A 115,343-nucleotide genomic window follows, 5' to 3' on the forward strand; every position below is an offset into this window, starting at 1 on the left:
TATGTGAAAAACTTCTCCGCTTCTTCAGACACCATCCAGTTAAAGAAACGGATAATGGAAGCCGGATCAGCCGCATCCTTATTAATAAAGTAGGCCCGGGTCACTGGCCCGTACAGATAGTAACCGCCCTTTCCGTCCGGGCCGACAGGGGAAGGGATAATCTCGATTTTGGCATCGGGAACCGACGCTTTAATCTGCTTCTCCCATTGGATCAATTCGTTGGCGTTCATGGACCACATGCCTGCTTTGCCAGAGAGAATCGTATTTTTGAATACCGTGGAATTGATGGTCGCGAACTCTTTGTTGATCAGCCCTTCCTCGTACATCGTTTTATAGACCGTTAGAGCTTGCTGCATATTCTCGTTATCCATAAATTTCGGTACAACCTGGTCGCCCTGCTGCTCCATCATGGACAGAAACTGCTGCACGTCATAGGCGCCGAAAAAGGTGTCTGCATATTTGAAATCTTCCCGTCCCATATACGGATTCTCCACACCGAGCTTCTTAAAGGCGCGCAAAACCTCCATAGTCTCCTCGACCGTAGTGGGCACCGGTAGTCCGGTTTTGTCCAGCAGATCCTTGCGAATCCAGGTTGCCCGTCTGGACGGATTGGATAAATACTCGGGGATGGCATAGATCTTGCCGTCATGGGTTACCTGGTCCCAGGCTTCCTTGGGCACGGCTTTGAGCAAATCCTGCCCGTACTGCTGCAGCAGTTCATCCAGCGGCTGAAATACTCCGGCTTCGACCGAGCCTGCCATCTCTTTGCCGTTGACACCGCCGTCACCCTGTACCACGTCAGGAATGTCATTGGTGGCAAACATCTGGACCATTTTCTGTTCATATTCCTTATGGGGCACCAGGACAATTTTCAGATCCGTATTGGTCAGATCCTCCAGCTTTTTCACCCATTTATCCTGGTTGATGTCCGGCGACTTCTCTACATACGTATAGGCCAGCGTACGCAAAGACATGGAGAACTTCGTTTTGCCGTCTTCCCCGCCCTCACCGGATGCCGCTCCACTCCCTTTGTTGCATCCCGCCAAAACGGTTGCCGCCAGCAATAGCGTCATGCCTGTGACCATCCACTTTTTCATGCTACCCCTCTTTTCATCCTGATTTAGATTTAGGTATCACTTATCGGTGAAGCGCTTTCATAAAGATGATAAAACATCCCCACCGCCTGCAACAATGGGGATGTTTTAGATGAGATTGCGTTTTCTTTAGGTCAGCACTCAGCATTCCACAGCATCCAGTCATATAGCACTATATAAATTGAACGTACAAACTTTACACTCAGCCACTGCGATTGCAGTACCCTCTTCCGATCGCTGTTATCCCCAGATTTTTTTGATTCCCTTTTTCAGAGGGGAAAATCCGGGGATAAAGGCGAACGCTTCGCTTCTTCAGATGGGTTCTGCACTCTTCGTTCTTGTGTAAATATTCAGTTCATCTTATCTAGTACGTCTTGGATACCTCGATCTTCTTCGTTACACCATTGTCGGTAAAATAGAGATGAATGCCGTGATCCTGGTCATCGATGAAATAGGGGACATACTTCGGTTCCTCGATCTTGTACGGTACAAGCAGAGTCACAATCCTGTGACTTGAGGCAGGCCGCGTTTCCGCGCTCAGATGATAATGTCTGTCCAGCCCTTCGTACTCTGCAAGTTCCACCTCTGCGAATTGATCCGTCTGACTGAGCGCCAACTCACCGGAGGAAGCATATACAAACGTCCCCTCAAGCCCCGCCTTATTCCCGTTCAAACGGAAGCTCTGCCCTTTCAGCTGCAGCGGGTGCAGGGCATGGAACAGCCATTGGACACTGTCCGGCTTCTCCAGATCAATGTGATCCACAATGACGAAGTAGGAGGATTGCAGAAAATGAATCTCCCGTACAACACGTTTCACATGAGGTACGGTGCTGGCATAGGCATCAGTCGCTAATGCGCGCACATAACCATCACCATTCCGCCAATAGGCATCTTCAATCTGTCCGGTTGCGGCCATGTTCAGCACCTTGTTGTTCTCGGCGTACTGACCTGCTCCACCGATCAACAAGTTGTTCTTGGAGCGTGTCTGCCTGCGCCATTCCCGATGAAAGGAGCTGCCATGCGCGATATAATAGCCCGTATCTGCCGCAAGCGGCTCACCGAATGCATGCAGAGTGAAGCTGTTCTGATCCGCATGACTGTGGCTGATGGAGCCGTAACGGCTCGACTTGAGCAGCAGCATCATATGCTCATCCGGATCATCCATCCGGTGATGCATGGCTACCCATCCCACATCCCGGAACCACTTGAGCGGCTCGATGTCTACGGGTGACTCTTCCTCCACCTGGGGATAATCATGGCGGTAAACCAGATCGTCAAAATTAAAGTCCCACCAACCGTAGTTATAAAAAGCCCCCTCTGTCCCCGGATCGGATTGGCGCACACGCTCAAAGTACCACTGGTACCAGCGGTTGCCTGTAACACCCGCCAGTTGGCGGACAAGATAGCCTGTTTTCAAGTTCACAGGGTCACCCAGCGTAGACTGATCTCCAAAGCTGGCGCGCCGCGCATCGGGCGGGTACACATAGAGTGGAAAATCCCCGGTACGCTGGAAGAACGGCCGACGGAAGAAGTCGATGCCCGCATAGTTTCGCAACAGATTCATCGCTTCGGTCACATAGGCCATGCCCGTTGTCCAGTACATTGGACCTTCGGCCCAACCTCCATCACTGCCACCCCATGGAGAGTACAGACAGGCATAATAATCGATTGCATAATCCAGCCACGCTGCAGCCTGCTGCTCCTCATGCAGCAAAGCCATACAGCAGGGCACAAGCACGGAAGACAATGAACGCACCGCATGGCTGTCATAAGGCACATGATGGATCTTCGAACGGACCATCACATGCTGGGCTACCTGCTCTGTCCGCCGCAGCAAACTGCGTCTCACCGCATCCTGCTCTTCGCTGTTCAACTCATCATGCAGCCAATCATAACCCCAAGCGAGCGCGGCGGCGACCCGAAAGGCTGCCTCGTCATTATAATCGCGGGAGGTCGTTCCCTCCGTATCCCAAGCCGCCACATGCAGCAGCCAGGTTTTCGCCGCTTCAAGCAGCCGTTCGTCACGGAGCACTCGACCAGCGATGCTCAGATGACGAATGGCATATAACACTTCCTGACAGTCAATATACATTTGTCTCCAGAGCACGGCGACACGTTTGTTCTCCGGGTAAGGCAGCGGTTCACGGATCGGCTCGCGGTTGGCCCACGGCTCCACGGAATTTGCCATAAACGCATCCCAGCCGCAATATGTAGCATCTGACGAAATGGCATCTGCAAGTTCCGTTAGCCCGCTCTCTCCGAGCCATAGCCGGGGGTGAGACGTGTCTGTGGAAACGTACCGCTCTGCTCGGGAAGGTATCGGTGTCTCGGGCAATCCCGCTGGTACCGTAAACCGCCTCACCTCACTCCATGCCGACATTTCCTGAGGCTTCTCCAGCACGACATCCGTTTCGGTTTTGCTTCCTTGTTGCACTGGTTGATCTACAAGCAGCGCATATCGCCAATAATAATCCCCAGGCTCAAACACCCGGTCTGGCGTGAAAAAGTTATACGGGAGCGGCGCAAAGGTCATCGTCTCTTCTTCCTGAAAAGAAGGCCCCGTCGAAACTTGCAGCACATAGGCATTCTCATCCTCCTGCTGTGCCGCCATCCAGGTAAACCTCGGTGGGTTCTCTGCCAGAACCGTATGTTCGTCAGGTGCATAGTCTACATGGAACGGCCCGCTGATTGGTTGGTACAACGGTCTTTCTGCAAGCTTTCGCTTCACTTCCATCGTTTTGTCCCCTCCTTATCGCAATGATGTAGCATCAACGCATATACATTCCGCCGTTGATCTCAATCGTTTCTCCGGTTATAAAAGAACCCAGCTCGGAACACAGGTACAGCGCCGCTCCTGCGACATCATCGGGAGTCCCTTCCCGTCCAAGCGGAATGCTGCTTACTGCCGAAGTTCGCCCTGCCTCCGAGGTAAACGTAGCATGGAACGCCGTTTGCCCGATGAATCCCGGGGAGAGAGCATTCACCGTAATCCCGCCAGGAGCAAGCTCTTTGGCAAGACCTTTCGTTAACGCAATGACAGCCGCCTTGGAGGCTGCATAAATCGCTGCACCCGGACCGCCCCCGTTATGGGCTGCTACCGAGGTTAGATTGATAATTCGTCCGCCCCCAGCTGCCTTCATGCCAGGAATGACCGCTTTGGAGACAAATACGGCGCTCTTCAGATTCACATCCATAATCCGGCTGTACAACTCCTCACTCATCGTTTCAATGGGGCTCCGCTCCACCAGATGCCCCGCATTGTTAACCAGCAGATTAATCGGGCCGCCGAAGCGCATCGTAATCTCCCCTACCATGGATGAAATCGCATCCGTATCGGTCACATCGGCCTGAAATGCCGCTGCTTCACCTCCAGCATTCCGGATCGCGGCCACAACCTCCTCAGCCCGCTCCATATTATGCAGACCATTCACAGCGACCTTTGCTCCGCAACCAGCCAATGCTCCAGCAATAGCAGCACCAATCCCTCCACTGGAACCTGTTACGAGGGCAATTTTGTTCTCTAAATTCATGTTCATCATCTATCTTCCTCCTTGGTATAGGTAATGGTTTCAATTAAATCCGCTTGCGGTGCTGATCCGCCGGAAGCGCCATCGTAATCGTCGTTCCCAAGCCTTGCTCACTCTCCATCATCAAGCCGTACGTTTCTCCAAATACCAGCTGAATCCGGCGATGGACATTCATGAGTCCGATGCCTCCGCGATGGTAGACATCATCGGAATCTTCACCTGCCAGACGATTCAGTTCCAGACGGCGGCGCAGCTTCTCCAGACGTTCCTCGCTCATGCCCATGCCGTTATCCTGAACGATGACCAGAAAGCGATCTTCCAGGCGCCGAGCATCGATGCGGATAAAATGACCGGGCTCCATGCCTCGCGGAAACGCATGTTGCAGCACATTTTCCACCAGCGGCTGGAGTGTGAGTCGAACCATTTTTTCCAGCAGCAGATCCGGCGCAATGATAACCTCAACTTCAAGCTCCCGATCCATGCGATGTTTCATGATGGACAGGTAGGCCAGCACGTGCTTCAACTCATTGGCAACCGTAATTTCCTCCAGATTGGTCTGAATGGAATAGCGGAGCATATGAGCCATGGATTCTACCATCTGTGCAATCTCTTCGGAGTCCTGTACGACGGCGTAACATTTGATCGTTTCCAGGGTGTTGTAGAGAAAATGCGGATTGATCTGCAGCTGAAGCGCCTGAAATTCCGCACGATGCCGTTCCAGCGCCTCCTGCTGAAGCTCGATTTCCGACTTCTGGCGGCGCAGCTCTGACTCGTATACACTCTCAATCATGTCCGACAAGCGGCTGACCATCAGATTATAGCTGCGGATCAGCACACCAATTTCATCGCGCCTTTCCTTCATCTCCACCTTGTTCCAGATTCCCTTCTCCGTCTGTCTCATTCCGTTCATCAGCACACGAATGGGTTCCACTTGCGATGCTCCAATCCGGTAGGCCACGACCAGTGCAGCCAGCAGCGTTCCTGCACCAACCCATAAAGTGGCCGAACGGATCGTTGCAATCGGTCTTTGCAGCTCCGACAGCGGCACGGAAGCGACAAAGCGCCAGCCTGAATAGGCAGAAAGCTCCGATATGAGCAGCCGTTTGGTGCCATCCGTGTTCTGCTCCATTGACCCTGCCCCCATATGCATAAGCCTGTTTACGGTGCTGGACGGCATCGCCGTCTGCGCCTCTTCGTCCCCGGGCGTGTAGATGACCGTTCCGTTCTGATCCATCACATACTGATAGCCACCTTGACCGAGGTCGAGTTCTCCCCATATCTTGTCAAGCTCCAGCACATTGACTTCCATCGCCAGCACCCCGTTTGGCGTATAGGAGGACACCCCTCTGATCCGGCGCGCAATCGTAATCACATTAGCGCTCTGTCCACTACGAATACTGCGGGTAAGCAAAGTCGATTCGCCATTTGCAGGGGTTGGAGCCAGCAGCTCCTTATACTGCTGTGCCACGTCGATATCCGGTATGCCGGCTGAATTCTGGTTGTCATCAATGACAACGCGTCCATTTTCCCCGATAACATACAGGAACTTGATCTGTGGATATAACATAAAAACAGGCGGAAACACGTTCGTCTTAATCTGACGGCTGTACTCGTAATAGGCATAACTGTCCTCCGAATTCATATCGAGAAAGTGCTTCACACTTCCGTTCGAGAGGATGGAGTAGGTTGCACGATCATAATTTTGCAAATACAGATCGGTCTGGTATGCCGTATTGCGCATCGTTTGGGCGATGTTGTCCGCGAGCTGGTCATTCATTTCAGTCGAGGCATAGGTATAGGTGAACAGACCAATGGCGGACAGGGACAACGTAATCACGACGGCAAAATGAAAGAACAGGCGGATGGACAGGCTGCGCTTCATCATTCAATGCCCAACTTACTGCGGTATTCGGACGGTGTAAGTCCGGTAATTTTCTTGAATGTCTTCGTAAAATGGGGATGATCCGCATACCCCACTTCATAGGAAATATCCGTAATCCGGTTGCCCGGCTGCTCCAGCATGCGTTTGGCCAGTTCCATTTTGCTGCGTATCCGGTATTGGATAAAAGTTTGGCCTGTCGTCTGCTTGAACAGCTGACTGAAGTAGGACGGGTTAAGTCCCAGCTTGGCGGCAATCTCATCCAGGGACACCTCGCGGCGCAGATGCTTCTCCAGATAGGCTTTTGCTTCTTCCACGGGATGCTTGGGCTTGCCGCTGCGCCGCTCCTTGATCGTCTTCATTAACATGTGGATCTCATTGCCCAGCGCCTCAAAGCACTCTTTAGAGGAAGCGCTTTCATTTATCTCGCAAGATGTACTCATCGTTCCGTTGCCACGTGCGTTCATTCGGGCCACAATCAATTCAAGCAGTTCCTGAAAAAGCTCCGCTGTCTGCTCAGGCATCAAGGAATATGCCGGATACCGACCAGACCATGCTGCGAGCAGCTCTGTCACATCGGACTGCCTTAACTCCCAGATGGCCTCTTCCAGACGCATCGCCCAATCATTCAGCTCCCTCACCGGTACAAGGGAAACCGCAGGTTTATCCTCTTCTGACGCCAGCAATTTGAGAAGCAGTTCATGAAGTTCCTGTCGTCCCACAGGCTTGAGCAGATAACGCTTTACCCCATAATTCATACAGGCTCTCGCATATTCAAAGTCCGAATAACCGGAAACCACAATAATGCGTATCGTACTGCCTTGCTCGGATAAACGTCGACACAGCTCAATACCATCCATCGTCGGCATGCGAATATCCGTAAACAGGATGTGCGGCCGAAAGGCCTCTACCACCTGAAGGGCCTCTTCCCCATGCGCTGCCTGCCGAATCTCACAGTCGAACAGTCCTGCTTGCTTGATCATCTTCGCCAGACCCATCCGAATCATCGGTTCATCGTCCGTAATCAAGATTCTGAACATCACCATTCCCCCGTTTCCGTCAGATCTGTATACTTCATGTACTTAAGATTTGACGGAGCCGACCATGATTCCTTTTACAAAATGCTTTTGCAGGAAAGGGTAAATGATAATTATCGGCAAGGTGGCGATGATGATGGTTGCCATTTTGATGCCTTCCGGCGATGTATGTGCAAGAGTACTATAGACAGCAGAACCTGGGTCGACGGAAATATCGTCACTTTCAAACAGCTTCTTGAGGGTTACCTGGATCGGCCACCAGGCCGGATCATTCAGATAATATAGGGCGGTGGAATAGGCATTCCAATGGCCTACCGCATAGAAAATGCCGAGTGATGCCATGGCCGGTTTGGATAATGGAACGACAATACGCCAGATGATGCCGAATTCACCACAGCCATCAATACGTGCAGCGTCGATTAATTCGCCCGGCAGCTGTGCGAAGAACGAGCGCATGACGAAAAAGTTAAAGGCATTAATCGCTCCCGGCACAATCAGCACCAGTGGATTGTTGACCAGATGCAGCTCCTTCATCAGGATAAAGTTCGGAATGAGCGGTGCCGAGAATACAACGGTTATCAGGACAAACATGACAACAAGAGAGCGACCCTTGTACTCTGGACGGGACACGGGATACGCGAGTGATGCTGTGGCAGCGAGATTGACCAGCGTACCAACTAACGTTACCCCAACCGATACCGCAAAGGCCCGCCAGAAGGCAGCATCGCCGAATACATATTCGTAATTGATCCAGGTAAAAGCTACAGGCCAGAAGCTAACCTTTCCGCCCATGATCGCTTCCGAGCTGCTGAGTGATTGAGCCAGCACATTGATGAAAGGCAGAATCATCGTCAACGAGAGCAGCGTAAGAAAAACGAGATTGCCAATGCGGAATATACGGTAACGGACACTGGGGGTACGCATCTATCTCGCCTCCTAATACAGGCTTTCGCCGGTTGTTTTTTTGCTGAAGAAATTACCGAGTAGAATAAGCATCAGACCCACGACCGACTTGAACAACCCGATGGCCGTTGTATAGCTGTACTGCTGTGAGAGAAGTCCTGCTTTGTAGATGTACGTATCGAGAATTTCACCAGATTCCAGATTGAGCGGATTGAGGAATACGAACACACGCTCAAAGCCCAGATCGAGGAACTTCCCAATGTGCAGCAGCAGCAGAATCATAATCGTCGGCAGCAAGGACGGCAGGGTAATGGACCATATTTGCTTCAAACGCCCGGCTCCATCCACCTCTGCCGCCTCATACAGATCGGGATTGATGCCCGCAATGGCTGCCAGGAAAATAATCGTTCCATACCCGGAGTCGCGCCAGATCCCAGAACCGATCAGAATGGAACGAATGTACGAGTCTTCTCCAAGAAAGTAGATCGGCTGCATCCCCAGAAATTCGAGTGCCTTGTTCACCACACCGGCATCCATCGAGAAAATACCCATGAAGATTCCGCTAATGACGACCCAGGAGAGAAAGTGAGGCATGTATACAATCGTTTGCAGCAAACGCTTGAACACAATCATCCGCACTTCATTCAGCAGAATCGCCAGTAAGATCGGTACCGGGAAGGCAATCACCAGATCATATAGTCCGAGCAGAAGTGTGTTATTGAGAATTCGCAAAAAGTCATAATGGCTGAACATCTTCTGGAAATGCTCCAGGCCTACCCAATCACTTCCGGTGATGCCTTTGAAAATGTTGTAATTCTGAAAAGCAATGACCGAGCCGAACAGGGGTACATATTTGAAGATGAAAAAATACAGGATGCCCGGTACCGAGAGCAGATAGAGTATCCGGTATCGCCACAGATAACGTCCCGCATCTCCGAGACGAGAACCCAGACCAGATGAGTTAATTCTTGCTGTTCCCCGGCTTGGCGGCGCGATATCTGCCGGCTTCACGTCTTCTCCCCTCCCTGCTTCTGTGACTGCATGCTTCTCAAATTATCAGGAACGTTCTCGTCCCATGGGATTTCATTGAATTCAACGGAAATGTACTCCGGCTCACGATCGATAATACGCGATAGCTCGCGTGTGAACACCTCCACGATCTCCTGCTTTTGCTCATCCGTCCTGCCTTCATACAGCCTGATCGTAATTTCTGGCATCCGAGTTAAGCTCCCTTCGTTACGTAATGTAAACGCTTTTACAACTTCATCTTAGCGTTCCTGTGGAAGGGCAACAATGGACTGTCTTTTCGTTCACTTGTGTTTTCTTTAGGTGAGAACAAGACCAAAAGGCCCCATACGAACGGGGCCTCATATTTATGGATAATACTCATTAATTACACTCCATACAGAGTGCGACAGGAAAACACACGTAATAAAGTTGTAAAATCTAGAAATTACCACATATTACCAAATAATCATAGCTTCATTTGTGATAAAAAAAAGCCTAAATAGAACACCAATGTTGCCAAAAGATCACGAAAAGGATGTTTTCGACAAATTTCGAGATGCGAACCTCCCAGGGAAATCGTGTGAACTTGGGGTTCGCACCTCGTCTGTTACTACTCCATCCTCATTTACTTATGATAAGCATTTGGGATAGAAAGATATTGGCTGTTGAAAGGAAAAAAACATTGGAGAAATATTTAGCCAGCTTCTTTATCTCAGTACTGGCCATTACCTCATCTTCCCTCCAACCTACACAATAACATACTAAATAAGGAGACAACGTTAGCTGTTGCTGAATATATTCTATAAATCTCATTTCTTCTTGGTTAACTTCCATCTCACTAATTTCAGAAACATTTGGCTGATACTGAAATGTAACATAAGGAGTGTGAGTCAAAGGTTTTCCTTGTCCCTTGCTTATAAAAAACGATATGAATGGATTTAAGCGAGCTTCGTTATATAACATTTGATAGGTATTATAAATCTTCTTCATCGAATCTGGACTTGATAAAGTAATTTGGACATGAACCTTCCCTGTTTTGTATGCGACTCGTAAGGAGTCAAAGACCGAAAGTAGCTTAAATATGATCTTTTCATTTAGCTGACCTTCTGACTCTGAATAGTGTAGCTCTCCTACATACTTAGGTTGGTTGCTCGAATCTCGAAGCTCACAGTGATAGATCATATAAAATTGGTACAACGCAAATTGCACTTCCACATTAGAAAGAATAATCTGTTCCACATCCTGTGCTTCAAAAGGGATTTCGTGGAAGTCCACTCCACTTTCTATGATTCTTCTGACCGTTACCATATTATTTTGAATCGAATAAACTTCTTGCTTTAATACTTCTTCCTGATCTGAATCAACGTAAAGGGTATTGAGTAAACTGCTCTTAACTTTAAAAAGAGTTTTTTCAATCATACAATAGGCTCCTTTGCAGAGATGAAACTTGTTAAAATAAAGAAGTGCAGCTATTCGCCACACGCCCATAATAATAATCAAAAATTAGAAATAGTGTTTCCAATCAAAATACACATCAGCATTTGACCAACCACCAGTCAAATACACTGTTGCATATCCTTCAACTAGAATCAGGCTTGTGTCAAAATTGATTTTAATGTCACTCGCCTCAGTAATATTAACAGTTTTTAGGGGTAGGAAATTAATATAATTGATATTCATTCTAACCCCTTCAGCATTAGTAGCGGCAGCAGCATACCCCTTTACACTACTAATCCATGGTCACACATTTCATACGGAGCAACAGGTGAGTGAGAACCATGCTCAAATACTACAGCATTTTATTTCACGCACTCCATACAGAGTGCGGCTTGAAACGTCACACTAAGCGTCAGTCTCTTGAATATTTCAATCCCGGCACTCCCATACAGAGTGCGACCGGACGATAGGCTTAGACGCTTTCTCGGCCTGGTTCAGTCATCACACAGAAACATAAAAAATCCATCCATTTACTTTGGACGGATTTTCTCTTTATTCATCAAGCTCAATTAAAAAATTAATGGCCAACGCCATGATTAAATAATTGCATTATACTCTCAATTGGAAGGGCTACTAACGTTGCCAAAACAATTGAATACACCATATTTAGAGCATTTCTTTTCTTCATCATAACATCCCCTCTAAGATAGATTTGTAACAGCTATTCTGTGCATGTGTAGCCTGATCTCTGATTTTTTCAAAAAGTGCCACATATTTTATCTTATTATGATTAATTTTAGGAGATATTGCCAAACAATTCAGTAAGATATCAATTGCATCGGAGTCATTATCATTTCGGATATAGTACATCGCTAACTCAAAACTAAATTTAAGATAATAAGAGATATCAATATCAGACATTAACGTAGTATCACTAATCGAACGATGTTCTTCAAATAAATACTCAAACTTCTTAATAGGTAAATTATTTAAACGATTGGCTTCAAGTAAAGTCAATAATCCAGACATGGTCTCACCTTTTGACTTTTGAATGTAGGCCACGTATTCATCGAGCTTTGTAGTATTACCCTCAAGTAAATCCAAAACCATTAAATTGATTTTGGCTATGTCACTATAAAATTCTATTTCATTAAGTGTCTCTTGATTAGTCAATTTAATCCACTGGAAGTCACTGTATTGCAATACGCATTCCCGTGCTTTATCAAACTCTAACAGTTTTTGATACGCTATGCCTTGCATCAAACGACTATACCCAATGTAATATACTATTGCCCGCTGTGTATGTATTTCAACGATGTCCTGTTCCTTAGTCAACATTTGTAAATTATAAATACGAAGTGATTCTTCATAAAGTGTTTCACCTAACTTAACGACCTCTCTCCAGTTGTCAAGACCATAAGCTATTCTGAGAAGTGTCACAGTCGAGTCTAATCCGTATCCATCATAATACCTCGACATACCCTTCCTCCTTATTTTACAATTAATAACATTATATTGATTTTTCTACCATAGGTCAAATCTATTTGTTTAATAAAATAGTTTAAAATATACTGCATTTAATACAATATTTCAGTTTCCGTATTTTTCCCTAGATCTTATTATGTCTCTGAAACAAAAAAGTCTTACCCACTTATCCATGCTTAGCATAGGAAAGGTAAGACCTCATTATGGATCTCGACTATCTTTGCACTTCCATTCGAAAATACCCTTGATGATCATTGAGATCTTCACTATATCCTTAATACAGCAGAGTAGAGACCCAATGTCATACAAAGAAAATTTAAAAAGAAACGTTATTTTTAATCCACGTACTCATACAGAGTGCGAGCTGTTCCAATTCATGTCTTTCATGTACTCGTTAACATTTCAATCCACACACTCATCCAGAGTGCGACTCATTGAATGGGTTTCCTGTAACGTCTCCCTTACGATTTCAATCCACGCACTCATATAGAGTGCGACAGCAGAAAGTAACGTATATTCGTTTCAAAAAAAAATATTTAAACGTTATTCTGTCATTTCGTAAATGATAATAAATTCATATTAATACAAATAATCCAGTTAATTCAAGAATGGTGTTACCAAAAGGGAACAACAATAGCTTAATCGACAATTTTCCAGGTGCGAATCTCCTAGAGATTTTATGTGAGCTTAACATTCGCACCATTAAAGTAGCATTTTTTACAGGTCTAACTAAATAACCAAAAAAATATCCAATGCATTTGATCTTATTCTATATGCTACTATGACCATGTTTTATTGAAAACGATCAAGCTTCAAGTTCATATCAACACGTTCTGGTGTCCACAATAAGATATCCGTGAGAAATGTCAAAGCATCCATTCGGCACAATCTATCCACGATTGACTCTATCAGTTCATTTACATTTCCTTGGGGTTGCTCAGCGAGAATTATCCCTCCGGTATCTCCATCAATATATAAGTGATCTACGTGAGCAACTTTGTGTAAATGCCGCAGCCATAACGTACCTTCGTCAAGAAAAAAGATATAACTTTCATTCATAACATATCCTTGGTAAATATAAAAATCCTGACGTAATACCATTACTTCACTAGCAGGTAACGCAACAAAACGTATTGATTACGACACTCTTGGTGCGCTTTGTAACGGACTTGATGTTACACCAGGAGACCTCTTGGAATACATCCCCCAAAGCAAAAAGAGTCGATAATTACACGACTCTTTTTGCTTTTTTATAGCTAAGAAACTAGTTTTTAATATAAAAGTAGTACAGAGTTATTAAACGATTCAATCGCTCACAACTTTTTGGATAATTGATCCTTTCTTTATTTTATTTCGATCCAATTTTTCCTTAATATTCAATCCTATAATAGGTGATCCTGCTATTGAGAAAGAAAGATTTACATCAATTACCTCACATTCAATCAGAGAATCATCTATACTACGTACCAGAATCTTGGAACCTAATAATGTTTTTAACGAATTAGGAAGAAATGCAGATTCCATCTCACTGCCTATAAGTATTGTGCCCCGTTCATGTACATTCATTATCTCTTCCAATTTCATTACATTCAATATATGCAACTCCTTCCTACCTCTCGTTGATGAAAAGTAAATCTTTCACATCTCTGATTTTGATTCCTTGGTTCTTCAACCTTGCTATACCATCTCGTAATAATAAAAGTCTATCGGCCTGTGAGAGGTCTGGAGCAAAACGTGCTGCCCGAATACTTGCTTGTGCTTCATCCAGTGCAAAGTTTCGGGGTAAGACGTTAAAATTTTCATCCATCACCTGAAAAGCTCTACCAGCCAAACCAGCCTCGTAATGACCAACAACTTCATGCGCTATCGTCCCTGATCCAGATATGCGACTATTGGCAGACAATCTTCCTCCCAATGTGGAAGGAAGCACATCATTATTAATGTTAAGTATTGTATCGAATAATAGCCCAGTAGGAGAAGTATCATCAGGTCCAGCCACACGAATATTCCCCTCTGGCATACCCAATTTTTTCGCATAATTGGTCAATTCAGCAACTTGTATATCGGTTAACGGTAATTCATTACGTAGACCTTTCGTATCTTTAATCATCCTTGTTGTTTCTATAATTTCACTTACTCCCGTTTCTACTGTTCCTGATCGCGCATAATTAAAAGAAGGCTTTCCCATTGGCGAAGTTAACATTTGATGTGGTCTAATTACGGAAGCATAGCCTACCCCAGTCATTAGCCCACCCAGTCACCTCTCATTCAACGTCATTCATGCGGGATGCAGCTAAGATATATCGTGAACGTCCGTTACACCCTTATGTATTTCAAAACACTCCGTAAAGAGTACTGCTTCAATAGGTATGAGTTTCTCGCCCATAGTTCAGAATTTCAATCCACGCACTCCATACGGAGTGCGACAGCGAAAAAACACGTATCTCAACGATCTGATCCGTCAAAAACACGTTTTTTCACTATTATTCTAAGACTTTCCATATCATAATTCAATCTATTCCTCTCTACGTTATGCCAAAAGGCAATAAAATACCCCTTTTCGACAAAATCTGAGGTGCGAATCCCCCAGGGTTTCCATGTGAGCATCACATTCGCACCTGCCTGAGCCACGTACGGATTCCCCGGAATAACCTTCTTCATCTCCCATCCACACCATGACAAAGATCACATCCATCATCCCTGTTCAAGTGCTACAGTAATAAACGACCAATTGACCAGATTTGTAATCCGGTCAATCGTTGACACACCTTTTACTCATTCAGACAACAAGGAGGTGCATATATCATAAAAACCATCGATCGAAGGCAGCAGGTCATTGACTCGGCGGAGAAATCGTTCGCGCTGTTTGGCTATAAAGCCACCACCATGGAACAAGTCGCGAGACTGGCCAACGTGGGGAAAGGTACGATCTATACTTTTTTTGAAAACAAGGAAGAACTATTCGGAGAGATCCTCCACTCCATTATTACGGATATGAAGCGAATTACGGAGCAAACGGTAAAGGAAGATCATTCATTTTTGGATAATGTGCATGAGAGTATGGACGCTTTGCTGGAATACAGGGAGAAACATGAGCTGTTGATTAAGCTGTTTCAGGAGGTGAACGAGTTCGGCACGCCTCAGGCGAAGGAAGGTCTGCAAAAAGTAGAAACCGCCATTCTTGAATATTTGGAACGTCAGGTAAAACGCGCCATGGGACTACAGCAGATTCGCGAGGATGATCCAAGGCTGGTCTCTTTTGTCCTGTTGAAGCTGTATGTCACCTTAACATCCGATTGGAACAAAGCGCATCCTTCGCTGCACAAGGATCAGATCAAGGATTTCGTGGGCCTCTTTCTCAAAAGCGGATTAACCCCTACATAAAGAAAGATGTGAATATGAATCCTTTGTCGATTTAGAGATAGATATAGCAATTGAGTAGCGTAATGATGGGGAGAGAACATGATGAAATCATTCACTGTATTTGGGCAGGATTTGAAATCCGCCTTCAAGAAACCCAAAGTATTTATTCCGATTCTCGTGGTGCTGTTCATTCCGGTGCTGTATAGCGGTCTGTTCCTCAATGCATTCTGGGACCCTTACGGCAAAATGAATGAATTACCTGTAGCCGTGGTCAACACGGATCAGGGGGCAACCTACAATGACAAATCGCTGGAAGTCGGACAGAATCTGGTCGATGAATTGAAAAAGAGCGACGACTTCAACTGGCAATTTGTGACCCGAGAAGAAGCCGAACAAGGCATGGAAGATAACACGTATTATATGACGATTGTTATTCCAGAAGATTTTTCCGCAAAAGCAACCACGCTGATGGATGATCATCCACAACCGGCAGAGCTGATCTACGAACCCAATGAAGGATACAACTTCCTCGCGGGTCAGATCGGCGGGACAGCGGTCAAACAGATCAAATCCAAAGTTTCTGCGAAAGTGACGGAATCGTATACCGAAACGTTGCTCGACCAGGTGGAGAAGATCTCTAGCGGTTTGGCGGATGCTGGAGATGGTGCTGGTCAGATCAACGAGGGTGCGGTTAAGCTGGATGAAGGTGCCTCCAAGCTGAAAGAGAACTTGTCCAAACTAGCTGATGGAACCGACAAACTCGAAACAGGCATTGCCCCGTTAAAAGAAGGCACGAGCACCTTGGCTCAGGGTATTGGTGAGCTTCATACGGGGGCCAGCTCCCTTTCCAGTGGTTTGTCCCAATTGGCGGCAGCAGGTACGAAGCTTGGTAACGGAGCAGTACAGGCTGAAGCTGGCGGCAAAAAGTTACAGGCTGGTATTCAATCCGCTCAGGAAGGAGCAGCCCAATTGGATGCCGGACTGGCAGCAACCGAGGAAGGCAGCGCGAAGCTGACCGCGGGATTGCAGACTTCAGTCGGAGGCAGTGGCAAAGTAAGCGAAGGTGCAAAGGCCGTTGCGCAAGGTCTTGCCCAATTAGCTGAGGCCAGTCCCGAGTTAGCTGCTAACCCGGCTGTGCAGCAGTTGCTGGCAGCAAGCCAGGCTGTTGCCCTTGGTAGCGAACAGGTATATCAAGGCGGACAGCAATTGCTCGAAGGCAGCCAAAGCTTGCAAGCTGCTCAACAGCAGCTGCATCAAGGCAGCAGCAAGCTAGTGCAGGGTGAGCAGCAACTTTTAGAAGGAGCAACGCAGTTGTCTGCTGGACAGGTGCAGCTTGCGACTGGCCTCCAGCAGTTCAACTCCAAATTATCTGAGGCTGCCGCTGGCGGAGCCAAACTTACAGAGGGTTCGAGTCAATTAAACGCAGGTGCAGGGAAACTGGTTGATGGGTTGAGCCAACTTTCAGACGGAATCACCACCATCGCCGATGGTTCCCGCAAGCTGGATGACGGCGCAGGAGATTTAAAAGAAGGTACCGCCAAGTTAACCGATGGCTCTGGTGAGCTTGCCACCAAACTGAATGATGCCGCGGATCAAACGGGCAGTGTGAAAAAAACGGATGAACTTGTAACCATGTACGCCGAGCCCGTTCAGGTGGATGAACATAAACATAACGAAGTGCCCAACTATGGTACAGGATTCTCACCGTACTTCCTGTCATTGGGGTTATTTGTTGGGGCACTGATTGCAACGCTGGTGGTACCCACACGCGGCAGCTCGGTTACCGATGCGAGTGGCTGGAATCGTTTTGTGAGCAGAACATTGGCCTTCACGATCATGAGTGCTATGCAGTCCCTGCTCGCTTCCTGGCTTGTCTTGTCCGGCTTGGGCCTGGAAGTTCAAAGCGTGCCTTTGTTCCTTTTATTCAGCTTTGTTACCAGCCTGACCTTCATGTACATCATTCAGGCTCTGGTTACTTGGTTGGAGAATCCCGGACGCTTCTTAGCGATCCTCATGTTAATCTTCCAGCTGACCACCAGTGCAGGTACGTTCCCGTTGGAGCTTATTCCGAACTGGCTGAAAGGCTTCAACCCATGGCTGCCGATGACCTATTCGGTAACCGGGTATAAAGCTGTTATTTCGAGTGGACAGTTCGGTGTGGCATGGGATCAGATCGGAATTCTGTGCATCTTTGCGGTAATTGGTCTGGCGGCTACCTTTACGTATTTCATGGTACATCGCACAAGTGAGGTAGAAGAATTAAATAGTGAGCCAGCCCTTCACGTATAGGATAGAAAAAAGCAAGGCGTGTAATAAGCAACGCCCTCGTCTGGAACACAGCGAGTGTTTGCTTATGCACGGCCTTGCTTTTTTTGATCATCTGAAAAAGAAGTAGGAAACTGCTCAAAAACCTAGTATGTAGAAGTAATATTGGTACTTACCACAACAGTAAATAGTAGGACAAGTATAATGAGAATAGCATAGAGAGCCGTCCCAATAATCCCACAGACGAGACCCGCAATGGCCAACCCTTTCCCCTGTTCCATACGAATTCTGAGTTCTTTCAGTGCCAACGACGCAAATATGATAGCTACTATACCAATAAAAAATCCCAAGTATGGTATGGTGAGCGACAAAATCCCCAAGACAAGCGCTGCGATAGACTTGCTATTGGTTTTGGGTACTACATAAGGCGGTGGCGGAAGCGGATCGCTATAATAACGGTCCACATCATTGTGACGTTGATCCAAAGGTAAATCCTCCCTGTTTGTTAAGTAGTCTCATTATACTTGATTAGCCGGGAAAACATGCTCCATTATTTGTAAATATTCCGATTTTATTATATTTATTAACTTATTTGACCTAAAAAACGGAGTGCCTAAGAACGAAGCAATTATGATATTCTATTTTAAGGATAAGGAGGTTTATTATGTATAAAATTGTACCTTTACTATTGTCGGTTACTTTTTTGATGACAGGTTGCAGTAAATCGGATACATCGGTCGAAGCTTTAAAGTCGGTAGAGCTTCATGAGGAAAATATCCAAACTATCAAGGAAATACGTGAAGAAAACGCTCGTCTTCAGGAACAGATCATTCAACTTCAAGAGAACGTAAATAGCGAGGAGCTCAGAAACAATTTAAGGGAAACTCTGAACATGACGTTTAAGCTGATGGCCGCCATGGAGTCTGGAGACATTGCATATCTGAAATCCGTTTCCTCTCCCAATGTGAATATATCCAAAGAAAGCAACACCATGACCATTCTGTATGAAGGAGACCCTGCCTATGAAGTCCCTTTCCTTAAAGGCATTCATTGGGATGAATTCGAATTCAGAGGGTATGATCAGAAGGATTCAGATCACTTTATGCTGTTCATCGCCCAACTTATCAACACCAAGGGCTCCGAGGGAAATATTGCGTACGAGTTCTCTTTCGTCCGTTCGCCCGAAGGCGTTTGGCTGTTTGACGGATACGTCTCTTAATTGATCTTGAGATAGCCATAGCTGTAGTTTTCATAAATTCACTGACTCGGCCTTCATTAAACTCACCAATAATAGAAATCATTATCGCTGTCTTCGTCTCCTGCACCTAGATGATCTTGAACCAAATCAACGTTTTTAAATGATCTACTTTTTTACAGGAAATAAAAAGAAATTTTAAACCCCCTGCAAAAAAACAGGGGGTTTCTCCACAGCATGAAGCCATAAAAGTGCAGCTATTTCTTATAAAGGAGTGCAGTGTTATTGAAACGAGCGAACTCTGATTTCAAACTTGTAAAAAATAGGTTGCTACAGCAAAAATAATAATATTAAAAGGCATGACGTAAACGGCCATTCTTTTGGCCTTTATTTTTCTTTCATAATTTGCTTTGTTAAATAGAAATTCAATAAAAAAAGTGGATGCACTGGTTACAGCTGCAAGGAAAAAATAAAGAAGAACATTACTACTGTAAAATTGTGTGTATGCCAGCGATAGTATTATTAGCAATAACAAGAAATTAGTTGAAATAATATATCGATCCAGGAATGTTTTCATCAATTATCCCCCCCTATGGGCACAATAAGGATCCTCCAACCCATATAGCCCCTGTTACCGCCGTAATTGCGAACAATGCTGGTGTGGTTACAACACCCAAAATCAGCATTGCTGCATTCATTTGAATGCCATGAAATAATCCGATTAGACCCAATGCGGTTGAACAGGCGCTATAGGGTTGAATAGTTGAACCATCTTTTTGCTTTTCTTCAATGAGGCTATTTACCTGGTCGATATCCTTTTTTATCTGTTCATAACTGGTATTAGGCGCTTGATTGAGTATAGTTTCCTTTAACTGAGCTTCATCAACGAAATAAAACAACCCTGTTTTTTCATCGACTTTTAAATGCTCAATAAGCAGATTAGCAACTAATACTTCTTCTTTTGTCATACCATTCGCATCTACAGAGTTTTGAGCTGGAGCGTAGGTACAACATTGCTGACACCAACATAATGATAGAAAATTTGTTTTTCAACATCCTCATAATTCAAAAAACTCCTTTATTTGGTATGAAATAATCATACATATACTTATAAATAATGTAAAATATATCCAATATGTAATAAATTTTATATATTTATTATTGTGTATATAATAACAAAGATCTGAACGGGCATATTTGTGTAGACAGAGGGGAAATGCAACGTCTGCTTGTATCTTCAGAAATATCATCGACTACTGCTCTGAAGTAATTTCAATCCACGCACTCCATACGGAGTGCGACCTGACACACGCGGCTGCTTGACTAGCGGCTTCAATATTTCAATCCACGCACTCCATACGGAGTGCGACGAAGCGTTAGCAAGACCCTACTCAAATAATCAAGAGATTTCAATCCACGCACTCCATACGGAGTGCGACTTGATGAGGATCTGGCACAACCTAACGACGTGGAAATTTCAATCCACGCACTCCATACGGAGTGCGACACGGGAAATCGCGTCAACGCCTTCTGGTACGGAATTTCAATCCACGCACTCCATACGGAGTGCGACAGCGAAAAAAAAACACGTAACAACAGCATATGTATATATACTCATTACGTGTTTTCGATCATCTAGTCAATTATTATATTTAGTTTAATATACGAAACACATTATACTCAAGTAATCTGTTGCCAAAAGGTTACAAGATGACGTTTTTGACAAACTCCGAGGTGCGAATCTCCCGGTTTTTTCATGGGGGCTTGGCATTCGCAACTGCCCATGCTCCTGTTCAGTCCTCTACCCTTCCACTTCCACCCGCTGCAAAAACGTGCGCGTGCGCTCCAGCTTGGCATTGCCGAAGATCTGCTCCGGCGGTCCCGCCTCGGCGATTTCGCCGTTATCCATGAAGAAGACACGATCCGCGACATCGCGGGCAAAGCTCATCTCATGCGTGACGATCATCATCGTCATATTCTCCTGTGCCAGCTGCTTGATGACCCGCAGCACTTCCCCCGTCAGCTCGGGATCGAGTGCCGAGGTTGGCTCGTCGAACAGCAGAATCTCGGGCTGCATCATAAGGGCGCGGGCAATCGCCACACGCTGTTTCTGTCCACCGGACAGGTTGGCGGGATAAGCATCCGCCTTGTCAGACAGCCCTACTTTACCGAGCAATTCCAGACTGCGCTGCCGGATGATCGCCGAGCTTTCTTTTTTCAACGTCTTCGGCGCCAGTTCCAGATTCGCCTGTACCGTCAGATGCGGAAACAGGTTGAAATGCTGAAAGACCATGCCCATGCGATCCGTAATCTTCCGGATCTCCGCGGCACCTGCATACGATCCGTTCTCAGCCAGCGTTTGGCCCTGAATGCGAATGGTGCCACCCGAAATATCCTCAAGATGGATCAGGCTGCGCAGCATCGTACTTTTACCCGAACCCGAAGGTCCGATTACAGCAATGACTTCACCCGGCTCCACGTTGAACGATACCTGCTTCAGCACATCAAGTGTACCGAATGATTTTCTTAATTGATTCACTTCTATAATATGTGTCATATGCAGACAGTCCTTTGATTGATCAGATTGGATAACTTCATAAACTTCTGTTCCATGCGCGTTTATTCAAATGTATAACGTTTCTCCAGTGCCTTGAAGAACAAGGTGAGTACCATGGTCATCAGCAAATACATAATAGCTGCAATCAGGAATGGTGTCAGATGGAAATCCCGGTTTACTGCGGCCTGTGCATAGTGGAGCAGCTCGGGTACAGCAACTGCATACAGCAACGCCGTATCTTTGATTAACGTAATGGACTCGTTCGCCGTCGCAGGCAGTACAACCCGGATCATCTGCGGGATGATGACTTTTGTCATCGTCTGCCATTTGCTTAGGCCCAGTACCTGTGCAGCTTCATGTTGTCCTTTATCTATGGAGAGCAATCCGCCTCTGAAAATCTCGGCAAAGTACGCTCCATAATTCAAAATAAAGGCCAGAGCCGCCGCCGTGAAGCGGTCAAATACAAGATACTCCCCAACGCCTGGAAGCAGCGGCAGACCGAAACAGAAGAACAACAGCTGAAGCATCAGCGGCGTTCCCCGCATCACATATACGTACGTATGAGCGATCCACGCCAACGGCTTGAATCGGCTTTTCATCAACAAGGTTACTCCAAATCCTAGCGGGACAGACAACACAATCGCCAGTAAAAATAAAAAAATTGTGGTCTGTGCCCCTTCAAGCATGGGCTTCATGATGCCCGATAGATATTCCCAACTCATCGTAATCGGCTCCTCTAATCTGTTAACCCCGCATTCCGCAGGAGACTTGCTCCTTTTTGGAATCCGGGGTCATGTTGTTTACATATGTCAGGCAAGTGGCCTGATCCTATTTCAAAACTTCATCTTCACCAAACCATTTGGTGGAAATCTCGGCTGCTGTGCCATCGGTATTCAGCTCATCCAGTGCTTTTTGCAGCTGATTCAGCAGTTCTTCATTGCCTTTTTTCACACCAATGCCGTATTGTTCCGGAGCAAGGGATTCATCCAGCAGTTTGAACGTTCCCTCTTCCTTGGACATGTAGTATCTCGCAACCACTTCGTCGATGATGACAGCATCTAAACGTTTGGTCTTGAGATCGGTCAGGGCCAATACGTTGTCCGGGAATTCGGAAGTTTTCACTTTATCCTTCAGAGGACTCGCCGCGAGTGCATCTGCCGCAGAGGACAGGGCCTGTAAGCCGACATTTTTGCCATCCAGTTCATCCAGCTTCGTGATCGCAGAGTCCGCGAGTGTAACTGCAACCTGGCTGTTCTCCAAATACGGCTTCGTGAACAGCACTTTATCTTTCCGCTCATCCGTAATCGTGTACCCGTTCCAGATCAGGTCGATCCGGCCGCTGTTCAGCTCCGATTCTTTGGAAGACCAGTCAATGGGCTGGAACGTAATCTCTTTACCCATTTTCTCCGCTGCTGCTCTGGCATAATCAATATCGAAACCAACAATTTCATTCTTGTCATCCCGGAAGCCCATCGGCGCGAATTTATCATCGATCCCCACAATAATGGCATTATCATCTTTGCTTCCCGAGCTGGAACAACCTGCGACAACAATCATGCATATGCTGATCAATAATAGAAATATGGCTTGTTTTCTCATCTCTTTAACCCCTCCATGTCTATAACCAAAACACAAACGCTTTAGTTCGTTACCACGTTATCAGAGACTTATAATAACATAGCATGGGAGAAGAGTCGAGTCTCTTGCCCTTTTCCATCTATTTGAATCAGCTTAATTGTCAACAATTTGTGAAAAAGATTCTTTCACTTGCGCGGGCTCCACCTGCCTCTTACCGTACTGCTGCATCCCACTCCCATTTCTTGAAGCATCTTCAGTTCCGTTCTGGTCCATCGCTGGGCAGCCTCACGGCTCATTCCCTAGCAACATTCCTCTCTCGCTTTACGTCTGGAAGATATTAGGGAGGTGGATAACATAAAACATATCTTTAGAATCAGAGCCTTGATTTCACTCGTGTTTCTTACAACTTTGCTGATATTAACCGGCTGTAATCCTACTCCAAGTGACAGCACAAACGGAACTGCCTCACCTCCAACAACTAATGCCAAGAAAACCGAAATGGGTTTACTAGAGGAGAACGCTCAGGAACATGGACGCACCTTACCTCAGAAACTGCCTACGCCAATCATCCAGACCGAAAGCGGTATTTCCATTCCTGCTGTACAGGGCAGTTATTGTTGGAGTGGAATGTGTGCTGATTCTGTGGGAGGCATGGACTTGTTAGAAGGGCATACAGCTGTCCCCGTAGTGGTTGGCGAAAAAGTATCCATTGATATGGGCATAGAAATTCCGCCTGATGAATTGGAACTGTATGAATATGTGGAGAATAAAATCAAGCCTATCTCCTCGACAGATGGGACCTTTCAATTTCCCAAGGAACCAGGGAACCATTATTATGGAGCTTTTATCCGCTGGTCTTCCCCTCAAGATTCACAGATCAGTCTGGGGGATACTTCTTTTGCGTTTGTAGTTCGTGTTGTTGAGAAAAAATAGAACCAAACAGGGCCCCTCCAATGCTGGAGAGGGCCCTTTGTAGATTTATATTTCATATTCGTTTTTCTTAATTTTCTCATTCTGTTTATATTTCGTTGTTGTACATCCTGTTTATCTATTGCTGCACTTTCTCGCGATCTTTCCCTTTATCCGATTCACCCGCATTTTTGTTGGCGGCATCGCGGTCCTGCTGCATCTCCTCAACGGTTTTCACTTTGAGACGTGCAGCACCTTCATAGTCCTTCGTAGGAATCAGGTTGCCCGCAGCGAGTCTTGCTTCTGCCGCAGCGATGGCATCACCATATTGTGGCAACCACTGGGCTTGAGCGACCAGCATCTCGTCGACCATTTGCCAGATTTCTTTTGGATTACATACCGCACCCACGAGTGGGTCCATCATGAACGCCTGACGCAATAGTTGGTCGTCACCATGTACCGCAGCTTCAACCGCAAGCCGCTGTACGGAAATACTCACGTTGCACACGGCAGCCGGGCCGAGTGGCAGATCGCCTACATGCGGCATCGAAATGCCGTTACGGTCTACATATCCCGGTGCTTCGATGATTGCATCATCCGGCAGATTGGAGATCACACCGTTATTGACGGTATTAAAGTGTCCGCGGTATACGCGTCCCGTCTCCAACCCTTCTATAATGTAGGAACCGTGCTCTCCCCCCCGTTTCTCGGCAATAAATTGCATCGGCTCATCCTTCATCCAGTTCGGGAAATCCGTCTCAAACCAGTTTCTTCCCTCTGTACATACACGTAAATACCCGCCTGTTTCGCCGTTAATCCAGCTATCCAGGTCGATCCAGTCCTTGATCTCTTCCGGACGTTTACGGTACCAAGGCACATATTCGCTAAGGTGACCATTCGATTCTGTACTGTAATAACCAAATCGACGCAGCATATCAATCCGCACTTTCTCGGTACGGCTATACTCTGGATGTTTCTCGAAAGCTTCGAGCAAATCGCCTGTAAGATCTTTACCTTCATGAGATGCCTTGATGTACCAGGTCTGATGATTAATTCCGGCACAGATGATATCCACTTCATTCATTTTCAGTCCAAACGCTTCCGCAATCTGGTGATGCCCATGCTGTACCCCGTGACATAGACCAATCGTGCGCACGCCGCCATACTTGTTGCAAGCCCATGTCAGCATGGCCATCGGGTTCGAATAATTAAGGAGCAGCACATCCGGTGCACTTTGCTCGCGAATATCCTTACAGATGTCGAGCATCTCGGCAATTCCGCGCTGTCCGTACATAATCCCACCTGCACACAATGTATCCCCGACACACTGATCTACCCCATATTTAAGCGGAATATCCACATCGGTTGCAAAAGCTTCCAAACCACCCACACGGATGGTACACAGTACATACTTCGCGTCCTTGAGTGCTTCTCTTCGGTCCGTTGTCGGCTGAATCTGAATATTCAGTCCATTCTCACGGATATCCCGCTGACACAGCTCGGTAACCATGTCCAGATTGTGCTGATTGATATCACAGAACGCAATCTCAATATGGTTGAATTCCGGTACCGCGAGCAAATCACGCAGCAACCCCCGTGTAAATCCGATACTGCCTGCCCCAATAAATGCCACTTTAAACGACATGCACAGTTCCCCCCGTATTCCGAGTACATTCGCCCCGGTTAATGATCTCACTTCATGAAATCATTGTAGCAACGGGTGATAAGGAAGCGTTATCAAAATCATGACCTCTTCACCACAAGGTTGTCAAAAATCCTCACTTTTGATCCACCGCGGCGTACTTTCCAGATAAACTGCATGATTTATTCTTCAGCGGGATAATGACTGACATGTCGCTCCATCGAGGAACGGAATTCAATCGGAGTGTGTCCTGTATATTTCTTGAATAACATGTGAAAATATTGCCTGCTTCCGACGCCCACATAATCGGAAATTTCGGAGATTGGAATATCCGTCTGCTGCAGCAGCATCTTGGCCTTTTCCATTCGAAGCATTGTCAGATAATCGGTAGGCGTGCGCTTGGTGTGCTGGCGAAAAATACGGTGCAAATAGCCCGGATGCAGATTCACCGCTGCCGCGATATCCTTCATCTGAATATGGCGATCCATATTGTGATGCATGAATTCAATCGTCCGTTTCACATACAGCTCCGTCTGATCCAGCGCACTTCGGCTCATTTCCCCGCGAAGTCGTGCGACCCGAACCAGCAGTTGAATAAACATCGTTCGTACCAGCGTACCTTGCTCAGCGGACTTCAGATCACGAGATTCACGATGGTGCGAGCGTTCCTCCGGCGGAATAATCCCCAGCGACACAGAAGATCTTCCCTGCTCCATCAGACCGCGCTGATCCAGCTCCAACACCAGACTTTTCATAATGTGGTATACCTCTTCCGGGTCAGGCAGGACCAGATAAGGCGATGCATGGGATAGAAAAGCATGAACTTCTTCCTCTTCCAGCGCAAGCTGGCGAATCGAAGGCTGCCCCGGCTCCGACCTGGCAACTCCAAATTCCACATTCAGCATGCGGCATGGGACACCATCCTGTACCAGCAATCGGTGTGGAACCCCGGCATCCAGCAGAATGAACTGTCCTTTTTTCAATACAGCCTGTTCCGAGCTCCCATCCGGCATCTGCACGTCGACCCGGCACATTCCCGAAATAATGTACATGATCTCGGTGGAATCATGATCATGATAGGACATCTGGTAGTTGTCCCATTGCTTGTAATAATACGCATAGAAACGCGGTCCATAGTCCTCCATGCGCAGCTTCTCCTGAAACAGACTGCCTGTCCAAAGTTGTGCTTCCAATGCCTGCACCTCCGTTGCTGCAACGATCCTCACTTTTCTCCATTGTAGCAAGTCTCGGCGATGTATTTCACCCGTGCAAAGAAAATTTAATTTGCGATATAAAATTAGATGATCATATAATTAGTTATAAATCTAATTAATATATTTTTATCCAATCTAGAAGCAGGAGGACTTGAAGCATGAGGACTACATTTTTTCTGGTAAGGCATGGGGTCAAGGAAAAGCGTATCGGCGATGTTCCCCTCACATTGGAAGGACTAATACAAGCTAAGTTGACGGCACTTCATTTGGCTAATGTACCTATCACCAAGCTCGTTGCAAGCCCGCTTCGAAGAGCAATTGACACTGCGGCGCATATTGCTCTCCAAACAAACGTTACATTGATGGAAAACCAGCGTCTGCGGGAACGCGCCAACTGGGGTGACCTGCCTGAACAAACATTTGAAGAATTCATCGCGATGTGGGACCGTTGCACAAGTGATCCAGACTACCTCCCACCCGTGGGCGACTCCTCTAAACAGGCAGGAGAGCGTTTGACCTCTCTCCTCACGGAATTGGCGCTTTCAGAGTCACCAGATAGCCATATCGTTATCGTTACTCATGGCGGGTTAATTACGGATTTTCTGGTAAACACATTTCCAGAGCACGAGCTTAACGTTTGGCATCCTGATTTTATAGCCATGCAAAGTCAACTGGTTCCTGAATGCTCCATTACCACATTGATTCATGAAAACGGCAAATACACCATTCAGGATTTTGCATCCGTTGAACATTTGAGATGATGATGTCGTTTGTTGCTTCAATTTAGTCATATCAAAAAACTCCGGGTAACCTCCCGTACGCCTAAACGCACCGAGGTTACTCCAGAGCTTCACTTCAATACAACAGCAAACATTTTCTATACCCAAATAAAACTTTCTGGAAGTACACTTTCGGAATTACGCTTGTGGATTTACGGATTCCAATGGCATCCAACAGTATCATCATCTTGGTATTGCGTTCTCAAGCCCTAGCTTCAGAGGATCTGCGTTTTGGGCTACTTCTGATTTATCACTTATCACCGATTACTTCTTACTTCCCGTCCTTACCCGACTTGGGCGTGTGGAACTCGGGCAGCGTAACCTTCGACCAGTCGATATCCGAGGCCATGTAGAAGGATGGATAGGACGGCTGATTATATCCACTGTTCTGTCCGGCAATACCGACACGATACATCGCGTCATGCATCAGCGTGTACAGTTTGCGGTCCGTCTTCTCGGTGCTCAGGAAGATGCGGATTGCCGAACTGTCCTCGGTTCTTACCAGCATCTCTTCCCGCCAATCCCCGAAGATATCCGCTACAAGCGATGGCGTACCTTTGGTATAGTTGTTGGTCAGCGTTCCGGTGGCGGTCAGCAGCGTACCCCGATTCCAATCCTTGATCGTCGGTGTGACATCGATAGCCCCATCCACGATCTGAGTTGTCATGTCGGCAGCCCAGCGAATATTCATATTGGTGCCTGGAGCTTTATCGCTTATTTTCTCACCGCTGGCTGTCCACAATCCAACAGCCCAAGTCTCCAGCCCGCGTCGCGTCGGGTCCACATCACCGATCATGCCACGTCCGGTATCTTTGCCCGTATACCCGCCATAGATCACTTCCCCGGTCTTCGCATCCCGCAGAGAATATCCGTACGGAGCCCAAGGGCCTCCCTCATGCACCATGAAAATCTCCAATCCTGGACGAGCCGGATCGATATCCGCGACATGAAGTGCGTCACCATGCCCCAGACGAGCAATCGTTCCCGGTGCAGCACTCTGTGCAGGCATTAGATCCTTGGAGCTGTACAGCACACTGCCATCATGATCAATCGTGGCCGAGCCGTATACAATCTCCTGTTTGCCGTCTCCATCCACATCAGCGACACTGAAATAGTGCGCGCCTTGCGTAGTAATCGAGCCATATACCGGATCTGTACCATCCACCCCATGTGGACCGTCATTGAACGGGTTCTTCATCGGTGTCCAGCCACTGTCCACTTTCCATTCACGCTTGAGCTTTTTGCCATCCCAGTTGTAGGCGACCATTGTGGAACGTGTATAATATCCGCGTGCAAAGATCGCAGATGGTTGCTTCCCGTCCAGATAGGCCACGCCTGCCAGGAAACGGTCTACCCGGTTGCCCGGTTCAATGCGTGCCATCGCGTAATCGCCCCACATCAGCCCATCATCCTGCCGCTCCGGCTCATACGGGATGGTCTCCAGCTCTTTGCCTGACTCTCCTTCGAACACCGTTACATACTCTGGCCCATCCACGATAAAACCTTCGAACTTGCGCAGCTCATTCTTGTCACTGCGGCTCGGTGCATACACATCGATGAAGTAATCGGCCAGACTTTCGGCGTCCTTCTGAGACAATGGATAAGTATACTTTTTCTCCATCCCAAAAGCTTCTTCCAACGTAGCAGGCCAATTCCCCTTCACGACCTCTTCATGTTTATGCCAGTTCTTGAACATATCCACGACATGGTCATAGTAGCCATCGGTACTTAAACGGTAATCATCTTCGTTGGAATAACCTGCCTTGCGATCCTGCTTCGGAAGAGTGATATATTTCTCGGAAGTGACCTTTCCTTTTTTGTTATATTTGATAATCTTGGTTCCCGGTGCGGTCTTGAACATCATCTCAGCCTTGCCATCCCCGTCAAAATCATAAACGAGCATCTGTGTATAATGAGCACCCGAACGGATGTTGACCCCAAGATCGATCCGGTACAACAATTGTCCGTCCAGCGTGTAACAATCCACGTACGTTTTACCGGTGTAGCCTTTTTGCGAGACATCCTTGGAGTTGGAAGGGTCCCATTTTACAAAAAACTCATACTGCCCGTCCCCGTCCACATCGCCCACACTCATGTCATTCGCAGAATATGTGTAGGCTTCTCCTACTGGCGTCACACCATCGGCCGGTTTTTGCAAAGGGATATCAACGTAGCCGTTCGCCCAAGGTTTGACGGATGCACTGCGTCTGCTCTCCTTGCCCTTCTTGCTTACCGCTGCCACTTCATAACGGGAAGATGATTTGCCTGCGGCATCCACATAGTTGGTGCTCTCGGTGACCGTAGCAATCTTCTTGCCATCCCGATATACGTTGAAATCCGTACCTGTCAGACCTTTATCGCTATACCCTGTGGCCTCGTCACCCAGCAATCTCCAACTGAGAAAAACACCCTCGGAAGTAGACGCCGCAACCAGACCGCGATCAAGATACTCAAGCTGAATGTCTTTCAAAGAACTGCCTCCCTTATGTGACTGCACGCTGGCCTCAGCCGCGCTGTTCTCACTGGAAGCTGCTGCTCCGCTCGCACCCGCTGTTCCTGCAACGAGCAAGGCCACGCTTAATGCCGACGACAGCACCTTGGCTGCAAGTGGCATACGCGCCTTCCTGTGATTGGAGGGAATACCTGAAACCGATCCGTTATGTATCGGCGCTGTTGTTTTGAATTTCATCCACCTTCACTCTCCTTGAGACAGAATGGTGATGCTTATAGATGCGTTTAAATGCTGCGTGCATTGTCAATCCATACCGACGTTCATCTGGTTCAAATTTAACTGAATACGCTTACAAAATTATAAAAAAATGTCCCTTTGCTCAACTGAATTCCTTGACTCGGTCCCCCCTCCTTCCTCGCTTCCATCCGAGCAGCTTCATCCTGCCCATCGGGTATTATTATAGACATCCTTCCTGCTGCGACATAGGCAAATATCCGTCCAAAACGATTAATATTCAGTGTTAGTGCTTTTATTTTAAGTAGAATTGCGTATGATCAGAGAAGCCTTATAGGTTTTCGTTATCGGAGCAGATTGCATGCCCTTTAGTCGCTGGGTAAGGCATTGTGTAACATCCTGGACCATATCGGGAATGCAATTGGTTAATGTAGTCAGTTCAGGAGTAGTCATACATCCGACAGGATGGTTATCAAACCCGATGACAGACATTTTGTCCGGCACCCCTATTCCCCTTTGCTTCGCTGCTCTCAATAAGCCAGTAGCTACAAAGTCACTACCTGTAATCATTCCATCTGGTACTTGATCCGAAGTAAATAATTGTTCTCCCAAGGCATAACCATCCTCCATAGTGACCACCCCCCTGTAGCATTGTGATTCTGAACACGAAAGTCCGAACTGTTGATGAGCCTGCTGGAAACCGCTCCATCTCTTCTCTTGTAATGGTGTCAGGTGGTCCATGCAGAAAAACAGATAACGGCGTCCCCTGGAAAGCAGATACGATGTCGCTTGAAAAACCGCATCCTCTTCGTCTAATCGAAAGACATCGAGAAATTCTCCATCCATAGCTTCGTTGCATATGATTGCAGTACAGGAACCAATACATTCTTTAATTTCTCTCTCCGAAAGTTGGGAATGGGCAATAATGACGGCATCCATTTCCCGGCGCAACAATCTGGCGTAAACTTCCTTTTCGTACTCACGGGATAATTGGGTCTGATAGATGACAAGTTGATACCCTATTGAGCCTAAAGATTGACTTAATGTACTAACAAGCTTACTGAAATAAGGATGCTCTACATCCGGGACAAGCACCCCGATATGATTGGTTGCCTGTAATCTGAACTGAATCCCATGTGTATTGCGAACATATCCCAATTCCTGAATAGCCTTCTGCACTTTTTGCCTGCTCTCAATAGAGACGTGAGGATGATCGTTCAGCACTCGTGATACAGTTGATTTGGAGACACCACTTACGTGTGAAATATCAATTATGGTAGGCATGACAAACATCTCCTATGAAAGATATTGACCTGGGAACGTTCCCAGCAATTAAGATGTGGTTAGCAAACTGTAGGAGGAGTTCATACCGATGGAAGTCACCTTTACGCCCGCTGTAGCACAGTATCTGATATTTTTCGATTTTGATGAAACATATTATCCGCATGAATGCTTGCCCGAACAACTCGAAATGGTATATACGCTGGAAAAATATCTTCAGCAGCTTGCCAGAGATCTTCAAGTAAAAATAGCCTGGGTCACTGGAAGCAGCTTTCCGCAAATACAGTCCAAAATGAACATGGCCGGCATGACACAACTCCCCCATTTTATAGCAAGCAATCTGGGCACAGAGATGTGGGAAGTCAATCCTGACGGACAACTGATTACTGTTCCTGCATGGGATAAGATCATAAGTCAATCTGGATTCACCCGAAGAACGGTAGAAGATTTAATTAGTCAATTAAAGTCATTATTCAACATTGTGCTTCATGAACAGACTCAATTTGGTCAATCCGCATACAAAATGAACTATTATTATTATGCCGTATCGCCAGACAAAACCCAATATGATATAAGTACCATCCGACATCTGGCTGCACAACACGGGATCGGAATCAATATCAATCAATGCAACCCCAAGGCAGGTGATCCGGAGAACGCATATGATGTCGATTTTATCCCTATAGGGACGGGTAAAAAAGCGGCTGTGCAATTCTTGATGGATTACAATCAAGTACTTCTGACCAAAACGTTGGCCTTCGGTGACAGTGGAAATGATATTGAAATGCTTCAGATGGTGGCCCATGGTTACCTTCTCCAGAATGCAACGGCAGAGGCGAAATTATGCCATAACAACGTAGCCCCGTATCCTTATGCAAAAGGGATTTTACATGTATGCAGACATATTTTTGAGAATTAATTGATTTTGGGCGTTTATGCCTTTTACTGCATATAAAAAAATACCGCCACTACCCTTTAGGGAAGAGTGGCGGTATTTTCATGCCGACAAATGATCAAGTTCATCAAAGTTATGACATATGCCTAGTGAACAGACCTAGGGCGTCTAAGGCTCAATCCCCCAGACCAGATTATCTCCTTGGTAGAGAGTCACCTTGCTCCAGTCCTGATAGGATGTTTTGGTTGGATCGTAGGAATAATCATTGGATTCATCAAAGTTGCTCCAGTCCGTTTTGTACATGCGGAGCTGGATATCCCCGGATTGTCCGCCTGCCTGAATCGAACCAGCTCCAGAAGTGAAGCTCAGCTCCACATACGTATCGGTGAACGTGCGCTGGATGTTGGCGCCGCCTACCTGAGCCCAGTCAATGGCAGAGTCCATCGCTGCCGTGCCTTCTTTGGAGAAGTAATAACGAATCTTCAGATCACTCAGATTTACAGCTGTATTGCCGACATTTTTGATATTGAAATACGGCTTGATCTGACTGTCTTCCGCATTGGTATCTCCCGCCCGATACTGCAAGACCAGATCACTCGTCGGAACAACGACGCTTTGCGGTGTAGCGGAAGCTGCCGCAGAATTGGCACTTTCCCCAGCAGCGTTCACGGCACTAACGACATAATGATAGGTTGTTCCGTTGGTCAGACCTGTGTTCGTATATGAGGTGCCACTCACGCCCGCAGCAACCGTTGTGAATGGTCCTGCGGCCGTCGTTGCCCGCTTCACATTATAACTAGTTGCTCCTGTGGAAGCTGTCCAGCTCAAGGAAACCTGTGCGTTTCCTGCTGCAGCTGTCAGCGCAGTTGGTGCGGCAGGAGCAGTCACGCCTGCAACCGGCACAGCACTTTTTACTGTCGAGTTAGTACTTTCACCGATGGCATTCACGGCACTGACCACATAATAGTAGGTTGTCCCGTTGGTCAATCCTGTATTGGCATACGATGTGCCGCTTACGCCCGCAGCAATCGTAGTAAATGGGCCCGATGCACTCAACGCCCGTTTCACGTTGTAACTGGTCGCACCTGCAGAAGCTGTCCAGCTCAGGGAAACCTGTGCATTGCCTGCTGTCGCAGCCAATGTTGCCGGAGCCGCTGGAGCTGTCGTTCCCTCGCCTGGGCCACCCCCGTTGCTGGCAGGCAGAATCGGGAATGCGTTTTGTACCAGCATGACGAATTGATCGTGGAACCAGTGGCCTGACACGGGTGCATTAGGCAGAGCGCCAGTCAATACACCGTCACGAGTCGTAAACGTTGGATCACACATCCGGTCGAAGCCTTTGCCTTCGTTGTTCGGAATTTCGGAGCTGGAGCCATCGGACTCACCTGGAGGCTTGACCCATACATATGCATCCAGATGGGCAGGTCCTGGTGCTGCCTTAGGGGCTTCACCTATGCCTGCTCCACTGGCGTTGCACCAGTTCCCCCGATGCTCCCGGCGGTCGACACGCCCGGAATTCACATAGGAATTAATATCACTGCCCGCAGCGGTCGTCGGGCGATTGACGCCTCCCCAGCCATTTCGGCTCGTGTCGATCAGGAAACCTGTGCTGGTTGGCCAGCCTGCCTGAACAAAATCGGTATACAGCGCAGCTGTGAAATCGGTTTCGTCAAAATAAGGGTTCCACTCATAGAACTTGGCAGACTTAATCGGTTGTCCACCGATATTCAGATCCGGGTTAGACAGATTCGGTTCTCCCAGCGGTGTAGTGTTCGCTGTATTTGTAATGAAGCCATCCGCACTGTTCAGACCCGCGGCTGTTCCTTGCACAACGCTTGTATACAGCGCGACTGCACCCGCACGGTTGTTATCCCATCCGAGCCAGCCGGAGTGGCCGATATCCAGATAATTGTACACATTCGGAATGGCGTGCAGCTTGTCCAATGCATACTTTACACCCGCTTCATAGATCCCTGTCGAACTGGCTTGACCACAAGCTGGTGTACTTAGATTGGTTACCAAATTGGGCAGACTGTCTGGCTCAATGATCGCCACAATGCGAATATCCTGATACTTCGGATCTGCAAAGATGTCCGCGATCACATCAATATAATCCGTTTTATACGTCTGCAGAGCAGCTTGTGTCAGCGGCAATTCACCGTTGGATGCCAATGCATGACAGTCCCGGCCGGGCAAATTGTATATAACAAATGAAGCAGTAATCGGTGTGCCGGCTTTCTTTTGAGCAAGTGCAGCATCCAGGTGCTCCTCAATACTCTTGCGTCCGGCATTGTTCGCCCCGCCATTAATGGCATCAATACGGTCAATCCAGACTGCTGTAGGGTAAGATTTGACCGTTTGCATCTTGGCCTTTAACGACGCATCACTGGTGAGCGCAATGGACGTATCCACGAGTGCCGAATAATCCTGATTTAAATACGATGTAGCTCCGACAAATGGATTATCCACATGTGCTTCGGCCGCCTGAGTCACGCCTGGAGCCATGCCTGGGAAAATTCCTGCCGCAAGCAGTGTGGCTGCCAGCATCTGTTTTACACCTTTACGGAGGGCCTTTTTGCCGCTCGATCTGGTTTTCACTTTGGTCATTAGGGTTCCACCTTTCCTGTGGTTGGATTGGGATATACTCATGTCTGATCCTCTGTGTCAGCAAGATGCTATGCACGGTAGAGAACATATGGATGAGTGGTGAACGCCTCACCTCCAGTTGGAATGGATTTGGTTTGCAATATAAGGAACGGCAGCACGAATAACTTGCGTTAAAGACTTGTATGCTAACTTGCATTGAGAGCAGAACATCAAGAGTTTAAACCTAAAGATGGATGACTGAATATGCGGATCATTTCCTTGTGAGGGGTACAGCGTGTGTAGGGATGTGAGGGTGATCATGGGTGCATGAGCTTTTCGAAACATTATGCCGGGCTTTTCAAGGAAAACGCTTTCTTTTTAAGTTTTAAAAAAAAGCTTACCCTCGACATAACATGTACATCGTGTGTTCACCTCCTTTTCACTGATTATACGTTATGAATATATTACTGTAAATTGAATTATTTAAAATAATTTATATAAAATTCCATAATTCAGGCAGGAATGTAGAGAATCTCCTTCCCATGCGAGCAAATAGGCTCATTATGGCTATTTGCCACAATGAACCTTGTTCTTGTGAAGAAAGTCGCTGAGTCCAATTCTACTCAAGTGAATGAATGCCCTCGAAGTAAAGGACCCTGAACGTTCCTTTTAGGGGAGAACCACAATATCCCCCGGTTTTAATCCACGAAGCACTTCCGTCTTGTCTCCTGACTCCATACCTGTTTGGATGGTCTTTTGCTCCGTCTCTCCGTTTCCTTTGCTTAATAAAACATAGGGTTCTCCTTGATCTCGCATAATGGCCAAGCTGGATACGACAATAGCCTTGTCCTTGCGTGCCGTTTCGATGTCCCCTTCCAGACTGACGCCCCCATACATTCTGGAGTCTGGCTTCAGATCAATCACAACATCAAACTGCGAAGCCTCCTTGAGGTTCGTTTCCGACGCACCTTTACGTGCAAATTTGGATACAATACTCACCTTTCCCGTAAAAGGTGTCTCCTTCTGTGCTGTCATTCGCACCTGGACAGGCATACCCGCCTTAAGCTTGAACATTTCATCTTCTCCGACGATCGTCATAAATTTCAGTTTGCCCATATTGATAATGTTTCCGACTAACTGTCCTTCGGTTACCATTCGTGTTTTGCTGTCTGGATCATTCATTTGAAAAATACCGGAAGCGGGAGCATAAACCACTCCCTTACTCATGATGTCCTGCTTCTTCTGCAGTTCCTTTTCCTTGATTGCCAAGCTCTTCTTATTCAGCTCGTTAGTCAAAATCCTGCCCTCCCGATCCGCAAAGGCCTTTTTGCGTTCCTCCTCCGTTACACCCAGCGGCGCGCTCATATCGGCCTGATCAAGGGTGACCTGATTGACCTCCAATTCAATTCTCGCCTTCGCCAGATCACTCTCCAATTGATCTATTTCGGTTTGCAAAGCCGAAGTATCGAGTGTGAACAGGACATCACCCTTGCTTACCTGCTCCCCATTTTTCACATTCCATTTCTGAATGTTGGAGGCATATGGCGCGATGATATCCGTCTGATCGGTATATACTGATTTTCCCTTAACCTGAATCGTTTGTGTCATGGTTTCCTGCGTTACATCAAAGGTAATCTGCGGTGGAACCTCCACTGGTTCAGCAGGCTTGGGTTTATACTTCTCATATAGCCAATAACTCGCACCTAATATGAGCACAACGGTCATGATGATTTTGATCCATTTCTTCATGCAGCCATTTTCCTTTCACTGATAAGGTTCACATTGACTTGATGACACTTAGAGCATTTGTTCTGGATGCGCTGATCGCCGGATAGATCCCCGATACAATGCCTACCAGAACAGCAAACATGATGCCGAGCGGCAAGACTGATTGCTGAATGACTACGGTGAGCGGTCCATTTTGCTGATCTGCCATCTGGCTCGCGAGCAATTGGTTTACCCCTCCAAGGGCTGCATACGCAATCCCCACACCAGCCACGCCGCCCATGAATCCAAGCATTGCTGCTTCCGTAATAAACATCTGGCGAATCTGCCACAGATTCGCTCCCAGCACCTTCATGACACCAATCTGTTTGCGCCGCTGATGTGTAGACATGATCATCGCCACAATAATGGACAATGAGGCCAGCAGCATGATAAAGCCACCTATGCCCAATGCCGCTTTTTGGTACATAGCCAGCTGGCCTGACATTGCCTCTTCTTGAAACAGATTGCTTTGTGTATTCAACGTCAGCTTTTTGATCTGCTCCTCCACCTGTGCGACATATCGTTTATCCTCAACTTTGACCAGTGCTGAATTCAAATGTTTGGTCGCAGTACCGTCTGCCTGTTGTAACCCAAGCTCATTCTGGAGAGCACGCGCCGTATCAAGTGGTACGTATACCCTCTTTTCACCCTGGGCACTCATATCGTCCATGTTGGAGGGCTTCGTCAGTTCACCAGACACCCGAACCGATCCACTCATCTTCGTTTTTCTTCCATCCGAGTAGTCCTCATAGCGAAATTGAACACGCTGCTGCATAAGCTGCTCCTGTATGGAAGTCATGTCTATATACTGTTGCAAAAGCTCATTGTTATAGGGATCAGCATTCAGCTGCTCGAATAACTTCTGGGTGACTTTGGGATCCATAAATCCAAATGTCGACCCGTAATTCGCCACCGCAATCCGGCCGTCTCCGGCACCACTTCCTTGTGCATAACGGTATCCGAATCCGCTCAGCGTATCCAGCTCAGTACCGATAACTTCCACATAGGAACTGCGTCCGTCCGGAAGCACCATATCGAGTGCATCCAGCTTCAGCATGGGGGCCACCGCAACAACATGGGGAAGTCTTTGGATAATCCGAATCTTTTCCAAAGTCAGCGCACCACGTTCAAACTTCGAGGTCTGACCGCTTCCGCTGCTACCGTTGCCGGTACGAATGCCTTCATTGGGCGAAATCGTAATTTCATCCATCTTGTAATTGTCATTCAATGTTTTCTCGCTGTATGTCTGTACGGACTGCCCTATACTAAGTGCAATGATCATGGCGGCAGAGCCGATGGACAGACCCATCATGCACAGCAGAGTCACCATTTTCCTGCGAATGATTTGTCCCCAGGCCATACGTATTACATCCCGTATTCTCACATTTCCTCTCCTTTTGTCTCAAACTCCCCTTACGACCTTCCAACCAGCATTCCATGTTGCAGTGTAAGCACGGCCTGCATTTGCTCCGCAACCTCTGCTTCATGTGTCACAATAACAAACGTGGTCTTCAGATCTCTATTAAGCTGCTGCAAGATCGCAATAATCTCCTCCTCGGTCTCTGTATCCAGATTCCCAGTAGGCTCGTCCGCGAAAATAACCGACGGCTCCGTAATGAGTGAACGTGCAATACTCACCCGCTGTTGTTGACCGCCGGACAGCTGGGAAGGGAACAGATTCACCTTATCACCCAGACCGACCTGCTCCAGCAATGGCAGCGCTTTGGACTTTCGCTTCGAGGGGCTTACCCCCATAAACACCAGCGGCAGCTCTACATTTTCCCGAATCGTAAGATTCGACAGCAATTCATAGGATTGAAAAATAAAGCCGATATGGCTGCGCCTGAACTCTGCCAGACGATTTTCGCTGAAACGTACGATATCCTGTCCGGCTATTAAAATTCTGCCCTGATCCGGCTTCATGAGCCCGGCCATCAGATTCAGCAGTGTTGATTTGCCCGAACCTGAGCTGCCAAGCAGGGCGACCATCTGGCCTTTACCAATAGTCAAATTGATATCTTGCAGCACCGGTACAGGTCCCTGTGCATTTCGGAATGAGTGGGATAACTGTTCAACTTGAAGCATTCCTGTATGTCTTCCTTTCCATTTGCTGAATATGTATAAGACTCATAGAGCTCTATCACCTTTTCAGTATAGGGTGAAGTTGTATCCTGGCCGCCCAAGGATGTATCCAAGTTGTAAATTTGCCCACAAAAAACCCCTGTCAGTCACGAAGCTGCGCTTCGGACTGGCAGGGGCACTTTCCCTTGTAAAAAGGGGGATAGGGAGCTGAGTATGAGTGAGAATGATCTACCATGCTTTGAAGCTAAAACGGTATAACTCGCTTTTATCCACGGAACTGCCTACGACAAAAAGTTCATCCTTGTTCCATTTCAATTTGACAAAATTATCGATATTTCTATAAATTACGGTGTCGGACGACAGCTTGCTTCCATTCAGGAATGCAGTATGCACTTCATACTTCTGACCCTCCAGAGATCGAAAATAGGCAATACGGGATTCATCCGCATCCAGATCAAAATTCCAAATGGACCCCTTAACCAGCAGATCAAACTGCTTCTGTTCGGCCCGGTATCGGTACAAGCCCACCACATTATTCAAGTTCCCCTGAATGAGCATATCACCATTTTTCAGCAGCTTGTATTGCTGGATTTCTTTCATTTCCGCATATAACTTGACGTCAGCCTCCGGCGCAAGTGGAACGGCATAGATGGCGTATTTATCGTTCAGCATCACCAGGATATAGACCTGCTTCCGTTGCTGACTGGCCTCAAAATAATCCAAAATAAAGAAGGTTTTATCCTGATTTTTGATATGTCTCATCTCCGTAATCAGGGCCTTCAACTCGTCATAACTGTATATATCCCGTTTGTGGCCTGACTTCATATCGACCAGATTAAGGGCGAGGTCATCCTGGCCTATATAGGTGTCGTTCCCCATAAAAGTTCTGTAGTACGAATTGTCATTGGGCAGTTTGCTGCGCTGTTCGCTTTGAATATCATATTCATATGTGGTCTTCTGGTTCAGCCCCGAACGATACTGGGAGTAGATCAGCTTATCCAGATTCGGGCTCAACGAAATGCCATAATCCGTGTTGCCGGCGATATCCTTGACCTGGTTGTCATCCAGATGCAGCAGAGACAATCGGAGCCCTGAATAGGAACGTTCCGGGCGATTCAATATCATCGTATTCCGGTCAACCATTTCAAAGTCATAGATGGCAAAATCAGTGGTCAGCTTGGTAGCTGACTCGATCTGGATGATATTGCTTTGGGGCGGAGCCAAGCGGCTATTGAACTGTTCACTCGGTAAAATCACCGTTCGGGGCTTGAAACTGCCGATACTGAACAGGCTGCCAATACCGAAGATGCCTCCGACAAATACGATCAACAGGCCTGACAGCATAAAGAAATCGCGGTTTTTACGCCAAAATCCAGGATGTTTCATGCTTTGCTTTCCCCCGGCAGACTGATATTTACTTGTGTCCCTTGATGCATGATACTCTTGATTTCAACAGTTCCCCCATGTTGTTCAACGATATTCTTCACAATAGACAAGCCCAGGCCGGCACTTCCTTTCTCAGTTCTGTTAATGTCTTTATCCCGATAGAAGGGTTCAAACACATGCTCCAGCGCTTTCGGACCAATGCCTTCTCCCTGATCGCGAACAAGGATAGCGATCTGATCTCCCAATCGGAACGACTGAACCTCAATTATCGAGTTGACATAGCCGTATTTAACCGAGTTGTCCAATATATTGAGAAAGACTTCCTTGAGCTTTATCCGATCCCCCTGCAAATATAACTGCTCCTCAAGCTCATAATGAATGCCAATATTGTACTTACTCGCCTTGATGGACATATCCTCGCAAGCTTCACGAATGATCTCCGCAGCATCAATCCACTCAAACCGGTAGGACTGAATCACCGTAGAAGATACGGACACCTCCAGAATATCAGCAACCATCGTGTTCAGGCGGCGGCTCTCATTGATTATATAATTCAACCCTTTATCAAAGAAAGCCTGATCCGTGAATCCATTGTCACGTAAAATCTGGGCGTATCCCAGAATAGTCGTCAGCGGTGTCTTCAATTCGTGGGTTACGTTGTCAAAGAAAACCTTGCTTCTGGCCTGTACCTGCTTCACTTCATCCCGCTCCTGCTCAATCACGTCAATCTGCTCGCGTACCCGATCAATCATGATGGTGAAGCTTGAGGCCAATTCTCCAATCTCGTCCTTTGTCGCAATCTGAATATCTGCGCTGAGACTGCCCTGAGCCACCTCCGCTGAACGTTTCGTGAGCACGCGAATCGGTTTCGTAATTTTCCGGGAGATCAAGATGGAAGCAATAAACACAAACCCAAAGATAATCGCTGCAAATAACTTGATCGTATTCTGAAAACGAAGATTGCGTTTGAACAACTCCGTATAATCCTTCTCCAGTTGAACAATGCCCAGCAGTTGCTGATTGGCCTGAAGAGGGAAGGAAAGACTTGCCCTGACGCGCCCCTGCTTCGTCTGTGTGGAGTACGCGATTCTGGAGTCCATGGCAGCCTTCACATCAGGGTAATCCGAATATAGATTAGCGGTATCCCCGCCTCTGTCAGCTGCGTTGTAAGCAGTCGCATCAGGACGGTAGATGGTGACGACCCCTCCCACTGCGGAACCGATCTGATCGGCGAGTTCGCGATTGCCGGCCTCCAGCGAGACGGTCGTCATCCGTTTATTATGAATCAGGAAATACTGATTGAGGGCAATATCCAGATTCTTTTTCGATTGAACCATGTCCTCATGGACTTCCCGATACATGTTTTCCTCGCCTACTTTGTTGGAAATGATCAGCAGGGCGGAGAAACCAATGAAGATGATCACCGAGAATAGCACGACCATTTTGAACTGAATGGTCCACTTCATGTCTGCACCTGTATATTCAGTTTGTAACCCACGCCGAACACGGTTTCAATGAGTGAAATTCCATGCACACTGCTATCCAGCTTCTTGCGAATGCGCTGCACATGAATATCAACAGTACGGGTATCCCCCGGAAAATCAAAGCCCCACACCTTGTCGAGCAGCTCGGAGCGAGTATGTACTTTGCGGTGGTGTTCCACCAGATACAGCAGCAGTTCATATTCCTTGTTGGTGAGTCCGGCCCGTTCCCCATCCTTCCACACTTCACGCTCATCCTTCCGGATCTCGATGTGTCTACCAAGCCGTACCACTTCATAGGACTGATTTTCCAATGTCTCGCTGATCAGGTCAATACGACGGAAAATGGCACGAATGCGGGCAACCACCTCACGGATGTCAAAGGGCTTCGTAATATAGTCATCCGCCCCAAGCTCCATGCCAAGCACTTTATCTAACATATCGGATTTCGCCGTAATCATGATCACGGGAATCTTTGAATTCACAGATAGCTGTCTGCATACATCGAACCCGCTCATGTCAGGCAGCATCAGATCAAGCAGGATCAAATCCGGTCTGGACTCCCTCAGCAGTTCCAATCCCTCTCTGCCTGTGGCCGCTTCTGTCATCTCAAATCCTTCCTTGCGCAATGAATAGGAAAGGATGTCGCGAATGGACTCTTCATCTTCTATTATCAAAATCTGTTTCGGTCTCATGATGAATCTTAATCTCCCTGCTCTATGAATTTCATCTGCCTATATTTTGTATCCCTGCTCCAGGAATGAACAGAGGTTGACGGAAAATGTTACAACTCCGATACAAGTCTGGCGTCTTTGGAAACATCATCCCGATATACTTGGACCATAGAGAACAAACCAGACCGGACAAGGCCAGATCGGTATCCAAAGGGGACAACATCACGTGAACAAATCAACCATTCATGATGCTTATGTAAACTATAAATCAGAAGTAACACGGTATCTATCTCAAATCGTCAAACATCCACAGGATGCAGAGGACCTCGCGCAAGAGTGCTTCATTCGAATGATGAATGTATCGGCAGACATTCCGGAAGAACGTCTCCTCTACTATCTCAAAAGAATTGCCCGTAACCTCGCCCTGGATACCTTTCGCAAGCGAACCCGTACGTTCAAGCGGGATAGCAAGCTGGAGATGCAGACGTATCACTGTGATACATCCGAATTGGAGATCGATGAAGGGGTCAACGACTTGGTTAGCCACATCCCCAATACGGAACATCGCAAAATTCTTGAATTACGCGTGATTCACGGTTACAGCATCAAAGAAACCGCACAGCTTGTCAACCGCAGTGAAGGCATGATCAAATCCTCGGTATTTCATGCCGTCAATCGCATTCGAGCCAAAGTCATCTCATAGAGATGGCTTTTTGTTATGGGAAGAGACATCCAATGTAAGATATTATCGAAGAAATCTGCCCTGAACTACGACTAATGACTCAATTTTACAAATATCGAGGATATTTTTACATATTGTTATGACTATGTGAGATTTTGGTGTGATAAAATATGGACGAACTCATAAATCAACTAATATTTGGGAGGGATTTGGTTGGGTAAATTGACACGTATGCGAGGAGTATGGTTAAAATCACTCTTGGCATTGTCCATGGCGTTACCGCTTCAGATCGGATTATGGAATGGGAATGCTTCGGTTCATGCGGAAGGGCCGACAGATCCGGCTCCTTACATTCAGGCCAAAGTGGTTAATGGCAATGCAGGCAAGAAAGTCCTGTTCGACAATACTCACGCACAGACAGCCGGAGCAGCTGACTGGGTCATTGACGGAGGTTTCTCGGACTTCGGAAATGCACTCGCAAATGACGGATTTGACGTCAAAGAACTGCGCAAAACCACCCCTTTTACGTATGATGATCTGAAAGATTATAGTGTTTTTGTCATTGCTGAGCCTAACGTTCCATTCAAAACGACAGAGCAGGCAGCCATGAAAGAGTATGTGGAAAAAGGCGGCAGCATTTTCTTCATTGGAGATCACTACAATGCGGACCGTAACAAAAACCGCTGGGATGGTTCCGAAGCGATTAACGGCTATCGTCGTGGTGCGTTCGAAGATCCGGCCAAAGGCATGAGCACAGAGGAACGCAACTCTGAGGCCATGCAGAATGTAACCAGCAGTGACTGGTTGTCCTACAACTTTGGTGTACGCTTCCGTTATAACGCATTAGGCGATATTAATGCGACCAACATTGTGCCTGCTGCCCAGGCATTTGGTATTACTGAAGGTGTTTCAGCTGTAGCCATGCATGCAGGCTCTACCCTCGCAATTACGGATCCAACCAAAGCTAAAGGTATTGTATACCTGCCAAAAACAAATGCAGCTTGGCCGAACGCTGTTGACCAAGGCGTGTACAATGGCGGCGGAGTCGAAGAAGGTCCTTACGTAGCTGTTTCCAAGCTGGGTGCAGGTAAAGCAGCGTTTATCGGGGATTCCTCTCCGGTTGAAGATGCTTCACCAAAGTATCTGCGCGAAGAGACTGGCGCTCGCAAAACAACCTATGACGGTTTCAAAGAAGTCGATGACGGCAAATTGCTGGTCAATACGGTTAACTGGCTTGCTACTCAAGAAAATTACACTAACTTGACTCAAGTGAACGGACTTCAACTGGATAATGCAACAGCATTACTCCCGTTCGAACAACCCGCTGCTTCCACGGAACCACAGGCTGAACCTTGGTCTGCACCAGCTGCCGGATACAAATGGTATGATCGTTCCACGTTCAAAGCAGGTTCTTATGGTGGACCAGCTTCAAGCGCGAACGCTTCCTACAGCTTCGTGAAGCAGGAAACCCTGCCTAATGCGGAGGATTTCCAGATCCGCGTGGTTGTAGAGAACATGCCTGCTAACACAACCGTTTCCGGTTATAGTGCAGGAATCTACCTAACTGGCGGTACACAGGTCGCCATGATTCAGAATGAAAATGGTACATGGCCGACTTCATACGGTTACAGCTCTACATTTAGCGTAACTTCAGATAGCAAGGGTCGTGCCATCAAAGACCTGAATGTTCGCATCAAACCGGGTACAACTGGAGCTGCCAGCTTGCGTCTGCGTCTGAACGGCAGCAACCTGATCACGAATGCTGTTACCGTCGGCAACGTTCCGGCTGAGCAGCTTCCGGAAGAGGAAGGTCCAATCCCGGCAACGATCAGCATTGCGGATGCTCGCACCAAGGCAGCTGGTTCAACGGTTACGGTTGAGGGCGTAGTTACTACAGAGCCAGGTTCTTTTGGTGGACAATCCTTCTATCTTCAGGACACCACCGGAGGCCTCTATGTTTTCCAAAGTACTGGCGGTTTCCACGCTGGAGATGTGGTTAAAGTAACCGCAGCAACAGCGCTGTACAACAGTGAATTTGAACTTACAGATATCGTTGCGATTGAGAAAACAGGTACAGCCTCCATCCCTGCTGCCGTTGAGGTTTCAGCAGTAACGGCTGCAAACCAGGGTCAACTCGTTCATTTGAAAGAAGTAACTGTTCAGAACATCATTAGTGCAACACCCGTAGGTTCGTTTGAATTCGATGCCGTTGCAGCAGACGGAACAAGCACGCATGTACGTGTGGATACACGCACAGGTGTAACGCAAACGTCCTTCCCTTATGCAGCAGGCGATAAAATCAGCGTGACAGGTGTTGCCGCTATTTTCAAAGATGTATTTCAACTGAAGCCTAGAAGCTTGAACGATTTCGTAAAAGTTGAAGAAGGCGGCGAAGAAGGACCTTCTACGCCAGCTGTTGGCGCACCGGGTAAACCGGCCCTTACATCCAACAATGGTTATAGCAACGGTCTGTCCGAAGGATCTTATACAGTTACTATGAACCTCTGGTGGGGTGACAATGGCACAAGCTACAAACTGTATGAAGATGGCGTGCTAATTGACACACAAAAGCTGACAGACGCTACACCAGCGGCGCAATCGGCCCAAACAACGATTAGTGGCAAAGCTAACGGTACGTATACCTATGTAGCTGAGCTGACGAACTCCAAAGGTACAACTCGCAGTGAAGTACTCACGGTACAGGTGGCGAATGCTGCCCCTGGCAAAGCCGTTCTCTCCCAAGATAATTGGGATGGAGACGGAAACTACAAAGTAACCATGAATCTGTGGTGGGGAACCAATGCAACAGAATACCGCCTCTATGAGAATGGTCAACTGATCGATACCAAAGCACTGAACGCAGTAACACCTAATGCCCAAAGCGCTGTGACCGATGTATCCGGTCGCGCGAACGGAACGTACACGTATCGCGCCGAGCTGATCAATGCAGCGGGTGTGACAAGCACTGAAACGATTACGGTACAAGTAACGAAATCCGTATCTCTGCCAGCAGCAAGCTAAGTCTCAGTAAGGAATGCCAACGTTTAACCAAACATAGTAAAAGCGAAGCAAGATCGCCGGGATTCCAGGCAATCTTGCTTCGCTTTTTTTTCGTACCGTAAACACTCTAAATATTAGTTGTGGACTTTATCATACAGAGCATGGAATTTAAGCTTGTTGTTCTCCTTGGCCGCATGACCTAGCTTTCCTTAGGTGTTATTAGCCGGTTGGCATTCACTCACTCGTACCTCCTCCATAAAAATATAAACAAAGCAGGGCTCACCCTCTTTTCCCCCGTGCAGGGCCTTCTTTGGCAATGCGGTATGATCACTTCATGTTGCGGCCTGGCTTATTGCTCGCAATGTCTCTGACAGGTACTCTTGTCGAGGCGCTTTACACACAGATTTCGCCATATGCAAGCATCCTAGCTATCAAGGTGGCATGGCCCCTCCCTGGATTGGTCTTTCACCAACGAGACCATGCGTACCTCGGGCATGCAAAGCAAAAAAAGGGTTCTCTAAGTTTCCGACTCTCTTAGCAGGAAGTAGATACAGTTGTCCTTCACTTGTCAATAAAACGATGGAGGCTCAAAGATCATATTGACTTTATAAAATCGAGTGGATACAATGATACCTTAAGGAAACATTGTTACCATGAATGCACGGTACTTAACTTTCATGAGAGTTGAAAATTACTTCTGAGCAATGGGTAACGGTGTTTCTATATTACAACATAGTGTCGAGAAGGAGAGCAGCACTATGACAATAAGGGGAAATGGGCGCTCGTCACGGGAGCTTCTTCCGGTATTGGAGAGCACAATTCGCGAGACAACCGGCCAAACAAGGCAGCCATTTGGTACTCGTCGCCCGATCGGAGAGCAAGCTTGAGAGTCGGGCATCAGAGCTCAGAAAGATGCATGGCATCAAAGCTGAGGTTATCTTTATGGATCTTTCGAAGGAGGGCGCGCCAAGCGAGTTATATCAGAAATGTCGACTTTATCGCGTTTCATTACACGAAAGCAAGGTCTTCGGCTTGTTGGAAGGATGCTTCGTCCGCGTAAAGGATACAGCAGCAATAATAAGAATCCGGGTAATCAATCTGATCTTACAGGGAGGACAATACGATGAAAGCTATACAACTGACAAACGGCTTCGGCTTAGAGGAATTAACCATGACGGAACTCGACAAACCAACCCCAGGCCCTAAGGAGGTGCTGATCCGCATGAGGGCAGCGTCTCTCAATTACCGGGATCTAATGGTCCTGAGCGGAGTAATGCCGGTCGACATCAAGTTTCCCTTCATTCCATTATCAGACGGAGCGGGAGAAGTTGTCGCCGTAGGCCAAGGAGTAACAAGAATTCACGTTGGGGACCGGGTCGCAGGTAATTTGCAGCAACGATTCTTGGCCGGCAACCCAAGAGCTGAGGTATTAGCAGACAGTCTGGGAGGTCCGTTGAACGGAGTGGCGGCCGAGTATGTCGTTCTGCATGAAGACGGAGTCGTCCCTATTCCCGATCACCTCACTTATGAGGAGGCCTCCACCCTGCCGATCGCGGCATTAACCGCATGGAGCATGCTAATCGAATACGGTGGTTTGCAAGCGGGTGATACTGTGCTGCTGCAGGGAACAGGCGGTGTCTCCATCTTCGGGCTTCAATTCTCGCTTATGACCGGAGCACGAGTTATCATCACGTCGAGCAGCAACGCCAAGCTGGAACGAGCAAAAGCTCTCGGGGCATGGCAAACCATCAACTATTCCGAAGTTCCCGATTGGGATCAGAAGGCGCTCGAGCTGACTGACGGCGGTGTCGATCATGTGCTGGATGTTGGAGGAGCGGCAACAATGGTGAAATCCATCAATGCGCTTCGCACAGGAGGGACATTGAGTATGGTCGGGTTCTTATCGGGCTTGACCATTCCGGAATACGATGTCACCAGCATTTTGCAGAAAGCCGCAACGGTTCGCGGCAGTCAAGTCGGCAACCGGGATCACTTTGAAAAGATGAATCGAGCGATTGCCCATCATCGTTTACATCCCGTCATCGACCGTGTATTCCCTCTAGATCGAATTGGAGAAGCATACACGCTCTTGGCTGAAGGGAAGCAATATTTTGGTAAAATCGTAGTCCAAATCTAAAATCTCTCAAAAATGACATAGGAGGCGCTCTAATACCCAATAAACCAGTTAGCTCCGTTAAATCTACTTAAGGCGAATCGTCCTAAACGCTCACTGTGTGCTAGGATAGCCAGATAGGGTCTATCACTACTCGCGGTGCTCGTTCTAGAATTACTCGTTTTCTTGCTTTTGCCTTCACCGATCAAACCGACAAAATGGTCCGTACCGACAGCTCCCTCATTTGAGGAAGCGGGTCCGTGGAAACAGAACAACAAACTCAGCTCAGCTTGTTACTGGTGCCCCTCGATTTCCGGAATTCATTACATTCGATAAAGAAGGCCAGCTATATACAGGAGATTCAGACGGGGAAATTTACAAGGTTCCTTTCGGTGCAGAAGGCAATCTTTGCAAACGGGGTTGCCTTGTCTGCGGAAGAAGATTTTGTACTTGGCGGAATCGTATCACTATCAGTTGACCAGATACTGGCTCAAAGGACCGGAAGCTGGCATGATCCGGAAGGCAAAGTGTATGGCGTAACTACGGCTGCAAGCCATAACGGATATTTATATATAGGAACGGCACCTGGAGGCAGCAGGAGCGTTCATCGCGTGCTTTTAACAAAATAAGGTTGGAATCTGGGAGGGTGCGAAATGAATCTGGATGAATTGGAGCTATCTTGGAATGAGAAGGAGAGTCTGACCGGCAAAGTCGCCTTGGTGACAGGCGCTAGCAGCGGAATCGGAGCATCGATCGCCAGGAAACTGGTAAAGCGCGGCGCCCATGTGACTATAGTGGCACGTCGACGGGATCGATTGGATGAGCTGGTTCAGGAATTGCATAAAGAGGGATTATACGAGGTAATGGCGGTACCTGCTGATATTCAAACGGCTGAAGAAGTACAGCATGTGGTCGATGAAACGATTAACCGCTGGGGCCGCCTTGATATTATAGTTGCCAATGCCGGATTCGGGTATCGAAGTCCTTTGGTAGAAGTAGATCTGGAAAGATGGGAGGAGCTGTACAGGACGAATGTACACGGCCTAATGTTGACGCTGCACTACGGGCTTCCGCCAATGCTGGGTCAGGGTAAGGGAGATGTCATCATCATTTCCTCCATTGCCGGCAAGGAAGTGATCGCCGGAGGAGGTCCATACAGCGCTACCAAATACGGCGTTAACGCCATAGCGTCTGCATTACGTTTGGAGACAATCGATCATGGAATTCGCGTTATGACGATTCAGCCCGGGGCGGTGGCAACGGAATTTTCTCAGGTGGCCGGGTATTCCGAGGATGAAATTCGCGCGTTTGCTTCGAAAGTCCTGCCGTTACATCCCGATGATGTTGCAGAGGCAGCAATCTATGCATTAGAGCAGCCTGAGCATGTCAGCATTCCGGAACTAACCATTATGCCTTCAAGGCAAGCCCAGCGGTTCAAATAAAACGACGTCCAAATAGTAACAAAAGATCCGTCCCAGATTTGGCAACGGATCTTTTGTTTTTCCTAGGTCAAGAGTAGAGCACGAAGTCTGAATCCATCACTAAACGTCCTCGTCGAGTAAGCATCGTCAGCATACAATAAGGATTCGGAATCTTCTACCAGCGTTTGAAAAGACAAACAAACTTTACCTTTTCTTCCCTATACCAGCTTCTTGCGAATGTATCCCGAAATCAGGTCAATGATCGTGATCATCACGATGATCCCCAGCAGAATAATCCCTACTCGCGGCCAGTTTCGTGTGCTGAGTGCAAAGATCAGCGGTGTACCGATCCCCCCTGCCCCGATAACCCCCAGGATGGTTGCGGAACGTACATTAATCTCGAACCGATACAATGTGTAGTTAAGGAATCCAGGCAAAACCTGTGGCAGTACAGCAAACCACAGCTGCTGCATGCGCGTCGCTCCGGAAGCGAGCAGCGCTTCAGAAGGACCATAATCAATATTTTCCACTTCGTCAGCGAACAGTTTACCGAGCATCCCGATGGAATGCAGCCCAAGGGCGAGTACACCCGCGAAGGAACCCGGACCCACCGCCTTGATGAACAGCAATGCCATAATAATCTCCGGGAACGTACGAATAAAGCTGAGCACCATTTTGCCCGTACCCGATACAGGACGGAAGCTGCTCATATTCCGCGCAGACCAGAACGCAAACGGAATACACAGTACAGCGGAAATGACGGTACCCAGCACGGAGATCGCCAGCGTATCCAGCAATCCTCGCAGCAAATCTTCACCCTCAGGCAGATAAACAAAGTCCCAATCCGGGGAGAAAATCCCGGCGATAATTGCCTTCATGATCTGACCAGCCGTGTCCTTCAAACCGGTAAACGGTACACCGGCAAGTGCCCACGCGTACACCAGGATAAGCAATAGTATAATAACCCAGCGAAGCGGGTTCTTCCGTGGTTTGCGCCGGATGACGCTTGTTTCATTTTTCATCATAACAATTTCTCCCGCAGCTTAGTACTTACATAATCAATGATCAGAACAATGACAAGGGTAAACAGAATGATGACACTCGTTTTGTCATATTCCAGGAATCCAAGGGTTGCTTCATAATACAGTCCGATGCCCCCTGCTCCAACCAATCCGAGAATCGCAGCGGCACGCACATTAATCTCAAAGGCATACAGCACATAGGAAGTAAATTGGGCGGCCAGTTGTGGCACCACGCCATAAACAATGAGTTGAATCCGGTTCATACCGACAGCGGTCATCGCTTCTAGTGGTCCCTGATCAATCGTTTCCAGCGTTTCGTAGGTCAACTTGGCAATCAATCCCACCGAGAAAACGGCGAGTGCCAATATACCAGGAATCGGGCCAAGTCCAAACACAGCAACGAATAGTGCCGCCAGCAAAAGGTCAGGCACGGTACGGATCAGGTTCAGCACAAAGCGTGCCGGATAGTAGATCCAACGGCTGGGCATTAAGTTGCCTGCACAGATAATGGAGACCGGAATGGCGATGATCGCACCAATCGTTGTACCAATCAGAGCCATACGGATCGTCTCCAGCATGCCCTGGACGATGTTGTCAAAATAGCTCCACCGCGGCGGGAACATCTCACGCAGCAAATCCAGCATGTTGGGGAAACCTTCAATCAGCTCACTAAAACTGGCATCGGTCTGTCTGGCACTTGCCCACAAAAGCAGCAGAATGATGATTAGCGTGAGCAAATGTTTGGTACGCCCCGGTGGTTTGGGACGATGGACAGCCGAGCCTGAACCTGTGCCAGCACGCTTTCCCTTTCCTGATTCGTTCTGCAATGATCCATCTATCGATACGTTTACGGGTTGCTTCATACCAGCACTTCTCCCCGCTGATCCTGTACAGCCTGTTTATCCAGCAGCTCGTCCGCCAGAATAGGTCTGCCATAAATTTCTGCAAAACGCTCATCTGTTGCTTCGGATACCGGACCGTCAAACACCACTTCGCCCGCACGCAATCCAACAATACGGGTCGCATACTCTCTGGCAAGGTCGATAAAGTGAAGATTAACGATCGTTGTAATACCGAGATCCTGGTTGATACGTTTCAGATCATCCATTACCTGCTTCGTTGTTAGTGGATCGAGTGAAGCGACAGGCTCGTCTGCCAGAATGATTTTGGCTTCCTGTGCAAGCACTCGGGCTATGGCTACCCGCTGCTGCTGCCCACCGGACAACTGATCTGCGCGGGAATAGGCTTTTTCCGCGATGTTTACCCGTTCCAGTGCTCCAAATGCCAGTTCTGTATCTTCTTTTGGAAAACGACCCAGAATGGTACGCATGGTGGAATGATATCCCACGCGTCCAGCAAGCACGTTGCGAAGCACACTGGAACGTTTTACGAGATTGAAGCTCTGGAAGATCATCCCGATATCCCGACGAATCATGCGAAGTGACTTGCCATGAGCTTTTGTGATCGACTTGCCATGAATCAAAATCTCACCGTCACTGATATCATGAAGCCGGTTAATGGAACGCAGAAGCGTCGATTTCCCCGCACCAGACAAACCAACGACGGCGATGAATTCTCCCTGTTTAAATTTCAGATTAATATTATTTAGGCCCTTGGTGCCGTTAGCGTATGTTTTCGTTACATTGTGAAGCTCAATCATGGCGGTAATCCTTCTTTCATTAATATGGTATATTCCCAGGGTCACGCTGTAATGGGACAAGCCAGTGCAGCGTATGTCACGCTGAACTGGCCTGCCCGCTGAACCGATGAAGTTATCCAATGATAAGATAAGAAATACAATCATTTACGATTTTCTTTATCTGAACACTAATCAGTTACTACTCGGTTTTTACTTTTTCACCATACTCACGAACGATATCAAACTTGCTGTCATCCGACTCTACATAACCTTCGTGTGTGTAGATTTCTTTAATGATCTCATGACCGGATGGATCTTTACCGATATCGATGAACGCTTGTTTAATCTTCGCTGTCCAATCTGCATTCATGTCTGTACGTACTGCGATCGTATCGTTAGGAATTGGCTCAGTGAACGCCAGTACACGAGTATCTTCAAATACAGTCGGGTAGTCTTTCGCTACAGTGTTACGGGCATCTTGGAAAATCGCTGCAGCATCAACGTCGCCGTTCAGTACTGCCAGTACGCCTTGGTCATGGCCTTTAACCGTGATTGGCTGTACATCTTTCAAAGGATCAATGCCTCTGTCGAGCAGCAGGGCTGCCGGCCATACATAACCTGCGGAAGACGTTACGTTCTGGTAAGCGATTTTTTTGCCTTTCAGATCCTCTACGGATTGGATCGGCGAATCCTTTTTCACAATAATCATGGATTTATACGAATCTGCCAGCTGCTCGGTTGGAGCGCCAGTCTCATCATTCACACCAAAACGTTGTGCCTGAAGAATAACTTCAGCTGCCCCTTTTTCTTTAGCAAGTACATACGCTGTCGGAGGCAGGAAGCCTACGTCCACTTTGTTGGAAGCCATGGCTTCAATAATGGTGTTGTAGTCTGTGGATACGCTGACCTTCACCGGGATGCCCAATTTATCACCGAGCAGCTTCTCAAGTGGTTTTGCTTTGGCTTCGAGTGTATCTGCATTTTGTGATGGAACGAATTGTACAGTCAGCTCAGTCGGCACATAACCTTCAGCGGCTTTGTCTGTTTCTGCCGTGTCCGTACTGGATGCATTCGAGCTCGTATCAGCCCCGTTAGCCGAACCTGTTGTACTACTGCTAGACCCACAAGCGCTTAGAAACAGAACCAAAATCAACAATGGTAAAAATAAAGCAGACTTCTTCAAACGAACACCCTCCAAAGAGTTTCTATTTTTCAATACTTGTCTACTATAGTCGTCAAATATTTGCGTGATGTGAAACGAAATTTGGAGTTTTGTAAAGTTTCCTGTCAGGCTGTCAGAGCGGCTTGCATCTGTTAGAATAGCCTCATCTTTATATTTAGAGGAGATTGTAAAATGACATCCATAACAACTTCGTCAAGCTTCGACATCTTGGTAACCAGTGATCTTCATGGGGCCATTCGTCCCATACATTACAATACCAATGCCTATCGTCCAGCCGGACTTGCTTTGCTTGCTTCGCTGATCCGGCGTGAACGTGAGCGTTCACCCGAACTGCTGCTCGTGGATAACGGTGATCTGTTGCAGGGTTCCCCTTTGGCCTCATATGCTGCATCCTTTGTTTCGGATCACGAAGTACATCCTTTCATTAATGTTCTGAATGAACTTGGCTATGATGCTGCCGTGATGGGTAACCATGAATTCAATTACGGTCAGAACTTGCTGCGTAAAGCCGTTGAAGATTCCCATTTCCCATGGCTATCCGCCAATATTGTTAATGGAGAAAAGACTGAAAAAGAAACACGGGCCGTTGCACCTCCTGGAGCAGGCATACCCGCCTTTGGCCCTCCCTATCTAATCAGAACCTTGTCCTCGGGCGTTAAAATTGCTTTGCTGGGCGCAACGACACACTATATTCCGAACTGGGAGCATCCGAAAAATATAGAAGGTTTACAGTTCCTTGACGCTCTGGAGACTATTCGTGCGTGGGTTGGCTATATTCGTGAACATGAACAGCCGGATGTGCTCGTGGTCAGTTATCATGGGGGATTTGAAAGTGATCTGGAGACAGGCGAACCTGCTGAGCGGTTAACCGGAGAAAATCAGGCGTACGCCATCTGCCGTGACATTGATGGGATTGACGTTCTGCTCACCGGGCATCAACATCGTCAACTTACCGCTGAGATTCATGGGGTGACCGTAATCCAGCCTGGGTTTAGTGGGAACGGGGCTGGTCATGTATCCGTTCAGTTGGAGCGGTTATCGAATGGAAAGTGGCAGATTGCAGGGAAACAGGCTCGCTTGCTGCTCATGGATGAACATAGTGATGTACAGCCCGATGCGGCTGTTATGAAACTGACGGACGAGTTGGAAGCAAAAGCACAGGCATGGCTGGACCAGCCGATTGGCGAGGTAGCCGGTGACTTGTCCATCACCGATCCTGCCGCATTGCGGCTCGGGGCGCATCCCTTCATTGCTTTTGTACATCAGGTGCAGATGGAAGCAACGGGGGCTCAAATCTCCAATACCGCATTACTCAGCGAAGAAGCCCGCGGTTTCGGTTCACGCATTACCGTGCGGGATGTGTTGTCCAACTTTATCTATCCCAATACACTGACGGTGCTGGAGCTTCGTGGTCAGGACATTCGGGATGCGTTGGAGCAAACGGCGCGTTATTTTGAAGTGGAGGCTTCGGGCAAAGTTGTCGTCAATCCCGCATATATGCAGCCGAAACCCCAGCATTATAATTATGACATGTGGGCAGGCATTGAATACGAGCTGGATATTTCCAAACCTGTGGGAAGTCGTGTCGTGAAGCTGGAACGTGAGGGCATACCTGTTAAGATGGAAGCGACGTATTCTGTAGTGATGAACAGTTATCGTGCAGCAGGTGGCGGTGATTATGCCATGTATCCAGGCAAAAAGGTGCTGCACGAAGGCGCCACGGATATGGCGGCACTAGTAGAGGATTATATCCGCAGACATCAGCCCCTGACGGTGGAGCAGGCGAATAATTGGAAGGTAATTTAATTTTCAAAAATAAAAGTCAAGCCAATATGTATTTTAAAAAAAGTACAATCACTAAATTCGATAGTGTGGGAAATCCATGAGCTAATGTTCTAGGGCGTGTCTTCAAACAGATTGAAGACACGCCCTAACTACAAGTAACGGTTTAGTATACTATTAATCATTTTAATTCACTCCAACTCTATTAACTTACGGATAGTTACTCTTATGAAACCATATCTTTTATTCATAAGTTTCACTAAGTCCCCGACGTTGAAGTGAATCGAAAAAATGATGTTTGTTCTTACTAATCAAACTTTGGGTTATTTGTAGTCCAATCTGATGATTAGTTTCGGAAAGTTCAAGCATATCCCGAATTATATTATACCCATAATTAAACTCATAAAACTTATTCGAATATGGTTCAATGTATAGCGTCTTCTCTTCTAACTTCAAAATATGCTCCAGTTGAGTACCTTTGGGAACATGATCTAATCGAGTAATTATGATTTGGGTAATATTAGGATTAATCTTATGTTCGTTCAACTCATCGATAATATCAGATACTACCTGACCATATCTTGTTGCAATAGTATGAGGGATGCCTTTATATTGCACAACGATGTTATTCACTTGAACCTTTTGATAAGGTTCATTTGCTAAATGCCTTCCAATCCATATTTGTCCAAGGGGAACTGCGATGTATGTGGCAGCGATAATCATGAGAATGAAAAGCAATATTTTTTTTTGTCGGCGAGGCCCATCGACTCCTCTCCAACAATAGATGGCCAGCATCAGTATACCAAGAAAAAATATCGACAGCATATTAATCATATCAGGGTAATCTGGATACATAAAATTCAGAGTTGGTGCGACGTACCGAACACTCTCCAGTTTATAGCCATGCATTAAAGTGAGGAGCATGTACAAAGATACACTGCATAGAATAGCCATTTTAAAAGGTAATAAAGAAATTACAAACGCAAAGCTGATTGCGAAGTAAGATAATCCGAAAATAACAAACACAAGCAGATAAACAGGAGTGTCTTTAAAGATTTCATGAACCGTGAAAAATAAGAGGGTTGAGGCTGGAAGCGTACAAAAAAAACTAAATAACCATGACTGCAAAGTTCTCCGTATAGGGTTCCAGTTGGTCAGTCTTATCATATGAACCATATGGTAACGCTTAGGTGAATTCAATATAACAAGCGTCATGGTGGACATGAAAAGTCCATATAAAGGTATGGTAACAGGCAATTCATCTATGAAAAATACAAATTTGCTCAAATACAAAATGAACAGTCCCATGTAGAAAGCCCAGATATGTTCACTGCACCATAGGACCTTTAGTTTTAAAAACCATAACCGTATCATGTGCGTACAACCTGCTTTCTGAACAACATTGAGCTGATCAACAGCATGAGGGCTACCCACAAGACTAAGACATACCGTTGAAGCATAAAATTCGGCTGTAGTATCATTTCCGATACATAATCTGGATTAAACCAGATCGCAAACATGGGTTGTCGGATATATTGAATACTGATAATCAAGTAAATAAAAACTAAAATAGTACTGTATATCGTCCTCTTAAAAATAAGTGAGCATAGTCCAGTTAACGAGACAACAAAGGATACGGTTAAGATGATTTGCAAGAGTGTAACTAACCATAAGAGATTAGGACCTTGGTTTGATAATGCAAACCAATAAATAGAATCGATCAGTATCAAACTCATACTTATTCCGGCCCCAACCGCTACAAGCTTAGAGATTAAATAATTTGATGGGATAATTAGATAAAACATGATCGTTTTCAGTTCGAAGTCTCTTAGTTTTCCGCCCCAAACAGCATTTACGAGAACGGGGACTAGAGGCGTCACAATAATCATTTGGAGCTGAAGCATAGAAAGCCAACGATTTTCAAAGCGGGTCTCTCCACTCATTTGTGCCAAAACAAGTGGGATTATCGTTGTGAGAAAAAAAACAATGATAAGTAGCATGCGATGTTTTAGCAATGATTTAAACGAAAAATGAAGTTGTACCATAAATTCATTCAATGGTTATACCTTCTTTCTATTCGTATAAATATAGGCGTGCTCCAAAGTAGGCTCTAATAAAAGGCTGCCTTCCAACGGGGTATCCGATAGATAGCGAATATGTACACCACTTGCAGTGACCTGTGTTGAGATGATTAGTGCACCTTGTTTTTGAAGCTTCTCAGTCACATTCTCTCCGCTATAAAGCCAGACCTTTCCCTCGACCGATTTGATGAAAGCAGGGATATCTCCAAAGTAGTTAACAATCCCTTGGTGCAGTACAAGAACAAAATCCGTTGTAAGTGCAACATCTTCGACAATATGAGTGGAAATAATAATAGACCGGTCTGTTGCAAGAGTGGTTAACAGTTGTCTAAACGATACACGCTCATGAGGATCAAGTCCCACGGTAGGTTCATCAATCAAAAGTAACTTGGGGTTGCCAACAATAGCCTGGGCAATACCTAAGCGTTGCTTCATACCTCCAGACAAAGCATTGAATTTTTTGTTTCTTTGCTCCAGCAATCCAACCTGATTGAGTTTTTCTTCAATTTCTGTTATCCGCTGCCTCCCATGAATATTTTTCAAACGGCAAACATATTCAAGAATCTCCTGCACGGTCAAGTGGGGAAAAAAATCAAACTTCTGTGGCAAGTAGCCAATCTGTTTTCGAATCGTATGTAAATCCTGAACGACATCCATGCCTTCATAGTCTACTTGACCTGTATGGGGGGCAATGAGCGTGGAGATGATTTCGAGCAATGTCGTTTTTCCTGCTCCATTTTCGCCTAGCAAACCAAGTATTCCGGTATTCATTTCAAAAGATACATTCTGGAGAATAGGCTTATCGTAATGTTTCGAAAGATTTTTAACGCTCAATTTCATAAATACTCACCTGCTACCTTATTTTTATTTTGACATCTAAGTCCTTAGATACATAATTCAATTTTTCCATCAACCAAGCCAGGTGGAAGTGGATCATAAGAATTGTATTTGCAAGAGAAATTATCCGGTAAATTCATTAATTAAACAGTAATAAATATTACTCACATTTCTTCATGTTCGATTTTAAAAGGAACATTATTGCAAAAAGAGCAGAACCTTCATGTACGAAGGTTCTGCTCTTTCCATTTCGTCTCGATCTAAACCAGGGTAGAGCCAAGTGCGGCAAGCAAAAGAATGGCCACCCACACCAGTAAAAAATTTGCCATGATCAGCGCAATCTTTTTTTATAGAACACCCAGCTGGGGAACGATGCCGGATCGGAAATTGATCGCATTAATTATGCCTCTGCTGTCATTTGACCTGTCTTTTCCCCCACCGAAACCAATGCCCCGCGCTCATCCGCCGAGCGCATCTCGGCTTCAATTAACTCAAGCGAGCCTGTTGCGCTCTCTGGTGTACATACAGATACAGGCGTACCTGCTTGAACAGACTGGATAAAATATTTGAGTTGGTGATAATATCCCGAGTCGGGTGACAGCTCAGCGACGAAACCGGGAGCATTGTTCGGATTTACGTTCAGCTCACCATTCTCAAAGACCAGATTCCCCTGCTCCAAATTAACGCGATATGTCATCGAGAAACCGTAGTCTCCCCCCAGCGTCCAGTCAGCTTGAGCATTCAGCACTTTTCCGTCAGGGTATACATAATTGGTGGACACGGTATCATAGCCGCTTCCCGGAATGACGTTGCGAGCCAGCGTGGATACTTGATCCGGTTTGCCAAACAGCCAGTGAATCATGTCCGCATCATGGATGTGCATATCTAATATGCAGCCACCGCTTTTCTCCCCATCCAAAAACCACTCTTGAGGCAAACCTGAACCCCTGAAGAAATAACCTGCGTTGACCGATCCATAACGACCGTCTTCTACAACGGATTTCAGATAAGCATAGGCTGGCCAGAAGCGTAAACATTGACCAATCATCAGTGTTTTCCCGGTTTCTTTGGCCGTCTGTGCCATCTTCCAGCCTTCCGCCGAATGGCGTGCAACCGGCTTCTCACACAGCACATGCATGCCCTTCTCCAGCAAGGAACACGTTAGTTCAGCATGCAGTGGCGTAGGCAGCGTAATATCAATGATATCCAGTTCTTCATGCTCCAGCATCGCGTCGATGTTGTCGTACAAACGATAAGGTGTGAGATCATATACCTCCTGCTCTGTTGCCATATTGCCGGCTGCTTTACCGTTCTTCAGTTCCTCTATTCTCAGATCGCAGATGGCTGCCAATTCCACGGGTTCCCCTTCTGAGGCAAGGCGTACATAGTTATCAAAATGCATACGTCCCATAAACCCAAAACCGATCAATCCCACTTTTAACATAGTTCTACCTCCCACAAAAAATAGATTTCTCACTCTCATAAACGTTGTTATCTGAATTTATTCCTAAGAACGTCCAAGAATGGCATCCATCGCTTTGGATGTATTGAATATGATCTGCTTCGAATGATGAGTGTATGGCGGAATCATCTCGGCAGTCACGTAGTTGTCGTAACCAATGGCCTGTAATGCCTGCATCACCGCCGGATAGTTCACATCTCCAGCCAGCAAATCCACAAATCCATGAAGCCCTCCCGCTTGACGACGGTAATCCTTGAAGTGCACCTTCTTGATCCGGTGACCGAGAATGCGAACCCACTGCTCCGGGTAACCGTTCTGCACCACATTGCCCACATCGAAATACGAACCTATATAATCTGAGCCAAAGGAATCAATAAAGGTACGCAGCTCTAGCGGCGACACCAGAAATTTGTTCCATACGTTCTCAATGCCAATCGATACTCCGGCACTTTCCGCATACGGCAGCAGGTGCGCAATCGCTTCTTGCGCCCGTTCGTAGGCAACTTCATAATCCGTCACTTCGCTGTCTGGAATAAAATCCACACCAACCGCACCCGGAATGACCAGAATGGTATCCACACCAAATGCTGCGGCAAGTTCCAGCTGTTTTTTACACACGTCCAATGCTTTCGAGCGGATCTCTGGACGGGCACTCGTCATCGGATAATCCCAGTACAATCCGGTTGCAAGTCCCGCGATGTCGAGTTCGGCCTCTTCCAGACGTCCCTGAATATCACGAACCTCCTGATCCGTGGCAGACAGACTTAGCTCGCCTTCTCCATTAAGAGATAGTTCAATCCCCTCAAAGCCGGCTTGCTTCGCCGTCTGAATACAATCCGCAATAGAGGCATCTCCTGGAAACGACCATATGTTAATCCCTTTTTTCATCCCAATACCCTCCTTCAAAATATACAAACCTGTTCTTCATCCGTGCATAACTACCCCAATTGAAAATAACCAAATCGGGTAGGCAAATGAAAGTTTACTGCTCCCGTGGGCTGCCATGCCTGATACTCCCGATCTCCTTGCACATTCTCATCAATACGGTAAACGTTGACCCTCCAGCATACCCCTTTAGTCAGGGGCGACTTGAAGTTACAGACGGGAATATGGATTAAATACACCCGATTGCCCTGAAGATCCACTTCTACAGCCGTTTGCAACCCCTTCAGCTTCCAGGTTACATCCACCTTCAATTCGGAACCTTCGCCATCATTGTGAATGAGTGCATCGAATACAACGTTGTGCGGACTAACCTCCAGTTCGATGTAGTTGGTGCCATCACCCTGTTCATCAATGAACAGTTCGATTACATCCTGCTCATACAATGGCTGATCCCTTTCCGTGAAATCTGATACGACGTAATCATCCTGGCATACATAGCGAATATGCAGGTATTCGGGACTCCAGCCAAAGCGAACTTCTGTGGATTGATATGGTGGTCTGCCTGTTACCGTGTCCACCAGTTCCACTGGAACACATCGTTCCCAATCCGCAGCCGAGGGAAATCCACTCTGTGCAACTGACCTGAGTGGTTCGCAGCAATAACTCGTGCTGCGTTCCACAGGGAGAGAGTGCATCGTAATCCTCTCCTTTTTTAGCTTAATCCGTGATATTGTCTCTCTCGTAAGAACATGTGATAATACATATATTATAAATAATTTATGTGAATATTTATTTAGGAGATAAAGAGATTATTTGCACAATTCCGTTCAGTTTCAACTCGATCTATTAGGGCCAATCTCATTGAGAAAGGAGATCGGATTCATGTCTCTTCAACAAACGGTATATCCTCTGCAACGAACCGCTGCTTACAAGGAATGGTCTCCTAACGTGCATTATGCTCAGTTCCAGAGCCTTCCTCCCGGCAAGCTGGCCAAACGGCGTTTGTATGATTTTGAACTTCTGTATGTCTCCCAAGGTGAAGCAGCAACGGATATGAACGATAAACACCATATTTTAAAGGCGGGCCAGCTCATCATGCTGCCTGCCGGTGTCTATCACCAAAATGAGGTGGTTTCCAGCCCGGAAGCACGTTTTATCGGCATTCATTTTGATTTCTTCAACGAATTAACCATTCAGACCGAGGCCGATATGGTGGTTAACGAAGAGACTGTTCAGCCTCATAAATTCGCCGTGGAGGCGTGTGCAGAGGGCATGACTCCACTATCTTTCAGCCCGGTGTATACCCCCTCAACAGCTGCCGTGCAGCTTATGGAGCAATTGGTTCATGAATTCACCATGCGCCCACCGGGATATGAACTGGTATGTAAAGCGTTGATGCTGCAAATATTGACCCATTTGCTGCGTTCATCCTGGCGAAGTTCGTCACGTCATGATTCGGTACATGGAGAAAAGCTGCTAGAACTTATGAAACGTATAGAGGCGGCCCCATCCGACCCATGGACCAATTCGAGCATCGCCAAACAATTGAATCTGAGTGTGGATCACATGGCCAAATTGTTCAAACAGATTGCGGGCATGCCGCCCAACGAATACATTCAATCCATCCGTCTAAGCGAAGCACGTAAGCTGCTCCGGGAAACCGATCATTCCATTGAGGCTGTGGGTGTACAAAGCGGTTACCCGGATATTCATTATTTCAGCCGCATGTTCCGCAAATATGAGGGCATTTCGCCACGGGAATACCGGAAGTTGTCCAAAATGCTGTAAAAAAAGAGCAGCCTGCCAAATTGCAGACTGCTCCATGCTTTTTGAACCAACGTTTCCCGTTAGCTCAATGAGTATCCTCCATTTAGTCGTTCAAAATTCATCGATCAACGAGATACCTTTAGTAATCCTCATTCTACTATCTTGCAAGAAATCGCGGGTCCAGTCATCTGGCTTGCTTAAATTCCAGCTCCGATGCATACCGACAACCACAATGATTTCGCGAAGTCTAAGGAAAAGCTTCAACAAATCCTTCCAGTTGTCTGGCATTCGTCGACCATCCTCTGTATAACCTAGCTCGAAGTGCTTTATGAAAAGTTCGTACTGGTCCTTTCGTTCGAACTTCGAATCTTCTCCGAATACATATAGCAAGTAATACAGTTGGATAGCAATATCCTCGACATACCAACTGTACTGGCACTCGTCGAAGTCAAAGAGAGTTAATCCCCCAGCTTCATCGATCGTGAAGTTTCCCACATTAATATCTCCATGGATCAAACCAAAATTATCCGCATTAACAGGTAGACTCGCCAATTGTACTTTAAGTTCATCAAGGGCAATAAGGATTGGTTGAAGTTCTGACGGCAAATAATCCTCGGCTCGTAAGAGGTATTCATTAAACTCCCAAGTGTGCCTTTTGGCAATCGTAGGGTTGTAAAGCTTCGCTAATTCATGAAGTCGGCCCGTTATACGTCCACACTCTTCATAAAGTATAGAATTGCCTAGACATTCTGGATATCCGATCTTACGGCCTGGTGCATGTTTAAAGGAGGTTACGTAAAAATCTATTTTATTTCCTTGAACTAGTTCGCAATACTCTCCATTAATTGAAGAAATCGGTTCTTACACTGCTATACCACTCTCTGAAAGATAATGAATCCAATCCATTTCTGCTACAAGTCCTTCCGACGTGCGAAGAGTGCTCGGAGTGAAACGGAGAATATATTTCAATTCATCGCGATTATAGGAATATATAAAGTTTTGAAAACCTCCAATGAAAGTGAGTTCCTCTTGGCTGACCCCATAACGCGCGGCGCCTTCAGCAGCATGTTCGTCCAAGAACAATAATTTTATTTTTGGGTCCATTAGTTCTCCTTAGTAATAAAGATTAAATTATGGCCTACTCACTGCTGTTGCCTAAATTTAATAAAATGAATGCCTGGTGACATGCGAAAGCCCCAGTTTCAGGATTTTTCTATTCCATAGCAATCATACTAATCCAACTTTTTACAGTCAACCAAAATGGTTGATCTATTGTGTTAACCTGCCCGTTAGTTTAACGAAAAAGAAGCAGCTACCGACCTATAAACTGCTCCATATCTTTTAGCGTTATGCCTATACGTTTTGGCATAACCCTGAATCAGAACCAGAATCTAATGTAACATCAACCACTCTGTTGATATCAATCTATACATCCAGATAATCGCTTCGGCAATATAAATTGTATTTCCCAAGTGTATACTGTGTTGCCTTAGCTTTCGAACCCTACATGAATTCACATCAATCAACTTGAACGGCTTTGTTTACCTCCACCACAACAATGTAATCTTTCAACCCTTTTTTAAGCTTATTTTTTTACTTTGACTAATCTAATGTTTATCTAAAAAATCTGTAACTTAAAAGACTTATAAGTTGTTTATATCCTAGAAGTTACATAATTAAAATCGATTTTTCAGATAGATCTAAATTATTACAAAAGTTTAACAAATGAATCTCCAAATTTCGACACTTTTTTTCGATATGTATATGATATCATAAAAAAATTCCATTAAAAGGTGGATAATAAATAATTTAAAATAAATAGAAAATGATGGAATTAAATGAATAAAAAAGTTGCATTATCTATTCTCTCATTAGCATTAAGCTTTTCTGCTGTTAATGTTGGCTATGCTGCTGAGCTAACATCTTCTGTTGTACAAACAGTTGATGCCAAGCAAATAACTGAAGTTCTCTCTGAGAAAATAAATGAACCTACTCAAGCACTTTCTTCTTTCTCAAGTGGGTTAAAGAAGGTCGGCCAACTTGAAGATAATGGTTGGTATGATGAAACTACGAAAGAGATTGATTCTCAAAAATTACGCGAAGCATATTTAAACTTTTTTAATAGTGACCCTATTAAATATGCTGATAGTATAAAAGATGTAGACATTCTTGTGGAAAATACTATCGCCTCGACAACGAATAGTGCTCAATCTTCCTTAGTAAGCCCTTCAAGTGTTGCAGCAGTGAATTCTCTTGTGAAGCTATACGGTTCATGGAAAAGCGGCCCATCGGTCACAAAAAGCACAAATATGGTTACCTATACTAATAATTGGTTGACAGAAGACAATTATCGTTCTTCTGTTCCTATTAAGGTTAGCAGCACAAAACGAACGAAAATCAGTGCCACTTTAGGGTTTTCAGGCTCAATTGAAGTAAAAAATAAATTTGGTTTCAGTGGAAGCTTTACAGCTGAGCAGGAGACAACCGTATCTCAAGGAGCAGATGTTCCAGGATGGACAGCTTGGGGCTACCGACCATATATTCGTTGGATTGAAGATTCTTACTCAGGTGTGTATACTACTACTTATACAGTTGTACCCGGCGGTTCTATTTTTACAGAAGATACAACAGAAACAGGTGTCAATAAACGCCTGTCTGTGAAATCTAACGAGTATTGGTCAGTTGTTAACACGAATAAAAGTACAAGCGCCTCTACACCTTTGCCTCCATCCGGTGCTCCTAAATAATACTATTTAATTTCGTTTCCACCTTTTTGTTGAAACGAAACAAAGGATTTGATTGTTATTAAGAAAATTATAATGGTTCTGTATATCTTATTTATCATTGTTTTCGGTTTTTTGCTTGTGCCGTTTCATTTAATATGGGGACCAGAAAAATCTGTTGATTCCGCAGTGTTCGCTCCTATATGGATGCTAATTGACTCAAATAGAGACATCAATGGATTTAATCCAATATACCAACTTGATACCCCAAGGTTGTTGATTATCATTTTAAACCTATCCATTGTGTTTACTGTTTCATATTTTCTTACAGGGTTTAAAAGAAAATGATCTGCACAAAAAAGCCCCTTTTTTAAGGGGTCTTTTTTTATCATTTTTAATAATTCTTTGGATACAAACGGTATGTCAGAAGAAGAAGTGTTAGTCCTAACCTACTTATTTTGCACTTGGTGGTTGATGAAAATACATGATTATTTTATTTCATAGAGGAGACAAAGACTACTCCCTAACTACAAAATGGAGCTTTATACATCGAAGGTAGTTTCTTTTCGCTTAGACACCTTTTTGTTTCTGTTTGTGACCAGCACTGAGTAACTGCTGGCTATCGTATAAGGCATGAAATGTGTTACATCATATAGTGCACCAGCAATAGGCGATCCTAATATGGTACCTAGACTTGTGTAAGACGAATTTAACCCGGCTACATCCCCTTATCATTCCCTGCCAATTTGTTGCAGCTATTGGTTCTAACCACTGTAATTGTCTTCTAAATAAGCCCTACTCTTCGATTGTATAAGCCAAGTGTGGCGCTCTTCAGTAATTAACAGCCACATTATGATTTAGACTAACCTGCCCGTTAGTTAAATCTGGAATTATATGCAGTCCAATGATGCATACTGCATCAATATATCAATAATGCTCCTCTTATTTATTTCTAACTTTTCAAACATTTGTGTTGCAGATATTTTGGTGCCTGAATGCAGCATCCATGAAATTATTCTATTTTGCCATTGGAAGACTGGCGGAATATACAGCGATACGGAACGATCATTTTGACAGCGACTTCATAATGATGATCCAGATAATCGAGCAGCTGTTTAACCGCGAACATGCCCATCTCTAGCTTCGGTACATGAATGGTCGATAACGGCGGAGAGGTGAATTCGGATATCTCAATATTGTCTACCCCAAAGAAGGCGATATCCTCTGGAATGCGGAGCCCCTGTTCGGTCGCAGCACGCATGGCCGCAATCGCCATCATGTCACTGGCTGCAAAAATGGCTGTAGGTCTGTTCGCATTGTTGGTAAATGCCTGCTTGGTCAATTCATAACTCAGCGAAACATCCCATTTCACATCGATCACCCAGTCATCATCCACAGGTAATCCCGCGTCATTCATGGCACGCCGATAACCAAGGAACCGTTTTTCCTCACGAAAATCGTTCTTGTATTCAGCACCGCCAATGTAGGCAATGATCCGATGCCCTTGGGCAATCAGATGATTCGTTGCCTCCCTGGCAGCCTCTTCCCGGTCATAACTAACGACCGGAATGTCCGGGTCCGTGATATCCACACCCACTAAGGTGCGTACATTGGCTTTGAGCCAGCGATAGGCTTCCGGGTCAATCCGTTCCACTACAATCATGCCATCAATCCGATGTTCCTTCACCAGAGACTGCAGCTGCACGATGTCGCCATCGTTTTCGATGCTGTACACAAATTCCAGACGCATACCCGCTTCAGCAAGCTGCTTCTCAATCCCTTCCATAATGACTGAAAAATAAGGGCTGTTGTATTTATTTTGCGGAATAGCCACCACACAGCCGATCGCATATGCCGTTTTGGGCTGTACCTTTTTCTTCTTGGCCGGACGCTGTGAACGGTAGCCCAGCTCCTCAGCGGTATCCCAGATTTTTTTGCGGGTTTCATCGCTGACCGATCGATTGACATCGTTCTTCATCACACGTGAAACGGTAGAGATCGATACACCTACCCGGTCTGCAATATCCTTCAATTTTGCCATGTGAAGTCCCCACCTTTCCTCTGACTATGTATTTAAACCCCATTCGTATTGGGGCAATTTCATCCCTGCAAACACAAATTTGCGGCAAATATAATTCTATATTTCTACTCGTCAGAAGTCAATGAAATGGTGCACGGGCGCAGTCTTTTATAACATAATAGCGGCAGTCAGGGAGTTTGCTGTCCCCCATAACTGCCGCCAATTTTAATCCTTGTAAGAATAACGAATGAAGCTCTGCCGCCTCTTTATCTGCTTATTGCATCTTGGAGGCCAACTCCTTAAGCGCCGCATTCAGATCACCATCCCCGGCAAGTGGAAGTTTGAGTGATTGCTCACCATACGTCCAGACCAGATCGGTTTTTTTTGTTGTAAACGGAGATACAATGCCATACTGCTGCGCATCCAGGAAGATTTTATTATCTTCACCTACAGTGGCAATATAGGCATCCGCTGCGGCCTTGTTAGCCGGAATGGAATACCCCTGCTTCGCAAGTTCAGTCTGTCCTTCCGGACCTGCCAGCCAGGCCAGCAGCTTGTAAGCCGCCTCTTCATGCTTGGTATTGGAGCTGATTGCAAGACCTGCCGGCTGAACGACGGTCTGGTTGGTTTTGAATTTCGGCAAATACGAGATGCCGTACTCCACGCCAGCCTCCTGGTAGTTGGTTGTATTCCAACTGCCACCCGGATTCATCGCTACCTTGGATGTAGTAATCGCCAGATTCACCTGTCCACCCAAACCTTCAATCTGTGCAGGGGTGGTGTTAATCTTTTTATTTTTGGTCAAGTCGATAAAATAGTTCAGTACTTCCATCGCTTCAGGTGTCTCAAGCGCAAGGGAACCATCATCATTCACCAGCTTCGCACCGTTGGACCACAGTTCCGGCTCCAGGAACCAATCCATCGTAGATCCCGGTGAAATGGACAAGCCCCATTGCACAATGTTACCCGCATCAAAACCCGCTTCGTCTGCACTTTTCCCGTTCTTATCGAGCGTCATCTTGGTTGCAATATCAGTGATTTCATCCCACGTTGGCTCAAGCGATGGAACGGGAGCTTTATGAGGATTCGTGGCCTCACTCTCAAAGATTGCTTTGTTGTAATACCATACGATGACATTCGCATCGATCGGCAAGGAAACTTGTTTGCCCTGATATTGGTGAAGACCCAGCAGACTTTTGTCCACATTGTTCAGATCAAACTGATTTTCCGCCAGCAAGCCGTCCAATTCCTTGAAGATGCCCAGCTCGGCGTATTTCTCCACGTAGGCATAACTGGTTTTGAATACGTCCGGAAGTGTGCCCCCAGCTGCATTCGCTGTAAGTCCGTCCCAATAGCTGCCCCAATCCTTGCCTTCCAGTTTGACTTTAATATCGGTATTGGCCTTCATGAACTGATCCAACAGTTCCTGTGTACGATGAAGCTCTTCTGCCGTCCCCCACTGGGAGTATGTAATCGTTACAGGTTCACTCGGGCTGCTGCCTGAACCGGAAGAGTCGGCGTTTTCGGACGATCCCCCATTTCCACATCCACTGATCACCACCATTGCCGCAAGTACAAGTGCCCATACATTGAATAGCCGTTTACGCTTCGCTCTCATATACACAGCTCCCCTTTAAGTCATGTCATATCAAAAAGTCAAAAAGTCCTATCCACCCGAAAACCGGAAAGCAAGGCAGCCAATCTACCCTTTGGTGCCCGTAAGCACCACCCCCTCGACGATATAACGTTGTGCAAACAGATACAGCAGACCGATAGGTACAATACTGATAAATGCACCCGCAGCGAGCGCGGGCAAATCCTGGCTCGTCTGACCAATCAACAGCTGCAGGCCTACGCTCAGCGTGAACATCTCTGCGTTTTTGATATACAGGAACGGCCCCAGAAAATCGAGCCAGGAGTTCACAAAGGCAAAAATAATGGTCGTCATAATAATCGGTTTGGACAGCGGCATAATGACTCGTGCATATACCGTCCAGCGATTGCCGCCATCGAGATATGTAGCCTCGTCCAGTTCCTGGGGAATGGTCATGAAAAACTGTCGGAACAGGAAGATATAATAGGCGCCTCCGAGCCAGGCTGGCACAATGAGCGGCAGCCAGGTGTCAATCCAGTTCAGCTTGGAAAAAAGGACATACGAGGGAATCATCATAATGGATGGAGGAATCATTAAAGTAACAAGCACAACCGGGAACAGAATATTCCGATACTTGGTTGTAAAACGGGAGAAACCGTAAGCAACAAGTGAACTGGACACCACCGCTCCCGCTGCAACAAAAAAGGAAATGATAAATGAGTTCTGAATCCACTGCCACATCATCGGCTGCACAGCGAACAATCGTTCAAAGGCTTCCAGACTGAATGTGTCCGGCAGGATGGTTGGCGGTACCTTGTAGGTTTCCGCTTTGGTTTTCAGCATGGTCGAGAGCATCCATACCAGAGGCCCTGCGAACAGCATTAATGCTGCGATCAGCAATGTATATTGGGACGCTTTTACCGCTATTTTTCGGCTGTTCATGTAACTCTCCTCCTATCGTTCTCCCTCGTAATACACAAAGCGGTTCGATACTTTCATCAGGATCAGGGTGACAAGCGAGATCACGGCGAACAGGAAAATCGACTGCGTCATCGCCATGCTGAATTTCAGATCGGTAAAGGCCGACTTGTAAATATTGTAGACAAACGTATAAGCAGAGTAGTTCGGCCCCCCCTTAGAGAGCAGCAGTGCTTCCGTAAACATCTGAAAGTTATACATCGTCTGAATAATGATGACAAACAGGATGGAAGGACTGATCATCGGCAGCGTAATTTGGAAAAATCGGCGAATCCCGCTTGCACCGTCAATTGCAGCAGCTTCATACAAATGTCTGGGTACATTTTTCAGTGCAGCCAGGAAGATCAGTACCCCGCTGCCCGAGATCCAGACCTGAAGCATGATGATGACAGGCTTGATCGTATGCTCCCCGCCAATCCAGTCCACTTTACCTATGCCCAGCGCGCCAAGTCCGGCGTTCAGGATGCCGAATTCGGAGTTGAACACCAGCCGCCAGATAATGACCGTTGCAACAATGGGCACCAGGGTCGGTAAGTAGAAGAAGGTGCGGAACAAGGCAATACCTTTGACGTTAAAATTAAGCAGCATCGCCAGACACAGCATACCCGCCGTAACAATTGGAACACCGAATACAACGAAAAACATCGTGTTCATCAAACTTTTCAAAAAGATGGGATCGTCCATCATGTGTGTAAAATTATCAATGCCGACAAAGTTGAAGTTGGTTGCTCCCGGCAGTCTCGCATCCGTAAAGGCGTAGAAGACCGAGGTCCCGAAAGGAAACAGGAAAAAGGTGATAAATCCGATAATCCAAGGCAAAATGAAGAGAAAAAACAGCAGTGTGTCATATTTTCTCAATCTGTTCATGATGACACCCCTCAGCCTGAAATTTCTTCTAAATAGACATACCGTTCTTCCACAATGGATTTCTCTGCCGCCAGGGCAATGAGCAACGCGTTACGACCGACCTGCGCACTTGCAAAAGGCTGTCTGCCTTCCTGTATACATTTCAGAAAATCAATACGCTGGGTCTGTCCACCCGTGTGTCCACCCATAATGGAATCCGACGACACATCAATGTCCAGGTGGTCTTTTGTCCAGTCCTGCCCGCCAACAATATCAATCGTCTTGTCATTACGGGCCACCATCTGACCGCCGTTCTCTCCGATCAGGCCGATCTCAAGCCCTTCTCCCATCAGATTGCGCGGCTTCAAATACATGCACAGGCCCAGATTGGCTTTGCTGCCGTTATCATAATCAATGGTGATAAATGCATGATCAACGATGGAGGTGTCCGAAATTTCTTTCGTCGGATAGTGACTGTATGAATTCTGAATCCGATTGGGCTCTCCTTGCTTCATGACATGCTGCCCTCCAGAGGCAAACACACGGACAGGCTTCGCCTGGATCATCCAGTTGAAAATGTCGAAGTGATGACAATCCTTTTCTACAATCGCTCCCCCAGACTTGGTCTTGTCATAGAACCAATCTGCAGGTGGGAACGGGTCACGGAATTCCTTGCACCACATCAATTTCACGTCGCCAAGACGTCCGTTCTCCAATTCCTTCTCCATTCGGCGATACAGATTCGAATACCGATAAACCAATCCGATCTGCAATACCCGTCCAGAGGCTTCCGCAGCTTCTATAATGGCGTCGCAGTCCTCAATGGTATGGGCGACCGGTTTCTCCAGAAATACATGCTTGCCAGCTTCCAGAAAAGCGACCGCCACTTCACGATGCAAATAGTTCGGTACACTGATGACCACCGCATCCAAATCTTCCTTGGCAAGCAGCTCACGATAATCGCTAACTATGGCGGGGTTACTGTTCTTGAGTTCAGCCAGCGTACGGGCCACATTGGCTTCATTCATATCACAGATATAACGAACCTCACTATCCTCGAGCAAATCAAAACCAATGCAATGATGTGACCCCATGTCTCCTACACCAATAAAAGCCATTTTTATCTTCCCCATGCTTACACTCTCCGTTGCTTGTAAATTTGCGGCAAATGCCATGAAGCCAATTCGATGTCAAGAAATCTAACAGGACTATGACCATGTAACGATAGTAAAATAGTTTTAATTCCTTGTCAATTAATTTTGGCTAAATTTTTAATTATTTTGCGGCAACAGTTTTGCGATGTATTTTATATACTACTAAACAGTATAACTCTTTATTCATCATAAATTAAGCGTTTACATTTTTGTTATATTATCATATACTTTAATTTGAATTCATTTTGTTTGCGGCAAATATTATATTTAAGTTATGAATACTAATGTTCAAATTTCAATGAAACGCGCTTATTTTCAATAGAAAACATAATAAATTCTGGAAAAAAATCTGTTGAATCTCCTGTATCCATCCCCTATAATGCAATTTAGACACGGAATCCAAGAACTAAAAACACATTTTATATTTGCCGCAAACCAAAATCCTATCTTTTCAGTTGTTCATTCCCCGTTTACTACCATGACTCTTACATAAAACGTCATCATTCCGCCGCTAATTGCGGATTCGAAAGGAGTTGAACTCTCCTAACTCTCTCCCCCATAAAGACATGCGGGGTGGGCAGAACAAGTTAATCAATCCAAATCCATTATTCAGGAGGTATACCATGACAAGATTATTTGAACAAAGCAAGCGGAGCCTTGGACTGTTCTTGGCTTTTGCCCTCATGATTACCCTGCTATTGCCTGCGGGAGCCTTACCCAAAGCCTCTGCTGCAACCATCACCATTGATGGCAATGTTAGCGACTGGAGCAGCGTTAGTGCTCTCACCACCAATAGTGGCACTGCCCAGACGCTCAAGGTGACCAATGATGGAACCAACCTCTACCTGCTTATACAAGGCTCTGGTCTGAGTACAACGATGGGCAACTTCTGGATCAATACCGATAACAATACATCAACCGGTTACCAGGCTGCGGGCTGGGGAGCTACAGGGGTAGAGTGGCTGCTTGAAAATACGGGGTTATACCGCTATGGCGGCAGCGGAACCGATTGGAGCTGGAATTTCAACAGCACGTTGACCAGCTCCCAATTCTACCGCACCTCCACCGTCATTGAGGTTGCTATTCCTCTCTCTACACTGCAAATCAGTGCAGGCAGCACAGTGCGAGTCGGGTATATCGACAACAGTTCAGATACGTCAAGACTGCCTGCGGCTGGACAAACCCTGCCCGCTTACCTTCTGACCTCGGCTGGGTCAGGTGGTGGTACGGGGAACAATACCGTGGTGAATCCCGTAGAGCTGGACAGCCCACTCAACAATCCTTTCAAAGGCTGGGCCCCTTCGGCCAAGAGCACGACCTATGCACAGCCACACAGGCTCGTATATGCCGGCGTGACCTGGAAGGAGCTTGAGTCTACCAAAGGCACGTATGATTTCAGTGCAATTGAAGCCGCCAACAATTTTGCCTACTGGAAAAGTAAAGGTGTCAAAGTGGTGTTCCGCTTCATTCTGGACAGCCCAACAGGACAGGCTCACAGGGATATTCCAGACTGGCTCTACAATGACATGGTTGCCCGCGGAGAATCACCCGGAACCGTATACAACGATACAACCGGGGGCATGGGTACTGGCAACAACATGGGCTTCTCTCCCAACTACAACTCCACCTATCTGCAAGAACGGCACAAATTAGCCATTGAGGCTATTGCGGCAAGGTACAACACCAATGATCGTCCGGTCGCCTTTGTCCAGATTGGTTCCCTCGGACACTGGGGTGAGTTCCATACCTGGCCTTATGTCGGGCCAAATGGTGAAACCAATTACACAGGTGCTTTCCCTACCAATGACATTTCGAACAAGTATGTTCAGCATTATATTGATGCCTTTGCCGGCAAAGAGGACAAGATGCAGGTTCTGATCCGGCGCAGCATCGCCCTCGCCAAAACCAATAATAAAGGCATGGTCATGGGCATGTTCAACGATGTGTTTGGACATAAAGACAGCTTCGATGCGGATTGGGGCTGGTACACTGGCACCCAAAATGGCTATTGGGATGATATTGGTCAGCAGCAGCCAGCACATGCGAATTTCTGGGAGACTCGCATCTCAGGCGGCGAATTTTACGGTGGTGAGTCCGGCATGCTTGCGGCATTATCCACGGGTAGCGGATTTACGGAAACGTTGCGTCAAACGGAGCTAAGCAAACCAAGCTGGCTGGGACCAAATTCCCCTGCCTCGCTTCCTCTGAATCATGCATTACAGGCCAATATCGATGCACTCAAGAAGCGAATGGGTTACCACTTTGTCGTGAAGGAAATCTCGCACCCATCCACCATTAGCGGAAGCACATTTACAGCAACCATTAAAGTGGAGAATAAAGGCGTACAACACTTCCCGTTTGCCTGGCCGGTTGAAATTCAACTGCGCAGCGGCAATACAGTTGTCGCCAAGAAAACAACAACCGTTAATCTGACCACGTGGAAAACGGGTACCTACACCCTGACCGATTCCATTCCGGTCTCCGGTCTTGCTGCCGGAACCTATGATATCGCGATTGCGATCATTGACCCGGAAACGAATAAACCTGGTGTGGACTTTGCCAATACAAACAAGCTGACCGACGGCTCGTTCAAGCTGAGCAGTGTAACGAAGTAAACGGCATGACAGAAAAGAGCAGGAATAAGGGCCACAGCGCCCTTCGTTCCTACTCTTTCTTTTTTTGGATGATAACTATCTATCAACCGAACACAACAATCAGTAAGCCCCAGCAACTCCCCCCTATACTTGAGGCACAGGTGTCATTTGATTGCGTTCCATCAGAATCCATAATTCATCAACCAATTCTTCTGCGGAGTACGGTTCGGCTGAGGTAATCCACCATTCAATCATGCCAGCCAGCGCGGAAGCAAGGAATTGAAGCATAATCTCCTTGTTCCTTCCCTGATTGATGCCACTCATGTCAATTTGTTTATCCAGTCCTCTCAACAGAGCAGCCTGCAAGCGAGTTCGAAATTCCGGGACACTTTGATCAGCCAACACTGCACCATAGAATAGGGCATGTTCTTTCAGATACCGAAAACTGTGCAGCAGAGCTTCTTTGGAAGGAAATATGCCAGTGACTCCGCAGAAGAGACTGCTCTCGATCAGTTCCACCAAATGGGATTTTATACACTGATCCAACAAATCAAACTTGTCCATAAAATGCAAATAAACCGTTCCGCGACTTACATTGGCTCGCTCTGCAATTTGATTAATCGTGATTTGCTCGAAATTTTTTTCGGACAGCAGTTGAATAAAGGCCTCTATAATCGATTCACGTGATTTTTGTATTCTTCTGTCCATACTTACTCCTTTTATTATCGGATCTGAGATTGAACAAAAAAGTGGATTGTGTTCAATATTAGACACATTCCACTGTTTTAACAATTGTCGTCCAATCCCATTATAAGTACGATCATTATATTGAACGGCTAAGAACAAATCAACTGACAGCCAGCAATACCGAATGGAGGACTATAATGAAAGCAGTAGTGATAGAGAATTATGGAGGCTCGGAGGTTTTTGCGGAGCATGAGCGCGATATACCACATATTAGCGATACACAGGTGCTCGTGGAGATGAGGGCGACTACAGTATCCTCAGCGGATCAACTGATCAGGACCGGAACATTCCGGCATTTCATGCCCACCCAATTCCCTCATGTTCTTGGAGTCGACATCGCTGGAATCGTCGTGGCCACAGGGAAAAAGGTTACTCGTGTACAAACCGGGGACCGCGTTATTGCGGTGTCCCGTACAGGAGGTGGTTACGCTGAACATGTCGCTGTGGAAGAATGCGATCTTGCTGTGATAACGCAGTCCCTTTCCGATGCAGAAGCTGCTTCAGTCTCTGCGTCCGGCATGACGGCCTGGCAAGCCTTATTTCACTATGGCAAACTGCAGCCGGGACAGCGTATTCTGATCCACGCCGGCGCAGGTGGCGTAGGACACATCGCCATACAATTAGCCAAACAGCACGGCGCTTATGTGATCACCACGGCTCGGGCCCATAATCATTCATTTGTTCTTCAGCTCGGTGCCGACGAAGTGATTGATTACACGACAACCGACTTTGCTGAGACTTTGAGCCCTGTTGATGTCGTGCTGGATATGGTTCGTGACCCGGTTGTCGATAAAGTCACGGGAATCGGAGCAACAGAACTGAAAAATTACAGCATATTAAAGAATAATGGGACGTTCATTTCCCTTGTAAATCCTGCGATTGCGAAGCAACCTCTCATCCGTGGAATTGATGCCCAGTTTGCCTTAATCAGCCCCAATGCTAACGACTGGGAAGCGTTTGTCCAATGGATTCAGACGAATAAGCTCGATATACATGTAGACAACGTATTCCCCTTCACCTTCCAAGGTGTAGCCGAAGCTCATAAATATTACGACACCCGGAATAAGAGAGGCAAAATAGTCATTCAGAGGGATGATATAACAGATAATCTATCTTCCATAGTCGCTCAAGAAACTGGGATGTCCTACTTGTAGCAGCAAAAAGAGCAAGTACTCGAACACTTTCAAGGTTCAGTTACTTGCTCTTTTTTATACTATTGTGCCTTGTTCCGCAGCTGGCTGTAATACAGTTCGCTGTAGAAGCCGCCTTGTTCAAGCAATTCGTCATGTGAACCTTGCTCCAGGAGCTGACCATCCTTGAGTACAAGAATGCGATCGGCTCGACGGATCGTGTTCAGCCTATGGGCGATGACAAAGCTGGTGCGGCCCTGCATCAGGCGCTCTAGCCCTTCCTGGATTTTGATCTCCGTGACGGTATCGATACTGCTGGTCGCCTCGTCCAATACCAGGATGGAAGGATCGGCGAGAATTGCCCGGGCAATGGCAAGCAGCTGTTTCTGTCCCTGACTGATGCCACTTCCGTCAGCCTGAAGCACTTTGTCGTACCCATCCTTCATCCGCATGATGAACGAATGGGCATTCGCCAGCCTTGAGGCAGTCTCCACTTCTTCGTCGGTTGCATCCAGCCGGCCGAAACGGATATTTTCCCGAATCGTGCCCTGGAACAGGAATGAATCCTGAAGAACAAATGCCATATGTGAACGCAGATTCTCCCGCCGAATGGTCGTAATGTCGCGTCCATCCACCGTTAGCGTACCTGCTGTAGGATCGTAGAAGCGGGATAACAGCTGAATCAATGTTGTTTTCCCGGCCCCAGTCGGACCTACGAGAGCAATCATCTCACCCGGTTTCGCTTCAAAGTTGATCTCATGCAATATATTGCGTCCTTCATCGTATCCAAAGGATACCTTGCCGAAGCGAACGGCCCCCTCTACCTTTTCAAGAGACACCGCTGCGCCTTCATCCTTCGCTTCCTCATCCTCATCCAGTACTTCGAACACGCGCTCAGCCCCGGCAATTGCAGACAGCAGCGTATTCCACTGGTTGGCCAGATCGTTGAGCGGGCGGGTGAACTGACGGGCATATTCCACGAAGATGATAATCACCCCGACTGTAACGGAGCCTTGAATCGCCAGGATTCCACCGATGCCTGCAACAATCGCAAAGCTCAGGTTGTTCAAGCCATTCATCAGCTTGGGAATAAAACCGGAGATCGTCTGTGCCCAGAAACCGGACAACCGGATTTTCGCATTTCGTTCCTCAAACCCGCGAATGACCCGTTCTTCCTGGGAGAACGCCTTGATAATTTTCTGCCCGGACAATGTTTCCTCTATATACCCATTGAGTTCCCCGAGATTACGCTGACGCTGCTTGAACAACGGCCCGGTTCTGCGTGTAATCCAGCGCATGCCAATGGCCATCAGCGGTACCACGATAAATGTAAGCAAGGTCAGCAGTGGACTTAACCATAACATCACACCAAACGTACCAAGCAGGGTTAGCACACTGGAGAAAATCTGGATGGCCGAGCTGTTCAGCGTACCGCTGACATTCTCAATGTCGTTGGTAACCCGGCTCATGATTTCACCCTGCTGACGCTTGCCGAAGAATGGAATCGGCAGTTTGTGCAGATGGGCGAACAGATCATACCGCATGCGGAACACGGTCTCCTGTGCAATTTCGATCATCCATATATTTTGCAGCCATGACGTCAGGGAGAACAGAACATAGACGGCCACCAGACCCAGTAAAAATGTCGTCCAACTGGAACTCGTTGCTTCTCCATCAATGAATTTATCCACGGCCACACCGACCATATAAGGACCAAGCAAAGCGAGTGCGGAGCTGGCAAATACCATCAGCAGCACCATCGTCAGCTTGACCTTGCGGCGGGCCAGATAGGTCCAGATTCGGCCTAACGTACCAGACCAGTTCTTCGCCCGTGCCTTCGGCTTGCGACCTCCACCTGCCTTCAGTGTCTCGGGATCAATCGGCGGTGGGGGCTGACGGAAAGGTTCAATGAATGCTTTGAACATGTGGTATACCCTCCCCGTATTGTGATTCATAGATTCGGCGATACAGTTCGGATGAATCCATCAGATCTTCATGTTTGCCTTGTCCGATCAGACGCCCGTCATCCAGCAGCAGAATCAGGTCGGCCGAGGTGGTTGAACTGATCTTCTGCGTAATAATAAATGTTGTACATGACAGCTCTTCCAATGCATCCAGCAGCCTTGCCTCTGTAGCTACATCGAGAGCACTTGTACTGTCATCCAGAATCAAGATGCTTGGACGACGGATCAGTGCACGAGCAATCGAGAGCCTCTGCTTCTGTCCACCTGACAGATTGACTCCCCGCTGTCCCAGTTGTGTATCGTAGCCATTCGGCAGCTTCTCAATGGTCTCGTGAATCTGGGCACGCTGCGCTGCTTCCTTAATCTCTTCGAGCGTGGCGTCCTCCCGCCCCCAGGCAATGTTATCCCTTACCGATCCGGTAAAGAGGACCACTTCCTGCGGCACATAACCGATAGCTCCGCGCAATCTGGAAATATCCAACCGCTCTGTATCATTGCCGTCTATACGAACCTCGCCTTGATCTTCGGTATAAAGCCTTGGAATAAGCTGTACCAGTGAGGATTTTCCTGAGCCTGTTGCTCCCATGATCGCAATACGCTCGCCGCGCTTGGCTGAGAACGTAATATCTTCCAGGACAGTAATTTCACTGCCCGGATAGCTGAATCCCACACCCCGAAAATCAACAGCACCCTGGATAACAGGATTTCCTTTCTCCGCTCGTACGGACCGATCTGACTTTAACGAAACACCTGGCTGCGCTGTGGACTGCTGTGTTTTCTGTCCTGTGTGTTCAGTTTTCCCTTCCTCTTCACCCTGTGCCATTTCCGATACATCCTCGGTATCAAAAACTTCATTAAGCCGCTGTGCCGAAGCACTCGCTCTGGAGAAGGTCACCAGAATCCAGGACAGTGCAGACATGGCACCAATGGTTCGAAGCAAATAGTTAATGACGGCAACCACTTCACCCACGGTTGCATTCCCGGTAATAATATCACGGCGTCCAAACCATAGTACGGCGATGATACACCCATTCATCATGAGCAGCATGAATGGCATCGTCGTCTCCGTCAGGCGCAGCGCGGAGATTGTGCCTTTCATCAGCTTGCCGCTATATGCGGCAAAGCGTTCAATCTCGTGGCCCATCCGGACGAAGACACGGATCAGCCGAATGCCTGTCAGATTCTCCTGGATGACTCCGTTGACGGCATCCAGTCTGCGCTGCACATTGCGGAACAGCAGCGCCGCCTTTTTGATCATCCAGACGACAACCACTAGCAACACAGGCACCATCACCACCAGCAGCAGACCTAGCTTCGGATTCACCACAACCGCCATGATCATGCTGCCAATCACTACGAGTGGCACACGTGTCATGAATCGCAGGCTCATAAAGATCGTATCCTGCACCTGTGTAACGTCCCCGGTTAATCGGGTAATCAGGGATGATGTGGTAAAACGGTTAAATACAGCATAAGAGAGCGCTTGCACTTTGTCATACAGCTTCTCCCGCAGATCGTACCCGAAGCCAAGACTCGCATGTGACGCAAAAAACGAACTTGCAATTCCTGCGGCAAACGCCACGACAGCACTTCCCACGAGCACCCCACCCCATAGCCAAACCACCGACAGATCTCCTTGCTGGATACCGTTATCAATGATCTTCGAGATCAAATAGGGTTGAGCCAATTCAACCGTCAATTCAATCAGCATCATGACCAGTGCTGCGATGGCGGCGACTCGATACTTCTTCAAGTAGTACAACAGCTTGATCATTACCATTCCTCCGGCCCGGAGCGTTCAGTCGTTCTTCGTGACGATTCGGTATGTTCACGCAGCCAGCTCCGTTAGTCTCTTTCCATCACTCTATGTAAAATTTCACGTATCCAATACGATTATTATATCGCATTTTGCATCATCAAATCGTTAATATCTTACTTTCCTTCTCATTATTAACCTGAAATGGACATGGGAACATCGATCTATGATAAAAAAACGGAGCAGTTTGCCTAAATCAAGAATGCAAATGGGTACAATACGTATTGCCCCTTAGTAATGCATTATTTTGTTATCTTTGGCAACCCTATTAACCAACGTGGATATTTTGGAAATGGAGGCTCTGTGATGCCACAATTCATCCTGAACCATATACCCAAATGGGGAGTACTAATGGAAGTCTTTTTTCTTTCGGCTGTTCCACTGCTCATTCTGCTCACCATCAGACATATTAAAATATTTGATGGAGCTTACAGCCAAAGAAAACAAAAATTAGAGGAACTACAACGGGAAGACCAACGTGGACTCGACTCGGGCGATACGCGGATTGCATCAGATGAGGAAATGCTTTCTTTTACGGATGACTATCAACTTAACCTGGACAAATTCAGGAAATCCGCTCTGGATATGGATGATGTCAACGAGAGAACGATCTTTCTCCAAAATTTGAAAGCCAAAGGCATCTTGTTTTTTGTGGACGGCCTTACCGACAAACCCGGACTCGACCAGAATATATTAAAGCCGCTTCTGGACTGGGCAAGTGAGCCCTTAACAGATGAACATATTAGAAATGAACAGCTAGAGGATTACCTTGTGCAACAAGTCTTGTTGATTTCGGAGACCGAGTGGATCGTCGATGTCCATCAAGCATTACGAAAAGTCCTGTTCGGTTCCACCATGCTGTTAGTTGAAGGCATGCCAGGTGCCCTGCTGTTAGGAAGCTCTCGCGGCCAGACCCGTTCCGTGGAGGAACCCATCTCAGAAGCCGTTCTTCGCGGACCAAGAATCGGCTTCACCGAAACGTTGAGCGACAATACGGCCATGTTGCGCAGACACGGAGAAAATAAAAGCCTTGCCATGACGTCCTATCAAGTCGGTAAGCGGGTGCAAAAAAAGTTGATGGTTATATATTTCAAGGATATTGCCAATGAAGAGTTGGTGGCAGAGGTCAAACGGCGTATAAGAACCATTGACGTGGATGAAGTATTGGAGAACGGTTATGTGGAACAGCTTATCGAGGACAATTTTTTGAGTCCATTTGCCCAAATACAAAATACAGAACGCCCTGACCGGGTTATGAGTTCCTTGCTGGAAGGTCGAGTAGCCATATTGTTGGATGGTTCTTCCTATGCGCTGTTAATGCCCGTCACCTATGCCATGATGTTACAATCCCCGGAGGATTATTATGAACGATGGCTTCCAAGCTCGCTGATTCGCATCCTTCGTTTTGTCTGCACGTTTATTTCCCTTTTCGCTCCTGCCCTGTACATTTCATTTATTTCGTTTCATCCCGGACTGATTCCAACCAAGTTGGTTGTTTCCATCATCGCCACAAGGCAAGGCGTTCCCTTCTCGACACTCATTGAGGCATTGATCATGGAAATCGCCATTGAAGTATTGCGTGAAGCAGGACTGCGACTTCCTAAACCTATCGGTCCAGCCATGGGAATCGTAGGTGGACTGATCATTGGACAGGCTGCGGTAAATGCAGGAATCGTCAGTCCCATTTTGGTCATTGTCGTTGCCGTGACAGCCATCTGTTCCTTTGCGACGCCAATGTACAGCGCAGGGTTATCCATGCGCCTGCTGCGTTTTCCAATTATGTTTAGCGCTGCGATGTTCGGATTGTATGGCGTAATCATGTCATTTCTCTTCCTGGTCGTCCATATGCTCAAGCTGAAAAGCTTCGGCATTTCTTATGTCAATCTGGCCGTTCCCCAGTCCTTGAAAGACTGGAAAGACTATGTGATCCGTGTACCTCTGCAATTCATGAAATATCGTCCCGAGGTGCTCAAGCCCAAGGAATCCAAACGCAAAGATTAGATGGAGAGGAGCATTCCTGATGTCAGCCGGAATTCCTGAAACGAAACAGTTAACCACGTTACAGACGCTAGCGCTTATTCTTTGTTTCATGATTGGGGCGGAATTGTTTACCCTGCCAAGAGAGATAATTAGCAAAGTAAGCACTGCGGACGCTTGGATATCGGTTGTTCTGGGGGGCATATTCAGCTTCTGCACAGCTTGGATCATTATCTTGCTCGGCCAGCGATATCCGCATTTCACCTTCTATGAATACGTACAACAAATTACTGGTAAGCTTATCGGAAAAGGCATCGGGCTTGTCGTCGTTCTATATTATATTCATCTAGCCAGTTATGAGTTAAGGTCTATGGAAGAAATGGCTTCCTTCTATCTTCTGGAGGGGACACCAGGATGGGCCATATTGGCTTGGTTTGTCTGGATATCTCTGTACTTGTGCATGGAGGGTATCAGCACCATCGGGAGATTATGCCAGATTATTATTCCCCTATCCATAACCGTTCTCATTCTTATCTATCTTTTGGGATCTACCGCTTTCGATATGAATAATCTTCGCCCCCTCGTTGCCAAGGGATGGACACCGATCATGAATGGCATTCCATCCACTACACTCGCCTTCAGCGGAAGCGAATGTTTCCTCTTCATATTAAGTCGGATGCAGGCTCCCAAGAAAGCAGCTAAAGTCATGAGCTGGGGGATCGGCCTTGCCGTTATCTTTTATACGTCAGCCGTAATCATCTGTATTGGGGTATTTTCCCTGGACGGGGTTTTGACGCGCACCTGGCCTTTCTTCGATCTTGCCCGCAGCGTGGAATTCGAAGACCTCCTGCTGGAACGATTCGAATCCCTGCTCTTGGCTATCTGGATATTACAGATTTTTTCTATATTCACAATTATTTTCTACTCTGCAGCCTTAGGCGTTTCCCAAATTTTCAATTTATCCTACAGGATAAGCATGTTTCTGATTTTGCCGTTCATTTGCCTCATTTCCCAGTTGCCTAAAGACATCAACGAAGTTTTTGCTCTGGGAGCATACATGGGTAAGGCCAATCTGGTCTTGTTCTCATGCTTGCCTGTGCTGTTGCTTCTCATTTCACGTTGGCGGGTGAATTCTCCATGAAGAGTTGGAAGCGTGGCTTGAGATACACCTGCATGATTACATGTTTCTTCCTGCTTGCTGGCTGCTGGAGCAGTTCCCCCATTGAGGAGAGGAATTTGGAAGCAGGCATTGCATTGGACGCGGTACCGCAGCAAACGGAGACATCGGCCGAGGAAACAGACCCGCAGCCTCCGAAAAAACAGATCCGGAGAACTGTTCAGTTCGTTCTTCCGAATACAGGGACCTCAGAAACCTCTTCACATGGAAACCGATTCTATAATGAAGAAGAACTTGGCGATTCAATCATGGAAATGACAAGGGAATCCTATCTCAGCAATCAGTCTCCGGCAGGATTTCACCTTAAAACCATTGTCATTAGTTCGGAATTACTTCAAAAAGTTCCCCTTCAGGAACTATTGGATTTTTATTTGGCGGATAACGACATTCGACTGAGTATTCTGCTCTTAACAAGCACCGGCACAGCAAGCGATGTGTTCAAGGAAATGATATCGGGGAAAACGCCCGCCTTCATGCTGAAAGATCTTTTTGACAACCGCAGCCACACCAATCGTCTCGTCAAGCCCGTAACTCTCGCCAAAGTGATCGGACCGCTAAAATCGAGGTCTAGCTTCGTGTTACCCAACGTCATCAGGATTAGGGATGGAATCACACTGTCTGGTGCAGGGGTTATCAGGGGGGACACGCAAAAATATGCAGGATATCTGAATAAAATGGATGTAGAAGGATTGCAATGGATTACAGGAGATTTGACAGGTGGGATTGTAAAAGGTACCGATTCCCGTTCGCAACGGGATTTCGTCTATGAGATCAAATCGGCAAAAAGCAATATTCAGGCTCACGTTAATAAAAACGACATTTCGTTCCATGTGAAGATTTCATCGGTGGGTCGCCTTTCTGAAAGCTTTGTTTCTGATGCAAATAAAATGAAGGATCAGACACTGCGCGAAGAAGCAGGTGTTGTTCAGGACAAGATCAAGGAGCTGGCACAGCAAACGGTATCCAAGATGAAAAAAATGCGGGTGGAGGTAGCACATATGGGCCAAGCCTTGCGAATTCAACACCCCGATATGTGGGAACAAGTGAAGGACCATTGGGATCAGGTCTATGCAACCGTACCCGTGACCTTTGAGGTGAAGGTGGACATTGAAGATTTCGGAGCCTCTACGATGACCGCGAATTAATAATGCGCCGGGAGGCATCCAGCCATTCCGGCGTCCAGCAGATCGGGGCTAAGCGTCAAATCCGCTCCGGGTAACCACGCACGCCTTATACACTTTCAGACCTCAAGTTTAAATACAAAAAGCGCACACCGCAAAAGTGTGCGCTTAAATTCCCCTCCTACTGCAGCATCGTATTCCGTTCAATATACACGTGATATCGTTCGTGAAACACATTCGCAAGTGGAATGAACAACAAATCATCCTCGGCATAGCGGAAAGCGAACCCATGCGGCCCGGTTTCCTTGGTGAAACTTTCCTGAAGGGCATCCTCGCGCAGCTGAAGCCGCAAATAGTCACTTTCTTCAGAGAGCGCAGCCAAAATGTACGGCCCATACGCAAGAGACGCCAGTTCCTTCCGATCCGGCGACGTTTCCAGGCGGAGCCTGCAATCGAAGAAGAGCGTGATCTCGTCTCCATCCTCCCAATCCCGTCTGATGCATATATACCCTTCAGGGTCGTTAGCCATGTCGGCTGGCTGGCCGTTGATCTCCATGCGGCAGTCCGGCCCGGCCCAGTAAGGACGGCGAATTTTTAATGTAAAAGCCCCTGCCCCCTCCACCCGCAGCGTTGCTTTCCCGGGATCGTGCAACTCCGCGTCCAGCGTCAGTTTCATCTGCCGTTCCCGCCAACGGAGGGTTGAAGGGATCAACAAATTAACATATAGCGTGGATTCATCGTAATGATAAATCGCCTCCGGATACTTAAAATGGTTCTCCAATCCGGTGCCATGGCAGCAGGTATTCCCCGCTACGTCAAAAGACTTTGTCCTGCCCGGTGCCAGCGGCATGAAATACGTGCTGCCTCCCGTCGGTTGATGATCGCAGGAGGCCAAAATGTGATTAAACATCGTACGCTCGTAATAATCCATATATTCCGTTGCCGGATGATACACAAACAATTCCTTCGTCAATTTCAGCATGTTGTACGAGGCGCAAGTTTCCGCGGTTCTATCGCTGAGACACTCTCCAATTCTGTCTGGCTGCCGGAACATTTCGCCTTCTCCCGTGCCGCCGATCGAATAGATATGCGCACCCGTAACGGCCTGCCAAAAAAAACGGGACATGTCGTAATACACCTTCTCCCCGGTAGCCTGGAATATTTTCAGGGCGCCGATGACCTGAGGGATATGCTGGTTGGCATGGAGACCGCCAAGGGCGTCAATACCCGCGCGCAGCGGCACAAACAGACGATCGTTTTCAAACAGGTTTGCCGCCGCCAAATGTTCGGGCTTATGTGTTATGGAGTATAGCTCAGCAAGCGATTCGTTCATGCCGCCAAATTCGCCGGCGATGTACATGCCCCACATGGTTTTGAGCACGTGGTTAGGGAGCCTGTTCAAACGGTGATACACCCAGTCGCCGAGCTGATCGGCGATCGTCAGCGCCGTACGAATTCCCAAATGGCGGTAGCAGTCTAGCAACCCGGCAAAGATCTTGTGCAGGGTGTAGTAAGGAGCCCATATTTCCGGATAGCGGGTAAACTTCTCCAACTGGTCAAATTGTTCCTCTGTGTAACCGCTGAGGAAGCCGGCATGAATTCCTGCTTGGCCTGCAAAAGCCTGCTGGCATTCTTCCAGCGAAGCGATCATGTACTCTGCTTTCCGCTTAATGTCCTCATCCCCCGAAGTCGCATAGCACAATGCCAGCGCGGACAGATAGTGCCCGGTCGTATGCCCCCTCAGCAAACAGTCGGGCGAATCCCAACCGGTCATTTCCGGAGCTCCGCGCGTATCCAGTCCGGCGGCAGCTCGGAAATTATATAACATCTGGTCGTCATTGACATTTCTCAAAAAGACCTGGCTTCTGTCCTGAGCCGCTTTAAAGACGGTCCCGTCCTTCAGCGCCACCGCATCAGCGGGTAAGCCGTGCACGGCAGGAGTTGTGTCCATCGTTTCCCGTTCAAGCTGCCCGGTTGCCATCCAAACTTCCGCACTTACCGGAATCGCCGTGTCTTTCAGGACCCCTTTAAACATGATAGGACCGGGCTCATCAACAATGCATGCCTCCCCCTGTTCCCAATCCACCGCATGGGAAATGATCTCTCCCTCGGTCGTTTCGACCACGGCGACCGTCGGCAAATAAAACGGCCTCCCCTTTTCCTCTTTCAGCAGTATCGGATAAATCCTTGACACCCGAATTTGATTCTTTTCTTCCAAAATGGTCACTTCAAAGACTTTTTCCTTGATGCAATCGCCATATCGAAACGTTGCGCGCAGCGGAACCGTGCGTTTGCCAATGCCGTATTTCGGCCGGGTTACCGTGCCGTCGTCATGGAGAAAGCGGGAATCCCCTGATGTCCAGTTGATTTTTGAGCCGTATTTCCCTTCCAGGGGCAAGCGGAGATCGAATTCCACCGTGGCCAGATTGCCTAAATACAGCGTCTCCATATCCTTGATTACGATGCTTTCATCCTCTTTAACCAAACCCATGTCATGCCCCCCTATTCGCTTGTGGATGTTCCAATCACCTTCCACTGTTGAATGCCTGTGGATGTCGTTGCCTTGGCCTTCATGGTTAGGCGGATTTTCGTCGTTGTTACCGGATCAAAGGAGGTCACATTATACTGATCCGGAAGAACGCCATATTCGGAAGGATTCGACACCTTCACCCAATCGGTTCCCGTCCAATACTGGATGTAAAACGACGCTGGCAGATCGATCCCGTCATGATCGGCAAACCAGTATACCTCGCTGGACGAGAGGGTAAACGGCCGGTCAAAATCATACTGCACCCACTGCTCAGTCCCACGAGTATCCCAGTTCCCGTAAATCGGGTGTCCCCTGTCCGCCGAGCTTGTCGGCTCGTATTCGTCATTTAGTCCCACCAGGCTTTCCCAAGGCGAGACGTAGGAGGCCGTAATGTTCCCTTCAACCGCTACGTTTGGATTTACCGGTCCCGGCGGTTCGACAACGGGCGGAGATGGTTTATCCGCGGCAAGAGCGGCGATATCGGCCGCAAGCAGCGCACGCGAATAGAGCTTGATTTCATCGAGACTTCCGGCAAAATAATGTTCGTTCGTCCCGGACTTTCCGATATACTTGTTCGCTCCATTCAGAAGGGATCGGATGCTGCCTGGATTCACATCCGAGGTCCTGGCCAGTTCAGCCCCATCCAGGTAAAGGATTGCCGTGCTTCCGGATACGGTGACCGCCGCATGATGCCATTGTCCGGATGTTACGCCGCTGCCAGAAATGTTCACGGCTCCGGTCCCCTGTGGGCCCGGTGCCGTCAAGCGTAACGTTCCGCCAGCTTCGATGGATAACGCCATGGATTTGCCTGGGGGTGAGCCAAAATCGAAAATGCGCACGTTGGCTGCGTTTATATCAGAGTTGCCGGAGGATGAGGCATCTGCACTCCCCGCCACGTTTACCCATGCGGAGAATGTGAAGTCCTGGGCTCCTTTCAGCATCCGATCCGGAAGCTTCATGTAGCTTGACGAGCCGTTCAGTCCCATTCCTCCGCCTCTTGCGCCGTCCGTCCGAGAAGCATGATAAACGGCAGCATCACGGCCTGCACCGGAATAATCCAGGGCGATACCGGAATCCTCGGCCTGCTCTTCATCAAATAAGTAACTTCCGGCCAGCTCTCCCTGACCGACATTTAATGTGAATTCCTTTTGAACCGGGGCGCTCTTCTCGTCATAATCCCGGAGTTGTACCGTAAACCTGTAGCTGCCTTTGGCCTCACCGGATACTTTTCCCGCAATCTTGCCCGTAAAACGGTCCAACATCAGTCCCTCCGGCAACGTTCCCCCTGCAATATTCCAATCATAGAAAGGAACTCCGCCTTCCGCCTGCAGCTTCAGCTCATAATTCTGTCCTGGCTTAGCATTGGGAACCGGGGTGTTTTTAATGGCCGGGCTAAGAAAAGGCGTCAGTGTATGATTCAATTTCCAGCCTGCTTTTTCCGCAATCAACAGCGTCAGTTTGGTCAGCATCCAGCGCTTGTTGTGAAAGAGATGTGTACGGCCGCCATTCTGGCCACTGATCCGGTCCCAGTATTGCGGTTCCCCAGGAATATGGTAGGTGTCATCCAGCGGAACCGGAACCCCTTGGTACGCGACGATATTGTCCGCCGTTCCTCCGCTGCGTTTATAGGCAGCCATCCCTCTCCAGCTGTGGGAAAATGCAAGCGCATGCCCGAATTCGTGCATGATGAGTCCGTACACGTCTGTAGAGGTGTCGGACATCTCCGTCAGGTACCATTCCTCATCATCCAGCGAGCTAAACGGCGTTGCAGTATCGTAAAAGTCCAAAATGGTGAGAAGCGAACGATGAATTCTGTCGGGAACCGTCACCCCGTTACGCTTATGATATTTCCCGTTGTCGGATGCTCCGCCAGTGGAATAAGGCTCGTTAAGTCCTCTGAGGTAAATCCACATTCCGTTGTAAGGCTCATTATTGGTCGCGGAGATATGCCCGTCAAAGTTATCCTGCGGCAGTCGGGTGACTTCCGAATTCGCCGGGACGGTATCGAAGGGCTCCATATCAAAGAAGTAAAACCAATCCTTGATTGCCTGCTCGCTGGCGTTTCGGATCGCCGGATCGCTGAAATATGGCTGGATCGTATCATATCTATAATCAAATTTCAGCGGCAGGCTCGGCTCTCTGGCATCATCCTGGTCCCATACACGAATCGGGGTGGTTTGTTTTTGGACATTGCCATTGGCATCCGTGACCGTGAGCTCCAGCGTATAATGTTCGATTTCACCGTTGCCTCCGATTCGGTCGGGATGAATTTCGAGCAGAAAGTGCTTGCTTTCGCCGGTATTTTGAAACGTCAGCGTCTTTGCCGCCCCGGTTGCGCTCAACGTGCTCGGCCGGTCCATCATCAGGCGAGAGGTGCCTTTGGCCTTGATGTCAATCGTCAATGGATAGGCGGCGTCTTTCGGCGGAACAACGTTCAGTTTCACATACGGGTTGGCGATGTATCCCTGCCAGTCTACCAGTTCGACGCCGTAATTGTTGAGCGTTCTTCCGAAAATGTCAATGATCTTCGCCTCGCCGTTGGTTGAATCCGGTTTCACGGGCTCGGCCGCGGCCGGGAATGCACATAAGGAAAACAACAGCGTAAAGCTCAGCGCCATGGATAACCATTTTTTCATGTTCATTCCTCCTCATTTCATTTCTTATAAAACTGCTCTCTGGCACCCGAAATGCCTAAATGAAATTGGATCAAAGCAGCGGCGCGAATCCGGCGGACATGCTCCATCGCTTCAAGCAGGTTATGTTCCCGATCCTTCCCCAGCACTCCAGCATCTCGGCAAATGGCGGCCGCCGCAACACTGCCTTGAGCCATAGCGACCTGCGCGCTTTCGATTCCCGTAATATTGCCAGCGACGTACAAGCCCTCTACCGGCGTCTGCATTTCCTCGTTGTGCAGCGGAATATGACCGCCCAGTTCCTCTGCATACACCAGAGGGCATCCGGCCACCGCGGCCAATTCCGCGAGTGGGGATAAACCGCCGGCAAGAGCCACAAAATCGACGTTCTCCTCCCGCTCGCTGCCCGGGATAATTTCGCCTCTCCCGGTTACATCAGCCAGCGTCACGGATTCCACGTGATGTTCGCCGTTAATGGATATCGCGGAAGTGCGGAGCCGTAAAGGAATATCCCATATTTTAAGCCCGCCCCGTGGATAAAAGCGGGATACCGCGCCAGCCAACCCAAAGCTCGCGCCCAGCTTTCCTCCGATTCTCATCAGCGGAGACGGTGCCAAATGAGCAAGGCCCAGCAGACGCTTCACCGCTTCTTTAGGCAGCGCTTCCTTACCGAATACGGAATTTCGTTCTGGCAGCACGATCCCGGCGAGTGAAATCCCGCTAACGGACAGTTCGCGGGCAATCGCCATGGCGAGCACGTTCACGCCGATGATTAGCCCGCGGTGTCCCGGCTTCACATAGTGCACATTGGCCATCACCTGGGCGGCCCCAATCGACATGACCCCTGGCAGCGTCCAGCCCGGCGTCGGCTGAGGAATTTCGGCGGCGCCGGTGGCGAGCAAAACCCTTGCTGCCGAGAACGATCCCCCCGCGGATCTTACGACCCAGCGATGTTCAATCCGAAGCATGCTGTGAACGGAAACGCCACAGCGGATATCCACGCCCATGACGCTGCATCTTTCTATCAGCTGCTCCGCAACCTGCCTCCCAACCCACCAGCTCCCTTTTTCCTCGTGGAACTGTCCCAGCATGCGCCCGCCCGGCTGCGGGAATTCATCCAGCACAGCTACGCTTAAGCCATGCTCAGCCACCGCTGCGGCGGCCGATAATCCCGCCGGACCGGCTCCAACAATCAACAAATCGAATGACGGAGCTGAGGTCATGTCAGCTTCCTCCCTGTAATTTCATTGGAAAGCTGCCGCCCTTCCGAAATCCGCATCCCCTCTTCGAGCGGGGTAAGGCAGGAGCGCACCTGCCCCCTCCCTTCCACGTTCAGCCGGCATTCCATACAGTGGCCGATGGCGCAATACAGCCCGCGAGCGGTGCCGGACTCCTCATGCCTGCGCAGTCTGCGAATCCCCGAGGCCAGCAGGGCCGCGGCAATCGGTTCACCCTGAAGTCCGGTCAGCTTTCTGCCGTCAAACGTAAAGCTGACCGGTTCTTTCCCCCTCTTCAGCGGACCCAAAATCGGATGATTCGTAATCCGTTCCATTACGCTTCACCATTAGCCAGCTGGCCAAAGGTCACCGGCCGCACCGGAGGTCGGTGGGGCAGCAGTTCCGGATCGCGGGCAGACTCCGGATTTTTGGCATGCACCCAGGTTTCGAGGAGATGCCTGCATATCCTGCCCTGGCAGGCTCCCATACCGGCCCGTGTTTTCATTTTTAGCTGCCTTGAAGTATGGCATCCTGACTCGTATGCGGCCTCCAATTGAATGAGGGCTACTTCTTCGCATCGGCAAATGATCATGGAAGAGCGTTTCATGGGAACCCTCCTATCGATAAGAAATGGCACACGTCTTAAGCTCGGTAAAGAAATCCAGTGCAGCCTGACCCTGTTCGCGCGTATGGGAGCTTGACAGCTTCATGCCGCCAAAAGGCGCCTGATACTCAACACCTGCCGTTTCCTGATTGACACGGACCATTCCGGCCCGGGCCTCGTCCAGGAACCGGTGGGCATGCGATAAATTTTGAGTAAACAGCGAAGCGCTCAGCCCGTAAATCGATTGATTGCACAAAGCCACCGCTTCGTCAAAGTCGGCTGCTTCCAGCACCGTGGCGACGGGTCCGAATATTTCCTCCTGGATCAGGGGGTGTCCTGCGCCTACGCCAGCGGCCACGATCGGCCGGATATAATAACCATCCTGATCTCCGGAGAGCGGCGGACCTTGCGCCAGAATATCCGCTTGTTCGCTCGCCATATGCACATAAGACATCACGGTTTCGTACTGGCTTGCGGAAGCCACGGGACCAAGGTAAGCCTCGCTGTCAAGTGCCGGAGCCAGCTTGATTTTGGACAAGGCATACGACAATTTCTTGATGAACGAATCATAGATTCCCGACTCAACGATAATCCGGCTTGTTGCCGTACATTTTTGGCCCGCCGATCGAAACGCGCCGCTGACAATAAGCGGCACAGCCGTTTCAAGATTGGCGTCGTTTAATACGATCGCAGCATTTTTGCCACCCATTTCGGTCTGATATTTGATATTGCGCTTGGCGCAGACTTGAGCAATGCCAAGTCCTGTGGACGTGGATCCGGTAAAACTCAAGGCATCCAAAGGCGTTTGCTCCAGCAGCGCTTTACCGATCAGGCTGCCCTTGCCGATAACCAGATTGATGACGCCGGACGGAAGCCCCGCTTCTTCAAAAAGTTCTGCCATCCTGGTCGCGGTCAGCGATGCAAGCTCCGCCGGTTTCCATACCACTGTATTTCCACAAATCAGCGCAGGGGCTATTTTCCAGATCGGAATGGCAACGGGGAAGTTCCAAGGTGTAATGATGCCCGCTACGCCGAGAGAAACCTTCCTGGTGAATTGCAGCACATTCTGCTCGCTGGAAGGGATGACCGCCCCGTTCGCCCGGAGACCCTCGGCCGCGTAATAACGCAGCAGATTCACTCCCCGCCTTACTTCACCGCGCATTTCGGCTATCGGCTTCCCCATCTCCATGCTTGCGAGGGTAGCGACGTCATCTGATTTTGACTGCAGCAAATCCGCCATCCGTTCCAAATGACCGGCCCTGGCGGGGCCACTCAAGCGAGACCAGGAGCCGTAAGCTTCACGCGCCGCCTGCTCCGCCTGAATGACTTGTGATGAATCCGATAAATGCAGCACCCCCACCTGCTCCTTGGTGTTGGATGGGTTGATTACGGCGCACTCTCCCGCTGTCGGCTCTATCCATTCTCCCCCGATCCAGTTGCGGCTGTTTTTCATTTGCGTTCCTCCTTTTGCAGGATTCATAATTCAGCTTTATTGGTTAAGGCTTCATGGCTGGCTTATTTCGCGCTTCACGGCAAACTCAAATGCTTCTTTGATGGCGATATAGTCGGCTGCCGGGAGTGGCAGGCGAGGCGGACGCGTCGGTCCTACCGGGAATCCGGCCAGTTCCATCATATATTTGATCGATTGGACAAGCTGCGGACTGGCATCAAAGTGGAACAAAGGGAGAAGATGGCGATATAGAACAGACGCCTCCCGAACTTTGCCCTGTCTCGCCAGATTGAACAGCTCCACTCCTTCCTTAGGCAGAGCATTTGGCACGCCCGAAATCCAGCCCGTTGCCCCGCACAGCGCACCTTCCATAGCCAAATCGTCAACGCCGATCATCACTTCCAGATCCGTATGAGCCAAAATATCGTGCACGCGGCGGATGTCCCCGGAGAATTCCTTCACGGCCACGACATGTTCAAGCTCGGATAGCCTGGAAAGCAGCTGGGGAGTCAAATCAACTTTGTAATCATGCGGGTTGTTGTAAACGATGATCGGCAAACCCACCTCATTCACTGCTTCATAATGAGCGATAACCTCAGACTCAAGTGGCTTGTAATTGATCGGTGGCAGTGCCATTACGCCGGCAGCTCCCGCGTCCTTGGCATGCCGTACCCAATCTACCACTTGCTTGGTGGATGGCGCCGCGGAACCGACGACTACAGGCACTCGGCCTGCCGCGGTTTCGATGACCGTCTCCACAACCTTGGCCCGCTCCTCCCGCGTTAATGTCGCATATTCACCTAATGATCCAGCCGGAATCAAGCCGTTCACGCCTTGTGAGATAAGGTCATCGCAAAGCTCTGCCAGACGTTTGTAATCGACCTCGTAATCCGCTGTAAACGGTGTGACAAGCGCGACATAAACCCCTTCAAATGTTGCCATATTGACATTTCTCCCTTCAGTGTTATCCATTTCAATATCAACCTCGATTCAGTAAAGAACAAAACCTTCCGGCAGCGAGTCTGACGGATCGAGCAAGAAATTCATGAATCCCAGGATGTGAGCGGTTCCGGTGAACCGAGGAATGACGGCTCTATACCCGTAAATGTCCTTTTCCCCTTCGATGCTTCCCACGATTCGCGCGCCAGTGATCCCTTCATAAACGATCTGCTGCCCTGGCTTCAACGAACCGCAGGAATGCAGGACCGCCATGTGAGCGCAGGTGCCAGCCCCTCCTGGCGACCGGTCAAGCTGCTCTCCGGCAAATGCAGCCGTGCAGCGATATGCGAGCCGGTTCGGGTTTCGGTCATCGCACGATGCATCTCCCCTTTGATAAAAAAAGACGCCGTGAATTCCGGATATCCAGTCCAGGTGCGGATGCTTCACCTCAAGCCGCCGTTCGATCTCCTCGCGGATCAGCCTGCCCCATTCACGCAGCTTCGGAAGGTTGAACACATCCCCGTCTCCCAAAGCTGACATATCGACCACAGCATAAAACTCACCGCCAAAAGCGACATCGACCCTTACCTCCATGCCTTGAACCTTCACCGCAAGCTGCTCGGCATAAACGAAGCTTGGGACATTCAAAAAAGAAACTGACCGGACTTCATGTCCATCGAAATCGGCAAATGCCTTGACCGTTCCGGCCGGGCAATCGATCAGAACGCCGTTGGCAGCGTCCGAAGCAGATAGCTGCCCCGTCGACGCCCATGCCGCAACGGCGGCGATGATTCCGTGACCGCTGATGGCCGAAAGGCCTTCCTGGTTCAGGAATAACAATCCAAAGCTCGCTTCTGCCGTTGTCGGTGCCGTCACAATCGCTCCCGTCATCTCACGATGCCCTCGCGGTTCAGCCAGCAGCAGCTTCCTGACGGAATCGAAATGCCTTTTGAAAAATAAAGACTTCGCATGTTGAGAGGAGCCTTTGATCTGAGGCACCCCCCCGGTGATGATCCGCAGCGGCTGACCGCAGGAATGCGTATCGAGCGCCGCATACCACTTCGTTGTTTCCATAATGCCGCCCTCCGGTAAAATTCATTAGAGCAGGAAAAATCCCTGACTCAACGGATCCTGCTCCTGATAAACAAACTGATGAAAGCCCGTAATCCACGCTGAACCGGATATTTCGGGGATGACTGCTGCCATACCACCCACGGTCGTTTCTTCCAATACTTTTGCCTGGAACAAGGAGCCTACGATGCTCTCATGCACGAACTCCTCCCCTTTTTGCAGCTCCCCCTTGGCGTGAAGCACGGCAACTTTCGCAGAAGTTCCCGTGCCGCATGGAGAGCGATCAATGCCGCCAGGGGGTACGACAACCGTATTCCGACAGTTGGCGGACGGCGAGACCGGATCACTGTAAAACTCAATATGGGTGAGTCCGCGAATGACGGAAATTTCGGGATGTACCACCTCGATTTCGCGATTGATTGCCTCCCGGATCTTGATCGCCAGCTCCACGATCTCCGACCCCCGTCCGGGAACAAGTGGCAGATGAAGCGGGCGCGCGTCAACAAGCCCGTAAAAATTGCCGCCATACGCAATATCAACGGAAATGACGCCAATGCCCTCAACGTGAACCCGTACATCAGGCTGGTATAAAAAAGAAGCGATGTTTGTGAACGAAACCTTCTTCACCTTCCCGCTCTCCACCGTAAGCTTGGCTTTAACCAAACCTGCTGGCGTATCCAAATGGATTACGTCTTTATTCTCAGGGTAAATTCCCCCCTCGATCAGTGCGGTGCACAGGCCGATCGTGTCGTGTCCGCACATCGGCAAATATCCACCGCTTTCAATAAAGACAACCCCGATGTCTGCACTTTTATTGCACGGCGGGGTCAAAATGCAGCCTGACATCACTTCATGCCCCCGCGGTTCCAGCATTAGAGCCCGGCGAAAATGGTCGTAATGTTCGGACATGTACACCATCTTCTCGGCCATTGTGCGGCCGATCAGCTCGGGTGCTCCGCTTGTCACGGTCCGGGTGGGGTTCCCCCCCGTGTGCGTGTCGATTGTGCTCACCAGCTTGGATATTCTCAAAAGATTACCTCCTGTCGGCCCGCCTCGTAGCGGAAACGGTCATAACGCAGCGGATCAACCGGAATACAGGTCTCCGCTCCGTTCAGCATTTCGCTAATGACTTTTCCCGTAACGGCGGCCAGGCTGATGCCATCACCTTCGTGTCCGGCCGCGATGTAGAACCCGGGAATTTCATCAACGGCAGATACAATCGGCAGATGATCCGGTGTCCAGGGACGCAATCCCGCGTAGGTTCGAAGCAGCGGAATCTGTTCCAGGGCAGGGAAAAAGCGAATTGCCCTTTCGGCGATAAGCCGGATGACCTCCTGGTCCACGCGAGCGTCCATCCCTACAAATTGGCGGCTCGATCCAATCAGAAAATTTTGCGATGCGGTCGGTTCGAATACAAGCGCGATCCCGTATTGTTCAAATTTCGGGTCCACGCTCCGCTTTCCGCCAAACTTGCTGATCAGGTAACCAAATTCCATCACCTTCCGCTTCCCGATGCTCTCTGAGCGGGAAGCGACCAGAATATGACCTTTGCGGGGTTCGATCGGAATATCCAGCCCGACCATTTGTCCAATATGCTTCGACCATACCCCGGCAGCATTGATGACGGTCTGTGCATGAATCGTGCCGCCGGTGGTCTCTACCCCGCGGATTCTCCGCTGAGCATCAAGCATAATCGCCGTAACGGATGTATGAACCCGCAGCCTGGCTCCATACCGGCGAGCGGCGGATGCCAGCGAATAGGCGAGCAGCACCGGATTTACCGTGGAATCCGTTGCGCACTCTAAGCCGCCGAGCAGATCTTCGGCCAGTGCTGGCCATTCGCTGCGCAGATCTTTTTGGTCGAGCATGCGGAACGGAAGGCCGGCCTCCCTCTGGCGTAAAACCCAGTTTTCGGCGGCAAGCATCTCCTCTTCCGTCTCGCAGACAAGGATGCTTCCGGGGGCGCGATACTCAAATTCCTCATCGAGCTCCCGGGCCCATTCCGCCACCAGTTCCTGCGATTTTAAGGACATCTGGCTGTCAAAGCCGGGATCCTTGTCAATCGCAAGAATATTGCCGTCGCATTTGGAAGAGGTCCCTCCGGCGAGTTCTCCCCGCTCCACCACAACCACATCCATACCTTGCCTCGCGGCATAATAAGCGATGGACATGCCGATAATCCCGCCGCCGATAACAACAACCTCCGCAGATTCAGCATTCATGAATCGATCCCTTGCCTCCCCTCTTACAGCACAATCAGTTCTTTATTGGATGTTGTCAGCACCTCGATGCCCGTATCGGTAACCAGAATGTTGTCTTCGATGCGGACGCCCCCAAAATCAGGCAGGTAAATGCCGGGTTCAACCGTCATAATCATGCCGGGCTCCAGCTTATCCTCTGTTTGTTGGGAAAACCGCATGGGCTCGTGAATCTCCAAACCGAAGGCGTGGCCGAGACCATGACCGAAATAATTCCCATACCCGCGGCCGGAAATATATTCCCTGGCCAACGAGTCACCCTCCTTCCCGGTCATTCCCGGTTTCAGCCCCTCCAGGACGGATTGGTTCGCTTCCAGCACGATCCGGTAAATCTCCCGATGGCGTTCGGTCGGTTTGCCGATAAAAACCGTGCGCGTCAAATCGGAACAGTATCCTTCGTAATTCGCGCCAAAATCCATGGTCACGAATTCATCCATTCCAAGTGGCTTGTCGCTGGCTAATCCGTGCGGAAGTGCCGAGCGCGCGCCGGAAGCGACGATGATCGGATACGCCGACGACACCGCGCCGTTTTTGCGCATGAAATATTCCAGCTCCGCCGCCACCTCCCTTTCGGTAACGCCAGGCTTCATTACACCCAGAATAAACGCAAAGGCCTTTTCCGTAATTTCGATTGCTTTCCGAATGCAGTGCTGCTCCCCCTCATCCTTAATGCCTCGCAGCTTTTCGATGACGTCCCCAATTGGCGTTAGTTCGATGCCGGCAAACGTGCGCTCGTACGTTTCATAGTCGGCAAAGGGAACATGATGTTTTTCAAATCCCATTTTCTTGACGCCGGCGGCGCTCAGTTTTTCGCGGATCAGCTCAAGCGGCTGGCCCCCATGCTGCACCACTTCAAATTCCTTGGCTTGCTGCCCCGCTTGGCTGACATAACGAAAATCGGTCACTAGCCACGCTTGATCTTGAGTAATTACAGCCCAACCGGCAGTTCCCGTAAAGCCGGTAACATATCTCCGGTTAAACGGACTGGAAATCAACAGTGCATCCATTTCCTGCTGCTCGATCACTTCCCTTACCTTGCTGAGTCGCTGAGCTTCCATATTTTTTACGCTCCCTCCGTATTGTGACAAAGCCGAAATTGCTGCCTTTACAGCATGTTACGAAACTGAATTGAATTATATTCAATAATGTTGAATTATGGCTATGCCTACGCCCGAGTTACCCTTTCATTCCGGTCAACGTAATCCCTTCGATAAAATAACGCTGGCCTATGAAAAAAACCACGATGACCGGTAAAATGACCACGGTCGAGGCCGCCATCAGAAGGTGCCACTGCGCACTGTGAAGCGACTGGAACATCTGCAGGCCTAATGCCAGCGTGAACTTTCTCTCCTCATTCAAGTACACCAGCGGTCCCATGAAGTCGTTCCAGGAATTCATAAAGGAAAACAATCCAATCACGATGAGTGGCGGTTTGGACAAAGGAATGATGATCCGGGTGAAAATGGTCCACGGGCCTGCCCCATCCACATATGCGGCTTCATCCATGTCTTTCGGTATGGTGGAATAAAACTGCCGGAGCAAAAAGATATCGAAGGCAGAGCCCAACCATACCGGCAGAATCAGCGGAAAATACGTATTGATCAGATCGGCAAACCTCCAGCCGATAAAAGTGGGAATCAAGGTGACGGCGCTGGGAAGCATCATGCTGGCCAGCAGCAAGCCGAAGAAGAGCCGCCTTCCCGGCCATTCCAGTCTGGCGTAGCTGTAGGCTCCAATCGAGCTGCTAAAGAGTGCGCCAAACAGACAGCTGACGGTAATGAACAAGGTGTTGCGGAAAAACTGGAAAAAGTCGATGGTGGTCAGTGCCTCCACATAGTTTTGCAGCCGAAACGGCGAAGGAATCCACTTCGGAGGCATCTCAAAAATTTGCAGCGAATTCATCATCGAACTGCGTAGCAGCCAAAACAGCGGGAGTAAACAGAAGGCAGCTCCCCCAATGAGTAACAAATACACGATAATTTGCTGAATACGGCGGCTTTTCTTCACAGGGAGCTACACCTCGCTTTCATAGAATACCCAGGACTTCGATGTGCGGAAGAATATAACCGTAACCAAAAGGATGATGATAAAAAGAATCCACGCAATGGCGGAGGCTTGCCCCATTTCGCCAAACTGAAAGGCCTGCCGGTAAATATAGTAGTTATAAAACAGACTGGCGTTATTGGGACCTCCCTGCGTCATAATCAGCGCCTCAGTAAACACCTGAAAGGCTCCGATTGACCCCATGATCAAATTAAAGAAGATAATTGGCGTCATCATCGGAATCGTAATATGCTGGAATTTCCGGAGGGCGCCGGCACCATCCACAGTGGCCGCCTCATACAAGGATCGTGGCACCCCTTGCAAGCCCGCCAGGAAGATGATGATCGTGCTCCCCATCCCCCAAAGACTCATCAGCACAATCGAAGGCACCACCGTTTGTTCGGAATACAGCCAGTTGAGCGTGGGCAGATTCAACGCTTCAAGAAAGCTGTTGAACAATCCCAGATCGGGGCTGAACAACCAGAGCCAGATCATGGAAGAAGCGACAGCAGGCACAATAGACGGCAAGTAAAAGATCGTGCGAAAGACGGATTTGCCGCGAATGAATTGCATGTTCAGCAAAAACGCAGCCATAAAAGAGAACACAAGGCCCAGCGGAACACGGAGAATCACGTATTTCAAGGTGACCCATAACGAGTTGTAGAAATAGGGGTCCGTTCCGTCAAAGAGCCGAATATAATTGGCGAGTCCGATAAATTTAGGCGTGTTGACAATCCGGTAATCCGTAAAGCTGAGCAGCAAACTGGCAAGCATCGGCAGCATGACAAACAACATCAGTCCCAAAATGCTGGGTAGGGCAAACAGAATGCCCGCCATTGCGATTCGGCGTTTATGTTGAATATGAATCCCCCCTATCTTCAATGAATATCCTTCAAGTCATGAACAGAACGCGGTTTGCTGCTGCCCCCGGAAAAGGATCACCTTCCGTAATATCCCTCAATAAGCGGCAGTACTTTGGGCTCCACGCCTTTTAGTGCCTCTTCCGCTTTTTGTTTGCCCGTCCACACCAAATCGAGTGCGGGCGTGACGAGCGCGTTGATCTTGTCCAGATTCTTCACTTCAAAGCCGGGAGTGCGGAATCCGTTTTCAATGGTTTGTTTCATAAAGGCTTCCGTGTAGCCTTCCGGATGCGCTTTGTTCCCTGCTGCCCATTTGTTGATCAACTCTGGATTCGTGTACCACTCTTTCTTCAGCGGCATCCATAATCCGCCCTCGATCAGCGGCAGCACCGATTCAGGGTCCGTCATATATTTGTACAGCAGCCAAGCTTCTTCAGGATGTTTGGTTGATTTGAAAATGACCGTTGGCGCGCCGTCCAGCAGCGTGTTGCTTTCCTTCAGCTTTGGCAGGACCCCGACGCCAAGATTAAAATCCTGTTCCGCAAAGGCTTGAAGCGCCCAGTTGCCGGATACCGTCATGGCGACTTTTTTGGTCTGAAGCGCCGTGTCAGGCATGTTTTTGGTCTGCAGCGGAGTAGGGGAAACATGATGCACATACATCAGATCTGCAAGCTTTTGAATCGCTTCGATCGCTTCCGGCCGGGCAAGCCCGAAGCCTGTGCCGTCTTCGGTCAGGAAGTTGCCACCATTGGAGACTACCGCCGCCATCATGTTATACGGATCGTACTGAAGGCCAAACTGTCTGATTTTATCCGGGTTAAAATTCGGATCCAACGCATTTCTTCCTTGATCGTCCAGCGTTAATTTTTTGGCGTACTCCACAAACGTGTCCCAATCCCATGCTTTGTTCGCATCCGTTGGAGGCAGCTCGACCCCAGCTTCCAGCAGCAAATCCTTGTTGTACATAAGACCATAACCTTCGACGGCGGTACTCATCGCGATGATGTTGCCAGGTTCGATTTCATACCATATCTGGTCCAGATAATCTTCCTTTTTAAAATCAGGGTCGTTCTCCATAAACGGTGTGAGGTTTAGCAGTTTCCCGTCACGTCCCCAGCTCAGAGCGGCCCCCGATGACAAATAACCGAGATCCGGCGCAACGTTCCCTGCGACCATCGTTGTCATTTTGGTCAAATAATCCGCTGGAACATGCATCGGCTCTACCTGAATGCCGGTTTCCTGCTCAAAGCGCTCAAGTGCTTCTGTAACCGTTTTCTTTTCAATGGTGTCTCCCCAGAAGGAAAATTTAAGCGTGACCGGCTCCTTTTGGCCGTTTTTGCCACCTTGGGCTTCGGGACCTCCTTCGCTGTCCGAGCATCCCGTCAGCAACAAGCTGATCGTCAGAACAGACGATAAAACCACTCCTGCGACACGTTTGGCTTTGTTCATCTACGAAACCTCCATTCATTGGCTGATGGTTTGTATATTTATTGTAAAAAAAAGCCGTTCCGAATAAAATTCCAACATATTTGTATTGGTGGATTATTTTCACACGTTTGATACAGGAAGGTTGATTGTTACCGTTGTGCCCTGTCCTTCAACTGAAGTCAGAGTGACGCCATAGCCGTCTCCATAGATGAGTTTGATTCTTTTGTCCACATTCCGGATACCGATCGACTCGCCTTCAAGTTTTGCAAGCTCTTCTAATTTGTCTGGAGCGATACCCGTGCCGTTATCCTCCACCGTAAAAAAACGCTCACCGTCGGCCATCCATCCCCGGATGGTGATCCTTCCCCCGCTGTGCAAACGGGAAAATGCGTGAACGATCGCGTTTTCGATAAACGGTTGCAGGAACAGCTTGGGAACTTGGTATGCATACAGTTCAGGGGCAAGGCAATAGTTGACGGTAAACCGATCTTCGAAACGCTGATTGGTAATGTAAATATAATGTTTCAGCCAGTTCAGGTCCTGGGCCAAATCGCCGATGTCCTGGCTGTTCTCGGAGGTGTACTGCAACATGGAGGACAAGCTGACAATCATGCGGCTCAACTCTTTTTGGTCGTTTTCAAGCGCCGTCCAATTCATGATATTCAGCGTGTTGTACATAAAGTGGGGATTCAATTGAATGTTCAGCGACATGATCTTTGTTTCTTTTTCCCGCAGCTTGACTTTGTAATTCTCTTCAATCAAATTGTTGATTTTGACATTCATTTGATTAAATTTGTGGATTAACAGCCCCATTTCGTTGTAGGATTCCACGGGTATTCGCGTGTCGAATTCACCTTCGCTCGTTTTTTTGATTGCCTGGAGCAGCTGATGAATGGGCCTGGTAATGGAATTGGCAAAAACATACGCGAGCAGGAGCGAAATAAACAGGAGAATAATGGCCAAATAGAAGGTATAAGATTTGATCTCTGGCAAAAAAGCCGCCACCATCGCTTCTGGCGAGATGGTGACACCCGAGATCCATCCCGTCACCTTAGACGTATCAAAACAAACGATGAGCGGCTTTCCATCCTGCATCACCGTCAAGGTGCCACTTTTCATCTCCGTCATTTCATCCAGCCAAGCGAGATCGATGCCTGCCATTTCATGCTCCATGGACGTGCCCGCCACAGGCTGTCCGTCCGGGCTGACCACAAAAAAAGAAGCTCCGGCGGAAGGGAGCGTGTCGGCGAAGCGGGAATGATAGATTTCCGGCCGATAAACAACGGCCAGCACGGGAAGCTCGGCCTTGCCCTGCAGTTCGACGACTTCGCCGTTATTGATATTGAACAGCTTCAGCAAGCGGGCACCCGCCAGCAGGCGAACATATTCAGGAGGCTTGGAGCGTCGAATATCCTGCTTAAACATCTGATCAAACGAGAAGGTCGGCACCCACTCCATAGCCCCTTCCCCCTGTAAAGCAGCCCGGTACAATGCTGTTTGGTTGAAATTACTATACGGAATAAATGCGGAGGCGCCCGTTGGGCCAATATTGGAATAACTGGTAATGAGATGTATGGAATATATCTGCCCCAAGTCCGTAAAATACGTGTTTAACGTCCGGCTAACCTTTTTCTCCATCGAGATCATACTGTATTCATCTGCAGGGTTTGCATGCAGATACTGCTCATACAACGTTTGATCCCCGATGATGGCCAGGCTGCTTTCTTCCACCTGCGCGAGCTCGGCGTCCATGATTTCATTATTTTGCTTTACGATGGAATACAGATTTTTCCTGGAAAATTCGGAGACAAATTCCCGGCTTGAATGAAAATACATCCAGCTCAGGATGCTGAGAGGGAGCGAAACGATGAGTGCATAGGTCAGGAAAAGCTTGAACCTGTAGCTGAGATCCTTAAAACGCGGCAATAGACAACGTCCTCTCAAATGACATCCCTTCCTTTTAGAGAGTAGCGGATAAATGGCGATATTCTTCGGGGCTGGTGCCAAACTCCTTGCGAAACAGACGAATGAAGTACTTTGCGTCCTTATATCCTACGCTCTCGGCAATTTGGTAAACCTTCTGGGAGGTCTGCAGCAGCAGGCCAGCAGCCGCCTTCATTCTGGTATGGGCGATGTACTGATGGACGGTCATGTGGGAATGCGTTTTGAACAACATGCAAAAATACGAGGGATTAAAATGAAATTTCGTTGCCAGCGTGCTCAATGACAAATCGCCATCGCCATAGTGCGTATCAATATAGGCTTTGCAGCTGTCGATAATGGACTCGGCTTTGCACTGCCGCCGTTGATCCAGACGATCCGTCAGCTCGAAGATCCACTCCCGGGCCGCCTCTTTTAGTTCATCAACGGTATGACAGTGAAGCAAAGCTTCCTCATAGGCAGTGCTATGTAAGGGCGCAAGCCCTTTTTCCATTAAAAGGGAGATGACTTGATCGATCGAGGCGGCGAGAAAGTATTTCAATTTTTCCGGCTCGGGAAAGCCGTTCCCGGAATCCTGGCAAACAGCCGAATCCAGACAGGCTTCAATTTCCGGCTTATTTCCGGACAGGACCGCTCGGGTCAGCCCGTTTACTTCAAGCTTCACGACGGCAGGCCGATCTCCATTATTCATCTGCTCGGCTCCATACAGCGCCCCTCCGCCTTTATAAAACCTGGCTTTGAGCGCATGGCACGCCTGCTGGTAAGCTTGCCTAGCTTCTTGCCATTCGGCAAAATAACGTCCAAGGCCAAGCGTTAATTCCGCCCCGTATGCCCGTAGGAAGTGTTGAATGACCTCTCGCATCTTGTTTTCAAAGCCGGCAGTCACCATGGAGGAAGACTCGGAGTTCATAATCAAGGCGGTGAGCATTTGTTCCTTCATGCAAAAAGCGCAGGAGAATCCGGATTTCTCCATCATCTTGAGCAGGCGGTCTTGGAGGCTGCTGAGCAGAAATTGATGGTCCTTCGCCATGCCAAAAACAGCGGTCAGAACGATCCCTTGCTTAAATTCCGGGAATGCGCTCTCCAATAATCGATAATCTTGATTGGATGGACATCCTTCCAACAGTTCGGAAAGTGCGGATTCTATGCATGCAAGACGCGCAGTGCTGGCTTTACGCTCCGCTTTTGCAAGCAGCGGCAGGATGTTCTGTTCTTCCACCGGCTTTAGCAAATAATCGCTGGCGCCTAACTGGAGCGCACGCTGGGCATAAACAAAATCCGAATAAGCACTCAGTATGACAACGCTTTCATTTCCACCGCGGCGGGTCAATTGTTCCATTAATTCCAGGCCGTCCATAACCGGCATCTGAATGTCCGTGAACACCAGATCCATCGGATGAACATTCAAATTTTGCAAAGCCTCCTCCCCATCTCTGGCATGAAAAATGTTATACTCCGGTTTCAGAGCGTTCAGCATTCGGGACAGTCCTCTTCTGTGCTTCGGTTCGTCATCCACAACCAAAATGTTTAACATATTTCATCCCCTCTCCTAACCATTCGTGTCGGAGCAGAATACCGACAAATACTTGACTTCATCGGTCACCAGCATGTATTTATGGTTTTCCACCGAATCGAAATACAAGCTGTCACCGGCATTTAAAGTGTACTCTTCCTTCCCTACGTAATAAATCATTGTGCCTTCGAGGACATAAATAAATTCCTGCCCGACATGGGAAATCGTTCTTTTGCCCGTTTTGCCTTTCTGTGCAACAAAGTAAAACGGCTGCATCAGTTTTTCCGGCCGTTCGGCCGCTATGGCGGAAAACAGATACCCTCGATCCGTCTGGACCATTTTTTCCATGCTCCTGGCTTTTGGCGTGTACACCGTTCCGTTAAAATCGTTATCGTCCAGCAAAATGGAAATTTTGGTTCCAAGCGTTTCGGCAATCTTGATCAGCGTACCGATGGGAGGAACCGTCTTCCCGTTTTCGATTTTGGACAACAAGCTTTTGGTAAATCCGCAAACCTTTGCGATGTCATCTTGACTACGGTTTTGTTCCTTTCGAAGCTTTCGGATTTTGCTTCCCAGTTCCATTCCATTGATCTCCTAACTAAGCGTCATTCAACATAGTTTAATCATATGAAACAACATCAAATCCAAATTGTCAATAAATTTTAACAAACAGACCTAGACAACTTAACATAGCTGTGATATCAATTATGTCGAAATCTTGGGTTGCTCAAAGGCTGCATTCACAGCTAGGCGTATGATCGAGCCCGAGAGTGTGTTTGGGCAAATGAAGAACAATCGCGGGTTTCGAAGTTCTTGCTTCGCGGCTTGCAAAAAGTAAGCTTGGAGGTCGGGTGGCTTGGCCTTGCCCACAATCTACTCAAGAAAGCCACGATCACGGAAAAACGCAAACGAGACGAAACAGAATAGACCTCTGCTTCGTCCCGTTTGAACATATCAATGTTATTGCTCCCAATCGATATGTTTTTTAGAGCTTTTGAGCCCCCCCTTTAATTTTCTATCTATGACAATGATTTTCACACCGTGTTGGAGCGTCACTTAATTCACTCTACTTCTTGAAATCCGCCTGCTGCTGTTCATAGATTTCATAGAAATCGTCCCAGACAAGTACATTGTCCTTTTCCTTGCTCCACCATTCTTTGTACCACGCTTCGATCTCCGGGCCACCACCCTGCTCCCACTTTTGCTCCCCTTCAGCAGCAGCCTGCTCAACCGTATACTTACTGCCGCTAATAATGGAACGTGTGAAAATATCATTAATGGCTGTTGTCACATTGGTAAGCTTCACCTGAAGCTCTTTGGGCAGCTGCGGCATATGTTCCGAATGGGTAACGCCTTCTCCCACTGGCAGATCGTTCATGTATACTTCCCGTGCTTCTTTGAAGAGACGAAGTCCTTCCTTCTGGGACGGGATTTCCTCACTGAACAGCATTTCGGTGTAACCGCATTTGCCTTCCTCCAGGCGGCTGTACAGCATCGCGTAATCTCCAGCCCAGCTTATTTCCTGTTTGTACTTTTCCTGGTCAGATATACGCGGGCAGCCCTGTTCGTTCAACGTATAATGAGTGCCTTCGAACCCGTTCTTGACCGTTCGGCCTGTCTCTGTTTTGGTTAGAAAATCGATATATTGAATGACGGCTTCCGGATTTTTGGCACGGGCATTCACAACCGCCGTCATCTGTACCGGGTTATTCCATACCATCGTATATTGACCCACCGATGTGGAAGGCAGGGCAATGACCTTCAGCTTGGCATCAGGCACATTCTGCATGAGTGTATCCAGTTCCTTGGCCGCAAATCCGGTGTAATCAGCCGTCATTGCGGCATACATGCCAATTTTCCCGTTCAGGAAATCCTGCTTGGACTTGGCTCCATCTTTGTCAGTCAGAAAATCCTTGTCTACTACCCCCGCCTCAAACAATGCCCGCTTAAACGCCGTCATTTCCTTCATGTGATTGGGGCCGACCACGATCTCCCCGTCCTCCACATTCACCCAGTTGGCATTGTACATGTAGCGGAATAATCCCGCAGTGTCCCCAAACTGCAAACCTCCGATTCCATACGTATCATCAGCACCGTTCCCATCCGGGTCATTCTCTGTGAATGCCTTGGCGACCGCCAGCATCTCTGCTTCGTTCGTCGGCACCTCCAGGTTCAGCTTTTCCAGCCAATCTTCACGGATGAAGAAACTGGTCAGCGGAAATACCTCATTCATTCGGCCCACTTCATATAACTTGCCATCGCTCTTGATCCCAGCCTTCTTTAACTGCGGATACTTTTCCATCAGCGCTTTATAATCCACACTGGAGTTCTCGATCAGTTCATCCAGCGGCATCAGTTGTTTTTGATTAAATAACGTATTCCGAATAGGCGTTCCAAATTCAAAAATAACGTCCGGTGCACTGCCTGAAGCAAACAGCACGTTTAATTTGGATTGGGATTCCCATCGAGGAACCGCCGTATATTTCACGTTGGCCGGGCCGTTCTCATTGATCCACTTGGACCACATGTTATCCTCAATCGTGCCCATGCCGCTTGGTACGGCGCCCCGATCATAGATCGTCGACGTTATGTTGCCGCGCGCACCTTCCCCTTCAGCCTGCTCACTTCCACTTTCTCCCGAACATCCCCCCAGTATTCCGCCGATCAAGCCCAGAACAAGACCGGACTTCATCCATGCCTTGATGGATATCGCCATAAGATCAGACCCTCTTTCTTATATAATGTGAAATGAAATAAGCGAATGGCTTGCAGCCTGCACTACCCTTTGATGGAGCCCAGCATGACACCTTTAACAAAGTACTTTTGCAAGAACGGATAAACTGCCAAAATGGGAATGACCATCACGATTACGGCCGCTGCCCGAATGCCTTCTGGCGTCAGATTTGAAATCATCGTCGGATCGGTAAAATCCTGCACGTTCAGATTGGACATAATCATATTTTGGACCAATACAGTCATGTTGTACTTGGAGGTATCGTTGATGTAAATCATCACACTCATGAATGAATTCCAGTACCCTACACCATAGAACAGAGCAATGGTCGCCAGCAACGGTTTGGACAAAGGAAGCACGATCCGAAATAACAAACCGAGCTCTCCGCATCCATCGATGCGTGCAGCTTCGTCCACTTCCCCTGGCAGATTTTCAAAATACGATCTCATAATCAGCATGTTATACGTACTTACCAGACCTGGCAGCCAAAGTGCACCATAACTGTTCACCAGTCCAAGGTTCTGCACCACCAGATAAGTCGGAATCAATCCGCCGTTAAAAATCATCGTGAATACCATCGCCATCGTAAAAAACCTGCGGTGGTAAAAGTGCCTGCGCGACAGCGGATACGCCGCCATAATCGTAACAGCCATACTGAGCCCTGTGCCGATTAATGTGATCTCCACACTGTTCCAGAACGCATTCAGGATCGGCGTCCCGGTCAATAGACTATGATAGGAAAACCAGGTGAAGTCGACTGGCCATAGCCCTACTTTACCGGATACCACAGCTCTTGCATCGCTCAATGACAGAGCCACAATATTCAGGAGAGGCAGGATACAGCTGATGGCGACCAATGTTAACAACACATAATTGATCATATAAAAGACTTGTTCTCCTCGTGTTTTTCTCACTCTGTTCCGCCTCCCTTACCACAAACCTTCATTAAATCGACGTGCAATATAGTTGGCACAATAGATGAGAATAAAAGCGACCAGCGATTCGAATAATCCCATCGCCGTCGTCAGGCTGAACTGTGCTCCCTGAAGACCTGTGCGATAAATATACGTACTGATGACATCGGCAACCTCGTTCACGTTAGAGTTCTGCAGCATATACACTTGGTCAAATCCAACTTCCATCACTCGCCCCATCGACAGAATAAGCAGCAAAATAATGGTGGAGCGAATGCCCGGAAGGGTTACGTGCCAGATCTGTCGAAGTTTGCTCGCCCCATCCATCTGTGCAGCTTCGTACTGGCTTGGATCGATGGTCGTTAGTGCCGCCAGAAAAATAATCGCGTTAAAGCCCATGTCCTTCCAGATACCTGACCCGACAAACACGGCGATCCAGGAGCCTTTGTTGTACATGAATGGATACGGCTCTCCCGTCCAGGCTTCCACCCATCGGTTCACGATTCCGTTCTCCAGTGAAAATACGGTCATGATCATCATCGCGATGATGACCCAGGAGAAGAAGTGCGGCATGTACACCACGGTCTGCACGGTCCGCTTAAACGCCATGTTTCTCACTTCATTCAGCATGATCGCCAGAATAATCGGAATGGGAAAACCTACGATGATGCTCAACAGACTGAGGAAGAGGGTATTACGGATAATCTCCACCGTACGCGGATCGCTGAATAGGGTATGAAAATGATCCAAGCCCACCCATGGACTGTTCCAGAGTCCGTCATAGAAGTTGTAATCCTTGAAGGCGATGACCAGCCCTCCGATCGGCGCATAACGAAAGGTAAGATAAAACAGTATCACCGGCAGAAACATCAAAATTAACGGAATATTGGTTTTGAAACGGCGAAGCCGCTGCTGCCGAATTCTCTGCCTTACTTCATTGTCAGGCGGTTCCAGCCCTGGCGGCCTCACGGCCAGTTCTCCCTTCATGTTCACCACTCCTCTCTGCTGCTGATGTCTATAGTTGTATTTTAGATAAAAATGTAAGCGTAAACATTTGATATTCAACGATCCTTTTTTAAATTTCTACGCAAAATAACCCCACATCGTGGGGCTGTGATGATAGCGAGCATGGTGTTAGGACCATCTTGGTCATGGTTGGCTTAGACAAAAGATGACTGATTCCATCCACATCTATCCGTTGCTCTCAAGGCTCGGCTGCTTGCGAAATTCACGGGGCGAAAGCCCGGTGATCTGTTTGAACACAGTTGTAAAATAACTGGAGTTATCGAACCCGGTCTGTTCGGCAATGTCCGCCATGCTCTGCCGGGTGCTGCGCAGCAGCAGCTTCGCTTTCTCCACTCTCCGCTTGCTGACGTACTGGCTGAAACCATGACCGATTTCTTTTTTGAACAGGTGACTGAGATAGTTGGGGGTCACATGAACATGTGCGGCTGCGGCCTGGAGCGTGCAGTTGATAGAATAGTTCATCTCGATATACTGAAGGACCCGTGGGACCACATGATCCTGCTGTTCTTGCATAAGTCGCACCAACATACCAAGCCATTCTTTACTTTTGCAGCGTGCCCAAGCCATCACTTCTTGAACCGTATGAATCCATAACAACGGATCAGAGCCGAACTCGTCAGCCCCCGCAGATTCCTGTATACGCAACTGCTGTACAAGCAGATCGGTCATCACCTTCATGAGCATCTGAATCTCGGCTTTGCATTCGGGCAAAGGCATCCGTGAAGCTTTGCTGAACAGCTCTTCAATCCGCGCTTCCATCTGTGGGACTTGATGATTCAACAATAGCGAGTCCAGTTCCTCTCGCAACCTCTCCAAACGATCTGCCTGACTGTAATGCTCCCTAATCCGGTTATCGGATTGTCGCTGGCGGTATCGCTCATGCGCTTTGCGCAGAACACGACAGGCTTCATCGAGAGAAAAGGGCTTCAGCAGAAACTCCATGGCGCCATAACGGATGGCGCGCTGCGCATACTCAAACTCCCGATAGCCGGTCAAAATGATGATCATAATGTCCTGACCGCTATCATGGATCTGTTCCGCCAGATCCAAGCCGTCCATCACCGGCATATTGATATCCGTTATGATCAGATCCGGTGTACAGCTGCCCACGGCCTGTAGCGCTTCTTCGCCGTCGGCCGCTTCTCCAACCACTTCCCAACCGAGCGGATTGTTGCGAACCAGATGGATCAATCCCTGCCGAAACATCGCTTCATCATCAACTACGAGCATTCTTCCATTCAATGGATGTATTCTCCTCTCAGCATGTTATCTGTTCACGTCTAGCAACCTATTCCACCTGATAGGGCAAACGAAGCCGCACCAGCGTTCCCACTTCAGCTGTGGATTCGATCTGCACACCATAAGACTCGCCATGAATCAGTTCGATTCGTCGGAGTACACTTCGCATGCCAATGTGTTGACGCTCCTCATCAGCGTGCGCCAAAGGTGCCAAAATACGATCCACCATGGATGGGTCCATCCCGCATCCGTTATCGGCTATCTCCAGGATAAGCATGTCCGATTCTGCATCATTTCCCGCGTACCGGAAGCCGCGAATCTCAAGACGACGATTGTCTCTTTTGTCCGCAAAGGCATGAACAAACACATTCTCCACAATGGGTTGCAGCAGCAGCCGAATCACCTGGCAACGGAGCAGTTCAGAAGGAACAGAAATCTCGATCGATAAGGCCTCCTGATACCGGGCCTGCTGAATCTGCAGGTAATGGTCAATCTGGGTCATCTCATCCTGCAGGGTAGTCAACCGCTGGACTGGCTCCAGTGTATATTGCAGCATCTCGGACAAGGCCGTAACCAGACGCGCCGACTTCTCATCTCCAAGCATATAGAACTTCCAGAAAAACATGCTTAATGTGTTATACAGAAAATGTGGATTCAACTGGGCCTGTATAGCCTTAAGCTCAGCTTGCTTTTCACTTAACTCGCGCTCATACACTTCATGTATCAACGTATCGATCCGTGATGCCATGGCGTTGAATCGTTCTCCGATGAAACCCAGCTCATCCTGTGTCTGAATCGGAACGCGTGTATCAAATCGTCCGTCGCGCACTCTTTTCATTGCGTTCACCAGACTGGCCAAAGGACGCAACAGCCTGCGGCTGATGATGGTAATAATGATCCACGAACATAGAACCGTGGCTGCCGCAGAAAATACAGCAACCTTTACGATAATCTTGCCCTTATGTTGAATCTGTGCCAAGGATACTTTGCTGATCAACGTGAACTTGGCTTTGTCCGACGTTTGTTTTGTATACAAATGAGCGGTTCCCTGCTCGTCCCTAATCTCGGTTGCCCCCATGCTTAGTTGTGTAAGCGGTGGTGGGTCCGCATCTTGATTATGAAATGCATATACCAGTTTCCCATCTGCATCCAACAAATACGCGGCAATATCTTCATTAAGACGCAGGTCCTTGAGATAGGATTCAAACAGAGAGGTATTAAAGAGGATTAACATGACTCCATACGTCTCCAAATCAACAGAGCGCATTAAACGTCCGGCCAGAATCCAGTTCGATTTTTCCTCCTGAAGGAAAGCATCTGCATCCAGACGGTTCCATACATATTCCCCTCCCGTCCCTTCCAGCTTATGGACCATCTCAGCCAAATATGAAGGGTCCATCTGTTGGAACGATCCGGCAAACGTGCCGAGATTAAATATGTTCCCCTTAAGATCATAGATTCGAATTCCCATAATCTCCGGTGCATCGAGACGAACCTGATACAACTGATCATCCAGTTCATCTTCCAGCTTCATCTGATCATAGGAGGAAATGCCCGCAGCCTGCGCCTTAATTGCATTTTTCACGGAGGGATTTAGCGTAATGTAGTCCGTCACTTTATACATGTCGTGCACCCTGGAATCGAGTCTTGCAAGCACCTGTTCTGCGGTAAGACTATACTGGCGACTCACTTCTTCATTAAACAGCGAAATATGTATGCGATATGTGATTAAACCCGTGATGCCTGATATCAATACAGTCGCCACCGACAGAAACAAAATCAGTTTCGTTCTGAATTTAAAGCGTTTACATAAATGGACCCACCTCATTGCTATTGCACCTCACTCTTGTCCGTGCCTCTTCTTCTTCAAAAAGATATCATACCGCCATCTAAAAAAACAGAAAAAACCTTGCCCGCATCTATGGTGGCCAAAGTTCCTCCTCTTCTTCCAGAGTAGCATCTACAATCGATGTAACTCCTTCCTCAGATGTTGCCGGCGCTCTGCCACGTAAGCTCGAATCCTCTCCGGCTCACCGTAAAAAACGTTCATGTCCCACTTCATGTAAGGGTCTTTCTCCACCTCTTCACGGATCTCATTATGAAGGCGGTAAACAAGTGGCATAATCCTCTTCTCAGTAAATGCATTCATTAGATGCTGTTGCATCAGCTTCTTGTATTGTTGGCGGAAAATGCGGAATGCCAGTAATCGTCCGGTAAGCTTGTTATAGCCCAGAATTCGAACGAGATTGGGGTCAACTTTCGTTCCATAACAGTTTCTTCCCCAGGTACCCTCATAATCCCATGGCAGAATGCCGTACTTACGACTTTTGTTTTTCTCATACCACGTATAATTCTGATGAAATCCATCGAAGTTCCCTGTCAGAACAGCTCCGCTTAGCCAGCGTAAATAATTGTCCGTATCCATCCGTGACTGCAAAAAGCGAAATAACTCCTGTCCGGACTTCGTGTTCAGCTGTTGTATAAAGTTACGAAGCTTCGTGCGATCCACATCCTTGCCGCGAATCAGAGTATACCCGGATAATAGATCTCTCCCTTTGTCAGAAGAGTCCGGATCAATTGCAAAACCTGCACGGTCATTCACCGCATAGAAAATGCTGCGAACGGGTATCCTTCTTTGGCGAAAAAAGAACGATTTTACACCTTCGATCCGCAAGTATACGCCCAGAAGTTGCCCGTTTAAGTAAAGTACGCAGTGCCGCGTAGAAGGCGCGGGTACACGGATCGACTCGAAAAAACGAAAAGAGAGCGCATTACGCAGCAGCGAAGGGTCATCGTACTCGGCATTAAAATGGAACGTCCGGCTGGAAGTCCGAATCTCAAATGACTTTTTGACATAGCCACGTGTGTGTCCTCCCCGGTATCGAATCCGGATTGGGAGCTGTTTGCCGTCCATCTGCATCGTGCCGTTCACAAAAGTATCTGACCATATATTCGATGTTAGCTGCTGATATTCATTCGCAGACACATTGATGTGGTAGACAGGTAGGGCCATTTCCATCCGCCTTTCGATGACCTGTGAGATTTGCCCGTAGGCTGTTACATCATCCTATGCAGGAGCACAGCAGGCCGTAAGGGCGGATGCACAGTCCTATATATAACACATCAACTTCACATGGCAGAATGCGGAGTAACCGCGTTATTAATCTATAAATATACATTCAATTTCATAGATAATAGCCAAAATGATATAGAAATGGTTGTCTGGCTAGTCCCCCTTAAAGGCATGTTACATATGATTAAACTACAGACAGACACGAATGACGAATGGAAGGGATCATCATAACATCCACCATTTCTGTCCATCTGAACTTATATCATGGAAGGGGTACAACACAATGTCTACGAATGGTCAAGGCATGAGAGGTTTGTTGGGAAGAGAAATCAAGGTTAACCGGGGAGGACCTGATTCAGTACAGGGCACTCTTTTGGACGTACGTTGGGACTATATGGCGTTGAGCTGCAAGGAAGGAATCGTCTATATCAATGAATCCCATGTCAAAAGCATAACAGACACAGGTCGTTCCGGTGGGAACAGAACTCAAATGGGTAACCCTATTCCCTCCAATACGTTTCTGGGGGTTATGCAGGCACTTCGCTTTCGCCAAGTGCAGATCAACCGGGGAGGTCCGGAAAAAGTCGAAGGCATCCTGGCCGATGCCAACCAGAACCAATTAATCATAACCATGAAAAATCAGGAGATCGTTCGTATTCCGCTGCAACATGTGAAATCTGTATCCCTCGTACGCGGCAGCAGCAATAACAATAGTAACAACACGAGCCAAGGAAACCAGACTCAGAACAATCAATCTCGCGGCAACCGTTCCCAAGGCAATCAAGCTGCTCAAGGCAACCAGAGTACTGGCAACCAAGCCCGGGGTAATCAATCTGGTGGAAACAAATCACGGGGCAATCAATCCCAAGGGAATAAATCAGGTGGAAACAAGTCGCGCGGTAATCAATCCCATGGAAATAAGTCAGGTGGGAACAAGTCGCACGGCAATCAATCCCATGGAAATAAGTCAGGTGGGAACAAGTCGCGCGGCAATCAAGGCAATCAATCCCGTGGCAACAAATCCGGCGGCAAAAAGAAATGTTAAAAAGAAATTGACAACGTAGGTTATCTACCAGTTAAAGGGGGGAATTATCATGTTGATCTTCGTTGCAGTGGCCTTGCTCAGTGTACCTTTATATTGGATCGTTATACCTGGAAGGCTCACACCGACCCGTGAACATCTGATTCAGGCTTCACAAGGACTTCTCCCCCTGGGAGGTGAATCACAGTAAATGCCTGACTATCAGTTGTGGTTAACCTTCGGGGTATTTATCATCACTGTCATTTTCCTGATGTGGCGGCCTGGCGGATTAAACGAATCCATCCCTACCTCGCTCGGCGCCCTTCTTCTTGTTTTGACTGGAGTGAGCAGTTACGCACATATTGTCGGCATCTTCGGGATTGTATCTGGTGCAGCCGTAACGATTCTCTCTACTATTGTAATG

At 47.9% G+C, this 115,343-nt stretch carries 97 protein-coding genes, 1 pseudogene and 1 CRISPR repeat array (2 of these 99 cut by a window edge); of the genes and pseudogenes, 25 read left to right on the forward strand and 73 right to left on the reverse strand.

Annotated features, from left to right (window positions below):
• The 11 genes from PPA03S_RS05975 to PPA03S_RS33225 all read right to left on the reverse strand — a co-directional run.
• Positions 1 to 1,097, reverse strand: partial view of an extracellular solute-binding protein gene (locus PPA03S_RS05975; protein ID WP_062320847.1) — the 5' portion only. It extends 454 nt beyond the left edge of the window; only the first 1,097 of its 1,551 coding nucleotides appear in the window; the start codon lies at positions 1,095 to 1,097; its stop codon lies off the left edge, out of view.
• Positions 1,098 to 1,458: 361 nt separating this feature from the next.
• Positions 1,459 to 3,828: a DUF4962 domain-containing protein gene (locus tag PPA03S_RS05980; protein WP_062320849.1), complete on the reverse strand. Its 2,370-nt coding sequence runs from the start codon at positions 3,826 to 3,828 to the stop codon at positions 1,459 to 1,461.
• 34 nt (positions 3,829 to 3,862) lie between these two features.
• On the reverse strand, positions 3,863 to 4,630 hold the full coding sequence (locus tag PPA03S_RS05985; RefSeq protein ID WP_062321264.1) for an SDR family NAD(P)-dependent oxidoreductase: 768 nt from the start codon (positions 4,628 to 4,630) through the stop codon (positions 3,863 to 3,865).
• A 37-nt stretch (positions 4,631 to 4,667) separates the two neighbouring features.
• Positions 4,668 to 6,506 carry a cache domain-containing sensor histidine kinase gene (locus PPA03S_RS05990; protein WP_062320851.1) on the reverse strand — a complete coding sequence of 613 codons (1,839 nt, stop codon included), beginning with the start codon at positions 6,504 to 6,506 and terminating at the stop codon, positions 4,668 to 4,670.
• A complete protein-coding gene (locus PPA03S_RS05995) occupies positions 6,503 to 7,540 on the reverse strand; it encodes a response regulator transcription factor (protein WP_062320854.1) in 1,038 nt (345 codons plus the stop codon). Before PPA03S_RS05995 ends, PPA03S_RS05990 begins: the two co-directional genes overlap by 4 nt.
• A 42-nt stretch (positions 7,541 to 7,582) precedes the next feature.
• Entirely contained in the window at positions 7,583 to 8,461 is an 879-nt protein-coding gene (locus PPA03S_RS06000) for a carbohydrate ABC transporter permease (RefSeq protein ID WP_062320856.1), read from the reverse strand.
• Positions 8,462 to 8,473: 12 nt separating this feature from the next.
• Positions 8,474 to 9,406 (reverse strand): ABC transporter permease, encoded by a 933-nt coding sequence (locus tag PPA03S_RS06005; protein WP_062321266.1) that lies wholly within the window; start codon positions 9,404 to 9,406, stop codon positions 8,474 to 8,476.
• 41 nt (positions 9,407 to 9,447) lie between these two features.
• On the reverse strand, positions 9,448 to 9,657 hold the full coding sequence (locus PPA03S_RS06010) for a tautomerase family protein (RefSeq protein ID WP_062320857.1): 210 nt from the start codon (positions 9,655 to 9,657) through the stop codon (positions 9,448 to 9,450).
• A 412-nt stretch (positions 9,658 to 10,069) separates the two neighbouring features.
• Positions 10,070 to 10,867, reverse strand: coding sequence for a hypothetical protein (locus PPA03S_RS06015; RefSeq protein ID WP_062320859.1), 798 nt, complete (start codon positions 10,865 to 10,867; stop codon positions 10,070 to 10,072).
• 705 nt (positions 10,868 to 11,572) lie between these two features.
• Complete coding sequence (locus PPA03S_RS06020) at positions 11,573 to 12,364, reverse strand: hypothetical protein (protein ID WP_062320860.1); 792 nt, start codon at positions 12,362 to 12,364, stop codon at positions 11,573 to 11,575.
• 798 nt (positions 12,365 to 13,162) lie between these two features.
• Positions 13,163 to 13,471: a hypothetical protein gene (locus PPA03S_RS33225; protein WP_167665986.1), complete on the reverse strand. Its 309-nt coding sequence runs from the start codon at positions 13,469 to 13,471 to the stop codon at positions 13,163 to 13,165.
• 31 nt (positions 13,472 to 13,502) lie between these two features.
• On the opposite strand from PPA03S_RS33225, the gene PPA03S_RS32165 reads away from it, so the two are divergent.
• The gene (locus tag PPA03S_RS32165; protein WP_245683536.1) at positions 13,503 to 13,598 is read left to right on the forward strand and encodes a helix-turn-helix domain-containing protein; all 96 of its coding nucleotides are present in this window, start codon (positions 13,503 to 13,505) and stop codon (positions 13,596 to 13,598) included.
• A gap of 77 nt (positions 13,599 to 13,675) precedes the next feature.
• Here the strand turns inward: PPA03S_RS32165 and PPA03S_RS06030 are convergent, their stop codons facing one another.
• Together PPA03S_RS06030 and PPA03S_RS33230 are read right to left on the reverse strand one after the other, a co-directional pair.
• On the reverse strand, positions 13,676 to 13,954 hold the full coding sequence (locus PPA03S_RS06030) for a hypothetical protein (protein ID WP_217998922.1): 279 nt from the start codon (positions 13,952 to 13,954) through the stop codon (positions 13,676 to 13,678).
• A 25-nt stretch (positions 13,955 to 13,979) separates the two neighbouring features.
• Positions 13,980 to 14,615: a hypothetical protein gene (locus PPA03S_RS33230; protein ID WP_062320866.1), complete on the reverse strand. Its 636-nt coding sequence runs from the start codon at positions 14,613 to 14,615 to the stop codon at positions 13,980 to 13,982.
• Between the two features lie 560 nt (positions 14,616 to 15,175).
• Here PPA03S_RS33230 and PPA03S_RS06045 point away from each other — a divergent pair.
• Positions 15,176 to 15,754, forward strand: a complete 579-nt coding sequence (locus PPA03S_RS06045; RefSeq protein ID WP_062320869.1) for a TetR/AcrR family transcriptional regulator — start codon at positions 15,176 to 15,178, stop codon at positions 15,752 to 15,754.
• 81 nt (positions 15,755 to 15,835) lie between these two features.
• On the forward strand, positions 15,836 to 18,022 hold the full coding sequence (locus tag PPA03S_RS06050) for a YhgE/Pip domain-containing protein (protein WP_062320871.1): 2,187 nt from the start codon (positions 15,836 to 15,838) through the stop codon (positions 18,020 to 18,022).
• A gap of 122 nt (positions 18,023 to 18,144) precedes the next feature.
• Here the strand turns inward: PPA03S_RS06050 and PPA03S_RS06055 are convergent, their stop codons facing one another.
• On the reverse strand, positions 18,145 to 18,483 hold the full coding sequence (locus PPA03S_RS06055) for a DUF4190 domain-containing protein (protein ID WP_062320873.1): 339 nt from the start codon (positions 18,481 to 18,483) through the stop codon (positions 18,145 to 18,147).
• A gap of 179 nt (positions 18,484 to 18,662) precedes the next feature.
• Between PPA03S_RS06055 and PPA03S_RS06060 the strand changes: the two genes are divergently transcribed.
• On the forward strand, positions 18,663 to 19,217 hold the full coding sequence (locus PPA03S_RS06060) for a hypothetical protein (protein WP_062320875.1): 555 nt from the start codon (positions 18,663 to 18,665) through the stop codon (positions 19,215 to 19,217).
• A gap of 283 nt (positions 19,218 to 19,500) precedes the next feature.
• On the opposite strand, the gene PPA03S_RS06065 is transcribed toward PPA03S_RS06060, so the two are convergent.
• The 5 genes from PPA03S_RS06065 to PPA03S_RS06085 form a co-directional block, all read right to left on the reverse strand.
• Positions 19,501 to 19,770 (reverse strand): hypothetical protein, encoded by a 270-nt coding sequence (locus PPA03S_RS06065; RefSeq protein WP_062320877.1) that lies wholly within the window; start codon positions 19,768 to 19,770, stop codon positions 19,501 to 19,503.
• A 13-nt stretch (positions 19,771 to 19,783) separates the two neighbouring features.
• Positions 19,784 to 20,161 (reverse strand): hypothetical protein, encoded by a 378-nt coding sequence (locus tag PPA03S_RS06070; protein ID WP_062320879.1) that lies wholly within the window; start codon positions 20,159 to 20,161, stop codon positions 19,784 to 19,786.
• Between the two features lie 301 nt (positions 20,162 to 20,462).
• Positions 20,463 to 20,766: a CRISPR direct-repeat array (repeat unit 33 nt; unit sequence ATTTCAATCCACGCACTCCATACGGAGTGCGAC).
• A gap of 228 nt (positions 20,767 to 20,994) precedes the next feature.
• Positions 20,995 to 21,750: an amino acid ABC transporter ATP-binding protein gene (locus PPA03S_RS06075; protein ID WP_062320881.1), complete on the reverse strand. Its 756-nt coding sequence runs from the start codon at positions 21,748 to 21,750 to the stop codon at positions 20,995 to 20,997.
• A gap of 62 nt (positions 21,751 to 21,812) precedes the next feature.
• Entirely contained in the window at positions 21,813 to 22,472 is a 660-nt protein-coding gene (locus PPA03S_RS06080) for an amino acid ABC transporter permease (RefSeq protein WP_062320883.1), read from the reverse strand.
• A 106-nt stretch (positions 22,473 to 22,578) separates the two neighbouring features.
• Positions 22,579 to 23,349 carry an amino acid ABC transporter substrate-binding protein gene (locus tag PPA03S_RS06085; protein ID WP_062320885.1) on the reverse strand — a complete coding sequence of 257 codons (771 nt, stop codon included), beginning with the start codon at positions 23,347 to 23,349 and terminating at the stop codon, positions 22,579 to 22,581.
• Positions 23,350 to 23,709: 360 nt separating this feature from the next.
• Between PPA03S_RS06085 and PPA03S_RS06090 the strand changes: the two genes are divergently transcribed.
• On the forward strand, positions 23,710 to 24,261 hold the full coding sequence (locus tag PPA03S_RS06090; protein ID WP_217998923.1) for a hypothetical protein: 552 nt from the start codon (positions 23,710 to 23,712) through the stop codon (positions 24,259 to 24,261).
• A 115-nt stretch (positions 24,262 to 24,376) separates the two neighbouring features.
• Here PPA03S_RS06090 and PPA03S_RS06095 read toward each other — a convergent pair whose 3' ends face one another.
• Together PPA03S_RS06095 and PPA03S_RS06100 are read right to left on the reverse strand one after the other, a co-directional pair.
• Complete coding sequence (locus tag PPA03S_RS06095) at positions 24,377 to 25,882, reverse strand: alpha-glucosidase/alpha-galactosidase (protein ID WP_062320889.1); 1,506 nt, start codon at positions 25,880 to 25,882, stop codon at positions 24,377 to 24,379.
• 179 nt (positions 25,883 to 26,061) lie between these two features.
• A complete protein-coding gene (locus tag PPA03S_RS06100) occupies positions 26,062 to 27,024 on the reverse strand; it encodes an AraC family transcriptional regulator (protein ID WP_062321268.1) in 963 nt (320 codons plus the stop codon).
• A 227-nt stretch (positions 27,025 to 27,251) separates the two neighbouring features.
• Here PPA03S_RS06100 and PPA03S_RS06105 point away from each other — a divergent pair, with 227 nt between their 5' ends.
• Positions 27,252 to 27,854, forward strand: a complete 603-nt coding sequence (locus PPA03S_RS06105; protein WP_062320891.1) for a histidine phosphatase family protein — start codon at positions 27,252 to 27,254, stop codon at positions 27,852 to 27,854.
• Positions 27,855 to 28,143: 289 nt separating this feature from the next.
• Here PPA03S_RS06105 and PPA03S_RS06110 read toward each other — a convergent pair whose 3' ends face one another.
• Positions 28,144 to 30,486 (reverse strand): rhamnogalacturonan lyase, encoded by a 2,343-nt coding sequence (locus tag PPA03S_RS06110; protein ID WP_062321270.1) that lies wholly within the window; start codon positions 30,484 to 30,486, stop codon positions 28,144 to 28,146.
• 372 nt (positions 30,487 to 30,858) lie between these two features.
• Positions 30,859 to 31,842 (reverse strand): LacI family DNA-binding transcriptional regulator, encoded by a 984-nt coding sequence (locus tag PPA03S_RS06115; RefSeq protein ID WP_062320893.1) that lies wholly within the window; start codon positions 31,840 to 31,842, stop codon positions 30,859 to 30,861.
• An 88-nt stretch (positions 31,843 to 31,930) separates the two neighbouring features.
• On the opposite strand from PPA03S_RS06115, the gene PPA03S_RS06120 reads away from it, so the two are divergent.
• Complete coding sequence (locus PPA03S_RS06120; protein WP_062320896.1) at positions 31,931 to 32,758, forward strand: HAD-IIB family hydrolase; 828 nt, start codon at positions 31,931 to 31,933, stop codon at positions 32,756 to 32,758.
• Between the two features lie 144 nt (positions 32,759 to 32,902).
• Here the strand turns inward: PPA03S_RS06120 and PPA03S_RS06125 are convergent, their stop codons facing one another.
• The 7 genes from PPA03S_RS06125 to PPA03S_RS06155 form a co-directional block, all read right to left on the reverse strand.
• The gene (locus tag PPA03S_RS06125; protein WP_062320898.1) at positions 32,903 to 35,341 is read right to left on the reverse strand and encodes a glycoside hydrolase family 6 protein; all 2,439 of its coding nucleotides are present in this window, start codon (positions 35,339 to 35,341) and stop codon (positions 32,903 to 32,905) included.
• Between the two features lie 648 nt (positions 35,342 to 35,989).
• On the reverse strand, positions 35,990 to 37,069 hold the full coding sequence (locus PPA03S_RS06130) for an efflux RND transporter periplasmic adaptor subunit (RefSeq protein ID WP_062320900.1): 1,080 nt from the start codon (positions 37,067 to 37,069) through the stop codon (positions 35,990 to 35,992).
• A gap of 28 nt (positions 37,070 to 37,097) precedes the next feature.
• Complete coding sequence (locus PPA03S_RS06135; protein ID WP_062320902.1) at positions 37,098 to 38,447, reverse strand: ABC transporter permease; 1,350 nt, start codon at positions 38,445 to 38,447, stop codon at positions 37,098 to 37,100.
• 53 nt (positions 38,448 to 38,500) lie between these two features.
• Positions 38,501 to 39,172, reverse strand: coding sequence for an ABC transporter ATP-binding protein (locus tag PPA03S_RS06140; RefSeq protein WP_062320904.1), 672 nt, complete (start codon positions 39,170 to 39,172; stop codon positions 38,501 to 38,503).
• 225 nt (positions 39,173 to 39,397) lie between these two features.
• Positions 39,398 to 40,555, reverse strand: coding sequence for a hypothetical protein (locus PPA03S_RS06145; RefSeq protein ID WP_062320905.1), 1,158 nt, complete (start codon positions 40,553 to 40,555; stop codon positions 39,398 to 39,400).
• Complete coding sequence (locus PPA03S_RS06150) at positions 40,552 to 42,021, reverse strand: sensor histidine kinase (protein WP_062320907.1); 1,470 nt, start codon at positions 42,019 to 42,021, stop codon at positions 40,552 to 40,554. Before PPA03S_RS06150 ends, PPA03S_RS06145 begins: the two co-directional genes overlap by 4 nt.
• Positions 42,018 to 42,731, reverse strand: a complete 714-nt coding sequence (locus PPA03S_RS06155) for a response regulator transcription factor (RefSeq protein WP_062320909.1) — start codon at positions 42,729 to 42,731, stop codon at positions 42,018 to 42,020. The genes PPA03S_RS06150 and PPA03S_RS06155 overlap by 4 nt, the downstream gene beginning before the upstream one ends.
• A gap of 205 nt (positions 42,732 to 42,936) precedes the next feature.
• On the opposite strand from PPA03S_RS06155, the gene PPA03S_RS06160 reads away from it, so the two are divergent.
• From PPA03S_RS06160 to PPA03S_RS06180, 6 genes are all read left to right on the forward strand, one after another.
• Positions 42,937 to 43,413, forward strand: a complete 477-nt coding sequence (locus tag PPA03S_RS06160) for an RNA polymerase sigma factor (protein ID WP_062320912.1) — start codon at positions 42,937 to 42,939, stop codon at positions 43,411 to 43,413.
• Between the two features lie 192 nt (positions 43,414 to 43,605).
• Positions 43,606 to 46,413: a chitinase N-terminal domain-containing protein gene (locus PPA03S_RS06165; protein WP_411835225.1), complete on the forward strand. Its 2,808-nt coding sequence runs from the start codon at positions 43,606 to 43,608 to the stop codon at positions 46,411 to 46,413.
• Between the two features lie 737 nt (positions 46,414 to 47,150).
• Entirely contained in the window at positions 47,151 to 47,279 is a 129-nt protein-coding gene (locus PPA03S_RS34195; RefSeq protein WP_281189019.1) for a hypothetical protein, read from the forward strand.
• A 236-nt stretch (positions 47,280 to 47,515) separates the two neighbouring features.
• Complete coding sequence (locus PPA03S_RS06170; protein ID WP_062320914.1) at positions 47,516 to 48,529, forward strand: zinc-dependent alcohol dehydrogenase family protein; 1,014 nt, start codon at positions 47,516 to 47,518, stop codon at positions 48,527 to 48,529.
• Between the two features lie 220 nt (positions 48,530 to 48,749).
• Entirely contained in the window at positions 48,750 to 48,983 is a 234-nt protein-coding gene (locus tag PPA03S_RS33835; RefSeq protein WP_245683527.1) for a hypothetical protein, read from the forward strand.
• Positions 48,984 to 49,158: 175 nt separating this feature from the next.
• Positions 49,159 to 49,947 (forward strand): SDR family oxidoreductase, encoded by a 789-nt coding sequence (locus tag PPA03S_RS06180; RefSeq protein WP_062320917.1) that lies wholly within the window; start codon positions 49,159 to 49,161, stop codon positions 49,945 to 49,947.
• A 197-nt stretch (positions 49,948 to 50,144) separates the two neighbouring features.
• Here PPA03S_RS06180 and phnE (PPA03S_RS06185) read toward each other — a convergent pair whose 3' ends face one another.
• From phnE (PPA03S_RS06185) to PPA03S_RS06200, 4 genes are all read right to left on the reverse strand, one after another.
• Positions 50,145 to 50,951 carry a phosphonate ABC transporter, permease protein PhnE gene (gene phnE / locus PPA03S_RS06185; protein ID WP_062320919.1) on the reverse strand — a complete coding sequence of 269 codons (807 nt, stop codon included), beginning with the start codon at positions 50,949 to 50,951 and terminating at the stop codon, positions 50,145 to 50,147.
• Positions 50,948 to 51,811, reverse strand: a complete 864-nt coding sequence (gene phnE / locus PPA03S_RS06190; protein ID WP_245683528.1) for a phosphonate ABC transporter, permease protein PhnE — start codon at positions 51,809 to 51,811, stop codon at positions 50,948 to 50,950. Before phnE (PPA03S_RS06190) ends, phnE (PPA03S_RS06185) begins: the two co-directional genes overlap by 4 nt.
• On the reverse strand, positions 51,808 to 52,608 hold the full coding sequence (phnC, locus tag PPA03S_RS06195; protein WP_062320921.1) for a phosphonate ABC transporter ATP-binding protein: 801 nt from the start codon (positions 52,606 to 52,608) through the stop codon (positions 51,808 to 51,810). Before phnC ends, phnE (PPA03S_RS06190) begins: the two co-directional genes overlap by 4 nt.
• 178 nt (positions 52,609 to 52,786) lie before the next feature.
• Positions 52,787 to 53,737 carry a phosphate/phosphite/phosphonate ABC transporter substrate-binding protein gene (locus PPA03S_RS06200; protein WP_411835232.1) on the reverse strand — a complete coding sequence of 317 codons (951 nt, stop codon included), beginning with the start codon at positions 53,735 to 53,737 and terminating at the stop codon, positions 52,787 to 52,789.
• 204 nt (positions 53,738 to 53,941) lie between these two features.
• Between PPA03S_RS06200 and PPA03S_RS06205 the strand changes: the two genes are divergently transcribed.
• Positions 53,942 to 55,576: a bifunctional metallophosphatase/5'-nucleotidase gene (locus PPA03S_RS06205; RefSeq protein WP_062320925.1), complete on the forward strand. Its 1,635-nt coding sequence runs from the start codon at positions 53,942 to 53,944 to the stop codon at positions 55,574 to 55,576.
• Positions 55,577 to 55,795: 219 nt separating this feature from the next.
• Here PPA03S_RS06205 and PPA03S_RS06210 read toward each other — a convergent pair whose 3' ends face one another.
• The 6 genes from PPA03S_RS06210 to PPA03S_RS06235 form a co-directional block, all read right to left on the reverse strand.
• A complete protein-coding gene (locus PPA03S_RS06210) occupies positions 55,796 to 56,776 on the reverse strand; it encodes a hypothetical protein (protein ID WP_217998924.1) in 981 nt (326 codons plus the stop codon).
• 146 nt (positions 56,777 to 56,922) lie between these two features.
• Entirely contained in the window at positions 56,923 to 57,609 is a 687-nt protein-coding gene (locus tag PPA03S_RS06215; RefSeq protein WP_062320930.1) for a hypothetical protein, read from the reverse strand.
• A 3-nt stretch (positions 57,610 to 57,612) separates the two neighbouring features.
• Positions 57,613 to 58,473: an ATP-binding cassette domain-containing protein gene (locus PPA03S_RS06220; RefSeq protein WP_062320932.1), complete on the reverse strand. Its 861-nt coding sequence runs from the start codon at positions 58,471 to 58,473 to the stop codon at positions 57,613 to 57,615.
• Between the two features lie 397 nt (positions 58,474 to 58,870).
• Positions 58,871 to 59,914 carry a Gfo/Idh/MocA family protein gene (locus tag PPA03S_RS06225; protein ID WP_062320934.1) on the reverse strand — a complete coding sequence of 348 codons (1,044 nt, stop codon included), beginning with the start codon at positions 59,912 to 59,914 and terminating at the stop codon, positions 58,871 to 58,873.
• A 63-nt stretch (positions 59,915 to 59,977) separates the two neighbouring features.
• The gene (locus PPA03S_RS06230; protein WP_062320936.1) at positions 59,978 to 60,820 is read right to left on the reverse strand and encodes a sugar phosphate isomerase/epimerase family protein; all 843 of its coding nucleotides are present in this window, start codon (positions 60,818 to 60,820) and stop codon (positions 59,978 to 59,980) included.
• A gap of 50 nt (positions 60,821 to 60,870) precedes the next feature.
• Entirely contained in the window at positions 60,871 to 61,512 is a 642-nt protein-coding gene (locus PPA03S_RS06235; protein WP_062320938.1) for a carbohydrate-binding family 9-like protein, read from the reverse strand.
• A gap of 187 nt (positions 61,513 to 61,699) precedes the next feature.
• Here PPA03S_RS06235 and PPA03S_RS06240 point away from each other — a divergent pair, with 187 nt between their 5' ends.
• Entirely contained in the window at positions 61,700 to 62,605 is a 906-nt protein-coding gene (locus PPA03S_RS06240; RefSeq protein ID WP_062320940.1) for a helix-turn-helix transcriptional regulator, read from the forward strand.
• 90 nt (positions 62,606 to 62,695) lie between these two features.
• Here the strand turns inward: PPA03S_RS06240 and PPA03S_RS32015 are convergent, their stop codons facing one another.
• Positions 62,696 to 63,439, reverse strand: a complete 744-nt coding sequence (locus PPA03S_RS32015) for a phosphotransferase enzyme family protein (RefSeq protein WP_082704022.1) — start codon at positions 63,437 to 63,439, stop codon at positions 62,696 to 62,698.
• A 6-nt stretch (positions 63,440 to 63,445) separates the two neighbouring features.
• A complete protein-coding gene (locus PPA03S_RS32185) occupies positions 63,446 to 63,688 on the reverse strand; it encodes an aminoglycoside phosphotransferase/kinase family protein (RefSeq protein WP_062320944.1) in 243 nt (80 codons plus the stop codon).
• A 734-nt stretch (positions 63,689 to 64,422) separates the two neighbouring features.
• Here PPA03S_RS32185 and PPA03S_RS06255 point away from each other — a divergent pair.
• A complete protein-coding gene (locus PPA03S_RS06255) occupies positions 64,423 to 65,331 on the forward strand; it encodes a hypothetical protein (protein WP_062320945.1) in 909 nt (302 codons plus the stop codon).
• A gap of 988 nt (positions 65,332 to 66,319) precedes the next feature.
• Here the strand turns inward: PPA03S_RS06255 and PPA03S_RS06260 are convergent.
• The 5 genes from PPA03S_RS06260 to PPA03S_RS06280 form a co-directional block, all read right to left on the reverse strand.
• The gene (locus PPA03S_RS06260; RefSeq protein WP_062320948.1) at positions 66,320 to 67,348 is read right to left on the reverse strand and encodes a LacI family DNA-binding transcriptional regulator; all 1,029 of its coding nucleotides are present in this window, start codon (positions 67,346 to 67,348) and stop codon (positions 66,320 to 66,322) included.
• 253 nt (positions 67,349 to 67,601) lie between these two features.
• On the reverse strand, positions 67,602 to 68,945 hold the full coding sequence (locus PPA03S_RS06265; protein WP_062320950.1) for an ABC transporter substrate-binding protein: 1,344 nt from the start codon (positions 68,943 to 68,945) through the stop codon (positions 67,602 to 67,604).
• Positions 68,946 to 69,029: 84 nt separating this feature from the next.
• Positions 69,030 to 69,863, reverse strand: a complete 834-nt coding sequence (locus PPA03S_RS06270) for a carbohydrate ABC transporter permease (protein ID WP_062320951.1) — start codon at positions 69,861 to 69,863, stop codon at positions 69,030 to 69,032.
• A gap of 12 nt (positions 69,864 to 69,875) precedes the next feature.
• Positions 69,876 to 70,766: a carbohydrate ABC transporter permease gene (locus tag PPA03S_RS06275; RefSeq protein WP_062320953.1), complete on the reverse strand. Its 891-nt coding sequence runs from the start codon at positions 70,764 to 70,766 to the stop codon at positions 69,876 to 69,878.
• Positions 70,767 to 70,777: 11 nt separating this feature from the next.
• The gene (locus PPA03S_RS06280) at positions 70,778 to 71,878 is read right to left on the reverse strand and encodes a Gfo/Idh/MocA family protein (RefSeq protein WP_062320955.1); all 1,101 of its coding nucleotides are present in this window, start codon (positions 71,876 to 71,878) and stop codon (positions 70,778 to 70,780) included.
• A 644-nt stretch (positions 71,879 to 72,522) separates the two neighbouring features.
• Here PPA03S_RS06280 and PPA03S_RS06285 point away from each other — a divergent pair.
• Positions 72,523 to 74,514 (forward strand): DUF4832 domain-containing protein, encoded by a 1,992-nt coding sequence (locus tag PPA03S_RS06285; protein ID WP_062320957.1) that lies wholly within the window; start codon positions 72,523 to 72,525, stop codon positions 74,512 to 74,514.
• 123 nt (positions 74,515 to 74,637) lie between these two features.
• On the opposite strand, the gene PPA03S_RS06290 is transcribed toward PPA03S_RS06285, so the two are convergent.
• Complete coding sequence (locus tag PPA03S_RS06290) at positions 74,638 to 75,201, reverse strand: TetR/AcrR family transcriptional regulator (protein ID WP_062320958.1); 564 nt, start codon at positions 75,199 to 75,201, stop codon at positions 74,638 to 74,640.
• Positions 75,202 to 75,377: 176 nt separating this feature from the next.
• On the opposite strand from PPA03S_RS06290, the gene PPA03S_RS06295 reads away from it, so the two are divergent.
• Positions 75,378 to 76,394, forward strand: coding sequence for an NADP-dependent oxidoreductase (locus PPA03S_RS06295; RefSeq protein ID WP_062320960.1), 1,017 nt, complete (start codon positions 75,378 to 75,380; stop codon positions 76,392 to 76,394).
• A gap of 59 nt (positions 76,395 to 76,453) precedes the next feature.
• Here the strand turns inward: PPA03S_RS06295 and PPA03S_RS06300 are convergent, their stop codons facing one another.
• Complete coding sequence (locus tag PPA03S_RS06300; protein WP_062320962.1) at positions 76,454 to 78,295, reverse strand: ABC transporter ATP-binding protein; 1,842 nt, start codon at positions 78,293 to 78,295, stop codon at positions 76,454 to 76,456.
• Positions 78,276 to 80,108, reverse strand: a complete 1,833-nt coding sequence (locus PPA03S_RS06305) for an ABC transporter ATP-binding protein (protein WP_062320964.1) — start codon at positions 80,106 to 80,108, stop codon at positions 78,276 to 78,278. The genes PPA03S_RS06300 and PPA03S_RS06305 overlap by 20 nt, the downstream gene beginning before the upstream one ends.
• A 348-nt stretch (positions 80,109 to 80,456) precedes the next feature.
• Between PPA03S_RS06305 and PPA03S_RS06310 the strand changes: the two genes are divergently transcribed.
• The 3 genes from PPA03S_RS06310 to PPA03S_RS06320 are packed head-to-tail and all read left to right on the forward strand — an operon-like array spanning position 80,457 to position 84,449.
• Positions 80,457 to 82,151, forward strand: coding sequence for a spore germination protein (locus PPA03S_RS06310; RefSeq protein WP_062320966.1), 1,695 nt, complete (start codon positions 80,457 to 80,459; stop codon positions 82,149 to 82,151).
• A 19-nt stretch (positions 82,152 to 82,170) separates the two neighbouring features.
• Positions 82,171 to 83,268, forward strand: coding sequence for a GerAB/ArcD/ProY family transporter (locus PPA03S_RS06315; protein ID WP_062320968.1), 1,098 nt, complete (start codon positions 82,171 to 82,173; stop codon positions 83,266 to 83,268).
• 32 nt (positions 83,269 to 83,300) lie between these two features.
• Positions 83,301 to 84,449, forward strand: a complete 1,149-nt coding sequence (locus PPA03S_RS06320; protein ID WP_245683529.1) for a Ger(x)C family spore germination protein — start codon at positions 83,301 to 83,303, stop codon at positions 84,447 to 84,449.
• A 157-nt stretch (positions 84,450 to 84,606) separates the two neighbouring features.
• Here PPA03S_RS06320 and PPA03S_RS06325 read toward each other — a convergent pair whose 3' ends face one another.
• From PPA03S_RS06325 to PPA03S_RS06405, 17 genes are all read right to left on the reverse strand, one after another.
• Complete coding sequence (locus tag PPA03S_RS06325) at positions 84,607 to 86,916, reverse strand: beta-L-arabinofuranosidase domain-containing protein (RefSeq protein ID WP_062320971.1); 2,310 nt, start codon at positions 86,914 to 86,916, stop codon at positions 84,607 to 84,609.
• An 11-nt stretch (positions 86,917 to 86,927) separates the two neighbouring features.
• The gene (locus PPA03S_RS32190; RefSeq protein WP_369691082.1) at positions 86,928 to 89,591 is read right to left on the reverse strand and encodes a LamG-like jellyroll fold domain-containing protein; all 2,664 of its coding nucleotides are present in this window, start codon (positions 89,589 to 89,591) and stop codon (positions 86,928 to 86,930) included.
• A gap of 17 nt (positions 89,592 to 89,608) precedes the next feature.
• On the reverse strand, positions 89,609 to 90,811 hold the full coding sequence (locus tag PPA03S_RS06335; protein WP_062320973.1) for an NAD(P)/FAD-dependent oxidoreductase: 1,203 nt from the start codon (positions 90,809 to 90,811) through the stop codon (positions 89,609 to 89,611).
• Positions 90,808 to 91,140 (reverse strand): (2Fe-2S)-binding protein, encoded by a 333-nt coding sequence (locus PPA03S_RS06340; RefSeq protein WP_062320975.1) that lies wholly within the window; start codon positions 91,138 to 91,140, stop codon positions 90,808 to 90,810. Before PPA03S_RS06340 ends, PPA03S_RS06335 begins: the two co-directional genes overlap by 4 nt.
• Positions 91,140 to 91,412 carry a (2Fe-2S)-binding protein gene (locus tag PPA03S_RS06345; protein WP_062320976.1) on the reverse strand — a complete coding sequence of 91 codons (273 nt, stop codon included), beginning with the start codon at positions 91,410 to 91,412 and terminating at the stop codon, positions 91,140 to 91,142. The genes PPA03S_RS06340 and PPA03S_RS06345 overlap by 1 nt, the downstream gene beginning before the upstream one ends.
• A gap of 10 nt (positions 91,413 to 91,422) precedes the next feature.
• Positions 91,423 to 92,862 (reverse strand): aldehyde dehydrogenase family protein, encoded by a 1,440-nt coding sequence (locus PPA03S_RS06350; protein ID WP_062320978.1) that lies wholly within the window; start codon positions 92,860 to 92,862, stop codon positions 91,423 to 91,425.
• 51 nt (positions 92,863 to 92,913) lie between these two features.
• The gene (locus PPA03S_RS06355) at positions 92,914 to 93,801 is read right to left on the reverse strand and encodes a dihydrodipicolinate synthase family protein (protein ID WP_062320979.1); all 888 of its coding nucleotides are present in this window, start codon (positions 93,799 to 93,801) and stop codon (positions 92,914 to 92,916) included.
• 48 nt (positions 93,802 to 93,849) lie between these two features.
• A complete protein-coding gene (locus tag PPA03S_RS06360) occupies positions 93,850 to 94,872 on the reverse strand; it encodes a proline racemase family protein (RefSeq protein ID WP_062320981.1) in 1,023 nt (340 codons plus the stop codon).
• Positions 94,873 to 94,896: 24 nt separating this feature from the next.
• Positions 94,897 to 95,898 (reverse strand): proline racemase family protein, encoded by a 1,002-nt coding sequence (locus tag PPA03S_RS06365; protein WP_062320983.1) that lies wholly within the window; start codon positions 95,896 to 95,898, stop codon positions 94,897 to 94,899.
• Entirely contained in the window at positions 95,895 to 97,091 is a 1,197-nt protein-coding gene (locus tag PPA03S_RS06370) for an NAD(P)/FAD-dependent oxidoreductase (protein WP_062320985.1), read from the reverse strand. The genes PPA03S_RS06365 and PPA03S_RS06370 overlap by 4 nt, the downstream gene beginning before the upstream one ends.
• 23 nt (positions 97,092 to 97,114) lie before the next feature.
• The gene (locus tag PPA03S_RS06375) at positions 97,115 to 98,185 is read right to left on the reverse strand and encodes a M24 family metallopeptidase (RefSeq protein WP_082704025.1); all 1,071 of its coding nucleotides are present in this window, start codon (positions 98,183 to 98,185) and stop codon (positions 97,115 to 97,117) included.
• A 118-nt stretch (positions 98,186 to 98,303) separates the two neighbouring features.
• Positions 98,304 to 99,134: a carbohydrate ABC transporter permease gene (locus PPA03S_RS06380; protein WP_062320989.1), complete on the reverse strand. Its 831-nt coding sequence runs from the start codon at positions 99,132 to 99,134 to the stop codon at positions 98,304 to 98,306.
• 6 nt (positions 99,135 to 99,140) lie between these two features.
• A complete protein-coding gene (locus PPA03S_RS06385; RefSeq protein WP_082704040.1) occupies positions 99,141 to 99,944 on the reverse strand; it encodes a carbohydrate ABC transporter permease in 804 nt (267 codons plus the stop codon).
• Between the two features lie 164 nt (positions 99,945 to 100,108).
• A complete protein-coding gene (locus PPA03S_RS06390; RefSeq protein ID WP_062320993.1) occupies positions 100,109 to 101,479 on the reverse strand; it encodes an ABC transporter substrate-binding protein in 1,371 nt (456 codons plus the stop codon).
• Between the two features lie 99 nt (positions 101,480 to 101,578).
• Positions 101,579 to 103,384 carry a cache domain-containing sensor histidine kinase gene (locus tag PPA03S_RS06395; protein ID WP_062320995.1) on the reverse strand — a complete coding sequence of 602 codons (1,806 nt, stop codon included), beginning with the start codon at positions 103,382 to 103,384 and terminating at the stop codon, positions 101,579 to 101,581.
• Positions 103,385 to 103,418: 34 nt separating this feature from the next.
• Positions 103,419 to 104,933, reverse strand: coding sequence for a response regulator (locus PPA03S_RS06400; protein WP_062320997.1), 1,515 nt, complete (start codon positions 104,931 to 104,933; stop codon positions 103,419 to 103,421).
• Positions 104,934 to 104,948: 15 nt separating this feature from the next.
• Positions 104,949 to 105,494 carry a helix-turn-helix domain-containing protein gene (locus PPA03S_RS06405; RefSeq protein WP_062320999.1) on the reverse strand — a complete coding sequence of 182 codons (546 nt, stop codon included), beginning with the start codon at positions 105,492 to 105,494 and terminating at the stop codon, positions 104,949 to 104,951.
• Between the two features lie 154 nt (positions 105,495 to 105,648).
• Between PPA03S_RS06405 and PPA03S_RS34485 the strand changes: the two are divergent.
• Positions 105,649 to 105,839, forward strand: a pseudogene (locus PPA03S_RS34485) (transposase); the annotation flags it as partial.
• Between the two features lie 139 nt (positions 105,840 to 105,978).
• Here the strand turns inward: PPA03S_RS34485 and PPA03S_RS06410 are convergent.
• The 6 genes from PPA03S_RS06410 to PPA03S_RS06435 all read right to left on the reverse strand — a co-directional run bounded on the left by PPA03S_RS06410 (position 105,979) and on the right by PPA03S_RS06435 (position 113,811).
• Positions 105,979 to 107,628, reverse strand: a complete 1,650-nt coding sequence (locus tag PPA03S_RS06410) for an extracellular solute-binding protein (RefSeq protein WP_062321001.1) — start codon at positions 107,626 to 107,628, stop codon at positions 105,979 to 105,981.
• A 62-nt stretch (positions 107,629 to 107,690) separates the two neighbouring features.
• The gene (locus tag PPA03S_RS06415) at positions 107,691 to 108,560 is read right to left on the reverse strand and encodes a carbohydrate ABC transporter permease (protein WP_062321002.1); all 870 of its coding nucleotides are present in this window, start codon (positions 108,558 to 108,560) and stop codon (positions 107,691 to 107,693) included.
• A gap of 15 nt (positions 108,561 to 108,575) precedes the next feature.
• The gene (locus PPA03S_RS06420; RefSeq protein WP_062321004.1) at positions 108,576 to 109,547 is read right to left on the reverse strand and encodes an ABC transporter permease; all 972 of its coding nucleotides are present in this window, start codon (positions 109,545 to 109,547) and stop codon (positions 108,576 to 108,578) included.
• A gap of 204 nt (positions 109,548 to 109,751) precedes the next feature.
• Complete coding sequence (locus PPA03S_RS06425; protein WP_062321006.1) at positions 109,752 to 110,828, reverse strand: response regulator transcription factor; 1,077 nt, start codon at positions 110,826 to 110,828, stop codon at positions 109,752 to 109,754.
• A 46-nt stretch (positions 110,829 to 110,874) separates the two neighbouring features.
• Positions 110,875 to 112,653, reverse strand: a complete 1,779-nt coding sequence (locus PPA03S_RS06430; RefSeq protein WP_062321008.1) for a cache domain-containing sensor histidine kinase — start codon at positions 112,651 to 112,653, stop codon at positions 110,875 to 110,877.
• Between the two features lie 132 nt (positions 112,654 to 112,785).
• Positions 112,786 to 113,811, reverse strand: coding sequence for a CotH kinase family protein (locus PPA03S_RS06435; RefSeq protein ID WP_245683531.1), 1,026 nt, complete (start codon positions 113,809 to 113,811; stop codon positions 112,786 to 112,788).
• A 370-nt stretch (positions 113,812 to 114,181) separates the two neighbouring features.
• On the opposite strand from PPA03S_RS06435, the gene PPA03S_RS06440 reads away from it, so the two are divergent.
• The 3 genes in view from PPA03S_RS06440 to PPA03S_RS06445 are tightly spaced (at most 49 nt apart) and all read left to right on the forward strand, a layout consistent with a single transcriptional unit that may run on beyond the window.
• Positions 114,182 to 114,943 (forward strand): LSm family protein, encoded by a 762-nt coding sequence (locus PPA03S_RS06440; protein ID WP_062321013.1) that lies wholly within the window; start codon positions 114,182 to 114,184, stop codon positions 114,941 to 114,943.
• Between the two features lie 49 nt (positions 114,944 to 114,992).
• Positions 114,993 to 115,130, forward strand: a complete 138-nt coding sequence (locus tag PPA03S_RS32770; RefSeq protein WP_157283977.1) for a hypothetical protein — start codon at positions 114,993 to 114,995, stop codon at positions 115,128 to 115,130.
• A protein-coding gene (locus PPA03S_RS06445) for an arsenic transporter (RefSeq protein ID WP_062321014.1) crosses the window boundary here: on the forward strand, positions 115,131 to 115,343 show its start. The gene runs 1,155 nt beyond the window's last position; 213 of the gene's 1,368 nt are visible here — the first part of the coding sequence; the start codon lies at positions 115,131 to 115,133; its stop codon lies off the right edge, out of view.

The sequence above is a fragment of the Paenibacillus pabuli NBRC 13638 genome (assembly GCF_001514495.1).
Taxonomy (GTDB): Bacteria; Bacillota; Bacilli; order Paenibacillales; family Paenibacillaceae; genus Paenibacillus; species Paenibacillus pabuli.

Bases quoted from the DNA above. Each gene is read 5' to 3' on its own strand.
- PPA03S_RS06010 (WP_062320857.1), bottom strand. From the start codon at position 9,657: ATGCCAGAAATTACGATCAGGCTGTATGAAGGCAGGACGGATGAGCAA.
- PPA03S_RS06085 (WP_062320885.1), bottom strand. From the start codon at position 23,349: ATGAGAAAACAAGCCATATTTCTATTATTGATCAGCATATGCATGATT.
- PPA03S_RS06280 (WP_062320955.1), bottom strand. From the start codon at position 71,878: ATGGGGAAGATAAAAATGGCTTTTATTGGTGTAGGAGACATGGGGTCA.
- PPA03S_RS06050 (WP_062320871.1), top strand. From the start codon at position 15,836: ATGAAATCATTCACTGTATTTGGGCAGGATTTGAAATCCGCCTTCAAG.
- PPA03S_RS06210 (WP_217998924.1), bottom strand. From the start codon at position 56,776: ATGTCCACCATGACGCTTGTTATATTGAATTCACCTAAGCGTTACCAT.
- PPA03S_RS06295 (WP_062320960.1), top strand. From the start codon at position 75,378: ATGAAAGCAGTAGTGATAGAGAATTATGGAGGCTCGGAGGTTTTTGCG.
- PPA03S_RS06000 (WP_062320856.1), bottom strand. From the start codon at position 8,461: ATGCGTACCCCCAGTGTCCGTTACCGTATATTCCGCATTGGCAATCTC.
- PPA03S_RS06270 (WP_062320951.1), bottom strand. From the start codon at position 69,863: ATGAACAGCCGAAAAATAGCGGTAAAAGCGTCCCAATATACATTGCTG.
- PPA03S_RS06335 (WP_062320973.1), bottom strand. From the start codon at position 90,811: ATGACCTCAGCTCCGTCATTCGATTTGTTGATTGTTGGAGCCGGTCCG.
- PPA03S_RS06320 (WP_245683529.1), top strand. From the start codon at position 83,301: ATGATTACATGTTTCTTCCTGCTTGCTGGCTGCTGGAGCAGTTCCCCC.
- phnC (WP_062320921.1), bottom strand. From the start codon at position 52,608: ATGATTGAGCTTCACAATGTAACGAAAACATACGCTAACGGCACCAAG.
- PPA03S_RS32190 (WP_369691082.1), bottom strand. From the start codon at position 89,591: ATGAAAAAATGGTTATCCATGGCGCTGAGCTTTACGCTGTTGTTTTCC.
- PPA03S_RS06070 (WP_062320879.1), bottom strand. From the start codon at position 20,161: ATGACAAAAGAAGAAGTATTAGTTGCTAATCTGCTTATTGAGCATTTA.
- PPA03S_RS06405 (WP_062320999.1), bottom strand. From the start codon at position 105,494: ATGGAACTGGGAAGCAAAATCCGAAAGCTTCGAAAGGAACAAAACCGT.
- PPA03S_RS06285 (WP_062320957.1), top strand. From the start codon at position 72,523: ATGACAAGATTATTTGAACAAAGCAAGCGGAGCCTTGGACTGTTCTTG.
- PPA03S_RS06075 (WP_062320881.1), bottom strand. From the start codon at position 21,750: ATGACACATATTATAGAAGTGAATCAATTAAGAAAATCATTCGGTACA.
- PPA03S_RS06115 (WP_062320893.1), bottom strand. From the start codon at position 31,842: ATGCCTACCATAATTGATATTTCACACGTAAGTGGTGTCTCCAAATCA.
- phnE (WP_245683528.1), bottom strand. From the start codon at position 51,811: ATGAAGCAACCCGTAAACGTATCGATAGATGGATCATTGCAGAACGAA.
- PPA03S_RS06110 (WP_062321270.1), bottom strand. From the start codon at position 30,486: ATGCCACTTGCAGCCAAGGTGCTGTCGTCGGCATTAAGCGTGGCCTTG.
- PPA03S_RS06265 (WP_062320950.1), bottom strand. From the start codon at position 68,945: ATGAGAGCGAAGCGTAAACGGCTATTCAATGTATGGGCACTTGTACTT.
- PPA03S_RS06355 (WP_062320979.1), bottom strand. From the start codon at position 93,801: ATGGCAACATTTGAAGGGGTTTATGTCGCGCTTGTCACACCGTTTACA.
- PPA03S_RS06420 (WP_062321004.1), bottom strand. From the start codon at position 109,547: ATGAAGGGAGAACTGGCCGTGAGGCCGCCAGGGCTGGAACCGCCTGAC.
- PPA03S_RS06260 (WP_062320948.1), bottom strand. From the start codon at position 67,348: ATGGCAAAATTGAAGGATATTGCAGACCGGGTAGGTGTATCGATCTCT.
- PPA03S_RS06095 (WP_062320889.1), bottom strand. From the start codon at position 25,882: ATGTCGTTTAAAGTGGCATTTATTGGGGCAGGCAGTATCGGATTTACA.
- PPA03S_RS33230 (WP_062320866.1), bottom strand. From the start codon at position 14,615: ATGACTGGGGTAGGCTATGCTTCCGTAATTAGACCACATCAAATGTTA.
- PPA03S_RS05990 (WP_062320851.1), bottom strand. From the start codon at position 6,506: ATGATGAAGCGCAGCCTGTCCATCCGCCTGTTCTTTCATTTTGCCGTC.
- PPA03S_RS06105 (WP_062320891.1), top strand. From the start codon at position 27,252: ATGAGGACTACATTTTTTCTGGTAAGGCATGGGGTCAAGGAAAAGCGT.
- PPA03S_RS06150 (WP_062320907.1), bottom strand. From the start codon at position 42,021: ATGAAGTGGACCATTCAGTTCAAAATGGTCGTGCTATTCTCGGTGATC.
- PPA03S_RS06360 (WP_062320981.1), bottom strand. From the start codon at position 94,872: ATGGAAACAACGAAGTGGTATGCGGCGCTCGATACGCATTCCTGCGGT.
- PPA03S_RS05985 (WP_062321264.1), bottom strand. From the start codon at position 4,630: ATGAACATGAATTTAGAGAACAAAATTGCCCTCGTAACAGGTTCCAGT.
- PPA03S_RS06400 (WP_062320997.1), bottom strand. From the start codon at position 104,933: ATGTTAAACATTTTGGTTGTGGATGACGAACCGAAGCACAGAAGAGGA.
- PPA03S_RS06390 (WP_062320993.1), bottom strand. From the start codon at position 101,479: ATGAACAAAGCCAAACGTGTCGCAGGAGTGGTTTTATCGTCTGTTCTG.
- PPA03S_RS06220 (WP_062320932.1), bottom strand. From the start codon at position 58,473: ATGAAATTGAGCGTTAAAAATCTTTCGAAACATTACGATAAGCCTATT.
- PPA03S_RS06180 (WP_062320917.1), top strand. From the start codon at position 49,159: ATGAATCTGGATGAATTGGAGCTATCTTGGAATGAGAAGGAGAGTCTG.
- PPA03S_RS06430 (WP_062321008.1), bottom strand. From the start codon at position 112,653: ATGAGGTGGGTCCATTTATGTAAACGCTTTAAATTCAGAACGAAACTG.
- PPA03S_RS06440 (WP_062321013.1), top strand. From the start codon at position 114,182: ATGTCTACGAATGGTCAAGGCATGAGAGGTTTGTTGGGAAGAGAAATC.
- PPA03S_RS06020 (WP_062320860.1), bottom strand. From the start codon at position 12,364: ATGTCGAGGTATTATGATGGATACGGATTAGACTCGACTGTGACACTT.
- PPA03S_RS06310 (WP_062320966.1), top strand. From the start codon at position 80,457: ATGCCACAATTCATCCTGAACCATATACCCAAATGGGGAGTACTAATG.
- PPA03S_RS06145 (WP_062320905.1), bottom strand. From the start codon at position 40,555: ATGAAACATCCTGGATTTTGGCGTAAAAACCGCGATTTCTTTATGCTG.
- PPA03S_RS06235 (WP_062320938.1), bottom strand. From the start codon at position 61,512: ATGCACTCTCTCCCTGTGGAACGCAGCACGAGTTATTGCTGCGAACCA.
- PPA03S_RS06315 (WP_062320968.1), top strand. From the start codon at position 82,171: ATGTCAGCCGGAATTCCTGAAACGAAACAGTTAACCACGTTACAGACG.
- PPA03S_RS06135 (WP_062320902.1), bottom strand. From the start codon at position 38,447: ATGGCCTGGGGACAAATCATTCGCAGGAAAATGGTGACTCTGCTGTGC.
- PPA03S_RS33225 (WP_167665986.1), bottom strand. From the start codon at position 13,471: ATGGTATTACGTCAGGATTTTTATATTTACCAAGGATATGTTATGAAT.
- PPA03S_RS06155 (WP_062320909.1), bottom strand. From the start codon at position 42,731: ATGAGACCGAAACAGATTTTGATAATAGAAGATGAAGAGTCCATTCGC.
- PPA03S_RS06410 (WP_062321001.1), bottom strand. From the start codon at position 107,628: ATGGCGATATCCATCAAGGCATGGATGAAGTCCGGTCTTGTTCTGGGC.
- phnE (WP_062320919.1), bottom strand. From the start codon at position 50,951: ATGATGAAAAATGAAACAAGCGTCATCCGGCGCAAACCACGGAAGAAC.
- PPA03S_RS32185 (WP_062320944.1), bottom strand. From the start codon at position 63,688: ATGGACCCAAAAATAAAATTATTGTTCTTGGACGAACATGCTGCTGAA.
- PPA03S_RS06080 (WP_062320883.1), bottom strand. From the start codon at position 22,472: ATGAGTTGGGAATATCTATCGGGCATCATGAAGCCCATGCTTGAAGGG.
- PPA03S_RS06240 (WP_062320940.1), top strand. From the start codon at position 61,700: ATGTCTCTTCAACAAACGGTATATCCTCTGCAACGAACCGCTGCTTAC.
- PPA03S_RS06130 (WP_062320900.1), bottom strand. From the start codon at position 37,069: ATGAAGAAATGGATCAAAATCATCATGACCGTTGTGCTCATATTAGGT.
- PPA03S_RS06125 (WP_062320898.1), bottom strand. From the start codon at position 35,341: ATGACCAAAGTGAAAACCAGATCGAGCGGCAAAAAGGCCCTCCGTAAA.
- PPA03S_RS06170 (WP_062320914.1), top strand. From the start codon at position 47,516: ATGAAAGCTATACAACTGACAAACGGCTTCGGCTTAGAGGAATTAACC.
- PPA03S_RS06100 (WP_062321268.1), bottom strand. From the start codon at position 27,024: ATGGAGGACTATGGACCGCGTTTCTATGCGTATTATTACAAGCAATGG.
- PPA03S_RS05995 (WP_062320854.1), bottom strand. From the start codon at position 7,540: ATGTTCAGAATCTTGATTACGGACGATGAACCGATGATTCGGATGGGT.
- PPA03S_RS32770 (WP_157283977.1), top strand. From the start codon at position 114,993: ATGTTGATCTTCGTTGCAGTGGCCTTGCTCAGTGTACCTTTATATTGG.
- PPA03S_RS05980 (WP_062320849.1), bottom strand. From the start codon at position 3,828: ATGGAAGTGAAGCGAAAGCTTGCAGAAAGACCGTTGTACCAACCAATC.
- PPA03S_RS06140 (WP_062320904.1), bottom strand. From the start codon at position 39,172: ATGCTTCAAGTTGAACAGTTATCCCACTCATTCCGAAATGCACAGGGA.
- PPA03S_RS06275 (WP_062320953.1), bottom strand. From the start codon at position 70,766: ATGAACAGATTGAGAAAATATGACACACTGCTGTTTTTTCTCTTCATT.
- PPA03S_RS06325 (WP_062320971.1), bottom strand. From the start codon at position 86,916: ATGGGTTTGGTTAAAGAGGATGAAAGCATCGTAATCAAGGATATGGAG.
- PPA03S_RS06060 (WP_062320875.1), top strand. From the start codon at position 18,663: ATGTATAAAATTGTACCTTTACTATTGTCGGTTACTTTTTTGATGACA.
- PPA03S_RS06065 (WP_062320877.1), bottom strand. From the start codon at position 19,770: ATGAAAACATTCCTGGATCGATATATTATTTCAACTAATTTCTTGTTA.
- PPA03S_RS06230 (WP_062320936.1), bottom strand. From the start codon at position 60,820: ATGAAAAAAGGGATTAACATATGGTCGTTTCCAGGAGATGCCTCTATT.
- PPA03S_RS06290 (WP_062320958.1), bottom strand. From the start codon at position 75,201: ATGGACAGAAGAATACAAAAATCACGTGAATCGATTATAGAGGCCTTT.
- PPA03S_RS06350 (WP_062320978.1), bottom strand. From the start codon at position 92,862: ATGAAAAACAGCCGCAACTGGATCGGGGGAGAATGGATAGAGCCGACA.
- PPA03S_RS34195 (WP_281189019.1), top strand. From the start codon at position 47,151: ATGACAATAAGGGGAAATGGGCGCTCGTCACGGGAGCTTCTTCCGGTA.
- PPA03S_RS06255 (WP_062320945.1), top strand. From the start codon at position 64,423: ATGAATAAAAAAGTTGCATTATCTATTCTCTCATTAGCATTAAGCTTT.
- PPA03S_RS06340 (WP_062320975.1), bottom strand. From the start codon at position 91,140: ATGGAACGGATTACGAATCATCCGATTTTGGGTCCGCTGAAGAGGGGG.
- PPA03S_RS06300 (WP_062320962.1), bottom strand. From the start codon at position 78,295: ATGTTCAAAGCATTCATTGAACCTTTCCGTCAGCCCCCACCGCCGATT.
- PPA03S_RS06385 (WP_082704040.1), bottom strand. From the start codon at position 99,944: ATGCTTGCCAGTTTGCTGCTCAGCTTTACGGATTACCGGATTGTCAAC.
- PPA03S_RS06225 (WP_062320934.1), bottom strand. From the start codon at position 59,914: ATGTTAAAAGTGGGATTGATCGGTTTTGGGTTTATGGGACGTATGCAT.
- PPA03S_RS06120 (WP_062320896.1), top strand. From the start codon at position 31,931: ATGGAAGTCACCTTTACGCCCGCTGTAGCACAGTATCTGATATTTTTC.
- PPA03S_RS06015 (WP_062320859.1), bottom strand. From the start codon at position 10,867: ATGATTGAAAAAACTCTTTTTAAAGTTAAGAGCAGTTTACTCAATACC.
- PPA03S_RS06030 (WP_217998922.1), bottom strand. From the start codon at position 13,954: ATGAAATTGGAAGAGATAATGAATGTACATGAACGGGGCACAATACTT.
- PPA03S_RS06345 (WP_062320976.1), bottom strand. From the start codon at position 91,412: ATGAAACGCTCTTCCATGATCATTTGCCGATGCGAAGAAGTAGCCCTC.
- PPA03S_RS06375 (WP_082704025.1), bottom strand. From the start codon at position 98,185: ATGGAAGCTCAGCGACTCAGCAAGGTAAGGGAAGTGATCGAGCAGCAG.
- PPA03S_RS06305 (WP_062320964.1), bottom strand. From the start codon at position 80,108: ATGATCAAGCTGTTGTACTACTTGAAGAAGTATCGAGTCGCCGCCATC.
- PPA03S_RS06205 (WP_062320925.1), top strand. From the start codon at position 53,942: ATGACATCCATAACAACTTCGTCAAGCTTCGACATCTTGGTAACCAGT.
- PPA03S_RS06370 (WP_062320985.1), bottom strand. From the start codon at position 97,091: ATGAATGCTGAATCTGCGGAGGTTGTTGTTATCGGCGGCGGGATTATC.